Source organism: Bacillus sp. CH30_1T (genome assembly GCF_008364765.1).
GTDB lineage: Bacteria > Bacillota > Bacilli > Bacillales > Bacillaceae_B > Rossellomorea.
In genome coordinates, this window is the sequence record NZ_VTUY01000002.1 from 175,514 (window position 1) to 290,856 (window position 115,343).

The 115,343-nt window shown below is 41.8% G+C and carries 113 protein-coding genes, 1 pseudogene and 2 riboswitches (2 of these 116 running past the window's edge); of the genes and pseudogenes, 36 read left to right on the forward strand and 78 right to left on the reverse strand.

Annotation, left to right across the window (positions count from 1 at the left end):
- The 8 genes from treC to F0342_RS04015 all read left to right on the forward strand — a co-directional run.
- Nucleotides 1-748, forward strand: the 3' portion of a protein-coding gene (treC, locus tag F0342_RS03980; RefSeq protein ID WP_149154741.1) for an alpha,alpha-phosphotrehalase. Its footprint begins 938 nt before the window's first position; the window shows 748 of its 1,686 coding nt (coding positions 939-1,686); its start codon lies off the left edge, out of view; the stop codon is at nucleotides 746-748.
- A 234-nt stretch (nucleotides 749-982) separates the two neighbouring features.
- The gene (locus tag F0342_RS03985; RefSeq protein ID WP_188048400.1) at nucleotides 983-1,348 is read left to right on the forward strand and encodes a YwqH-like family protein; all 366 of its coding nucleotides are present in this window, start codon (nucleotides 983-985) and stop codon (nucleotides 1,346-1,348) included.
- Nucleotides 1,345-1,623, forward strand: coding sequence for a DUF5344 family protein (locus F0342_RS03990; protein WP_149154743.1), 279 nt, complete (start codon nucleotides 1,345-1,347; stop codon nucleotides 1,621-1,623). Before F0342_RS03985 ends, F0342_RS03990 begins: the two co-directional genes overlap by 4 nt.
- A gap of 16 nt (nucleotides 1,624-1,639) precedes the next feature.
- Nucleotides 1,640-3,103, forward strand: coding sequence for a ribonuclease YeeF family protein (locus F0342_RS03995; RefSeq protein WP_149154744.1), 1,464 nt, complete (start codon nucleotides 1,640-1,642; stop codon nucleotides 3,101-3,103).
- A 33-nt stretch (nucleotides 3,104-3,136) separates the two neighbouring features.
- Nucleotides 3,137-3,382, forward strand: a complete 246-nt coding sequence (locus F0342_RS04000) for a hypothetical protein (protein WP_148996430.1) — start codon at nucleotides 3,137-3,139, stop codon at nucleotides 3,380-3,382.
- Nucleotides 3,375-3,683, forward strand: coding sequence for a DUF4176 domain-containing protein (locus F0342_RS04005; protein ID WP_149154745.1), 309 nt, complete (start codon nucleotides 3,375-3,377; stop codon nucleotides 3,681-3,683). The genes F0342_RS04000 and F0342_RS04005 overlap by 8 nt, the downstream gene beginning before the upstream one ends.
- Nucleotides 3,658-4,062, forward strand: coding sequence for a DUF4176 domain-containing protein (locus F0342_RS04010; protein ID WP_149154746.1), 405 nt, complete (start codon nucleotides 3,658-3,660; stop codon nucleotides 4,060-4,062). Before F0342_RS04005 ends, F0342_RS04010 begins: the two co-directional genes overlap by 26 nt.
- Nucleotides 4,063-4,073: 11 nt before the next feature.
- The gene (locus F0342_RS04015; RefSeq protein ID WP_149154747.1) at nucleotides 4,074-4,322 is read left to right on the forward strand and encodes a hypothetical protein; all 249 of its coding nucleotides are present in this window, start codon (nucleotides 4,074-4,076) and stop codon (nucleotides 4,320-4,322) included.
- Between the two features lie 134 nt (nucleotides 4,323-4,456).
- Here the strand turns inward: F0342_RS04015 and F0342_RS04020 are convergent, their stop codons facing one another.
- Entirely contained in the window at nucleotides 4,457-5,062 is a 606-nt protein-coding gene (locus F0342_RS04020) for a Cif family virulence factor (RefSeq protein ID WP_149154748.1), read from the reverse strand.
- A 117-nt stretch (nucleotides 5,063-5,179) separates the two neighbouring features.
- Here F0342_RS04020 and treR point away from each other — a divergent pair, with 117 nt between their 5' ends.
- The gene (gene treR / locus F0342_RS04025) at nucleotides 5,180-5,902 is read left to right on the forward strand and encodes a trehalose operon repressor (protein ID WP_149154749.1); all 723 of its coding nucleotides are present in this window, start codon (nucleotides 5,180-5,182) and stop codon (nucleotides 5,900-5,902) included.
- A gap of 538 nt (nucleotides 5,903-6,440) precedes the next feature.
- On the opposite strand, the gene F0342_RS04030 is transcribed toward treR, so the two are convergent.
- From F0342_RS04030 to F0342_RS04040, 3 genes are read right to left on the reverse strand one after another with little or no spacing between them, the layout of a single operon-like run.
- Nucleotides 6,441-7,268 (reverse strand): hypothetical protein, encoded by an 828-nt coding sequence (locus F0342_RS04030; protein ID WP_149154750.1) that lies wholly within the window; start codon nucleotides 7,266-7,268, stop codon nucleotides 6,441-6,443.
- Nucleotides 7,269-7,328: 60 nt separating this feature from the next.
- A complete protein-coding gene (locus F0342_RS04035) occupies nucleotides 7,329-8,051 on the reverse strand; it encodes a hypothetical protein (protein WP_149154751.1) in 723 nt (240 codons plus the stop codon).
- A gap of 60 nt (nucleotides 8,052-8,111) precedes the next feature.
- Nucleotides 8,112-8,657, reverse strand: coding sequence for a signal peptidase I (locus F0342_RS04040; RefSeq protein WP_149154752.1), 546 nt, complete (start codon nucleotides 8,655-8,657; stop codon nucleotides 8,112-8,114).
- A 314-nt stretch (nucleotides 8,658-8,971) separates the two neighbouring features.
- Between F0342_RS04040 and F0342_RS04045 the strand changes: the two genes are divergently transcribed.
- Complete coding sequence (locus F0342_RS04045) at nucleotides 8,972-11,353, forward strand: immune inhibitor A domain-containing protein (RefSeq protein ID WP_149154753.1); 2,382 nt, start codon at nucleotides 8,972-8,974, stop codon at nucleotides 11,351-11,353.
- Nucleotides 11,354-11,746: 393 nt separating this feature from the next.
- Here the strand turns inward: F0342_RS04045 and F0342_RS04050 are convergent, their stop codons facing one another.
- Complete coding sequence (locus F0342_RS04050; protein WP_149154754.1) at nucleotides 11,747-12,424, reverse strand: response regulator; 678 nt, start codon at nucleotides 12,422-12,424, stop codon at nucleotides 11,747-11,749.
- A 30-nt stretch (nucleotides 12,425-12,454) separates the two neighbouring features.
- Nucleotides 12,455-13,597: a sensor histidine kinase gene (locus F0342_RS04055; RefSeq protein ID WP_149154755.1), complete on the reverse strand. Its 1,143-nt coding sequence runs from the start codon at nucleotides 13,595-13,597 to the stop codon at nucleotides 12,455-12,457.
- A gap of 538 nt (nucleotides 13,598-14,135) precedes the next feature.
- On the opposite strand from F0342_RS04055, the gene F0342_RS04060 reads away from it, so the two are divergent.
- Together F0342_RS04060 and F0342_RS04065 are read left to right on the forward strand one after the other, a co-directional pair.
- Nucleotides 14,136-14,768, forward strand: coding sequence for a YigZ family protein (locus F0342_RS04060; protein ID WP_149154756.1), 633 nt, complete (start codon nucleotides 14,136-14,138; stop codon nucleotides 14,766-14,768).
- Nucleotides 14,769-14,927: 159 nt separating this feature from the next.
- Nucleotides 14,928-15,977 (forward strand): LCP family protein, encoded by a 1,050-nt coding sequence (locus F0342_RS04065; RefSeq protein WP_149154757.1) that lies wholly within the window; start codon nucleotides 14,928-14,930, stop codon nucleotides 15,975-15,977.
- Between the two features lie 265 nt (nucleotides 15,978-16,242).
- On the opposite strand, the gene F0342_RS04070 is transcribed toward F0342_RS04065, so the two are convergent.
- The 3 genes from F0342_RS04070 to F0342_RS04080 all read right to left on the reverse strand — a co-directional run bounded on the left by F0342_RS04070 (nucleotide 16,243) and on the right by F0342_RS04080 (nucleotide 19,225).
- Nucleotides 16,243-17,289, reverse strand: a complete 1,047-nt coding sequence (locus tag F0342_RS04070; RefSeq protein ID WP_149154976.1) for a glycosyltransferase family 4 protein — start codon at nucleotides 17,287-17,289, stop codon at nucleotides 16,243-16,245.
- 73 nt (nucleotides 17,290-17,362) lie between these two features.
- Nucleotides 17,363-18,469: a glycosyltransferase family 4 protein gene (locus F0342_RS04075; protein WP_149154758.1), complete on the reverse strand. Its 1,107-nt coding sequence runs from the start codon at nucleotides 18,467-18,469 to the stop codon at nucleotides 17,363-17,365.
- A gap of 27 nt (nucleotides 18,470-18,496) precedes the next feature.
- Nucleotides 18,497-19,225, reverse strand: a complete 729-nt coding sequence (locus F0342_RS04080; RefSeq protein WP_149154759.1) for a WecB/TagA/CpsF family glycosyltransferase — start codon at nucleotides 19,223-19,225, stop codon at nucleotides 18,497-18,499.
- A 307-nt stretch (nucleotides 19,226-19,532) separates the two neighbouring features.
- On the opposite strand from F0342_RS04080, the gene F0342_RS04085 reads away from it, so the two are divergent.
- The 3 genes from F0342_RS04085 to F0342_RS04095 are packed head-to-tail and all read left to right on the forward strand — an operon-like array spanning nucleotide 19,533 to nucleotide 23,755.
- Complete coding sequence (locus F0342_RS04085) at nucleotides 19,533-21,017, forward strand: O-antigen ligase family protein (RefSeq protein ID WP_149154760.1); 1,485 nt, start codon at nucleotides 19,533-19,535, stop codon at nucleotides 21,015-21,017.
- 18 nt (nucleotides 21,018-21,035) lie between these two features.
- A complete protein-coding gene (murJ, locus tag F0342_RS04090) occupies nucleotides 21,036-22,565 on the forward strand; it encodes a murein biosynthesis integral membrane protein MurJ (protein ID WP_188048401.1) in 1,530 nt (509 codons plus the stop codon).
- Nucleotides 22,566-22,570: 5 nt separating this feature from the next.
- A complete protein-coding gene (locus tag F0342_RS04095; RefSeq protein WP_149154762.1) occupies nucleotides 22,571-23,755 on the forward strand; it encodes a glycosyltransferase family 4 protein in 1,185 nt (394 codons plus the stop codon).
- A 45-nt stretch (nucleotides 23,756-23,800) separates the two neighbouring features.
- Here the strand turns inward: F0342_RS04095 and F0342_RS04100 are convergent, their stop codons facing one another.
- The gene (locus F0342_RS04100; RefSeq protein ID WP_262481633.1) at nucleotides 23,801-24,850 is read right to left on the reverse strand and encodes an NAD(P)H-dependent glycerol-3-phosphate dehydrogenase; all 1,050 of its coding nucleotides are present in this window, start codon (nucleotides 24,848-24,850) and stop codon (nucleotides 23,801-23,803) included.
- A 192-nt stretch (nucleotides 24,851-25,042) separates the two neighbouring features.
- Here F0342_RS04100 and F0342_RS04105 point away from each other — a divergent pair, with 192 nt between their 5' ends.
- The 3 genes from F0342_RS04105 (at nucleotide 25,043) to F0342_RS04115 (ending at nucleotide 33,255) form a co-directional block, all read left to right on the forward strand.
- Nucleotides 25,043-26,836 carry an LTA synthase family protein gene (locus F0342_RS04105; RefSeq protein ID WP_149154764.1) on the forward strand — a complete coding sequence of 598 codons (1,794 nt, stop codon included), beginning with the start codon at nucleotides 25,043-25,045 and terminating at the stop codon, nucleotides 26,834-26,836.
- A 272-nt stretch (nucleotides 26,837-27,108) separates the two neighbouring features.
- Nucleotides 27,109-30,660: a PA14 domain-containing protein gene (locus F0342_RS04110; RefSeq protein ID WP_149154765.1), complete on the forward strand. Its 3,552-nt coding sequence runs from the start codon at nucleotides 27,109-27,111 to the stop codon at nucleotides 30,658-30,660.
- Between the two features lie 207 nt (nucleotides 30,661-30,867).
- Nucleotides 30,868-33,255, forward strand: coding sequence for a CDP-glycerol glycerophosphotransferase family protein (locus F0342_RS04115; protein WP_149154766.1), 2,388 nt, complete (start codon nucleotides 30,868-30,870; stop codon nucleotides 33,253-33,255).
- 53 nt (nucleotides 33,256-33,308) lie between these two features.
- Here F0342_RS04115 and F0342_RS04120 read toward each other — a convergent pair whose 3' ends face one another.
- Nucleotides 33,309-34,484 (reverse strand): CDP-glycerol glycerophosphotransferase family protein, encoded by a 1,176-nt coding sequence (locus F0342_RS04120; protein WP_149154767.1) that lies wholly within the window; start codon nucleotides 34,482-34,484, stop codon nucleotides 33,309-33,311.
- On the reverse strand, nucleotides 34,477-34,875 hold the full coding sequence (tagD, locus tag F0342_RS04125) for a glycerol-3-phosphate cytidylyltransferase (RefSeq protein WP_149154768.1): 399 nt from the start codon (nucleotides 34,873-34,875) through the stop codon (nucleotides 34,477-34,479). Before tagD ends, F0342_RS04120 begins: the two co-directional genes overlap by 8 nt.
- Before the next feature lie 734 nt (nucleotides 34,876-35,609).
- Here tagD and F0342_RS04130 point away from each other — a divergent pair.
- The 4 genes and pseudogenes from F0342_RS04130 to F0342_RS04145 all read left to right on the forward strand — a co-directional run.
- Nucleotides 35,610-36,791, forward strand: a pseudogene (locus F0342_RS04130) (CDP-glycerol glycerophosphotransferase family protein); the annotation flags it as partial.
- 180 nt (nucleotides 36,792-36,971) lie between these two features.
- On the forward strand, nucleotides 36,972-37,793 hold the full coding sequence (locus F0342_RS04135; RefSeq protein ID WP_149154770.1) for an ABC transporter permease: 822 nt from the start codon (nucleotides 36,972-36,974) through the stop codon (nucleotides 37,791-37,793).
- Nucleotides 37,794-37,811: 18 nt separating this feature from the next.
- Nucleotides 37,812-38,621: a teichoic acids export ABC transporter ATP-binding subunit TagH gene (tagH, locus tag F0342_RS04140; RefSeq protein ID WP_149154771.1), complete on the forward strand. Its 810-nt coding sequence runs from the start codon at nucleotides 37,812-37,814 to the stop codon at nucleotides 38,619-38,621.
- Between the two features lie 192 nt (nucleotides 38,622-38,813).
- Nucleotides 38,814-39,878 (forward strand): C40 family peptidase, encoded by a 1,065-nt coding sequence (locus F0342_RS04145; RefSeq protein ID WP_149154772.1) that lies wholly within the window; start codon nucleotides 38,814-38,816, stop codon nucleotides 39,876-39,878.
- A 552-nt stretch (nucleotides 39,879-40,430) separates the two neighbouring features.
- Here F0342_RS04145 and F0342_RS04150 read toward each other — a convergent pair.
- Nucleotides 40,431-41,312 carry a helix-turn-helix domain-containing protein gene (locus tag F0342_RS04150; RefSeq protein WP_149154773.1) on the reverse strand — a complete coding sequence of 294 codons (882 nt, stop codon included), beginning with the start codon at nucleotides 41,310-41,312 and terminating at the stop codon, nucleotides 40,431-40,433.
- A 197-nt stretch (nucleotides 41,313-41,509) separates the two neighbouring features.
- Here F0342_RS04150 and F0342_RS25285 point away from each other — a divergent pair, with 197 nt between their 5' ends.
- Together F0342_RS25285 and F0342_RS04155 are read left to right on the forward strand one after the other, a co-directional pair.
- Nucleotides 41,510-41,641, forward strand: coding sequence for a hypothetical protein (locus tag F0342_RS25285; protein WP_262481634.1), 132 nt, complete (start codon nucleotides 41,510-41,512; stop codon nucleotides 41,639-41,641).
- Between the two features lie 212 nt (nucleotides 41,642-41,853).
- A complete protein-coding gene (locus F0342_RS04155) occupies nucleotides 41,854-42,177 on the forward strand; it encodes a hypothetical protein (protein WP_149154774.1) in 324 nt (107 codons plus the stop codon).
- A gap of 126 nt (nucleotides 42,178-42,303) precedes the next feature.
- Here F0342_RS04155 and hutG read toward each other — a convergent pair whose 3' ends face one another.
- From hutG to F0342_RS24685, 9 genes are all read right to left on the reverse strand, one after another.
- Nucleotides 42,304-43,251 (reverse strand): formimidoylglutamase, encoded by a 948-nt coding sequence (gene hutG, locus F0342_RS04160; protein WP_149154775.1) that lies wholly within the window; start codon nucleotides 43,249-43,251, stop codon nucleotides 42,304-42,306.
- Complete coding sequence (gene hutI, locus F0342_RS04165; protein ID WP_149154776.1) at nucleotides 43,229-44,515, reverse strand: imidazolonepropionase; 1,287 nt, start codon at nucleotides 44,513-44,515, stop codon at nucleotides 43,229-43,231. The genes hutG and hutI overlap by 23 nt, the downstream gene beginning before the upstream one ends.
- Before the next feature lies 1 nt (nucleotide 44,516).
- Nucleotides 44,517-46,187 (reverse strand): urocanate hydratase, encoded by a 1,671-nt coding sequence (gene hutU / locus F0342_RS04170; RefSeq protein WP_149154777.1) that lies wholly within the window; start codon nucleotides 46,185-46,187, stop codon nucleotides 44,517-44,519.
- Nucleotides 46,180-47,712 carry a histidine ammonia-lyase gene (gene hutH, locus F0342_RS04175; protein WP_149154778.1) on the reverse strand — a complete coding sequence of 511 codons (1,533 nt, stop codon included), beginning with the start codon at nucleotides 47,710-47,712 and terminating at the stop codon, nucleotides 46,180-46,182. The genes hutU and hutH overlap by 8 nt, the downstream gene beginning before the upstream one ends.
- A 263-nt stretch (nucleotides 47,713-47,975) precedes the next feature.
- Entirely contained in the window at nucleotides 47,976-48,422 is a 447-nt protein-coding gene (hutP, locus tag F0342_RS04180) for a histidine utilization transcription antiterminator HutP (RefSeq protein WP_262481635.1), read from the reverse strand.
- Between the two features lie 281 nt (nucleotides 48,423-48,703).
- A complete protein-coding gene (locus F0342_RS04185) occupies nucleotides 48,704-49,186 on the reverse strand; it encodes a hypothetical protein (RefSeq protein WP_149154779.1) in 483 nt (160 codons plus the stop codon).
- A gap of 90 nt (nucleotides 49,187-49,276) precedes the next feature.
- The gene (locus F0342_RS04190) at nucleotides 49,277-49,867 is read right to left on the reverse strand and encodes a transposase (protein ID WP_262481636.1); all 591 of its coding nucleotides are present in this window, start codon (nucleotides 49,865-49,867) and stop codon (nucleotides 49,277-49,279) included.
- Nucleotides 49,868-50,064: 197 nt separating this feature from the next.
- Nucleotides 50,065-50,292, reverse strand: coding sequence for a hypothetical protein (locus F0342_RS04195; RefSeq protein WP_149154780.1), 228 nt, complete (start codon nucleotides 50,290-50,292; stop codon nucleotides 50,065-50,067).
- Between the two features lie 749 nt (nucleotides 50,293-51,041).
- Nucleotides 51,042-51,203 (reverse strand): YwzD family small protein, encoded by a 162-nt coding sequence (locus tag F0342_RS24685; protein WP_188048402.1) that lies wholly within the window; start codon nucleotides 51,201-51,203, stop codon nucleotides 51,042-51,044.
- 197 nt (nucleotides 51,204-51,400) lie between these two features.
- Nucleotides 51,401-51,475, forward strand: a riboswitch (cyclic di-GMP riboswitch).
- Between the two features lie 16 nt (nucleotides 51,476-51,491).
- Here F0342_RS24685 and F0342_RS25290 point away from each other — a divergent pair.
- The 6 genes from F0342_RS25290 (at nucleotide 51,492) to F0342_RS04220 (ending at nucleotide 60,407) form a co-directional block, all read left to right on the forward strand.
- Complete coding sequence (locus F0342_RS25290; RefSeq protein ID WP_262481637.1) at nucleotides 51,492-51,620, forward strand: hypothetical protein; 129 nt, start codon at nucleotides 51,492-51,494, stop codon at nucleotides 51,618-51,620.
- 118 nt (nucleotides 51,621-51,738) lie between these two features.
- Nucleotides 51,739-52,404 carry a hypothetical protein gene (locus F0342_RS04200; RefSeq protein ID WP_149154781.1) on the forward strand — a complete coding sequence of 222 codons (666 nt, stop codon included), beginning with the start codon at nucleotides 51,739-51,741 and terminating at the stop codon, nucleotides 52,402-52,404.
- A gap of 23 nt (nucleotides 52,405-52,427) precedes the next feature.
- Nucleotides 52,428-53,663 carry an efflux RND transporter periplasmic adaptor subunit gene (locus F0342_RS04205; protein ID WP_149154782.1) on the forward strand — a complete coding sequence of 412 codons (1,236 nt, stop codon included), beginning with the start codon at nucleotides 52,428-52,430 and terminating at the stop codon, nucleotides 53,661-53,663.
- 171 nt (nucleotides 53,664-53,834) lie between these two features.
- The gene (locus F0342_RS04210; protein WP_149154783.1) at nucleotides 53,835-55,454 is read left to right on the forward strand and encodes an alkaline phosphatase; all 1,620 of its coding nucleotides are present in this window, start codon (nucleotides 53,835-53,837) and stop codon (nucleotides 55,452-55,454) included.
- Between the two features lie 491 nt (nucleotides 55,455-55,945).
- On the forward strand, nucleotides 55,946-57,589 hold the full coding sequence (locus F0342_RS04215) for an SWIM zinc finger family protein (RefSeq protein WP_149154784.1): 1,644 nt from the start codon (nucleotides 55,946-55,948) through the stop codon (nucleotides 57,587-57,589).
- Complete coding sequence (locus F0342_RS04220; protein ID WP_149154785.1) at nucleotides 57,582-60,407, forward strand: DEAD/DEAH box helicase; 2,826 nt, start codon at nucleotides 57,582-57,584, stop codon at nucleotides 60,405-60,407. Before F0342_RS04215 ends, F0342_RS04220 begins: the two co-directional genes overlap by 8 nt.
- Nucleotides 60,408-60,551: 144 nt before the next feature.
- Here F0342_RS04220 and F0342_RS24690 read toward each other — a convergent pair whose 3' ends face one another.
- The 3 genes from F0342_RS24690 to F0342_RS04225 form a co-directional block, all read right to left on the reverse strand.
- Complete coding sequence (locus F0342_RS24690; RefSeq protein ID WP_188048403.1) at nucleotides 60,552-60,689, reverse strand: hypothetical protein; 138 nt, start codon at nucleotides 60,687-60,689, stop codon at nucleotides 60,552-60,554.
- 257 nt (nucleotides 60,690-60,946) lie between these two features.
- Nucleotides 60,947-61,120 carry a hypothetical protein gene (locus F0342_RS24695; RefSeq protein WP_188048404.1) on the reverse strand — a complete coding sequence of 58 codons (174 nt, stop codon included), beginning with the start codon at nucleotides 61,118-61,120 and terminating at the stop codon, nucleotides 60,947-60,949.
- Between the two features lie 24 nt (nucleotides 61,121-61,144).
- Nucleotides 61,145-61,522 (reverse strand): single-stranded DNA-binding protein, encoded by a 378-nt coding sequence (locus F0342_RS04225; RefSeq protein ID WP_149154786.1) that lies wholly within the window; start codon nucleotides 61,520-61,522, stop codon nucleotides 61,145-61,147.
- A 267-nt stretch (nucleotides 61,523-61,789) separates the two neighbouring features.
- Here F0342_RS04225 and F0342_RS04230 point away from each other — a divergent pair, with 267 nt between their 5' ends.
- Both F0342_RS04230 and F0342_RS04235 read left to right on the forward strand, forming a co-directional pair.
- The gene (locus tag F0342_RS04230; protein WP_149154787.1) at nucleotides 61,790-62,230 is read left to right on the forward strand and encodes a YwpF-like family protein; all 441 of its coding nucleotides are present in this window, start codon (nucleotides 61,790-61,792) and stop codon (nucleotides 62,228-62,230) included.
- A 94-nt stretch (nucleotides 62,231-62,324) separates the two neighbouring features.
- Nucleotides 62,325-62,645, forward strand: a complete 321-nt coding sequence (locus F0342_RS04235; protein WP_149154788.1) for a helix-turn-helix domain-containing protein — start codon at nucleotides 62,325-62,327, stop codon at nucleotides 62,643-62,645.
- Nucleotides 62,646-62,691: 46 nt separating this feature from the next.
- Here the strand turns inward: F0342_RS04235 and F0342_RS04240 are convergent, their stop codons facing one another.
- Nucleotides 62,692-62,817: an anti-repressor SinI family protein gene (locus tag F0342_RS04240; RefSeq protein ID WP_149154789.1), complete on the reverse strand. Its 126-nt coding sequence runs from the start codon at nucleotides 62,815-62,817 to the stop codon at nucleotides 62,692-62,694.
- Between the two features lie 32 nt (nucleotides 62,818-62,849).
- Nucleotides 62,850-63,009: riboswitch (cyclic di-GMP riboswitch) on the reverse strand.
- A 738-nt stretch (nucleotides 63,010-63,747) separates the two neighbouring features.
- On the opposite strand from F0342_RS04240, the gene F0342_RS04245 reads away from it, so the two are divergent.
- Nucleotides 63,748-64,077 (forward strand): helix-turn-helix domain-containing protein, encoded by a 330-nt coding sequence (locus F0342_RS04245; protein ID WP_149154978.1) that lies wholly within the window; start codon nucleotides 63,748-63,750, stop codon nucleotides 64,075-64,077.
- Complete coding sequence (locus tag F0342_RS04250; RefSeq protein WP_149154790.1) at nucleotides 64,070-64,654, forward strand: class D sortase; 585 nt, start codon at nucleotides 64,070-64,072, stop codon at nucleotides 64,652-64,654. The genes F0342_RS04245 and F0342_RS04250 overlap by 8 nt, the downstream gene beginning before the upstream one ends.
- 33 nt (nucleotides 64,655-64,687) lie before the next feature.
- Here the strand turns inward: F0342_RS04250 and F0342_RS04255 are convergent, their stop codons facing one another.
- From F0342_RS04255 to spoIIQ, 13 genes are all read right to left on the reverse strand, one after another.
- Entirely contained in the window at nucleotides 64,688-64,981 is a 294-nt protein-coding gene (locus F0342_RS04255) for a hypothetical protein (RefSeq protein WP_149154791.1), read from the reverse strand.
- Nucleotides 64,982-65,182: 201 nt separating this feature from the next.
- A complete protein-coding gene (gene fabZ, locus F0342_RS04260) occupies nucleotides 65,183-65,614 on the reverse strand; it encodes a 3-hydroxyacyl-ACP dehydratase FabZ (protein WP_149154792.1) in 432 nt (143 codons plus the stop codon).
- Between the two features lie 316 nt (nucleotides 65,615-65,930).
- Nucleotides 65,931-66,209: a DNA-directed RNA polymerase subunit beta gene (locus tag F0342_RS04265; protein WP_149154793.1), complete on the reverse strand. Its 279-nt coding sequence runs from the start codon at nucleotides 66,207-66,209 to the stop codon at nucleotides 65,931-65,933.
- Nucleotides 66,210-66,224: 15 nt separating this feature from the next.
- On the reverse strand, nucleotides 66,225-67,067 hold the full coding sequence (locus tag F0342_RS04270) for a flagellar hook-basal body protein (RefSeq protein ID WP_149154794.1): 843 nt from the start codon (nucleotides 67,065-67,067) through the stop codon (nucleotides 66,225-66,227).
- A gap of 61 nt (nucleotides 67,068-67,128) precedes the next feature.
- A complete protein-coding gene (locus F0342_RS04275; protein WP_149154795.1) occupies nucleotides 67,129-67,968 on the reverse strand; it encodes a flagellar hook-basal body protein in 840 nt (279 codons plus the stop codon).
- A gap of 70 nt (nucleotides 67,969-68,038) precedes the next feature.
- Nucleotides 68,039-69,049 (reverse strand): rod shape-determining protein, encoded by a 1,011-nt coding sequence (mreB, locus tag F0342_RS04280; protein ID WP_149154796.1) that lies wholly within the window; start codon nucleotides 69,047-69,049, stop codon nucleotides 68,039-68,041.
- Nucleotides 69,050-69,526: 477 nt separating this feature from the next.
- The gene (spoIIID, locus tag F0342_RS04285; RefSeq protein ID WP_032086905.1) at nucleotides 69,527-69,787 is read right to left on the reverse strand and encodes a sporulation transcriptional regulator SpoIIID; all 261 of its coding nucleotides are present in this window, start codon (nucleotides 69,785-69,787) and stop codon (nucleotides 69,527-69,529) included.
- A gap of 388 nt (nucleotides 69,788-70,175) precedes the next feature.
- On the reverse strand, nucleotides 70,176-70,835 hold the full coding sequence (locus F0342_RS04290) for a 3'-5' exonuclease (RefSeq protein WP_262481638.1): 660 nt from the start codon (nucleotides 70,833-70,835) through the stop codon (nucleotides 70,176-70,178).
- A 7-nt stretch (nucleotides 70,836-70,842) separates the two neighbouring features.
- A complete protein-coding gene (locus F0342_RS04295) occupies nucleotides 70,843-72,738 on the reverse strand; it encodes a DUF294 nucleotidyltransferase-like domain-containing protein (RefSeq protein WP_149154797.1) in 1,896 nt (631 codons plus the stop codon).
- On the reverse strand, nucleotides 72,719-74,386 hold the full coding sequence (locus F0342_RS04300; RefSeq protein WP_149154798.1) for a sodium:solute symporter family protein: 1,668 nt from the start codon (nucleotides 74,384-74,386) through the stop codon (nucleotides 72,719-72,721). Before F0342_RS04300 ends, F0342_RS04295 begins: the two co-directional genes overlap by 20 nt.
- A 43-nt stretch (nucleotides 74,387-74,429) precedes the next feature.
- Entirely contained in the window at nucleotides 74,430-74,732 is a 303-nt protein-coding gene (locus F0342_RS04305; protein WP_148971179.1) for a DUF4212 domain-containing protein, read from the reverse strand.
- Nucleotides 74,733-74,756: 24 nt separating this feature from the next.
- Nucleotides 74,757-74,978, reverse strand: coding sequence for a hypothetical protein (locus F0342_RS04310; RefSeq protein ID WP_316252581.1), 222 nt, complete (start codon nucleotides 74,976-74,978; stop codon nucleotides 74,757-74,759).
- Between the two features lie 318 nt (nucleotides 74,979-75,296).
- Entirely contained in the window at nucleotides 75,297-76,187 is an 891-nt protein-coding gene (gene spoIIQ / locus F0342_RS04315; RefSeq protein WP_262481639.1) for a stage II sporulation protein SpoIIQ, read from the reverse strand.
- Between the two features lie 511 nt (nucleotides 76,188-76,698).
- On the opposite strand from spoIIQ, the gene F0342_RS04320 reads away from it, so the two are divergent.
- A complete protein-coding gene (locus F0342_RS04320) occupies nucleotides 76,699-77,136 on the forward strand; it encodes a VanZ family protein (RefSeq protein WP_149154800.1) in 438 nt (145 codons plus the stop codon).
- 43 nt (nucleotides 77,137-77,179) lie between these two features.
- Here the strand turns inward: F0342_RS04320 and spoIID are convergent, their stop codons facing one another.
- The 36 genes from spoIID to F0342_RS04500 form a co-directional block, all read right to left on the reverse strand.
- Nucleotides 77,180-78,193, reverse strand: a complete 1,014-nt coding sequence (gene spoIID, locus F0342_RS04325; protein WP_149154801.1) for a stage II sporulation protein D — start codon at nucleotides 78,191-78,193, stop codon at nucleotides 77,180-77,182.
- A gap of 251 nt (nucleotides 78,194-78,444) precedes the next feature.
- Entirely contained in the window at nucleotides 78,445-79,749 is a 1,305-nt protein-coding gene (gene murA, locus F0342_RS04330) for a UDP-N-acetylglucosamine 1-carboxyvinyltransferase (protein ID WP_113969226.1), read from the reverse strand.
- A 32-nt stretch (nucleotides 79,750-79,781) separates the two neighbouring features.
- A complete protein-coding gene (locus F0342_RS04335) occupies nucleotides 79,782-80,531 on the reverse strand; it encodes a YwmB family TATA-box binding protein (protein ID WP_149154802.1) in 750 nt (249 codons plus the stop codon).
- A 222-nt stretch (nucleotides 80,532-80,753) separates the two neighbouring features.
- Nucleotides 80,754-80,990, reverse strand: coding sequence for a DUF1146 family protein (locus tag F0342_RS04340; protein WP_149154803.1), 237 nt, complete (start codon nucleotides 80,988-80,990; stop codon nucleotides 80,754-80,756).
- A 282-nt stretch (nucleotides 80,991-81,272) separates the two neighbouring features.
- Complete coding sequence (locus F0342_RS04345) at nucleotides 81,273-81,677, reverse strand: F0F1 ATP synthase subunit epsilon (RefSeq protein WP_044339984.1); 405 nt, start codon at nucleotides 81,675-81,677, stop codon at nucleotides 81,273-81,275.
- 22 nt (nucleotides 81,678-81,699) lie between these two features.
- Nucleotides 81,700-83,103, reverse strand: coding sequence for a F0F1 ATP synthase subunit beta (gene atpD, locus F0342_RS04350; RefSeq protein WP_113969230.1), 1,404 nt, complete (start codon nucleotides 83,101-83,103; stop codon nucleotides 81,700-81,702).
- Between the two features lie 71 nt (nucleotides 83,104-83,174).
- Nucleotides 83,175-84,035 (reverse strand): F0F1 ATP synthase subunit gamma, encoded by an 861-nt coding sequence (locus F0342_RS04355; protein WP_149154804.1) that lies wholly within the window; start codon nucleotides 84,033-84,035, stop codon nucleotides 83,175-83,177.
- 105 nt (nucleotides 84,036-84,140) lie between these two features.
- A complete protein-coding gene (atpA, locus tag F0342_RS04360) occupies nucleotides 84,141-85,649 on the reverse strand; it encodes a F0F1 ATP synthase subunit alpha (RefSeq protein ID WP_148971186.1) in 1,509 nt (502 codons plus the stop codon).
- Between the two features lie 27 nt (nucleotides 85,650-85,676).
- Nucleotides 85,677-86,213 (reverse strand): F0F1 ATP synthase subunit delta, encoded by a 537-nt coding sequence (locus F0342_RS04365; RefSeq protein WP_149154805.1) that lies wholly within the window; start codon nucleotides 86,211-86,213, stop codon nucleotides 85,677-85,679.
- Nucleotides 86,210-86,728 carry a F0F1 ATP synthase subunit B gene (locus F0342_RS04370; protein WP_149154806.1) on the reverse strand — a complete coding sequence of 173 codons (519 nt, stop codon included), beginning with the start codon at nucleotides 86,726-86,728 and terminating at the stop codon, nucleotides 86,210-86,212. The genes F0342_RS04365 and F0342_RS04370 overlap by 4 nt, the downstream gene beginning before the upstream one ends.
- Before the next feature lie 163 nt (nucleotides 86,729-86,891).
- Entirely contained in the window at nucleotides 86,892-87,104 is a 213-nt protein-coding gene (atpE, locus tag F0342_RS04375; protein ID WP_044339990.1) for a F0F1 ATP synthase subunit C, read from the reverse strand.
- Nucleotides 87,105-87,176: 72 nt separating this feature from the next.
- Nucleotides 87,177-87,887 (reverse strand): F0F1 ATP synthase subunit A, encoded by a 711-nt coding sequence (gene atpB / locus F0342_RS04380; protein WP_148971189.1) that lies wholly within the window; start codon nucleotides 87,885-87,887, stop codon nucleotides 87,177-87,179.
- 22 nt (nucleotides 87,888-87,909) lie between these two features.
- On the reverse strand, nucleotides 87,910-88,284 hold the full coding sequence (locus F0342_RS04385; RefSeq protein WP_113969236.1) for an ATP synthase subunit I: 375 nt from the start codon (nucleotides 88,282-88,284) through the stop codon (nucleotides 87,910-87,912).
- Between the two features lie 3 nt (nucleotides 88,285-88,287).
- Entirely contained in the window at nucleotides 88,288-88,509 is a 222-nt protein-coding gene (locus F0342_RS04390) for an AtpZ/AtpI family protein (RefSeq protein ID WP_113969237.1), read from the reverse strand.
- 558 nt (nucleotides 88,510-89,067) lie between these two features.
- Nucleotides 89,068-90,219: a non-hydrolyzing UDP-N-acetylglucosamine 2-epimerase gene (wecB, locus tag F0342_RS04395; protein ID WP_149154807.1), complete on the reverse strand. Its 1,152-nt coding sequence runs from the start codon at nucleotides 90,217-90,219 to the stop codon at nucleotides 89,068-89,070.
- Nucleotides 90,220-90,237: 18 nt separating this feature from the next.
- The gene (upp, locus tag F0342_RS04400) at nucleotides 90,238-90,867 is read right to left on the reverse strand and encodes a uracil phosphoribosyltransferase (RefSeq protein WP_034765147.1); all 630 of its coding nucleotides are present in this window, start codon (nucleotides 90,865-90,867) and stop codon (nucleotides 90,238-90,240) included.
- Nucleotides 90,868-91,281: 414 nt separating this feature from the next.
- Nucleotides 91,282-92,523 carry a serine hydroxymethyltransferase gene (locus tag F0342_RS04405; protein WP_149154808.1) on the reverse strand — a complete coding sequence of 414 codons (1,242 nt, stop codon included), beginning with the start codon at nucleotides 92,521-92,523 and terminating at the stop codon, nucleotides 91,282-91,284.
- A gap of 412 nt (nucleotides 92,524-92,935) precedes the next feature.
- On the reverse strand, nucleotides 92,936-93,478 hold the full coding sequence (locus F0342_RS04410; RefSeq protein ID WP_149154809.1) for a TIGR01440 family protein: 543 nt from the start codon (nucleotides 93,476-93,478) through the stop codon (nucleotides 92,936-92,938).
- Nucleotides 93,479-93,490: 12 nt separating this feature from the next.
- On the reverse strand, nucleotides 93,491-93,934 hold the full coding sequence (gene rpiB / locus F0342_RS04415; RefSeq protein ID WP_149154810.1) for a ribose 5-phosphate isomerase B: 444 nt from the start codon (nucleotides 93,932-93,934) through the stop codon (nucleotides 93,491-93,493).
- 153 nt (nucleotides 93,935-94,087) lie between these two features.
- Complete coding sequence (locus tag F0342_RS04420) at nucleotides 94,088-95,377, reverse strand: methyl-accepting chemotaxis protein (protein ID WP_149154811.1); 1,290 nt, start codon at nucleotides 95,375-95,377, stop codon at nucleotides 94,088-94,090.
- Nucleotides 95,378-95,395: 18 nt separating this feature from the next.
- Nucleotides 95,396-95,833 (reverse strand): low molecular weight protein arginine phosphatase, encoded by a 438-nt coding sequence (locus F0342_RS04425; protein ID WP_316252582.1) that lies wholly within the window; start codon nucleotides 95,831-95,833, stop codon nucleotides 95,396-95,398.
- A 382-nt stretch (nucleotides 95,834-96,215) separates the two neighbouring features.
- A complete protein-coding gene (locus tag F0342_RS04430) occupies nucleotides 96,216-96,770 on the reverse strand; it encodes a manganese efflux pump MntP (RefSeq protein ID WP_149154813.1) in 555 nt (184 codons plus the stop codon).
- A gap of 146 nt (nucleotides 96,771-96,916) precedes the next feature.
- Nucleotides 96,917-97,957 (reverse strand): L-threonylcarbamoyladenylate synthase, encoded by a 1,041-nt coding sequence (locus F0342_RS04435; protein WP_395940659.1) that lies wholly within the window; start codon nucleotides 97,955-97,957, stop codon nucleotides 96,917-96,919.
- 353 nt (nucleotides 97,958-98,310) lie between these two features.
- Entirely contained in the window at nucleotides 98,311-98,751 is a 441-nt protein-coding gene (locus F0342_RS04440; RefSeq protein ID WP_149154814.1) for a GNAT family N-acetyltransferase, read from the reverse strand.
- Nucleotides 98,752-98,901: 150 nt separating this feature from the next.
- A complete protein-coding gene (gene spoIIR, locus F0342_RS04445) occupies nucleotides 98,902-99,768 on the reverse strand; it encodes a stage II sporulation protein R (protein WP_149154815.1) in 867 nt (288 codons plus the stop codon).
- A 316-nt stretch (nucleotides 99,769-100,084) separates the two neighbouring features.
- Nucleotides 100,085-100,957: a peptide chain release factor N(5)-glutamine methyltransferase gene (prmC, locus tag F0342_RS04450; protein ID WP_149154816.1), complete on the reverse strand. Its 873-nt coding sequence runs from the start codon at nucleotides 100,955-100,957 to the stop codon at nucleotides 100,085-100,087.
- The gene (gene prfA, locus F0342_RS04455; RefSeq protein WP_148996332.1) at nucleotides 100,957-102,027 is read right to left on the reverse strand and encodes a peptide chain release factor 1; all 1,071 of its coding nucleotides are present in this window, start codon (nucleotides 102,025-102,027) and stop codon (nucleotides 100,957-100,959) included. The genes prmC and prfA overlap by 1 nt, the downstream gene beginning before the upstream one ends.
- A gap of 151 nt (nucleotides 102,028-102,178) precedes the next feature.
- Complete coding sequence (locus tag F0342_RS04460) at nucleotides 102,179-102,631, reverse strand: hypothetical protein (protein ID WP_149154817.1); 453 nt, start codon at nucleotides 102,629-102,631, stop codon at nucleotides 102,179-102,181.
- Nucleotides 102,632-102,780: 149 nt separating this feature from the next.
- Complete coding sequence (locus tag F0342_RS04465; protein ID WP_149154818.1) at nucleotides 102,781-103,392, reverse strand: thymidine kinase; 612 nt, start codon at nucleotides 103,390-103,392, stop codon at nucleotides 102,781-102,783.
- A 316-nt stretch (nucleotides 103,393-103,708) separates the two neighbouring features.
- Nucleotides 103,709-103,921, reverse strand: a complete 213-nt coding sequence (gene rpmE, locus F0342_RS04470) for a 50S ribosomal protein L31 (protein ID WP_034765123.1) — start codon at nucleotides 103,919-103,921, stop codon at nucleotides 103,709-103,711.
- A gap of 220 nt (nucleotides 103,922-104,141) precedes the next feature.
- On the reverse strand, nucleotides 104,142-105,404 hold the full coding sequence (rho, locus tag F0342_RS04475; protein ID WP_149154819.1) for a transcription termination factor Rho: 1,263 nt from the start codon (nucleotides 105,402-105,404) through the stop codon (nucleotides 104,142-104,144).
- Between the two features lie 480 nt (nucleotides 105,405-105,884).
- A complete protein-coding gene (gene glpX / locus F0342_RS04480; protein WP_034765120.1) occupies nucleotides 105,885-106,847 on the reverse strand; it encodes a class II fructose-bisphosphatase in 963 nt (320 codons plus the stop codon).
- Between the two features lie 410 nt (nucleotides 106,848-107,257).
- On the reverse strand, nucleotides 107,258-108,541 hold the full coding sequence (locus F0342_RS04485) for a UDP-N-acetylglucosamine 1-carboxyvinyltransferase (protein ID WP_149154820.1): 1,284 nt from the start codon (nucleotides 108,539-108,541) through the stop codon (nucleotides 107,258-107,260).
- Nucleotides 108,542-108,732: 191 nt separating this feature from the next.
- Nucleotides 108,733-109,374 carry a fructose-6-phosphate aldolase gene (gene fsa / locus F0342_RS04490; protein WP_149154981.1) on the reverse strand — a complete coding sequence of 214 codons (642 nt, stop codon included), beginning with the start codon at nucleotides 109,372-109,374 and terminating at the stop codon, nucleotides 108,733-108,735.
- A 176-nt stretch (nucleotides 109,375-109,550) separates the two neighbouring features.
- Nucleotides 109,551-110,411: a class IIb fructose-bisphosphate aldolase FdaB gene (fdaB, locus tag F0342_RS04495; protein ID WP_149154821.1), complete on the reverse strand. Its 861-nt coding sequence runs from the start codon at nucleotides 110,409-110,411 to the stop codon at nucleotides 109,551-109,553.
- 180 nt (nucleotides 110,412-110,591) lie between these two features.
- Complete coding sequence (locus F0342_RS04500; protein ID WP_148971206.1) at nucleotides 110,592-110,954, reverse strand: response regulator; 363 nt, start codon at nucleotides 110,952-110,954, stop codon at nucleotides 110,592-110,594.
- 203 nt (nucleotides 110,955-111,157) lie between these two features.
- Between F0342_RS04500 and F0342_RS04505 the strand changes: the two genes are divergently transcribed.
- A complete protein-coding gene (locus tag F0342_RS04505; RefSeq protein ID WP_149154822.1) occupies nucleotides 111,158-111,682 on the forward strand; it encodes a DUF2529 domain-containing protein in 525 nt (174 codons plus the stop codon).
- 281 nt (nucleotides 111,683-111,963) lie between these two features.
- Here F0342_RS04505 and F0342_RS04510 read toward each other — a convergent pair whose 3' ends face one another.
- The 3 genes in view from F0342_RS04510 to F0342_RS04520 are tightly spaced (at most 16 nt apart) and all read right to left on the reverse strand, a layout consistent with a single transcriptional unit that may run on beyond the window.
- Complete coding sequence (locus F0342_RS04510; RefSeq protein ID WP_149154823.1) at nucleotides 111,964-112,953, reverse strand: ABC transporter permease; 990 nt, start codon at nucleotides 112,951-112,953, stop codon at nucleotides 111,964-111,966.
- A 4-nt stretch (nucleotides 112,954-112,957) separates the two neighbouring features.
- Nucleotides 112,958-114,457 (reverse strand): sugar ABC transporter ATP-binding protein, encoded by a 1,500-nt coding sequence (locus F0342_RS04515; protein ID WP_149154824.1) that lies wholly within the window; start codon nucleotides 114,455-114,457, stop codon nucleotides 112,958-112,960.
- Nucleotides 114,458-114,473: 16 nt separating this feature from the next.
- A protein-coding gene (locus tag F0342_RS04520) for a sugar ABC transporter substrate-binding protein (protein ID WP_149154825.1) crosses the window boundary here: on the reverse strand, nucleotides 114,474-115,343 show its 3' portion. Its footprint extends 216 nt past the window's final position; the window shows 870 of its 1,086 coding nt (coding positions 217-1,086); its start codon lies beyond the right edge, outside the window — the gene reads right to left on this strand; it ends in the stop codon at nucleotides 114,474-114,476.

The window sequence follows — 115,343 nt, forward strand, 5'->3', positions numbered from 1 at the left end:
TGAAATGCATGAAGGCGGCGGCTGGAACGCCCTATTCTGGTGTAACCATGACCAGCCTCGAATCGTATCCCGCTACGGCAATGACGGTGAGTACCATAACGAATCGGCGAAGATGCTCGCAACGACGATTCATATGATGCAGGGTACCCCTTATATTTATCAAGGTGAAGAGTTCGGGATGACAAATCCTAAGTTTACAAGCATCGATGAATACCGTGATGTTGAGTCCATCAACATCTTCAATATATTAAAAGAGCAAGGTAAATCTGAAGAAGAGATTTTAGAGATCCTGCGTCACAAGTCACGTGATAACTCAAGAACGCCTGTGCAGTGGAATGGTGAAGAAAATGCCGGATTTACAAGTGGCACTCCTTGGATTCCTGTGGCGAAGAATTATACAGAAATCAATGCAGAACAAGCCTTACAAGACGAAAATTCAGTCTTCTATCACTATCAGAAACTGAATCGCCTTCGCAAAGAATACGACATTATCGTGGATGGTGACTATCAATTGATTTTAGAAGATCACCGAGAAATTTTCGCATATGTCCGTAACGGTGAAGGTGAAAAGTTGCTTGTGGTGAACAACTTCTATGGACATGAAACGGAATTCACTCTTCCTGATGAGGTCGATGTTGAAGGCTGGTCAAGCGAAGTGTTGTTGTCTATCTACGAGGACACGGCGAGTGTTTATAAGAACATAACGTTACGTCCTTATGAGTCTGTTGTGTTTCATTTTAAAAAGTAAAGATAAAAGGCATTGTTCCGACAATGCCTTTTTCTAATGCTACAAAATAATTTTTAAAAAAATAGGTGTAAACAACCATATTATGGGTATATAGTATGCAAAAAGGCTCACTCTTTTCACATGAATTCTTTCAGGATAAATTACCCATTTATCCCGACCTCTTCCATTTGATACCATATACTACGTATGCCTTACCGAATATACAAAAAATGAATATATAAGGGGATGAAAGACGTGTCCTATTTATCCTATTTAACTTCACAACTTCACGAAAAAAAAGAACAACTTATCCGACTAAAGAATGCTTATTCTTCCGTCAATCAGCTCCAGGGAGAATTTCTCCGGCATCAAACGAGCATTACTCATCCCGAACTCACTTCTTCCACTTGGCAGGGGACATTAGCCAGAAAGTTTATCGAAGTCCGCGAAGATGTCATATTATCTTATAAAGATATGTCTCAAACCCAGATGGACACCGCCATCATGAGCATAGAAGATAAAATTTCCTCGATTCGGTCACAGATTCAATCACTGGAAATAAGTATCGCAAACGAACAAGAGCGCATCGAGAGGGAACTTATAAGGGAGGAAGGAATGTGAGTCAGGATATTAAGCTGCGGTTCTCCGATATCAATGAAGCACTGGCTGACATACAAGCTGCCTCTGAATCATTTGAAACGTCACTCGCCAAAGATATCGCCTCCTCCAACCAACTGGACGTTGTCAGGAGATTGAATGAATTAAGTCATCTGTTCGAGGAAGTGGCAAATGTATATAAAAGCGTATTAATCGAAAACAATCAATCTGCAAGCAAGGCCATTGAAGACTTTATAGAAGTGGATCACACGATCTCGGCTTCCATCATGTCACGCTAGGGGGAGAAACCGGACCATGAAAATGCTTGATAACCAATCGCTACATAGCGGTATTGAAGATTTGTTAAATAAACTGGAAGCACAGAAGAAACAACTCGATCAACTCCGGCGGGCTGTCGGTACCTTTACTGGATTGCATGAGTCATTCAGCGGAAAAGGCGGGGAAGCCATCCGTTCGTTTTATCAGGATATGCACATCCCCTTCCTGACCTTTTACTCCCTTTCCCTTCAAAACTATGAGAGGACCCTTTCAAGCCTTAAAGGAGCTTCCATTGAACTGGAGTCTGATTCCAATGGGTTGATTCGTCAAAGTTTTTTGGATGGAGAGTTAACCGATGGGTTGAATAAATCCGAAACCGTCACTTGTGACCTCGTGGATGAAACAAATGAAACTTTGAACTCCATTAGTGATATTGTCCATGTCCCCCACATTCAGGACCAGCGATTCCTGGGTGATACGAAGAGGGCTCATCAGGAAATCACTCAAACCATTGAACACTTAACCTCTTTTGACGCTGACCAAACAAAAGCCCTGGATACAGTGGACCATGACATTCAGCTGATGAAACGTTATATTTATGATATACAGGGAATGTTTAAAGGCGGAAAACTCAGCGTGTCGGAATACTCGGGCACTGAGCTCGATCAATCATTTCACCGTCATCCATTTATGAATACACTGGAGGAAAGATTGAATTCTCGTAATCTATTATTATCAATGTTTACGATTCCTGGTGAGTATGGATCACTGGAACAGCTTTTGATGCTCCAAACCAATCAAACCTCTTATAATAACGACTTAGCCGTAGCTGGTAACGGAACTGCCCAGACCCAATACGGTTTCTGCCCTCGACCGCCGAGCACCACTGTCAGCTATGGGAAGCCACATGAAGATATGATGGGATCCGATGGGGTTGGAAATGCAGGGGCGTTATTTTCTGCTGATTTGAAAGAAGGAACCAGTGAAGCCAAACTATTTGCTTCCATGGTGGACACGAAATATATGGATGATGTTCCCGAATTTGTCAATCAAAAGGTCCTTTATACTGATATGGGTGCTGCAATGCCATATACTCCATTAGCTTTTGGTAAATCTGTCCTTATGGGACAACAAATAGGCTTCAAAACAGAGGCAGGTATCTCAAAGTCCAGTTTTTCACATGACAATTCACCACTTGGAGGGGATATAAGCTTTGGCCAGGGTGAGGCCAAGGTCAATTATGAGAATTATACTGCCAGTGCCGGGGCCGAAGTGAGTGCAGCAAAAGTCGAACTAAAGCTCGAGCCTCTAAATTTCTTCGGGTATGAACCCTTGGAGAAGTGGTTTGGGTTTGAGTATGATCCTTACGTAGGTGTCGACCTTTCCCTCGGCAGTGCAGGAGCCAGTGCTTCCGTAGGTTTAGAGACCAGCATATACGCTGCCTTGGGTATCGGTGTCGGAGTAAAGGGCGGATTCGAGGAAGATAAGGAAGACGAGTAAGGAAAATCAAGAAAAACGGGTGATATTTAGTTCATGAATACAAACAAAAAAAACGTTAAGAAAGCAGTACGCTTCGCATTATTATTTTATGCTATTTTTATAGGGTTAAGCGGAACCATTATGTTTTCCGTTTTGCTCCTATGGGTGATTCCGAAAGATCAACTCTCAAATGTAAGCCTACCTCTGTCCATGATGGCTTTATTCATATATGGGACTTGTGTGGCGGCTCTAGTGATTCGATCAAAATTCTTCAAGAAAGAGGTCATTGCTAATGAATAATTCAACTCCCACCCTTCTACCGATCGGAACCGTCGTCAAATTAAAAAAAGTAGAGAAGCCGGTCATGATCTATGGAAGACATCAGATACAAAAGAAAACAAACAATATTTACGATTATATAGCCGTTCCTTATCCGGAAGGAAACCTGACAGACGAATTCAATGTCTTCTTCAATCGTGAGTTGATTGAAGATATCATGCATCCAGGGTTAGTTTCACCTGCCGAAGAATTAATGAGAGAAAAAGTAGAAGCAGAAATACAAAAAAACCAAAGAAATGAGAACAATCATCGTGAGGACTAAATATCTTTTTATTTTATTTGTACTGGTATTTTCTTTAATTGGCTGCAGCCAGACTCAAAGTAATCAACCTGAGGAAACTAAAGAAGAGAAGGTTCAGGAAGATGAACTTGATCCTGCAAAGCTCCTTCCTATCGGAACCGTAGTAAAGCTGAAACAGGTTGAAAAAAGCGTCATGATCTATGGGTATAATCAAATTCAAAACAGCACAAATAAGCAGTTCGACTATATCGGCGTCCCTTATCCGGAAGGAAATATTTCGCCCGACTATAACGTATTTTTCAACCGTAATTTAATCGAAGACGTTCTACATAACGGCTATGTAACGGATGAAGATAAAAAAATTCGTGAAGAAGCCGATCGCGAGGATAACACTTACTAGGAGGTTTATCGATGTTCACAGACAATCCATCCCTTAGGAAAATCGTCCGAATCGGACTGCTTGTATTTGCCATTATGGGCTTCATCAGCGGGACACTACCACTGGCGATCATCAGTCCTGCCCTCCTTTCAGGCAATCCTATGCCTGATCAGTTTCCAGCATTTGCGATCATTGCCGTTGTCAATTATAGTTTTGCTATCGTTTTACTCTTGGTGCGGTCAAAATTTTTCAAGAAAGATTCAGATCAGCGTATACAATAGTAATCCTTATACATAAATTAGTTAACATTTATTCCAACTGTAGGATAAAAAAGCTAGTCAGAGCTTGATGAACTATTCAACCGTTATCAACGATTGAAATGAAAAAAGGCTGCGCTCTAAGGCAGCCTTTCATCTTATTCCGTTGCTTCCTCTTCCCCTTCACTAGCCAGGAAGAAAATCGCCGCAACCTTCCATCCATCTTCTTTCTTATGGAAGACGGTTACCTGCTTCCCTGAACGCGTCACTTCCTTATCGCTGTTCGGGTCCTTTGTTGTCGCTTCAATTTCTGCATAAACGTCTGCTTTTTTACCGGCAGCGTAATTGATGATCTTTACGTTTTCCACCGTACGCTTTGAATCCACTGAATCAAAGATCTGTTTGACATAGCGCTCTTCGTCCGCGTATTCGAAATTCACCGGTGTCTTGGAGATGACACTCATGTATGATTCGAAGTCTTCTTCGTTAAAGGCATTGATATATTGATCAAAGGCTTCGTTGATTGCCGTTTTCTCTTCTTCCGGGATACCCTCTGCTTCTTTCAGCTCGCTCGCATCCTCAACGATCTGAGTCATTTGATTCAGAGATGCCGCTTCGTCTGTTGCCGGGTCTTCACTAGGCTTTACCTCTTCCGTACTGTTTGTATTCTCTTCTTTCTTCTCTTCGTCTGCACCACAAGCACCCAATAGTAACGTACTCATGCCAATTCCCAACATGACTTTCTTCCAATGCTGTTTCAACAATGCTCTTCACCCTTTTCTAAAATTTGCGCTATCTCCATTCTATTGAAAATATTCACAACACTCAAGTTCAATCTCATTTCTTCCTATTATTATGGTAAAATAATAGCAGGTGATATTATGACGAAAAGCAATAAATACAAACAAATCTTCGAGGATCTCTCTGAAAAAATACAGGATGGTACCTATACAGCCAATTCAATTCTGCCATCGGAAAACGAGCTCACGGCGATCTACGCCACTTCACGTGAGACTATTCGTAAAGCGCTTACATTATTGGCACAAAAAGGATTTATTCAAAAACTGCGTGGGAAAGGGTCCCTCGTACTCGATGTGTCGCGGATGAGCTTTCCGATTTCGGGGCTTGTGAGCTTTAAAGAGCTGCAGACTTCAATGGGCCGGGATCAGATTGAGACGTCCGTGCACGAGTTTGGATTGATGCGTGCCGATGACCAGATTGCTTCACAGCTCGAGACTTCTGCAAGCTCTGAAGTCTGGAAAGTCGTTCGCTCCCGTCAGATCAGCGGGGAGAGAATTATTTTGGACAAATCCTATTTTTTAAAGGAACAAGTCCCTTTATTGACGAAAGAAATATGCGAGAACTCGATTTATGAATATCTGGAGGGTGAACTGGAACTACCAATCGATTTTGCCAAAAAAGAGATTGTTGTGGAAGAGTGTACGGATGAGGACCGGAAGTATCTTGATTTAGATAAATATGATCATGTGGTGGTCGTGAAGAACTTTGTCCATTTGAAGGATGCGACATTGTTTGAGTATACGGAATCGAGACATAGGTTGGATATGTTTCGGTTTGTTGATTTTGCACGGAGAAAGCATTAGAATGGGTCCACTTCCTGGTTGGGGAGTGGATTTTTTATTAAAAGTGCATGCCGGGGGTACAACATTTTTAGGGTGACATGAATGGGTAAAGAAATTTCGACACCTTGGCACGATTATTTGAAACCTCGCATGATTAATCAAAATCCCGCATGAAAAATTCATAACCCGCACGATCATCTCAAATCCCGCTTGATTCTCCCGCGAAGGAGCTCCAAGTAAGGGAGTCCCTCTTCAAATACGGCCCTCAATCCACATCCAAGACTACACTCCAGCTAAAACCGACAATCTAAAACAGAATTTCATTCGAAAAGGGATGGAAAAACTAAATGAGTAACGGACAATCTGCCTGATTACCGAGAAGGGAGCCTTCAATAATCAAACCCTCCATCAATTTTATAAGCCATTTAACGAAAACTAGCAGTTGAAAACCGGTCCGGACTCCTTCAGCGCACTGCGAAAAAAATACAATGACCGGAAAATAAATGGACATAAAATAAGATCAGTCCGTCAGTAAAATGCCCGGACTAATCTATACATGTTATTCACCAGCTATGCTGTTGGCTTGCTCCGACTTTTCTTCTTCCTCTTCTTCAACTTGCTTCTCTTGCGGGACTTCATCTATTACATTTTCATCGGGCGGCTCACTACTACTTACATCCTCTTCTTCTACTTGAGGTTTGTCTTCCGTCTTCTCCTCCGGTTCCGGATCCTCAACAACAGGCGGCTCCACTTCTTCATCTTCAACCTTTACAGGAGTTTCTTCCCGGCTTTCAGCCTCTTCCTCCTCAGGTTCAGCCTTTTCCTGATCATCTACATTTGCTTCATCTTCCACCTTTGGCTTTTCTTCCACTTTACTTTCAACCGATTCCGGCACAATCGTTTCTTTCAATTCGTTTGAATCCACCGCTACGCTATAGGTTTCATCGACATAGTTGATAAATCCCTGGATGTGATAGGTTAAGGAGGTTGCCTCACACCCCCCTGTCATGTCCGTGATGGCATCGGGGGCAGTGTTTAAGGATTCTCCCGGTTTCAGTTTTTGACTTGTGAGCAGTTCTTCTCCGCTGCCGAATTGGAGAGATATGGTTACCTTCGTACTCATATCAGAAATGTTTTTTACCGTTAAAGTATTCTCTATAGAGCAATTGCTTCCATACTGTATTTCTGAAGCTTGAATCTGCAGCAAGTCCTCTGTTGTGGCATTTTGAATGGTGCCCGATGCACTCGTTTCCGAGGTAAACCACGCATATGTTCCTGGTAAAGTAGTAAAGGCAGTTGAAATTAAATAGATGGAGGAAAGGATAAGGAAGGTGCACATCGTTATAAGGGACCCATTCCCTTTTAGTCCATTATGTAGCGGTTTCATTAGATTCTCCTTTCAATAGAGATAGGCAGCCTGTGAGCGACTGCCCCATCTTTCTGTACCTTATTTCTTGTTTTCGAACTTTGCCCCCTGGTCTGTCTGCTTAGCCTGTACCATTAGATTACCACTATATTTTGCTCCTTGATACTCATTCCCTGCGCTTTGGTCAAGTTTCACATCGAACGCCATTGTGATGTATTCATCCTCTTCCAGTGTAAAGAACTCGTCTTTCCCAAATTTAAAGGTTTTCTCTCCACCTGAAGAAGATTTTGCAAGAGCCGACATGGCTTGCGCTTCCTCCACTGTCGCTTCCCCGGTAATGACCTCTACTCCTTTAGGCAATGAAGCAACCGCAGATTTAGCCATGCTCATTTGTGGATTGTGGTTCCCATTAAAGAAGCCTTTTTCCCATTGCATTCTCCAATCGTTCATTTCGTCCATATCAGGCTTCGCTTTATATTTGAAGGCCATATAGTAGATTTTGTATGGATCTGCCGAAGCTTTATCCACTGAACCCGTATAGGTTAATTTTAAATTTTGTTTCAAATCACCAGTATTTTCCAAAGTAACAAAATCTCCATAAACCACTTGAGATGGTGCAAACTTTGCCCCTGTGAATAATGGTGTTGAAATGGCTTCCCCGTTATTTACAGATAGATTTCCTGTATCGATGGTCCCCACTGCTGATGTACTGGACGTGAACCAAGAATATGTACCATATCCTGCACTTACAACTAGCGCTCCTGCCAAAGATGTTGCCAATAATGCTTTTTTAACTGATTTCATAGTGAAAAATTCCTCCTCAAAGTTTGTTATATTTTTTTCTTTCATTAAAACCGGGTACGATTATACCTTTGTAGAGACAGTATCTTCTTTTCTATTAAAATATCTGTTCGTCCGTTCAAATACTTCAATCAGAATAAATAGAAGAAATGGCAAGAGAACAAACAGAGAAAACCCAAGCTTACTGGAAATGAATTTTGCCACGAATCCTGCATTCGGCAGAATGACGGCGACTTCCCCGATTAACTTATCCGGCTGCACCTTCCAGCTGTCTTCTACATTGTTATTGTCACCCTTTGTCAGAAAACCTTCCGGGGTTACCTGAACCACACGGTGGGTCACAACCTTTTGATCCGCCGTATGAAAGGTGATGATTTCGTTCTTATTGACTTCGACGGCATTTGTCTCTTTTACAAAAATCATGTCACCCGCACTGATTTTGGGTTCCATACTATTTGTCAGGACCGTTAATGGCTTGTACCCAAAAAACGATGGTATCTTAGTAGGCTCCTTCTGCGCTTGATAGGAGACGAATAAGAGAAATACAATGCAGCATAGAGCAGATATCGACAGGAGATAAGTGAATATTTTCAACATTTTTCTTTTCAATTCATCACATCCTCCTATTGTAGTTATCGCCTGTATTCACAAATTTACTAGACTTGGATAAAAGTGTCAACTTTATAACGAACAAAAACGTTCGTTAAAAAACGACAAAATTTTCTAAGGTTTCTCCCAAAATGTCCTTAGGTAAAAAGCAAGCCATGATAAGGTTTGGAGCTCCCAAATGTGTTCGAGAATGGATCTGCACCATGGAAAAGCATCCCCTCAATATGTCGTAATTTGATGAGCAACTCTTCTACCATTGTGAATTTTAATAGAATAATATGGTAATGTACCAAAAAACAATTAGGGGGTTTCGCATGAACAAGTTATTCAAAACAGGTATCACTTCAGTTGTGATGGCAGGAACTTTATTTGCCGGTATTCCGGTAAGTTCATCTGTTGCGGCAAGTGTAGTGACAGAAAGCCATGTAAAAGAATCGGATTCACATTCACATTTTATCGGAACGTTGGATGCTGCTTTGATCAATGATGAGAGATTATTAGCCTCATTGATCAAGCAAGGGAAGATATCATCGAAAGCTTCTGATGCTACCAAGCAAAAAGAGTTGGAAAAGTATATTGAATTAAAAGGGAAGAAAGTGGAAGATGCTAACGTAAAAGATCCTATCGCTCCTAAGGCAAAGGCAGCAGAATCTGAAAAGCACCAGAAGTTCAAAGACGCTACAAAGAAAAACAGCGGTAAATTACAAGGAAGCAAGAAGCACCCGGATCCCGTGAGTGAATCTCCTTCACCAGGTGTGGCCAAAAAAGGAAAGCTTCTCACTCTTATGGTCGAATACTCGGATTTCGAACATAACAATATCAAACCGAATGAAACGGATAACTACTATGAGGATTACAACAAGGAGCACTTCGAAGAGATGATCTTTGGAGACGACGGCGTTACCGGCCCTAATGGTGAGAATTTCGTTTCTCAAAAGCAGTACTATGAAGAACAATCAGGCGGAACTTATACCATCGAAGGGAATGCTTACGGATGGCTTAAGGTTCCTGGGACAGCGAAATATTATGGAGCAGACCAAGCTTCAGGAGGACATGACAATGTGACTCCTGGTGGCTCTAAGCAATTAGTTAAAGATACTTATGCTGCAGCGATTGCGGCAGGAATTCCCCTTGAGGATTATGACTTAGAAGATCCGCACGATTTAGATGGTGACGGGAACTATTGGGAGCCGGATGGATTAGTTGACCACTTACAGATCATTCATGCAGGTATGGGTCAGGAAGCTGGAGGCGGTTCTTTATTTGATGATGCCATCTGGTCTCACCGTTCCGCTGTCTTCGTTGACAATGATGGACTTGGAAACGGTCTTCCTGGATTCTATGATTATACGATGATGCCGGAAGATGGGGCTACTGGCGTATTCGCTCATGAATATGGTCATGACTTAGGATTACCGGATGAATACGATACGATTTATTCTGGAGCGGGGGATGCCGTTGGGTATTGGTCTATCATGTCTGCAGGTTCGTGGGCAGGTAAGATTCCCGGGACAGAACCAACAGGCTTTTCTCCTTGGGCAAAGTCCTACTTACAATCCACTTTGGGTGGAAATTGGACACAACCTTTAGTCATTGACTTTGAAGATATTAAGAAAAAAGGCACGAATTACTTGCTCGATCAGGCAAATTCTCCTAACGGCCAAAACCATCAGGCGATTCAAGTAAACCTGCCTGAGAAGAAGACAGCCGTGAATACTCCTGCTTCCGGAAGCCATGAGTATTGGGGCGGACAAGCAGATGAAATGGACACGAATATGGTGACGGATGTTGACTTAACAGGCAAGTCTTCTGCTGAGCTGACGTTTGACGCCTGGTATGATATTGAAGCACAATGGGATTTCGGATTTGTGCAAGTATCCACTGATGATGGGGAAAGCTGGAAATCATTAGGTAATGAAAACACACGTGATGATGTGGTAGCTGAGGGGTATCCTACTATATTGGATTCTATGCCTGGTTTCACAGGAACATCAGATGGCTGGGAGCCCCAATCATTCGATTTATCTGAATATGCAGGACAAGAAATTCAGCTGAGATTCCGTTATGCAACAGACTGGGGTACAACACTCACAGGTTTCTTTACTGATAATATTAAGGTCGTGGCAGATGGAGAAACAGTAGTAGAAGATGGAGCTGAAAGTACAACGACTCCTTTCACGTTAAATGGATTTGAACGTTTTGACGGTAATAAATATGTTGATCATTATTACTTATTGGAATGGCGCAACCATCAAGGTGTAGATGAAGGTCTCGCCAATATCGCACGTGGTAATTCTTTGATGAGCTATGATGGTGGTCTGGTCGTTTGGTATGTAGATGACACCTTTACAGATAACTGGACGGGTCTCCATCCTGGGGACGGTTTCTTAGGGGTAGTAGATGCACATGATGATACCAATCTATTATGGAGCACAGGTGTAGAAGCCTCGACTCGTTACCATGTAGCAGATGCAGCGTTCAACTTCATGCCAACTTCTGGATTGAACCTGGTCTATCCTGATCAAACCCTGACACTTGCAAGTCAACGTGGAATTCCTTTATTTAATGATAGGAAGGATTACAATAACTCCTATCTACCAGATGCAGGACGTAATATCAGTCATTACGGGTTAAAGGTACTGGTGAATGATCAAGCTAAGGACAAATCTGTCGGTTCGATCACTTTATCAAGATAGAATAGTAGATTACTCGTATATCCCTTGACCAAGGTTTGGATTTCGATCCCTTGGTCAAGGGATTTTTTACAGAAGTGTCACCTATACTACCCGTTGGATAACCTCCCTCCTCTTCTCGATATTTACTAGATTTCAAGCGCGGCATGATTTTTCCTATTCCTGCTTGAAAAACTCAATTCTCGCACGATTATCTGATTTCCCGCACGATTTTAGTCAAACCTGCTTGATTGTGCCTAGAAGCCTGTTAGAGTTACAAATTTCCATCCCCTGAACCGGCCCATAGACTCAATAAACCCCTCACAACTATCTAAAACCAAAAAAGAACGGTCCTTCTAAAAGAAGGACCGCTCTCTTAACAACAAATTAACAATACTCTTTTTAGCTAACCGGTACTTATCGTACTTCCACCCAACCGTTCTTGATCGCAGTTACCACTGCTTGAGTACGGTCGTTCACATTCATTTTCTGTAAAATATTACTTACATGGTTTTTAACGGTTTTTTCGCTGATGTATAGGCCTTCACCGATTCCGCGGTTGCTCTTACCGTCTGCAAGCATCTGCAGTACTTCACACTCGCGGCGCGTTAATAGGTGAAGCGGGCGGCGAACTTCGGATTGTTGGAATCCACCTGAGTTTTGGGCGTTTGCCAGGCGCTTGTATTCTGCTACCAGGTTATGAGTTACCTTCGGATGAACGTAAGAGCCGCCGTCTGCGACGATTTTCACGGCGTCAACAAGGGCGTCTGAATCCATCTCTTTTAATAGGTAACCCAGTGCTCCTGTTTTCAACGCATGGTTTACATAGTTTTCATCATCGTGGATGGATAGGATGATGACTTTTGTATCCGGGTATCTGTCCATCAGCTCACGCGTTGCTTCTACGCCGTTTGTTTCAGGCATATTGATATCCATCAGGACAACATCTGGTTCGTGTGTTTCAACTAGGTTCATGGCTTCTGAACCGTCATCGCCTTCTGCTAATACGTTGAAAGAAGGTTCGAACTCAAGGATTCGTTTTACTCCCTCTCTGAAAAGCTGATGATCATCAATGATAACAATATTTGTTGCCATGTCTTTCGCCTCCCTAAACCTTGGAAAAATTTACTTATTAAGTGGAACCTGGATCAGTATCACCGTTCCTGTTCCTACTTTTGAGTCAATCGTGATGTCTCCTTCAAGAAGGTCGACACGTTCTTTCATCCCCATGATGCCAAAGGATCCTGTTTTTTGTTTGTCTTTGTCGAATCCATTGCCGTTGTCTTTTACAACAACTGTTATTTGGTCTTTCTTTACTTCTACTTTAACTTGAATATGTGTCGCTTCAGCGTGCTTAAGTGCGTTCTGAACACTTTCTTGTACTAATCGGAACAGAGCGACTTCGAATTTTGAAGGAAGTCTGATATCGAGTCCCATATTCACAAACTGAATGGAGGTCTCCTGGTTATACTCTTCGATTGTACTCAAGTATTTTTTGAGGGTCGGAATTAACCCCAGGTCATCAAGTGCCATGGGTCTGAGGTCGTAAATGATGCGCCTGACCTCATATAGGGCTGAGCGGACCATCCGTTTGAGGTCGCGTATTTCATGGATGGCATCGTCTGTGCTTTTTTCACGAAAAACCCGCTCGATTAAATCGGAACGAATTAAGACGTTGGCCATCATTTGCGCAGGACCATCATGAATCTCACGGGATAAGCGTTTTCGCTCGTCCTCTTGTGCCTCGATGATTTGAAGACCGAAATCCTGACGCTGTTTCGCGTCCTCCAGTGCCTCATTCACTTGCCTTAAGTCACTATTTAAATAATTGAGAACGACGGATATTTGCGAGCAAAGATTTTCTGCCCGTTCAATCGTGTCCCCGAGTGCGTGTAACCGTCTTTCCAGTTCATCCCGACGGTCTCTCAATTGCTTTTCTTGCTGTCTATTCATGGATAGCTTCATTTGCAGGTCATGAGCCTTCTCATACGCTTCTCTTACCTGATCTTCTGAATAGGTTTGAAAATGCTTGCTTACTTCAGAAAGTCTGAGTCGGGCAAACTTCGATTTCTGTTGGAGGTGATCTCCTTCATCAATCACTTTCAAAACCATTTCTTTCACTTCCAGCAGTTCTTTCATCAAATCTTCATAATCAGTTCGACATTGCTCGCCAATCTGAAAGATTTCATCCTTACTCTCGTCAACCGTATCGACCATCTTTTTCAGGATGCTATCTAACATCTTGGTGTCTATTTTTTTAAGTGACACGGTACACCCCTCTTTTGTTCCACAATAGTAGTCAACCTAGAATAAAGCTTCATATAAAACTATACTTACATAGCAATAATCGGCATTTTTCAGCTGATGCCTCAGTCTTTCCAATGTAACCTAAGACCTAGGCTCCCACCTATAAAACCTTACCTATTATCAATTCCATGTAAAATTACAAAACTCCTTTATTCATCTAGGCATATTCCTATGTAATACCTCTACCAAGGGATCATTCGCTCCGGGAACATAAGAGAATGAATGGGAATTATCTAGACCATTCGGCTTCCCTTTCAGAGCTTTGGGAACAACTGAAGTATTACTATCAGCGTCCATTATACCATGTCACATATTGTCGGAGATTAAAGTTTTATTACATTGTATTACCATTATTTCATGTAGAACCAGTTTTTACCTGACACAATACCCTATGTGCCTCTCATTTTGTGCATTATGCATCATTTTTATATATAGTAGTATTAGGAGAAAAGAGCGTATTTTGTCGGGAGCTGCGACAAGAGGGAAAGGAGAAATGAGTTTGCTACATCACTATAATACTGTCAAGGGTTATGGAGAGCATGAAATCAATATTGAACGTTCCAGATTCATCACCTATGTCAATCGTGCCGAATCCGAAGAAGAGGCACAGGAATTCATCACCTCTATCAAGAAGAAGCATCATGATGCCAATCATAACTGCTCTGCCTATATGATTGGTGAAAATAACCTGATTCAAAAAGCGAATGACGACGGGGAGCCGAGTGGCACAGCCGGGGTCCCGATGCTTGAAGTATTAAAAAAGCGCGACCTCAAAGACACAGTCGTCGTTGTGACGCGTTATTTCGGGGGAATCAAACTTGGTGCCGGCGGACTTATCCGGGCGTATGGGCGAGCAACGTCTGAAGGCCTCAACGCTACCGGGATTGTTGAAAGACGTCTTATGAGGGTGATGAAAACGAAGATCGACTATACTTGGCTAGGTAAAGTTGAAAATGAAGTAAGATCGTCTACCTTTCAATTGAAAGAAATCCATTACCTAGATGCTGTCGAGATTGAAGTGTATGTGGAAGAAGCTTCTAAGGAGCAGTTTGTGGATTGGATGACGGAGCTTACGAATGGGCAGGGTGAAATTTCCGAGGGTAATGTAGAATACTTGGAGTCATCGATATAGTACTTCTGAAGGGACGGACCTCGAATTTCGAGGTCCGTCTCTCTTGTAATATAAATTTCATTTTACGATTTTATAGGTAAAGTAGTACAATAGAAATTGATATAATACGTCGAATATTGTTTATTGGTGTGACTACTCGAAAAAGGAGTTTTTCTATATATGTCGATTGAACGGAATTATCGTAATAGTATGAAAAAGAAGAAACGCAGGAGAAGGATTGTGTTCTTTCTCATCATCCCCCTGCTCATCGTCACGTTTTCTGTTGCTGGATACGGGGCACTGTTGTATAAAAAAGCTGAAACCGTCTTTAATGATTCGTACAATAATATAGACGGCCGCGAGAAATCCGAACTTCGGGAAGAAAAGGTAGATCCCAACATCGATAATGTATCCATCTTATTTATCGGGGTCGATGAAAGTGATACTCGTAACTTCGGCTCATCAACCCGTTCTGACGCCTTGATGCTCGCCACCCTTAATGAAAAGGAAAAGTCCGTTAAACTCGTAAGTATCCCCCGTGACTCCTATGTTTATTTACCAGAAGTAGGATACAAAACGAAGATTAACCACGCACACGCGTATGGTGGACCTAAAGCTTCCATTGAAGCGGTTGAAACCATGTTTGATATACCTGTCGATTATTATGTGAAAATGAACTTCCATGCATTTATTGATGTCGTGGACGCACTGAATGGTATAAATGTAGAGGTACCTTATGAGTTATATGAACAAAACTCAAAGGATACAGCAAACGCCATTCATTTACTTCCCGGAATGCAAACGCTGGACGGGGAAGAAGCTTTAGCACTGGCCAGAACCCGGAAAAAGGATAATGATATCGAACGTGGTAAACGTCAACAGGAAATCCTTAAAGGCGTAATGAAGAAAGCAGTATCTGCCAATGCCTTGACCAAATATGATGATATCATCCAAGCCATCGGGGACAATATGGAAACCAATATGACCTTTAACGAGATGAAAGCTCTTTCCAGTTACGGGTTAAAGAAACAGTTGGACTTGAACACTCTTTCCCTTGAAGGGGAAGATACTTATATTGAAAATGTGTATTATTGGTTATTGGACGATACCAGCCTGGCCAATACGAGTATTGAATTACAAGATCACCTTGAGGTCAATCGAGCAACAGCTGGAGATATTGATTACTCTGAACAGAGTGAAGAAGAGACTTCTTCTGCTACTTATGATTAATGGATAATGATTAAAACCTGCAGAAACCCATCTGCAGGTTTTATTTTTCATCTAAAAATAAGGCTCTTTTCACAAGGGTTGTTGTTTTTAACAATGGTGAGACCCCGGAGGCAAAGCCGAGAAGGCTCACCACCAGCCCCGCGGAAAGCGAGCATCCTGTAGCGGAAATCAACTATTACTTTCTCCTCAACAATAAGCAACAAACTTTACGAAAAGAGCCAAAAAAAAGAGTAGAGAACAAATGAGTCTCTACTCTTTTTCATGATTATTTTCTTGTCGCTCTCGCTTTAACGAACTTTATCAACGGTTGATAATTTGAATTGACAAGTCCGATACTCTCGATGAACCACTCAATTGCTATGAGTAGTACCGCTATCACAATCATTGCGCCCCACAGCGTCGACATTGAGAATATGATGGCCGCTAAGCTGAACATCGCTGCAATCGCATAAATGATGATGACGGTTTGTTTGTGTGTAAATCCAATCCGCAATAAACAATGATGCAAATGCGATTTATCAGGAGCAGATAATGGACTTTTGTTGACAATTCTTCTAATGATCGCAAAGAACGTATCTGAAATAGGTACACCTAAGATAATGAGCGGAACGATAAGGGAAATCATAGTAACATTTTTAAACCCAAGCATGGAGAGCACAGCAATCATGTATCCAAGGAACAGTGCTCCTGTATCACCCATAAAGATTTTCGCTGGGTGGAAGTTGAAATACAGAAATCCGAGTGTACTGACAATCAGGATCAATGCGAGGGACATAACAAAGACGTCACCTTTAAGCATCGCCATGAAACCGATTGTCGCAAGCCCAATTGTCGATACTCCTGCAGCCAGTCCGTCTAATCCATCAATGAGATTGATTGCATTAGTGATCCCCACAATCCAGAGGATGGTAATCGGAATGCTGAACATACCGAACTCCAGCACACCACCAAAAGGCAGGTTAATGAATTCGATTTGAACTCCACCAAGTACCACTGTAAACGCCGCTGTCAACTGCCCCAATAATTTAAGGCGGGGAGATAAATCAAAGATGTCATCCGCCATCCCGGTTAAGAGGATGACAGCACTTCCCAGGATGATCGCCCCTGCATAAGGGTCATCAGGACGTAAAATCAGAAATCCTGCGATAAACCCTATATAGATAGCGAGACCTCCAAGACGAGGCATTATTTTCTGGTGGACTTTACGGACATTGGGTTGGTCCGTGGCGCCCACTTTATAGGCAAATTTCTTCACAAACGGGGTTATCCCCAAAGTTAACAAAAAACATATGATTAAGGTTAGAATTAACATCATTGTCACACCTCTTGTAGTTAATCTACCCGGTACCTTTACTTGCGAAACAGGTAATTAATACATACTCAATTTACTTTCCTAGCTTCAAGTATACATTATAAACGTTATTGGCGAATTGCTCTACCGAAAAATGTCTTTTGCTGTATTTTTTTATTTTTTCTCCCATAAGGATGAGAGTTCCCTCTTTCTTTTTCCTCATGGCAGATTCAAGACTTTCCGTAAGTTGATCTGAATCTTCAACGGGAATGATCCAGCCGTAGCTATCATCCGGAATGAGCTGATCCACTCCGCCAACGTCCGTTGTCATTACCGGAACACCTGCCCTGGCCGCTTCAAGTAGAACCAAGGGGAAACTTTCACTGTATGAGGTCAGAATGGCTACATCCGCAATGGGGTAGATTCTCTCTACATCATTCCGGTGTCCCAAGAATTCGACATGACCGGAAATCCCATGTTCTTCTGAATACTTTATCAAAGCTTCCCTTTCAGAGCCATCACCAATCAGGAGGATTTTTATGTTAGTGTGATGATTTTCAATCAGATTCCGCACGGCTTTCAAAGCTACCTTATGACCTTTGACCGCTTCAAGCCTTGCCACCATAATGATTGTAAAATCACCATCTTTCACCCCTAATTCCTCTCTTGTAAGTGGAGCTTCCAATTCTTTATCGAAATCGATACCATTTAAAATAGTGGTGATTTTCTCATCGGGAATGCTCCTATCCAGTAATATTTGCTTAAATCGGTCTGAAATGGCCAGGAGATGGTCTGCCTGCTTTAGAGCTTTCAGATTTAGAAAAGTATAAAGCTTCCCTGATAAACCTCTTCCCATAAAGTCATCTCTCGGATCACTATGTACGGTCACCATCCACTTTACATCGACAAAAGATCGTATCATTGCCCCGTAGCAATTTGCCCTTGCTCCATGGGTATGAATGATGTCGATACTGTTTAACCGAATGAAATGTATGATCTCTTTTAATATTGAAAAATCAAACCTGGAGCTCTGATTGAATAATACAGTCTGAATATCCAGACTCCGGGCACGATCGTACATTTCACCTTTTTCAAAAACACCTAAATAGAACTCTTCCCGGTTTAACTCATTTAGTAAAGAAAGGATGTGATACATGCCTCCACCACTTTCGTTTCCGGCATTGAGATGTAATATCTTCATGAATCAAATCCTCCTCTCCACTATAAGTTATCCTCTTGACTTTAATACATGAAAGATGAATTGTGGCAGGACCACCATTCTTCTCCATCTTGATGGTTGCTGCAGCAGGCGGTAGAACCATTCCAGATGAACCTTTTGCCAGATTACAGGAGCTCTCTTCACATGTCCGGCGAGTACATCGATACTGCCCCCGACTCCGATGAAGACCCCTTTTTGGACGCGGCTCATATTTTCTTTAATCCATTTCTCTTGTCGGGGAAAGCCAAGTGCAACCAATACTAAATCGGGTTCAGATTCCTGGATCCCATGAATGATCTCTTCATTCTCATCCTCAAAGTAACCATGATGGTATCCAACCAAATGAAGGTTAGGATATTTTTTCTTCACATTGACCACTGCCTTTTCCAGTACTTCTGGTTTCGCCCCGACGATGTATACTCTAAATGGATGTTCATTGGATAAAGTCAGGAGCTCTTCCATTAGTTCAAACCCCGGCACTCTCTCGACCAGAGGCTGTTTCTTCAGTCTGGAGGCAATGACCACACCTATGCCATCGGGAATGATGTAATCCGCCTTACTTAATGTGTAGAGGTAATCTGTATCTGTACGTGCATGCATGACGATTTCCGGATTTGCCGTTACGATAAAGGCTTTTTTCTCCTCTTTCAGATATTGATTATAAAGGTCATTTACTATATCATCCTTCGTTTTATTCACGAAAGGAATATCTAATATTTGCACTGATTCATTCTTCATGGCCGACTACCTTTCCTATTTCTCTCATGTTCATTTTATCTTAGGTGCGTTCATTCTGAAATAGTTATTCTGTTAAGAATGATTACAGTAAAATGACAATTCGTAATCCAACATCATAAATAAAGGAATTTCCGTTCCGCATCTATAATAAAATAGAAACGGTCCCTTTTTAGAATTGTAATCAAATTATTATCGTTTCTTTATGAATCTTTACAAAAAATTAAATAAAACTATAAATTCGTTTATTAAGCTAATACTAGAAGTAACCTTTAGATAAGTGTTACGTAGATTGAAGGGTGGAATTTAATTGTTTACAGAGAATAAACATCTCGGGCTTCTCTTCGGCATCAGTATTCTGTTGCCATTGATATTCACACATATCGCCGTGTCACTCGTGTCGATCGTTTTGACACTATTTCTCGTGTGGAAGGAAAAGAAGAGTGGATTACTGCTATTATTTGTATACTTCCCTATTAGGCCATTTCTAATAGAAATAAATAATGGTTTTAAACTTTTAGGAGACGTCGTCATTGTATTTCTATTTGTGCTGACAATCATTGAATACATAAAGCATAAGAAGACCTTCACGGGACTCACAAAATATCTTGTGACGAGCGGAATCATATTATTCTGTTTAACTGGGACAATCGCTGCATTTACTACAGGGGTTGAACTTAAGGCGATTGTTTTTCAAAATAGAGCCTTTCTGATTACGTTTTTACTGGTTTTCGTCCTGGGAGAACTCACGTTTACCCGTAAGGATATTAAGCGTTTTGTCGGTATAACAGTCATCATGGGTACGATTCTCTCGATCCATGGATTGATCGAATTCATCTCATCAAGAACCCTTTTCGTCCCGGTGGCTTGGGAAAATTGGAATTTGTCTTCTGTCAATGAGATGAGAGTGTACGGCCTTACAGCGAATCCGAATGTGTTAGGCACCTATTTATCCATCTGTCTATTTGCCACCTTGTATGCTTACCAAACGTATCATAAATACAAATGGCCACTCATCAGTGCTGCTATACTCATGCTCGGAGTTCTCTGTCTTACTTACTCAAGAGGTTCCATATTGGCTTTCGGGATTGCGTTCATCCTTTACATTCTATTAAGGAAAGACTGGAAAATGCTTAAATCCTTTGTGGTAATAGTGGTTATTGGTTTATGTGTCATTTATTATCCCGCCAATGCCGCCAAGACATATGTAGCGCAAGAAAGTCCTGACCGAACGAATCCCTCCTCTCAAGTCGATGAACATGACATAGAAGATGAGAAGGATCATAATGATACTAAACAAAGCCCATCATCCACTTTTTCAAATCGGTTCAAGGAAATCTTTTCGGATGACATTATTCAAAAAAGTACAGAATGGGGCAGATTATATGTCGTATTCAAGGGAATAGACATCTATATGGAGCATCCTGTCATCGGTACCGGATTCGGGACCTTTGGTGATTCCGCCACATTAAGCTATGGTTCTCCCATATCAGATCAATACGGATTACCCGATCGCATGTATTCCGACAATCAATACATACAATTCCTTGTTCAAACTGGAACGATCGGTACGTTATTTGTTCTATTCTTTATAGTCGGGATCATGATTCAGCTTTGGAAGAGAAGGAGTGAAACCATCACCCCCGTCCTCTTTTCCCTTACGATTGCCGCCTTACTCATGGCCCTATTCTATAACGTATTGGAAGAGAAGATCCTTACTCTCTACTTTTACACTTTATTAGGTTATTTTCTGTATAAGGAGAGAGACCTCTTGGAGGATGAGTCATCAAGATGATAGCAAATGAGGAATTCAATGAAAATACCCACTTTAGTTAAATCAATAGGATTAGTCACCATCATTTCAGGTTTAGGAAAGATTCTGGGCTTCGCACGGGAGAGTATCATCGCTGCTTATTTCGGTACTTCTGAGGTAGCGGATGTCTTCTTTGTCTCGAGCCTCGTGCCTACCCTGTTATTTACTGCCATAGGGACAGCGATCCAGGCCGGGACGATTCCCCTTTTCATGGAGGAGCGTAGCAAGGACGAACGGGATGCCCGTAAGCTCATGAGCTTATTGGGAACATTCTTCCTGGTTCTTTCCCTTCTTTTTATCGCTGTGACCATGCTTTTCACTCAACCACTGATAAAAGTCATGGCCCCTGGGTTTACTCCCGATCAGGTGGACCTGGCCGTAAAGATTACAAGAATCATGATTCCAAGCATGGTCTTCCTTACGTTAACGTCGATTTCCACAGGGGTTCTCAATGCGAATAAAAAATTTGTGTTACCGGCGTTTTCAGCCACCATTCAAAACGTGGTCATCATCCTGGCTACGATTTTACTGGCGAATACATATGGGGTATATGGATTGTCCATCGGGGTATTGATCGGGGCTGCCGGTCAGTTCTTTATTCAATATCCTTCTTTCAAAAAGTCAGAGATCGGGTTTAACTTCCACTTCCGGGAACACAAACAGAAAATCTTCAACATCATGATCCTTTTCTACCCGATCATCATCGCTGCCATCAGTGTTCAATTAAACAGCCTGGTCGATCGAATGGTGTCAACCGGTCTCGAGACCGGGAGTGTTTCTGCCCTGAACTATGGAAATCGACTTTTATGGCTACCACTCAGTGTGATCCTGACGCCATTGATTACAGTGCTGTATCCTTCCTTGGTGGAAGGAGTATTGGAAAGCTATAAGAAATTCTTCGGCATCATCCAAAAGGGAACGTCTCTTATACTATTCGCGAGTATTCCCTTTACGCTTCTTATGGTTTTGATAGGCGACAATTTAATCGAAATTGCCTTTCAGCGGGGAAGTTTTGACAAAGAAGCCACCAGCATCACCAATCAGGCACTGTTCTACTATGCTCTTGGCTTAGTGTTCTTTGCCTTACGTGACTTTCTCATGAACGGGTATTACGCCCTGAAAAGAACCAAGGTTGCCATGTATTCCTGTCTGGGAGCCGTTCTGGTCAATATTGTGCTTAGTATTACATTATCCAAGTTTATGGCGGTTGGCGGTATTGCCCTTGCATCCAGTATCTCAATGCTGATGCAGTGCCTCGTCCTCTTCCTGTATCTTTTAAAGAATTATGAAGATAAAAACAACTATACGAAGGAATTCAGTAAAGAAGCAGGCAAGCTGACCCTTGTTACGATTGGCGTCCTGATCCTTGTGATCCCACTGATGAACCTGATCCCGGGTGATATGAACGTCATTCTTGAAACGATCGCTGTTTCATTCCTGATTTTCGCAGGCTACCTTGCCCTTTCCATTGTGTTCAAGGTCAATGCCATTCAACCATTAGCAAGAAAGATTATTGTGAAAAGGAGCTAATAACGATGAAAATCTTACTTTCAACCATCTTTGATTATCCGCATGAGGGCGGACTTTCCACACATGTTTCTACTTTGAAAAGTGGATTAGAAGCAAGAGGTCATCATGTAGATGTCCTTTCCTTTACCGAGCTGAATCCAATTATCCGTAAAGCCTATGCCCAGGCTCCAGGTTTCATCGCCAGTAAATTCAAGCCCGGTGCCGGCCAGGTCATGAACGATCAAAACCGGATGACCCTGATCCAAAAACATCTCAACCGACTAAAGCAGGAGTATGATGTTGTAAACACTCAAGATGTCTATGCAACCCTCGCTGCGGAGACTTCCGGTATCCCTGTTGTGGAAACCGTTCACGGGTACTATTCCTTCGAAGCGATCAGCAGGGGTGCCATCAAGGAAGGAAGCAAAGAGGATGAACTGATCAGAGAGAGGGAGAAGAAAGCCTATTCCCTGGCAGCTGAAGTCGTGACCGTGGATCAGCGCATCAAAGATTACGTCTATAAAATGGCGGGGATAGAGGCGACTTCGATTAAAAACTTCATTGATGTAGAAGATTTCGATCCGAAGAAGCTTGATTTGTCCACCATTAAGGATGAATTCAATATACCCAAAGACAAGAAAATGCTGTTTGTTCCAAGAAGGATGACGGAGAAAAACGGAGTGATCTATCCTACACTTGCCTTGAATAAAGTATTGGCGAAACATCCCGATACGGTATTGGTTTACGCAGGAACCGGTGAACAAATGCCCGCCATAAAAATTGAAGTGGAGAAGCAGGGCCTTGATGAGAACGTCCTTCTCCTCGGCACCGTTCCCCATGAAAAAATGAAATATTTATACGGAGTGTCTGATATTGTACTCGTGCCCAGCATACACTCGTACGGCGTAGAGGAAGCAACATCCATCTCTGCATTAGAAGCAATGGGCTCCTCCTCTCCTGTCATTGCCGGTGCCGTCGGTGGACTGAAAGAAATCATACACGATCATCAGGACGGACTTTTGGTGGAGGAAAGAGACACAGAAGCATTATCCGATGCCATCATTGAAATACTGGATGACCCCGAATTTGGTGAAAAACTGGCCCAAAATGCCAGAAGAAAAATCGTACAGGAATACTCTCATCTTTTTGCCGCAGAGAGATATGAGCAAATTTACGAGAAAGCGATCAATGGAAAGACGGCAGGGAGATAAAGAGTAGGAAAACCGTGAGCCCATATAAGGATTCACGGTTTTCTTTCACTCTTGGATCAATTTATTTTCAAGCAATACGACGAGGTCTTCCATTTCATGGGTTTTGTTACGTTGCATCAACCGATCCACAGCTTCCTTCGCCTGGACTCCATTAAAGAGAATATCATATAAAGCATCGGCGATCGGCATGCTCACCTCTAATTTCTCTGCCAGCTGCTTAGCCGCTTTCGTCGTTCTTACACCTTCTACAACCATCCCCATATTATCGAGGACCTCTTCCAATGCCATACCCTTTCCAAGCATATTCCCGGCTCTCCAATTACGGGAATGGACACTTGTACATGTCACAATCAGATCACCGATTCCCGATAACCCTGAAAACGTAAGGGGATTCGCCCCCATCTTCGAACCAAGTCTCGAAATCTCACTGAGCCCCCTCGTCACTAAAGCCGCTTTCGCGTTATCTCCATACCCCAATCCATCTGCCACTCCCGCCGCTAAAGCGATGATATTCTTAAGGGCTCCGCCTATTTCGACTCCGACGATATCCGTATTCGTATACACCCTGAAATAATGGTTCGTGAACATGTTTTGCACCATAATGGACGAATCCGGATTCTTTGAAGCCGCTACTACCGTTGTCGGTTGGCACAAACTCACTTCTTCTGCATGACTCGGTCCTGACAATACGACAATATCCTTCAGATTATCAGGTTTCATTGAATCCTCGATGATCTCGGATATCCTTAACAATGATTCAGGCTCAATCCCCTTACTTACATGTACAATAGTCAGGGCCCCTTCTTGTACCGCCTGGATCTGTGCGAGCACTTCCCGCATAGCCTTGGTAGGAACCGCGAGTATAATGGTTTCAGCTCCTTCCAATGCTTCTTTCAGATCAAGATGTCCCACAATATTCTCTGGGAGCTCTACATTCTTTATGTATCTTTCGTTTCTGTGATATTGATTGATTTCATCAATAGTTTCTTTGCTTCTTCCCCATATCTTCACGTCTAAGCCGTTGTCAGCCAGTACCATTGCAAGGGCTGTCCCCCAGCTTCCTGTACCTATGACTGCGATTGGTTGTTGGTTCATGATTGTACACCGCCTATCCATTTGTATGTGGACGCTTTCATTTTAAAATTTCCACATAGTATACCATAATAATTTTCTTCTATTATATAGACTTTGCTAATAGTGAATACGACTCATTAGGAATAATTCATATGTAATATCATACACTAAAATTTAAATACTATATTCAAGTAAGTAGGTGGCAATGAAGGAATGCAAACTTCTGATAACAACTCTTTTACCCTTTTCCAAGGAATTAATGAAATCATTTATCTATTGATCCTGTTTAAAATCGTCCTTTTTCATACTTTTTCAACCACAACACTTTCAAGTGGAGTCTTCTCTACTTCTTTAGGTTTCTTATTAATCTTTTATGCTTTTTCATATTTTTTCCGCAACAAGCTGAGGCTACTTTACTCAATTGTCATCAATCTTATAATTACGGTGATTCTACTTTCAAATAATCTCTACTTAGATTACTTTAGCTCACCCATCACAATTTCCACCTTTTATCAAACCAATAATCTTTCGGGTCTGGGTGATAGTATCCTGTTTTTGGTGCAGTTAAAATATGTTTTATTCTTTATTGATCTTATACTCTTCCCTGTCCTTATCTTTAGAAAACGTTTTATTTACCGTAAACCAAGACGGTTAATTGCGGGATTCATTCCATTTTTTATATTAGGTTTGATGGGCCTTCTCCTTAAACCTGTAAAACTGTTGTACATTGATAAAGTAGATAACCCTCTGCAAGCATACGATACTATAGATGTTGTGGTTCAGTACGGATTACTGGGACATCATGTGATTGATGCTTTTTATCATATCCAGGATATAAATTTCTCTTTATCTGCTTCTGCTAAATCTACTATTAAAGATCAGCTCAACCAGAAACAAGTACCATCAAGGGAAAATGAGTTTAAACACTTAGGAAAACAAAAAAACCTGATAATGATTCAAATAGAATCACTTCAGAATTTCGTTTTAAATCAAAAAGTCAGTGGGCAAGAAATCACCCCGACACTAAATAAACTGATCAAGAACAGTATCTATTTCCCAAACTTCTATGCTCAAACGATCGGTGGAAACAGTTCTGATGCAGAGTTCCTAACCCAAACTTCCTTATTCCCTTTAAAATCGGGTTCCGTCTTCTTTCGCTACCCTACTAATAAATACCACTCCATAGCTACTACCCTACAGGAAAAAGGATATTCGACTCTTGCTGTTCATGCAGACGAGAGTACATTCTGGAATCGAAACAATATGTATCCCTCTTTAGGGTTTGATGAATATGTATCAATTGAACAGTTTCCACAAAAAGAATTAATTGGTATGGGTGTCGGAGATAAAGAAATGTTTTCTGAGACTGCAAATCTGTTAAAACAACAGCCCACCCCCTTTTATTCATTTATTATTACCTTAACGAATCATATTCCCTATGAGCTTCCAGAAGATAAACATACCCTTTCTTTACCTGATGAATTGAAGGATACTCTGCTGGGGAATTACTTTCAAACAGTACGTTATACGGACGAATCCCTTTCTGTGTTTCTAGACAAATTAACAGAGGAAGAACTTCTTAAGGATTCCATCATCGTTCTTTATGGAGACCATAATGGGATTTTCGAGAGTGATAAGGGAATGCTGGAAGATTTCTTAATCAAGAAAAAAATTTCGTCGGAAGAATGGTACAGAAAATATGCAACTGTTCCATTACTTATTTATAATCCTTCAATAAAAGGAGAGATTATTCAAACCATAGGAGGTCAAATAGATGTATACCCTACCATTTCATCCATTATGGGCGTATCACCTTCAAATGGATTAGGCTTGAATTTATTTACCCAGTCTTCAGGAGATGTCATCATTCCAAGTGGCGGATATGTCGACACCCCTCTTTATATTACAAAGGATAAAATAAATAAAGGATTATCACCCTCCCAAGAACATTTGATTCATGTCTCCAATTTGATCATTAAAGGGGATTATTACCGAATAAAGGAATAACCTATTTCATTTTCACCAACAATGCACGCTGCCAATCCGGCAGCGTATTTTTTTGAAATGTAAAAAGTATATTTTTACATACATGATATTTTTTTGTTTTTTCTACAAATTTCAACAACTTTATTAAAAAGATGTTTCATGTTTAACATATTTGTAATAAAATTGGTTATGAAAAATTATTATTAAAGGGAGTGTTAGTGATAATACGGTTTTCTAAGTATTATTTGTTGTCATTGTTATGGGTAATCGGCCTTTTTAGTGTTTTTTATCCTATGTCAAATGTAGAAGCAGCCACCACAAATGGTGAGTGGAAGGCTCAGTATTATGGGGATGATAAGTTCGGAGGCGAACCAATAGTTAAATCACACGCAGCTTTAGATTTTAATTGGGGAAGTAATTCTCCAGACAACAGTATTCCGAAAGACTTCTTTTCTGCTCGATTTACGAATGTAATGGAATTCGAAAACGGAGTCTATCGATTAATTGGTGAAGTCGATGATAAAGTAAGAGTGTACATTGACAATCAATTAATCTATGAAATTGATAAAGCAGGACATCATATGATTGATGAATGGGTGGAAGTCCCAGTTGGTAATCATGAGGTTCATGTCGAATACGTTGAACTTTCGGGTAATGCCAAATTGTCATTGGAATTCGAGAAACCAGAAGGCTGGACAGCAAAATATTATGATAACGTGAACTTTAAAGGTTCGCCCCTCATAAAAAACCACCAGTCCGAAGAGCTGAGTCACAATTGGGGATCAGAATCTCCTGGACCAGGCATTCCTACTAACTACTTTTCTGCTGAGTTTGAGAAGGACATCACGTTCAAAGGCGGTGTCTATCATTTAACAGGCAAAGTAGATGACTTGGCAAAAGTGTATATTGATAATAAATTAGTTTACGAAATTAATAAAGCAGGTAGTCACACAGTTAGTAAGCTAATCGAAGTGCCTCAAGGCAATCACCAAATTCGTGTTCAATACACAGAATATACCGGGGGAGCCAAAATAGCCCTGGACTTTACTGAACCAGAAGGATGGGTTGCCAAGTATTATGATAATAAAGATTTACAAGGTATGCCTATTATTAAAGAGCATGATGAGCTTGACTTTAATTGGGGATACAACTCTCCTGCATCAACTATTCCTACAAACTACTTTTCTGCTACATTCGAAAAGGAAATAAGCTTTAAAGGTGGGGAATACTATATTGCAGGAAATGTTGATGACGCAGTAAATGTCTACATAGACGGGCAATTAGTGTACGGTATCAACAATGCGGGTAATCATAAGTTGAATAAACTCATTGACATTTCCCCCGGAACACACAAGATATATGTTGAATACAAAGAATTCACTGGTGCTGCCGGTTTATCATTAGACTTCATTCAGTCCAATGGTTGGCTGGCAAAATACTATCCGAATGAAAAGTTCAAAGGTACTCCGATCTATGATTCAATAAGCAAATTAAATCAAAATTGGAGTGGCGGATCACCTCATTCGAGTATTCCATCAGATTACTTCTCTGCTGAATTCGTAAAGAATATGAATTTCGAAGGCGGGGTATACAACCTTACCGGTAAAGCAGATGACCTGATTAAAGTCTATGTCGATGACAAATTGGTGTACGATATAAATTCTGCAGGTAATCATACATTCAACAAATTAGTCGAAATTTCAAAAGGAACCCACGAGGTTCGGGTGCAATATGTAGAGTATACTGGAGGAGCCAAGGTATCCCTTGACTTTACAAGACCTGACGGCTGGGTAGCCAAATATTATAATAATACGAAATTACAGGGATCCCCTGTCATTAAAGAACATACGGATGTAAATTTAAATTGGAAGTCAGGTTCTCCGGCTCCTTCCATTCCAGCGGATAATTTCTCTGCAATCCTTGAAAAAAACATAAACTTTGAAGGAGGAATGTATAAATTAGTCGGACAGGTTGACGATAAGCTAAAGGTTTATGTGGATAACAAACTAGTATATGAAATCAATCAACCTGGTCATCACATGATAGACACATTAATCGAGATTCCTAATGGAAATCACCAGATTAGGTTTCAGTATGTGGAATTATCCGGAAATGCTAAATTATCACTAGATTTTGATTCTCCTCAGGGTTGGGTAGCTAAGTATTATGATAATAAAGATTTACAAGGTACTCCCGTTCTGAAAGAACATGATGCACTAAGTTTTGATTGGAGCTATGGTTCACCCGCTTCGACTATCCCGTCAGACTACTTCTCTGCCACTTATGAAAGAACTCTTACCTTTGAAGGTGGAATTTATCAGTTAGCCGGCAGAAGTGATGATTTAGTTAAAGTCTATATTGATAATCAATTAGTATATGATATCACTCAACCAGGAAGTCATAAGCTGGAAGAATTCATTGAAATTCCTAAAGGAAAACATGATGTTCGTGTCGAATATGTTGAGCTGACAGGCGGGGCAAAATTATCCCTGGATTTCGTAAAATCTGATGGGTGGGTCGCGAAATACTATGATAATACCAGTATGCAGGGAACACCGATCCTAAAGGTACATGAACAATTGAATTTTAGTTGGGAGTCAGGTTCACCTCATCACACGATACCTGCAAATCACTTCTCAGCAACTTTCGAAAATGAATTAACATTTGAAGGTGGTTTATATCGTCTTATCGGAAATGTTGATGATTCACTAAAGGTTTACGTCGATGATAAGCTCGTTTATGAAATGACTGATATCGGTAGCCATAAAATCAGTGACTACGTAAACATTTCAGAAGGCACTCACAAGATTCGCGTCGAATATTCAGAATATACAGGTGCCGCAAATCTATCATTGGATTTTGTTAAACAAAAAGGAATTGTTAAAGAGTATCAATCGACCTCGTATTCTACCAATCTTCAAAGCATGGTAAATACTCAGGTGAATGCTAAAGCTCAAATCGACCCTTTCACATATGATACTTACATCCGCAGTGATGGATTCATCAGTATTTCAGATGGTGTGGGGACTATAGATTATAATTATAATTGGGCTCTACGCGATGGACCAGGAACAAACTTCTGGGAAGTCACACGTATTTCTTCATCAAAATCTAATCCTTATTCTTTAAGGATCTTGGATGAAGTTAAGGGTAGTGACGGTTATACATGGTATGAAGTCAATTATTATGGGTGGCAGAACGCTAAGCCAAGTGCAATTGAGCAACTGGTTAACCCTCTTAACTATAGTAATAAAGATTCAAGAGAATACCTTCAGTTCCTTAAACTATCAGGATCAACCGGATTGGATATCAGCGAAGTGAACAGTACGGTGCTTGCTAATAAAGGAATCCTAACAAACCAGGCAGCAACATTTATCCAGGCTGGTATAGAGTACAATGTTAATGAAGCTTACCTAATTGCTCATGCTTTACTGGAAACAGGGAATGGAACATCACGACTGGCTACTGGAGTGGGAATAGTAGTGGAAAACGGTACTCCCCGCTTAGCTAACAGCGGTGAAAAACCAGATAAATATGTTTATAATATGTATGGAATTAATGCCAAAGATAGTTGTCCATTAGAATGCGGGGCTCTATATGCATATGAAAGAGGATGGTTTACACCTGAGAAAGCGATCGTGGGCGGTGCCTTCTTTATAGCTGAGGATTATATATCTGTAGGACAAGATACTTTATATAAGATGCGGTGGAACCCAGAGAATCCGGGTAGTCACCAATATGCTACAGACATCGGTTGGGCTATAAAACAAACATTTATGATCCATCAAGTGTACAGTCAATTATACAATTACACATTGATTTATGATGTGCCTGTATTCAATTAATTCATCTACACAAAGCTGCTGAATTACATTCAGCAGCTTTTTTGTGAGAAACAAAAATAACGTGATGAAGTCCACTACTAATTATAATAAATCGACAACTTTTAACAAAAACTAACATGAAGTTGTATAAAGCGATAAAAAATTCTATAATGGGTTTTATGAGGTTTTTTACAATAAACTGAATTATTAATGAAATAGAGGTGTGTTATGAGCAACGTATACAATAATATGATTGAAGTAATCCAGTTAAACAACTCTCTTATTCATTTGTATATTAAAGATATTAATGATTTTATTAAAGTGGATACTTCAGCTCTTGAAACTAATCGATCAATGTTTTTAATGGATTATGAAATAAAAAATCAACTACTTGTAAAGCATACAATCACTAATGATGAGAACGAATTTCTATTATACCTATATGTATTAGACAACAAGATCTATTTACTTAAAGAAACGACTAAACCATCAACAGTCTCTTCAGAAAATCGTTATTCATTCCATGTTGATAATTATACAAAACAGGCAACTTTACAACAACTGGGTCTGGCCCGACTTCAGCTTTTAAATGAAAGAATGGAGCCCATCTATGTTATTGAAGACTTCTTCACCACTGAAGAGTTAGATGATTCATTTGAATATCCTTTGGACTTGGATTTTGAATTAGGTACTTCTAGATTTATATTGATGTCGAAAGCCAACTATGAAATGTATCATTTAGTTGTGACATACGATACTCTCAATAGATGCATACACATTTCTAAAGTGCTTATGAATACTTTACAAGAACATCCTAAGTTAGATGTTGCATTATTTGACCGGAATAAACTTATTGTGCACAATCATTATTCCGAGACCCCAAAGACGATAAACTTTAGAAGAATTAAAAAGAAAAAGCCCAAAAAACTATTTGATCTTTCTATTGCCAGTAATTTTAAAGGCGAACATATACTCTCTATATTAGTAATCAATAAAGCCCGCTATTATATTTATCTAAAACGTAAAGGTATCTATATTGGTAAAAGCAACATTTATAATGTAACGGGTCATAAGCCAAGATTGAAAGTGTTTTCAGGAATGAATAACTTCTACATCTTTGGTCGCTTCACTCATTATGCTCACAATTCCGATCAAAAATACGATTACTTATATTTAAGAAATTCAGAACAACCAATCGGAAAATTCATAAGACCGTTCAAAAACGTTAAAATTCTTAAACGTTATGGCTTTTTTAAAGTTCCAATTTCTTCTCTTTATATTAATGAAAAAATTCATAATAATTTTTTTGTAGGAAGTAAGGATCGCTTACTTCACAACTTAAAATTGAAATACCATGATCGAAAAGTAAAAACATTAACCTTCCGTAAATATAAGGATCAGTTAAATGTTATCAGAACCAATTTAAATGGAAATCTCACTTCCACGATTATTCCTTATTCTAAGGAATACACTCTAGGAAGTCGAATAAAAATCAGCATCGCTAAAATAGTCTCAGCATTCAATAGTGAACAAGATAAGAATACTAATCTTTACTTTGAAAAAAAGAGTGACAAAGCCGATGAGTCCGGGTTCAGAGTCTTTGAAAAGGTAATGGAGGCAGCTACTCCAAAATCAAAGAATTTCTTTATATTAAACAAAGATTCAAGTCACTACCCTTACATGAAAAAGAAATACGGAAAAAATGTTATTGAAAAATATAGCTTTAGACATTATCTGTCTATATTTAATGCTGATTATTTTATTTCAAGTGAACTTTCTAATCACTTATTAAATGATCGCCTTTATATTGATAGCTTGAGAAACAAGATCATGGAAGTTCCCCTTGTGTTCTTACAGCACGGAATCATGTTTGCAAAACCAGTGGATAATCCTATGGCATTTGGGTTCCATAAGGACAAGAATTTATATAATATGTACAAATCAGTTATCAGCTCAGAACTCGAAGCCGGAGAATTCTATAAAATGAAGTATGATCGAGAAGATTTAATCTTAACAGGATTAGCTACCTTTGATTATGCCAAGTTAGAACCGGATGCTGATAAGATTGCATTCATGCCAACTTATAGATACTGGGAAGAGGGACTGATTTACAACAACAAAATCGAGGAAACTTCTTATTATAAGACCATAATGAAAGTTATTAAGTCTTTTGAAAAAGAAGGATTGCTAAACCGTTTATTGATTGTCCCACATAATAAATTTTCTCAGTTTATTTATAATAATATGCCTGAATATAAGCATATTATATCTGACAATCCATCTGAAGCTTTGAAAGTTTCAAATGTATTTATAACAGATTATTCATCAGCGATTTACGATGCACAATTCAGAGGGGCATATCCTATCTTCTACTGGGAAGAAAAAAATTATCTGATTCGACAATATAAAGCGATCCCTCCTGTAAATGATGAAAATGCACCTGGACCTATCGCTTATTCAATTGAGGATCTTATGGAAACAGTTAAGCAAGCGATTGAAGACAACTATGTACTAGAGGATCAATATGTTAATAATTATAAAAAGATTAATCATTATGATGATAGACAAAACACATTAAGAATTGTGCAGTTCTTAAAAAAGGACCAAATCATTTAGAGGTTTCCTATAACTTCTTTATTATAAAAGACCCGCCAAAAATGGCGGGTCTTTTATTGGTTCCTTAAATGATCGCTTAGCATGTCTACAATATTTTTACTGGCTAATCCTTTAGAGTACTCATTCCATTTCTCAGAAAATCTTAAAATTCTTTCGTAATCAACGTTTTCTGCTCGAATGATATCTCCTATGTCTTTAGTCGTATACGCAATAGGACCTGGAAGAAATTCAAGATAATCTTCCCACATTCCCCTTTCCTTCAAGTATTCCTCTAAATCATACAAATAGAAAATGATCGGTCTATTTAATAATGAGTATTCAAATGGGATTGAAGAATAATCTGTAATGAGAAGATCTGATACAAATAACAATTCATTCATACTATGATAATCAGAAAAGTCATACACCAAATGATCAAACTCGCTTGGAATATCTATTTCACTTTTAATAGCCGGGTGTAATTTTATAATAAGTACATACTCCTGCTTTAACTGGCTCAGTAATTCCTCAAGATTCAATTGCAATTGAAAATCCTGCAGATCCTTCTCTCGATAGGTCGGCGCATATAATATGACCTTTTTGTTTTTTAAAGAAGGGTATTGCTTATACATATTCTGCACGATTTTCGTTTGCTTCGAATGATTGAAGAAAATATCTGTTCTTGGAATTCCTGTTCTTACAACCCTTTGATCTTCCACACCAAATGCTTGTTTAAAAATATCAGCCATAGCTTCAGAACCTACAACTACTTTGTCGAAGCTATTGTAGACTCTTTTAAATCGTTGAATGGCTCTATTCGATCTTGTCTCATTTGAAGGATCTTTTAACCCGAACTTTTTTATCGCACCATTTGCATGCCATAACTGGATACATTGAACAGAATCCCTAAACCGAATTTGAGCAAGGAAGCCGTAGTAATTATCAACCATTACTACTTTAGAAGTAGCTAAGTGGTAAATCCCCTTCAGAAACTGTACCGGGTTCTTCCATTCAAAAAATAAGGTTGATGCCCCATCCAATTTTGAAAAAGTCGGATACATTTGTTCTGTAGCTAAAAAAATGATACGACATGTTGAATCTTGTCGTATCATTTCTTTGTATATACTTTGATTATTTTCACTAAAAGACACGACAAAGACCACTTTATTCTGTAGAGAAAATCGTTTAAAGAAAGCAAAGATCAAACTAAAAATAAATAAATAAATGGTAATGGCGACTTCTCTAACCATTATTAACTTTTAGAAGATCTTTCTTAATTTTTGTAGTCGAGATTCCGATTGTTCTTGGCAGGTAAACAACTTCACAATAATCCTTTAAAAAGTCAAATTCACCTTTCCAATCATCACCCATTACAAATATATCAATATCATTATCTACTACATCTGAGATCTTTTGTTCCCAGTCATTTTCAGAAATAACTTCATCAACATAACGTATAGATTCCAAAATCATTTTTCTATTTTCAAAGCTATGGTAAGATTTTTTATTTTTTAATGCATTAAATTCATCGGATGATATAGCAACAGTTAGGTGATCCCCTAATTGTTTAGCTCTCTTCAGTAAATTAATGTGGCCCCAGTGAAGTAAGTCAAATGTTCCGTACGTGATTACTTTCTTCATTTATGTTTCTCCTCCTAGTAGAAAGATTATAAGAATATTGAAAGTTAGTCCTAAAATGTAAGCTATGAATATATAAATGCAAATCAGCAAGTTTGTTATTATCAAAATACCAACTGTGCATAACTTTAACATATTGTCTTTACAATACTGTAATAGTAAAATTACAAATCAATAATAAATGAAACTATTTTCTGACATTAACATATACTACTAATTCTACTTTACCATTCACTAGTTAGCAATGGGTTCTTATGGGAACAATTTGTGAATCTTTATCCTTATACCCAACATCTTAAAATAATTAACATAAACTTTACAATGTTAATATTTTGCATATCTTCTTCTCTTATTTATACTGTTTTGAGATGACTTCTATTTTATTATTCCCCGTTTAATTTTGGCACTAAAATCTCTGATAACATTGGTCAGTTCATTGAGTGAATTATTTAATTGAAGAAGTTATACTTAACTTAAATGTATTATTTCTTCCTACGGTCGGGTAATCTAACTAGTGTAAAAATGTCAATTTCATTGACATTTGAAATTATATAGCCTTCACATTATAATACGCTTTAGACTTCTCAGTTTTTTTCTAATCACTTTAAAACCATCAAAGAATACCAGAACGCCAAACACCATCTCTACTAGAATAGTAAAGTCGTGTATTGTAATGATGCAGTTCATAAAGGAGCTTATTAAAAATGACCAGGAATAGTAATACTTCTACTTTAGCTAAAGTCAGGAACTTTCTCATAAAAGTGAAACGAGGGGAGAAAATTAAAAAACTATATAAAATAGCCTTTACAGTGATTGGCAAGTTGCCTGCCAAAAAGAACATGGTGGTCTTTGAAAGCTTTTTAGGTAAACAGTATAGCTGTAATCCTCGTGCCATCTACGAATACATGAAGGAAAACTATCCAAACTATGATATGTATTGGAGTATTGACCCTAGATATGCTTCAACATTTGAAGGAAAAGGACTTAAAACCGTAAGAAGGTTTTCCATTGAATGGTTATTTAAAATGGCACGGGCGAAATACTGGGTGTCTAATAGCCGCCTTCCCATGTGGATACCTAAGCCTAATCACACTATATATTTACAAACATGGCATGGAACACCTTTAAAACGGTTAGCTGCAGATATGGATGAAGTTCATATGCCTGGGACTGACACAGAGAAATATAAGAAGAACTTTCTCACCGAAGCAAGCAGATGGGATTATTTGATTTCTCCCAATCGGTATTCATCAGATATTTTCAAACGAGCATTTGGTTTTGAAAAGGATATGATTGAGTCTGGATACCCACGAAATGATTACTTATATAACCATAACAATACCACTACTATTACAGAAATTAAGAAGCGATTAAAGCTTCCATTAGATAAGAAGGTCGTTTTATATGCTCCCACATGGAGAGATAATGAGTATTATGATAAGGGAAAATATAAATTCAATTTAAAATTAGACTTAGAACAGATGCAGCAAAAATTAGGTAGCGACTATATTGTTCTTCTTCGCATGCATTATTTAATCGCGGAAAATCTTGATATTTCTTCTTTCTCTGATTTTGCCTTTGATGTTTCACATCATACGGACATTACTGAGTTGTATATTATCTCTGATTTATTAATTACAGATTATTCTTCTGTTTTCTTTGATTACGCGAATTTAAAAAGACCGATGATTTTCTTTGTCTATGATATTGAGAGCTATAGGGATACGTTAAGAGGATTCTATTTTGATTTTGAGAATCTAGCACCCGGTCCACTTGTTAAAACGACAGAAGAGGTCATTACACATATTCAGCAGCAAGAACAATTGGACACTGCTAATTTCGAAGATTTCCAGCAGAAGTTTTGTTACTTAGAGAGTGGTCAATCTAGTAAGAGAGTAGTGGATAAAGTTTTTGAATAGGATAACAATTAGAAAGTTACTACTTTTTTTCTTCAACAAACTTATTATTCCATTGCCGAATTTCAAGATCTAGAACATACCAATATCGCCTCAAATAAATAGGTTTTACTTACGAACAAATAGTGTATAATCTAAACATGTTAAGTTATACTACTATTTTCAATATAGAAAGGAAACTATATGAAATCAGCATTAACTGTATTTAAAGAACAAATTAACAGCTTCTATCTAATTAGAAGGCTTTCTCTATATGAACTCAAAAGCAGCAATAAAAACAACTATCTAGGTATGCTTTGGGAAGTATTGAATCCCGGTATCCAACTTGCCATTTACTGGTTCGTTTTCGGGTATGGCTTAAGAACTGCCGGTCAGGGAAGGTCGGATGTGGAGAATGTACCTTTCTTTGCATGGCTGCTGGCTGGGATGGTCGTATGGTTCTTCATTAACCCGGCTATCACACAGGCTTCTAAGTCTGTTTACACCAGGATCAAAATGCTCTCAAAAATGAGTTTTCCTATGAGTGCCATTCCATCATACGTGATTATGTCCAAGTTCTATCCCCATCTTTATTTAACCGCGATATCTATCGTAATACTTAATTTCATGGGGCAGACTATTAATATTTACTACTTACAATTGCCATACTTCATGTTCTCAGTCATAGCGGTGGTCATCGCTATTTCATTGATTACGTCTACTTTATCTACGATCGTTCGTGACGTTCAGATGGTCGTTCAGTCCATTATGAGGATGTTATTATATATGACTCCCATACTCTGGAACATGGAAGACTTATTGAACGATCGTCTCATTACTATATTGAAAACAAACCCCTTCTACTACATCGTAGAAGGTTACAGAAGTGCCCTTTTAGGACAAGGCTGGTACTTTATTGAACATTTCCAATACACTCTTTATTTCTGGGCTCTTGTTCTCGCCATGTTTGCGTTTGGTTCCTTCATTCATGTCAAGTTCAGAAGACACTTTGTTGATTTTCTATAATGGAAAGTAGAGGATAAAATGTCCAAATCAGTTATTGTTAAAAATGTGTCAAAGAAATATAAGTTATATAATAAACCTTCCGAAAGAATTCTTGATATGATTTCACCTAAAAGCTATGGGGAAGATTTCTATGGCTTACGAAATGTCAGCTTTGAGGCTGATGCAGGGGATATCATAGGGTTTGTAGGTGTAAATGGTTCCGGTAAATCGACACTGGCCAATATTTTGGCTGGTATCATCCCTGAGACATCAGGTGAGGTAGAAGTGCGTGGGAAAACGGCGTTGATTGCCGTTTCAGCCGGGTTGAACAATCAATTGACAGGCCGGGAAAACATAGAGCTTAAATGCCTGATGCTTGGCTTCAGCAAGAAAGCGATCAAAGAAGTTGAACCCGACATCATTGAATTTTCAGAGCTGGGGAAATTTATTGACCAGCCTGTTAAATCTTATTCAAGCGGGATGAAATCGCGACTAGGGTTCTCTATTTCCGTCCATATAGATCCAGACATATTAATCATCGATGAGGCTCTCTCCGTCGGGGATAAAGCTTTCGCTGAAAAAAGTCTGGAAAAAATGAATGAATTTAAAGCCCGGGGAAAGACCATGTTCTTTGTCAGTCACTCAATTGGGCAAATGAAGAAATTCTGCGAGAAAATTCTCTGGCTTGAATACGGTGAAGTAAAAGAGTTTGGATCCGTTAAGGAAGTCATTCCAAAGTACGAGCAATTCTTTAAAGAATATAAGGTCATGTCCAAGGCTGAAAAGAAACAATTCAGAGAAAACGCCATGCGTAAACAAAGTGGTCTGGAACCGATGTCTACATCCTAATCCTTATAAAATAAACCTGTCCCTTTTAGGGGCAGGTTTATTTTTACCTTCTTGTTCAATCTAATGAACTTCATTATATTAATATATTTTACCAAAATTCTCTTTTTTTCGCTTTTTCTTGCTTATTATGTGATAAAATGTCAATATCTTATACCGTTCTAACTATCATATGACAAAAAAGGAGAAAAACAAGTGAAAAAAACACTATTTACTGTCGCAACTACCGCTGTCCTCTCAACAACATTTGTCGCATCCGCCGCTGCCAATTCCCATAAAGTCGAGTCCGGTGACTCCCTTTGGTCCATTGCACGTAAATATGATACATCCGTTGCAATCCTTAAAGATATGAATAAGTTGAAATCCGACATGATTTTCCCAAATCAATTACTCAAGGTAGATACTGACCAAAATGATCAGCCTGCCATTCCACCTTCCAATCCTGCACCACCTGTTCAAACGGGATCTACAAAAAAGTACATAGTCAAGTCTGGTGATACGCTTAGCGCTATTGCTTACAGGCATTCTATTACTCTGGCAGAATTACAAAAGTGGAATAACATTAAAAGTCATTTGATTTATCCTGGGCAGACCCTCGTCGTTACTAAAGGGACCTCTTCTGGTGAACAAGGAAGCGGGAATGTGAGCAATCCTTCTCCTTCTACACCACCTAAACAGGGAAGCTCAAGTACATATACGGTCAGATCCGGAGATACTCTCTCCCATATTAGCGTTAAACACAATGTTTCTGTTCAAGATATTAAGCGACTAAATAATCTCTCCAATGACCTGATTCATGTTGGCCAGGTTTTGAAAATCGGAAAATCTCAAGGATCACACCCTGCACCACCAACAGAAACAACGCCACCCAACGAAGAAAGCAATTCATCTTTTAATACAAATAAACTCATTTCTCAAGCAAAAGCACAGCTTGGTGTTCCTTACGTTTGGGGAGGTTCAACCACCTCTGGATTCGACTGCAGCGGTTTTATCTATTATGCCTTTAACAAGAGTGGCGTGAATGTTTCTCGAACTTCAAGTGAAGGGTACTACAATCGCTCTTATTATGTAAATAAACCAGCCGTTGGAGATCTCGTCTTTTTTGAAAATACTTACAAAAAAGGGATTTCTCATTTAGGGATTTATGTAGGCGACAACAAGTTTATTCATGCTGGTGATAACGGAGTCGAAATTACTAGTTTAGATAATTCATATTGGAAATCAAAATTGGATGGATTTAAGCGTTTTTATGAATTGTAAAATTGAATTGGCCACTACCTGGTACTATGTTCCCAACAGTGAAATGGAAATGTACTACTTGGCAGTGTAAACCGTGGCGCCTCTGTGCACCCGGTTTTTTTATGTCAAATCGTCTCTTCACTTAAACTTTTGTTAGTGGTCCGTCCCCCGGTTATTTCTTCTATATGACTTAGGGTTAATTATACTTTTACAGACCATCTTCTCATTTTCCCGGCAGAATTGCACTTTTGAGAATAGCTATAGAGGTGGACCTAAGCAACATCTTTGGGGTGATAAGAGCTACGACCGCCGCCTGAATAGTAAGAAATTAATTTCTCAAAGGAATGGCTTCCACCGATTCATCGACGACACGGCCAACATGAATCGATTATGTTGGGTTTGAAGATAGAGGTAACATTCGTTCTGGAGGTATTAGCGGACTATAATGTTCATTAGTAGCCTTCGGATTAATTTATAAAAGTCGTCCTTTCTTAATTATGCAGTAATATAAATGAGATGAAAAAAAGTGGCGTCAAAAAGTCAGTAACTACTGACTTTTTGGACAGCCCCTTTTTAAATCAGCGCACTTAATTCCTCAATTCTGCTTTCAATAAATTGTATGTGCTTGGTATCCTGTTGGAGATCAAAAACGACGATAGCTTTCTTCATATAACTGACGGCGTCCTTAGGTTTATTCATCAACTCCATGTTATAACCAATTTGATAATGTAATTCGCCTAAAATGAATACACTATCTTTATAAAGGCACCATTTTATAGCATCTTCACAGTATTTATTTGATTCTTCCAGTCTGTTAAGACGTGTTAACACCCGCGCTATATGATAATATAGTCGGGTTTTTATTGTATAGTCATTCAAGTGGGGAAGTAACTCAAGATGATCCTTGACTTCCTCAAAGACCTCAAGCGCCTTGTCAAGGTCTTCCTTAAAATAAATAGCCCCCAGCGCCAAGAAGATTTCTAATTCTCTCTCCAACAAAATTTTCCCCTTGTTATGGGTCAGGTTGATCGCTTCTTTGAGAGTATCAACTGATTTACTAAGGTCTTTCTTAACCTCATATAAATAGATTCCTTTATGCCATAGTAGCAACTGTAAGTTCTTATTATTCTGCAAAAATAATGGATTATCCAATTCAGCTCTTACGATATCCATCATTTCTTCATATTTTACACTTCTTCGGAGTATCTGGAGCTGTTGGAATACTTCCTGAACATAATCCAGCCGTGGTGTTGTCCCGATATCAAAAAAGTAGTTAACATCTACACCAAGCTTCTGAGAAATTTGGTACAATGTAGAAGCATAGGGAAAGACATCTCCTTTTTCAATTTTACTGATTTGCGCTTGTGTACATATTCCTTGTGCAAGTTCTTCCTGAGAAAGACCACTGGTTTTTCTCAACTCTTTTATTTTTTTTCCAACTGCGTTAAAATCCATAAAACCCACTCCTAAATATGCCTAGAGTTATATTTTTTGAGGAAATTGAATGAAATCACTATTAATAGTATTGTAAATTAGGTAATTTGGCACCATAAGCCGAATGTACAAATTTTCATTTTGTGTTTTAATTATTATAACAAGTATATTTATATTTTATCGAACATTCACTTGAACAAGAAAGGGAGGAAAGTCCTATGAAAAGACGTTTTCTTACAATTTTAACCGCTTCAGTTCTTCTTTTTGGTGTTGCAGGACTTGCTAATAACCATACGGAAACTGCAAGTGTACAAATCCAAAACACTGAACTTCCAACAACCGTATATTAATCATCAAGTTAAAAGCTTCCTGCAGTCGGGAAGCTTTTTTTCATAAAGTGGATTTTTCTTATAGAAATATGCTTAAAATTATGAAACATAAGAAAAGAAAACGTATTTCCCAATAAATTTACATCTTTTAGCTTTAAAGCAACCATAAGCCAAAATACACTGTATTTTAAAACGTGATAGGATAAAAGTACAATAAGAAAGGGGGCTTCATGATGAATAACATAAGCATGAAAGTAAATCCTCTATACTCAGATATGGATATGTCGATCCAGTTTCATTTCGAATTCTCAAAAGGTGATTGTAAGGTCGGGGAAGCCATGGTATCAACTTATGCCATGAATAACCAGGTATTGTATCGTAAGTCCCAGGGTGGTATTTCCACCTCGATTGAAAAGTGTGCGGTCATCGATCGGTTTGATGTGGTGACTGAGCTTGGTGAGGGAAGTATGAAAAAGCTGAGACATTTTCTTAAAGTGATCGGGATGAAGGAAGTTCATTGTGGGTATGAGATGAATAGAGAGAGTGTTGGTAATTAAATATAAATAGGAAGACCATCCCGAATGTGTTGGGATGGTCTTCCTATTTATATTTTCAGGTTATTTATTCAGACTAACTAGAAGGAGCAGCCTTAGCGAAGTAGATTCCTTGCTAAAGCTTCTTTATTATTTCACGAGAGTTTCCATAATTAGATAAGCTGCTATTCGACTTGTCATGTCTCTGAAATCCAGAGTCGGGTCAATTTCTACAATGTCCATGGTACTGACCTTCGGATGCTTCAGGGCGGTTTCAATGGCTTGTGTCAGTGCATCAGGATGCATACCTCCAGGACCGATTGCCGGGCAGCCAGGTGCGTATGCCTGGTCGAGGACGTCCATGTCTACAGAGAGGTAGATGGTGTCGACTTGGGATTCTAGTTGGGTTAGGGAATCTTGGATGAGTTCCACGATTGGTTGTTGTCTGACGTCCTTCATCGTGTAAACCGTGACACCTTGCTCGATAGCGTATTCATGATAGGCTTTCGCATTGGCATAGTTTCGGATACCTATCTGAATCAGATGCTCTCCTTTGATGTGGCCCTCTTCTAGTAACCTTCTAAACGGAGTGCCGTTGGTAGGGCCTCCATCCTCCGTGTTCCGCAGGTCATGATGGGCATCAAACTGGATGATGCCGACCGTTCCCTTCGCTTCCTTGATAGCCTTGACCGTGGACGTGGTAATGGAATGGTCGCCTCCAAGGATTATGGTGAAGGGTGCTGCATTGGTGTTGGTTGCTGCTTTGACAGATTCATAGATTCGTTGATGCGATTCTTCGATTGATGTCGGGTGCATGGTAATGTCGCCGAAGTCTATGATGGTTTTCTTGTCTTCGACGAGGTCCGTCCCTCTTTCGATGTTGTATGTTGAAAATGAGTTAAGGCATCGTCTGATCGCATCTGGTGCGAAGCTTGCCCCTGAATGGGAGATGGAAGGTTTGGAGAGGGGAGCGCCGATGATGGCGATGTCCCCTTTCTTCCCCTCTTCCCAAGGCGTCAGGAGTTCCGCTGCTTTAGTTGTGTAGCGGTCTTTGAACTGCGCTTTTCCCGCCTGCTTAATGTGTTGAAATGTGCTCATGAAGCTTCTCCTTGCGGTAGATGATCCGGCCGTTTTTCATGACGGTGTGGGTATGGTTCACCCCGTAGTGATACGGTACATAATGATAGTTCGGTACATCCCATAGGACGATGTCGGCTTTACGTCCTGGTGCCAGCTTTCCTGCTGAGTCCCCTCTATTGATGGCAAAGGCTGCGTTGATTGTTACTGCATTCCAAATTTCTTCCGGTGTCATTTTCAGTTGCAGGGATGCCAGATTCATGATGAATTGCAGGTTCTCTGTTGGTGAGCTACCCGGGTTGAAGTCTGTTGACAACGCGACTGCGGCTCCCGCTTCCATCATGCCTCTTGCGTTGGCGAACTTGCCTTTGTTCAGATAGAAGGATGTGCCTGGCAGGAGGACAGCGATTGTGTTTGTTTCTCCCAGTGCCTGGATGCCTTTATCTGATGCTCCTACTAAATGGTCTCCGCTTGTTGCGCCGATTTCTGTCGCCATTTCCGTTCCGCCAAGTGGATCGATTTCGTCAGCATGAATTTTTACGGAGAAGCCTTTTTCTTTTGCTTTTTTTAGGAACTCATGGGACTGTTCTACTGTAAATACCCCTGTTTCACAGAAGATATCGACGAATTCAGCCAGCTTTCCTTTTTCAATATCGGTCAATAGGTCTATCATTTCTTCTAAAAATTCGTCGGAGCGGCCTTTGAATTCCGGTGGGATCGCGTGTGCTCCAAGGAATGTGGAAACGATGTCTGCCGGGTGCGATTCGTTCAGTTGTTTGGCTACTCTCAGCTGTTTTAGTTCGGTCGGGCGGTCAAGGCCGTATCCGCTTTTCGCTTCGACAGTTGTGACTCCGTATGAAATCATTCTGTTTAAGTGGAAGCGCGCTTTAGTGAGTAGCTCTTCTTCTGATGCCGCGCGAGTAGCGCCTACTGTAGATAGGATGCCTCCCCCGCGTTTCAGGATCTCTAAGTATGGTACTCCCTGCTGTTTGAGGGCCATTTCATGTTCACGTGAGCCTCCGAAGACCAGGTGAGTGTGCGGGTCTACAAGACCTGGCGTCACCAGTTTCCCTTCTGCGTCGATTCGTTCCGTTGCTTTGAGAGATTGTGCTTCATCATGTGTGCCGATCCAAGCGACAAGTCCGTCCCTGATGGCTAGCGCAGCGTGCTCTGTAACCTCGAGTTTACTCATTTCCTCCCCTTTAAGAGGTCCGTCCCCATGATCCATTGTCAGGAGCTGTCCGATGTTGTCGATGATGGTGTCGAAATGTTTTTCTGCAGTCATATTATTCTCCTCCTTTGTTCATCGGGATGTGGATGTTGTGTTTTTCGGCTGTTTTTTCTGCGATGTCGTAGCCTGCGTCGACGTGGCGGATGACCCCCATTCCAGGGTCTGTTGTGAGAACGCGTTCTAATCTTTCTTCTGCAAGATCCGTCCCGTCTGCCACGACAACCATACCAGCATGTAGTGAGTACCCCATGCCTACTCCGCCGCCGTGGTGGAAGGAAATCCAGGAGCCGCCTGCTGCTGTGTTGATGAGGGCATTCAGGATCGCCCAGTCTCCTACTGCGTCACTTCCGTCTTTCATACTTTCGGTTTCACGGTTCGGAGAAGCAACGGATCCGCAATCCAGGTGGTCACGTCCGATGACGATTGGTGCTTTCAGTTCTCCGTTTCGGACAAGCTCATTGATGGCAAGACCCATCTTCACTCGCTCACCGTATCCCAGCCAACAGATGCGTGAAGGCAATCCCTGGAAGGCCACTTGCTCTTGTGCCATATCGATCCAGCGATTGAGGGCTTCATTTTCTGGGAAAAGCTCTTTGATCAGGCGATCTGTTCTGTAGATGTCCTCTGGGTCTCCTGACAGTGCAGCCCATCGGAATGGTCCTTTCCCTTCACAGAATAATGGACGGATATACGCTGGAACAAAGCCAGGAAAGTCAAAGGCATTGTCGACCCCTTCATCCTTCGCTACCTGACGGATGTTGTTACCGTAGTCGAATACGATGGAACCTCTATTCTGGAACTCAAGCATTGCTTCCACGTGTTTGGCCATGCTTTTTTGTGAAAGGGTTGTGTAAGCTTTCGGATCCTGTTGACGAAGTTCTGCCGCTTCTGTGAGTGAGTACCCCTCTGGTACATAGCCGTTTAACGGGTCGTGGGCTGATGTTTGGTCGGTCACGATATCGATTTGGACGTTCCTCTTTAAAAGTTCATGATGAACCTCTGCCGCGTTTCCAAGTAAGGCGATGGAAAGAGGCTTGCCTTGGTCTCGTGCTTCATAGGCCATCATTAATGCTTCTTCGATGGAATCTGTCTTCACGTCACAGTATTTTGTGTCGAGACGCTTTTGGATGCGTTCTGCGTCAACGTCGACTGCAATTACGACTCCACCGTTCATGGTGACGGCGAGAGGCTGTGCTCCACCCATTCCGCCTAGTCCCGCAGTTAGAGTTATTGTACCTTTGAGTGAGTTATTGAAATGTTTCTTCGCCAGTGCCGCAAACGTTTCATACGTCCCTTGCAGGATTCCTTGTGTCCCGATGTAAATCCAGCTTCCCGCTGTCATTTGGCCGTACATCATGAGGCCCTTTTGATCAAGCTCGTGGAAATGCTCCCAGTTAGCCCATTTTGGTACAAGGACCGAATTTGAAAGAAGGACTCTTGGAGCCGCTTTATGGGTTTTGAATACACCAACCGGCTTACCTGACTGAACTAGCATGGTTTCGTCGTTTTCCAGGTTTCTGAGAGTGTGAACAATTGCGTCGAAGGACTCCCAGTTACGGGCTGCTTTCCCGATACCACCATATACAACAAGTTCTTCCGGAATTTCAGCTACCTCAGGATCTAGGTTATTGTAGAGCATGCGAAGGACCGCTTCCTGCTCCCATCCTTTACATTCAAGGTCCGTCCCTGTTTTGATTTGTACGATGCGTTTGTTTGCTTTAACCATTTGTTGTTTCCTCCTTTGTTTTGGTTGGTTTAATGAGTGTGCTTAACGAGATCTGTTGCAGCCACTGGTTGGCTTTTTCTATATCTTTCGAGAAGATTCGGTCCTTTGTGATGGAAGGGATGACCTTTCTCGCTGCTTCGTAAAATTGTCGTGTCCGGCTTGCCATGAGGTCCGTCCCTCGATGTTCCGCTGCCTGCAGATTGCAGATAAGTTCGACGGCGAGTACTCTTCTTGAGTTCTGCAGGATTTGGTAGGCATGTCGTGACCCTATGGTTCCCATGCTGACATGATCTTCCTGGTTGGCGGATGACGGGATGGAATCAACGCTCGCTGGATGGGCGAGGGTTTTGTTTTCAGATACGAGTGATGCCGCACAGTATTGCATGATCATGGCACCGGATTGGAGTCCTGGTTGCGGACTTAGGAACGGCGGCAGGTCATTGAGCTGCGGGTTCACCAGTCGCTCGATTCGTCTTTCTGAAATATTGGCTAACTCTGCTATGGCAATCTTCATGAAATCCATGGCAAAGGCGATTGGCTGTCCGTGGAAGTTTCCTCCTGAAATGACCTTTTCTCCGTCATCAAAAATGAGTGGATTATCAGTTGCGGCGTTCATTTCGATTTCCAGCTTTTCTTTTACATAGTCTAGTGCCTGCCAGGATGCTCCGTGAACCTGCGGGATGCATCTTAAGGAGTACGCGTCCTGTACTCTTAACTCCCCTTGCTTTGTTGTGAGCTTACTGTCCTGTAAGTAGTTCCTTATGCGTTCTGCCGTTGCGACCTGTTGAGGATAGCCTCTTACTAAATGAATATCTTCGTCGAAAGCATCCATGATTCCTCTAAGCCCTTCCATGGTCAGACTGGCAATCATCTCGCTTTGGAAGGCAAGTTCCTCCGCTTCCAGGTATCCGATGACTCCCATTGCCGTCATTGCCTGTGTTCCGTTGATGAGTGCCAAACCTTCTTTCGCCTGAAGCTGGATAGGGAAGATATTTTCTTTTGAAAGGACAGGAAGGGTTTGATGGACCTCTCCTTGATAGTGGACTTCTCCTTCACCCATCAATGCCAGGGCCAGATGGGAAAGTGGCGCTAAGTCTCCGCTTGCTCCCAGTGATCCTTGTTGAGGAATGACCGGATGGATCCCTTTATTGAGGAATTCAGTGAGACGTTCCACAATGACCGGTCTAACACCTGAATACCCTTTTAATAGAGCATTGGCTCTCAATAGAAGCATTGCTCGAGAAACCGTCTCAGGGAATGGATCTCCCACCCCACATGCATGAGAATGGATCAGATTGAGCTGAAGCTCCTCCACATCTTCCGCATCAATCAACACATCACTAAACTTCCCAAAGCCCGTGTTGATCCCATACACCACACGCTTCTCCTTCACAATCCGCTCAACCGCCTCACGACTCTTCCGTACCCGCTCCATACTAACCGGTGAAAGTTCCACTTGCTCCTTCCCATAAATAACCCTCTTTGCTTGCTCCAAACTCAAACTACAACCCGTCAACTCCACCATTACAATCACCTCTTCATATTTTTAGGGACGGACCTCCAAAAGTTGCATCTCCACAACCTCGGTCTGGCCAAACCCCTCTAAATCGCTATTATCGTTGTTCGTTCTTTAATGCTTTAAACCACTCTGGGACGGACCTCCTAATCTGCAATGTCTACTCCCTAAAATCTTGACCCAAAAATTCCACACAAAAAGAGACCCGACCAAAGACAGACTTCTGCCATTGGTCGAGCCTCCTTTCAACTAATATCTCTAGGCTCTAAAATTTAAATATGATTAATCCCAAGTCCAATTGTCTCGTGCTCCAGCCCCTTAATGGGCGCACCAATCGTTCCGTATAGAGCAACTGCGATCCATTCGCCTTCTTCTTCACTTGCATATGGCGTGCCTCTTACAACCGAAAAGCGCAATCCCACAGTACGCAAGATCTCACCTAATTGCGTATGGCCCCTGGTCACACCCGTTAAAGCCTCCATGATGGCGTGATACAAGGCGTGCATTTCCCGGTACAAATCTTCACGAACAAGATCACTTCGTTTTGCTGCTGTTTCAATCGCAGCCACGATTTTTTGACTGTCCATGGATCCGATTTTCCCGGTGCAGTAACTCCAATTCAATTCATTAAAATGACGATTCCATTCTTCTTCCTCTTTGTCTACGAGGAGAAGAAGCATGGCATTCTTTCCGATACGAGTATGATCTGTCTTATCCAAGTGGCATTCGCACCTTACATGAAAATTCTAAAAATACTAATAACTACTTATATTGTATGGTCTGATTCATAAGAGGTCAACGAAAAAAGTGGTGATTTTAGAAACTTAGAGAGGTAGTTTGGTAGCGTGGTAAAGGGTTTTGGGGTACATCTTACGCAAGGGCAAAGGAGGGGTTCCCTAGTTAAACGGTTGGAGGTCCGTCCCTCAAATCAAACAAAACTACACGAAAAAGAGCTTAAAAAAGACGTACCTATTCAATTTAGGTTCGCCTCATTCCTCCTTTACTCTTCTTGTTTTTTGCCTTTTCCTTTGAACACTTGAGGGTTGTTCATGAGATAGGTGACTGTTCCGCCACCAGACTTTAGGCTTAGGTAGGATAGAATATCCTGTTTGTCTTCATTAGAAAGACGGTCAACAATAGGGTATAAAGATCTTATATTCAATTGCTCCACTCCATCCCGCTTTTCCAGTACAACCTTACAATCCTTTGGTTCCTTATCACCTATACGGACAAACTTAAATGGGATGGAATGATTACGATCGATTGGAACGGCAAACAAAGAGGTAAACCCAACTGTTTCAAGTATTTTATCGGAGTACATGATGCTTTCTAGTGCATGGGAAAATCCCGGTGGCTGATTCACAACGACTAACTTATTGTAATAATGCTGACCTTGAAATACGACTAAATGTTTTTTCGATTTCTTGATACTCCTTTTTGAAACGTGAAAATCCTCAAACACCAATATAAAGTCTTTATTCATTCTTTCTCCTCCTCGGTATAGGAATTTGGTCCTACAAACATGAATTTCGACATAAACATCTAATTTCCTTTAAATTTCCACAAAAATATATTATTTTTTTACAATTTTAATTGTATTTATATCGAATTCCTTGTTTGGTCCCTTCTCTTCTTCTTTGTCTACATATTCTTTATAAAGCTTCACTTCTGAATCTGGGAAATAGGTCAGGGTCCTCTCCTTTGAAAGAAGCGGATTGTCGATGGTATGAACATATGAGGGGTAACTGCTCCAAGGATAATACTCGGGGACGACAGTGAGTTTGGCTTTGACAGGATTTTGATGAATATATCTACTGACCTTAATAAAATAGTCAGGGGTATCAATCTTAGTAGATCCATATCTTCCTTGAAAAACATGTCCGACATAATCATATTTCTTATTGAAATAAACAGCATAACGGGTATGAAGAATTCTGAAGATCTTCTCAAGTGGCACGTCGTGGGTTTCGATCAGAAGATGTATGTGGTTGGACATTAAACAGTAAGCGTGAATAGTAAAAATATACTTGTCTTTCGTATCCTGCAGGTAGGATAAATACTTTTTTCGGTCTTCAATGTCATGAAACAAGTCTTGCTTTCTGTTGCCTCTCGCCATCACATGATAAGTGGCTCCCGGACACCAATCCCGGGGCGTTCGTACCATAACATCACTCCTCCTCTTGATTTGAACTAAATTTCATACAATTACCTTTTCGACATAACTCCTCAAAATCCTCTTTTTTTGAGGGACGGACCTCTGGAAATTTACAAAAGACGTTAAATCAGGCTGCTTGTCTTTAATTTCACCGTTAGAGGTCCGTCCCCCTCATCTTGTCCCCCTCATCTTTAGTCCCCTCACCCTTATTCTTCTATTCTATCTATTAGTAGGTAATCTTTTCTGTTCGTTCCCTCGCTGGTAAAGCTGTTTTGAGAATAGTAGATCACACGCTGTTTACCGTTATGTTTAGTACTGAATACCAGATTTGACTCTGACCTTAAAGGTATCCATTTGACCTTTCCCATTAAACTGGGATTCGTTTCTCCTTTATATATAACGTTAATTTTTCTCCCTTTGTTCTGATCTCCCATTCTATCTTCCACCTTTACCCCCAATTCGACAAATTACAATTTATAATTACATTTTAATACGTTTTAATGTAATTTTGTATACTTTTTCCAAATTATTTTTATTTTTAACAAATAAGGTATTTCAAATTGTGTAATATTTCATTGCTAACTTTTAATACCATTATATTGAAGAAAAAGGATAGTCGGTGAAGAGGATGGATCATATTGAGTTAAAAGATTAGCGCAATGACGTACTGGGGCTTACTCAGAGTGAAGCCGCCCCGATTAAATTTCAATCAGAGACCTTATCAAACTATGAAAACGGCACTAAAGTCATCCCTAACAAAATGCCTCTCACTTTAAAAAAATGTATAAAATCCCCATCCATGAGATGAACCGGATTATGTACGGCGAGGAAAGTGGCGGTTATGGTAAAAGTCACAATCCCACCCATTATCCTAAGAGAAAACTTCGAAAACGAGGTAAATAGGGAAATCCTAAAGATCCTTCGAAATTACCTAGAATTCAAGCGGATCTTATCATTCCTAACCTTCTTCATAGAAAAACGCAAAGAAAAATTCATCTCCCAGGTCAATCACCTTTACCAGACGATGAAGGATTGGTAAAAGGGTTTCAAGAGGGACGGACCTCGAGAACACTCAATAGAATAATAAATGTGAAGAACTAGGCATTATATCTTTATTATTCTATCAATAGAGGTCCGTCCCTCAATAAAAAACCAAAAAGCGCTGAGCTTCCCATTTAGGATTCTACAGCGCTTTTCGATTTTGATTTAAAGCATATCCAGTTTGTAATTCTTGTTTTAGCCAATCGATCATTTTATCTGTATCCATATCGCCCTGTTGACCCTTGTCATAAGCCTTCTGGATAACAGAAAGAACGTATTGTTCCTTACTAACGTTTCCTTTCAAAAAAGACAACCTCCTACATTATAAAACAGTTTCTTTCACTTTATTACACAATTATACAAAATTTCAAACATCAATTACTACATATAATACCAAAAAAATACACTTTCCAATAGATTTTTGTAAAACACTTTCCAAAAAACAAGGATTATTTACCTATTACACTTTGGCGTAATATGTCGATACAATGAAAGTATGGTTCTGAACAATGGCAAAATCATCGAAAGGTGATGACGCAAAGCTATAGGGGCTAACCATGCCAGCCAGCTACCAAACCGGGAGGGATTGTATTTGTCGTTTTTGACCCCAGAAGAAATGTATATTAGAAAGAAAACAAAGAAAAAGTGGATGTATGCAGGGATATTTTTATTTACGGTCATCCTAATAGCAGGTACGACACTTCTCACGTACCAAATTTAAAAGCGTCCATTAGACGCTTTTTTTTTAGTTCAAATGTCATTCTACAATTTATGGAAAAGTTCGATAAATTCCGATAGAATAGGAGATGGAATCTATTCTAGTTGGGGGACTATACTTTATGCATAAAGAAGTCAGACTTTTCAGAGGTTTAATCAAACCATCATTCTTCTTTTATCAACTCAAAGACATGGAGGCTGTAAACGGATATAGAAAAAAGGTTTTTCAACTCCTATGGCTGTCTATTATTGTCTTTGGTCTCATTTCATCTTTCGGGATCGGTATGGATCCTCTTTCAAAAGAAATTACTACGCTCTCACCAATCACTTATGAATTAGAAAAGTTCTTATTTTTCTTAGGTAGGCTTCTAAGTGGACTGCTTTATGCAGCAATCGTCCTCTTTTTCTGTTCACTCATATTTTGGACCATTTCTGATGAAGGTGAATATCGAAAACTTGTTATGACACAAGGCGTAGTCTTGATAATTCTACTACTTGAACAGCTTACCTATATACCATTATCGCTCTTTTTCTCACTTGAATGGTACTCTTCCCCACTATCGTTGGGGGTTATAACCCAATATGTTACATCCAAAGCATATGTTATTTATTTAATGGGAAGCTTCTCTCTTTTCAAAGCGTGGGTGTTTTTCATTCAATATAAGGGAATCAAGCGATTAACCGGTCAGAAAAATTGGATCATCTGGTTGGTGATCCTCCTTACAAACCTTTTCATCTGGTCTCTAAATGCCTTATTGGCCTATATAAGTATTTCAACTCTACTCTAACTATCAAAAGGCTGTGAACATTCATGAAGAAACGTACAATTTTCTATAGCACCCTCACTGTGTCGCTCCTTTTTATAGGTGCCAACACATATCTCATTGAAAAAGCGAACAGTAAAGTCGACCGGGAAGTCCGTGTAGCAGAATGGGAACCTGTTAATAAAGGGGATCTTACAAAAAAACTCTCTAAAGACGGGGTTGTCGCTTCCGAAGAGGAAAACTACCTCTATTTCAACGACGAATTCGGTTCGTTTAAAAAGTTCCTCGTAAAAGAAGGGGACCAGGTTAAATCCGGGACACCACTCTACGAATACGAAGTAACTGATCAAACTCAGCAAAAAAGCGTATTAGAATCAGAGGTTGGTAAATTAGAAGACGAGATTGAGAATATTGAAGAAAACATTTCAGATTTGAAGAGTATAGAATCGTCTCTTCCTTCCAGCTCAACCGACGAAAAAGAAATTCCGATCAATGCTAGCGCCCTTCAATCGGAATATGATCTGAAAAAAGAAATCGCCGCTAAAGAGCTGGAAATCGACCGCTTAGAAAGTCAAATCGATAATCTCGAACGTCAAATTACGGATATCGAATCGTATGAAACAACATTAACTGTTCAAAGCAGTGTGGAAGGTACAATCAAAGACCTTTCCCACGCGATCGATAATCCATTAATCACGATCGCCTCACAGTCTACCATTGTAACGACTGATCTTACGGAAAAAGAAATCGTGACTGTAGAAGAAAATATGAACGCAACGGTCCAATCCGATGTTGAAAAAAAGAATCAAAAAGCGATCGTAACCAAGGTGGCCACCCTGCCTAAAAATGACCCACACATCCAGACCGACAGCCTCTACCCTGTAGAGGTGAAACTCCAGGACACGAAAAATGAGCTTCTACCAGGACACCATGTTTTCTTATCAATTATTACAGAAGAGGTTAAAGGTGCATGGGTTGTGCCAGTAACAGCCATTGAAAAAGATGGCGATTCAAAATACATCTGGATTTTAACTGAGAAAGGCACAGTCGAGAAGCGTAAAGTCGAAACTGGCCTGCAGGTAAACGGTCAGCAGCAGATCAAATCTGGTGTAAAGGCCGGCGAATACTATATCGTATACCCTGGTGAAATCCCTGCTCTACAAAAAGGAGCTACTTTCATCACTGCCCTTGATTGGGATAAAGTGAAACTGAGAGACCTGAAGAAATTCGATCGTCCGACGATTTTGGAGAATTTGTTGCTTGGGATTTTGGAGCGTAAGTAACTGAGGACCGGCTCTTTTTAGGAGCTGGCCTTTTTTTATGTTTAAACAGATTTGAACAATTCTTTCAACCAAAAACCCTACCTCCTTCAGTGCTTTTTCTAATGAAACATACATACTCCTTCTCAACCAACAAATACTATAGTTAATCATTCACGTAAAGGAGCGCTCACCATGAATACACTAAAACGCCTCATCATCCTAACCATCCTCCTCTCCCTCCTGGCCTTCTCCTTCCCATCCACCTGCCTATTCGCAGCACCAAACCCACCCAAGAAAAACGTCATCCTCATGATCATGGACGGTACCAACTCCGACATCGTCACTTTGTCACGTTGGTATCGAGGGACGGACCTACAACTGGATAAAATTCTGGTCGGAGGTGCACGGACATATTCAGCTCAGTCAGCGATTACCGATTCCGCTGCTGCCGGATCGGCCATGGCCACCGGTATGAAGACGAAAGCTGATTACATAGGAATGAACCCGGATGGACGTCCCGTTTTGACCGTCCTTGAAGGTGCCAAGTTGGCCGGCTACAAGACCGGTATCGTAGCAACATCACCTGTCCAGCATGCCACTCCGGCTGCATTCACTTCCCATGTCTTGAACCGTGATGAATTTGGAGATATCGGCGAACAACAGGTGTATCAGGGTCTCGACGTCATCTTAGGTGGAGGGGCCGCCTGGTTGAAACCGAAATCCAAAGACCACGTGAAAAACGATGATGGCATGCTTAAAACAAAGGAAGTCAGTCGTGAGGATGGAGAAAATCTCGTGAAGGTCATCGGTTCTGAGAGCTATGATTTGGTTTTGAAGAGGGACGGACTTCTAAAAAGAAAAGGCTCTTCTAAATTATGGGGTGCGTTTGCTGAAGAGGACATTGCCTATGAAATGGACAGAAAGACGTTAAAGCCTGATGAACCTTCACTTGCGGAGATGACTGGAGCGGCAATCGACAGACTTTCACAAAGCGAGAAGGGATTCTTCTTGATGGTCGAGGGCAGTAAAGTGGATTGGGCTGCTCATAAAAACGATCCTGTTGGGATGATCAGTGAAGTGCTTAGCTTTGACGATGCTGTCGGGGAAGCGTTGAAATTCGCTCGCGAGGACGGAAATACGATGGTGGTAGCCGTGACCGATCACGGAAACAGTGGGCTGACAGTTGGGAATCAGGGTACAAACGGGGATTATAAAAATCAGCCTGTTGAGAAATTTGTTGAGCCTTTAAAAAAAGCTAAACTAACTGTAAAAGGTGCCGTTTCTCAACTTGAGGAGGATCGTTCAAATTTAAAAGAGGTTCTTTCAAACTATGGGTTAGGGAATTTGAGTAAAAAAGAATTCTGTGCGATGGAGGATGCTTCTAAAAAAGTAGAGGATTTAGAGGATGAAATGGTAAAGCTAATGGCAAAGCGGGCCAATCTTGGTTTTACGACACATGGACACACCGGTGAGGACGTCTTTTTATATGCGTATGGACCTGGAAAACCTGTGGGTCTTATTGAAAATACCGATATACCCAGAGTGATTTCTAAGTATCTCGGATTATCATTAACTTCCGGCGAATTTGCCTCCTGGTATGTGGATGGAGCGGAATTTTATCGTGAAAAAGGTTATAAGGTGAAGATCGAGGGACGGACCTCGAAAAATCCTGTGATGGTGGTGGAGCGTGGGGACGAAGAGCTGCGTTTTCCTGAAAATAAGAATTTTTATTGGAAAAATGGTGAAAAAGTGAGGCTGAAGAGTGTGAATGTGTATGATGGGGAGACTTTTTATTTGCATGTGGAGGAATAATGCCGGGATTGGATAGGTTTTGAACGGGATCTGGTCTGTTTATTTTCAAGTTATGAGGTTTTATTTTCAAATCCAGGGGTTCTATTTTCAACTTTCGGATTTTATTTTCAACTTTCGGGATTTATTTTCAAATCCACCTCCATTGACCGGCGCCAGACAACTTTTTGTAGTTTTTTTCTCATCTTCAAAATTTATTATCGACTTTGAGGGTTTTATTATCGAGTTGGGACCATATATTATCGACTTTTGAATTATATTATCGACATTGGCTCATTTATTATCGACTTTCTAAATATATTATCGACTCGCCTTCCAATCCCACACTGCCTTCAAACAATCCATACCACTCCCCCGTCTCACTACACAATTCGACAAACTCCTCCACCCACACCTCACCCGCTTCCACCACTTCCCCCGCCCCATGTTCCTTTTCCCCCTCCTTTTGCGTTATAATAAAAGAATGCGATTTTATAGATTGGAGAGGTTGGTTGATGTCGATTCGTATTCAGGAGTTGAAGGATAAGTTACTTCCCATGAGTCAGTCGATACAGGGTCAGCTGGACCCGAATCAGGATGAGAGCAAGAATGTCGTTTCGAAGGGCCTTCTTTTGTTCCGTCAGAATCTGGTTTCGAACGTTAAGGTCCGTGATGAAGAAGTGACGGCCGAGGTGCAGGATGTGACGCCTGTGACCCTTGAGCTGAATTTTTCGTTTCCCCTTTTAAGTAAGTGCTCGTGTCCTCAGGATAAATGGTGCCGGCATCAAATGGCGACCTTTTTTATGCTATATAACAAGGTTGGACGGGTCAGTGAGTGGATCCAGAATTGGCGGAGTCAGTCGGTTCCCCCTAGTCAGGAATCCCAGACACTGGATGATTTATTGAAGAAGCACAGCAGTACCGGTGCCCTAAAGAAAGCAAGCGATCTATTAAATGAACGGAAAACGCGGGGGAACACGCCTGAGGAATGGTGGCAATTCTTTAACTCACTTCTGAAGCAGGAAGACTTGGAGTTACTTGAAAGACAACCCTATTTGATGGATGTCCTCGTTCAAAATATAACAAAACGCTTTATGAAGGAAGCTCCATTCGAACGGGAATGGAAGCCTCTTTATCAGCTCTATGCTACCTATTATTTGTCGATTTACATTGATCTTTATTTACAAAAGAGGAATGTAGAGCTGAGTCGCGAGCAGTACAGCATGTATGATTTTCTGTTAGGGGAAATGGAAGACGCCGTAGAGAAACTGTCGATTCATGCCATGCCATTCAGCTTCGATCCATACATTGCTTTTTTGAAGAAGCAGACGATTGAAATGAGTGATTCCACAGAAAATAGTACGATGGTGAAAGCCGAAGTGTACCGCTTCCTATGGTATTACTTGTTTAAACAGAAGTCGTGGCGCCGTGAAGAGGTTGCGCGGTTAGAAGAAAGCAAAGCGCAGGATTCTACTTTTTACAACGTTGCCATCCTCCATCAATATTTACTCCTTGAAGATTTAAATAAGGCGAGTGAAGTGGTGGATGAACTGGGAACCGAGCTGGTCGCGTTCAGTGAATTCTGGCTGCGTAAATTTTTCGTAGGGAAACGTTACGAAGTGGGATTCTTTCTTGTCCGCAATATTTTATCCAGAATGCCGGATCACCTGGAAACACTCGATTATTATGAAGCGACCCGATTCGTTCGCTGGTTTGTACGGATCCTGCCGATGGATTGGCTGATGGAAAAAGACAGTTCCCTTGTCAATGAACTCCTCCTGTCCATGCTTCCATACAGTTTCTTCTCGTACAATGAGTATCTCATTAGCGCGAAGGCTTATCGGGAGTGGGTGGAGCTGCAGAAATATATGAGCTATAGCATTCAGGAGATGGAAGGCATGGGCCTCCGGGATGTGACGAAGGAAGCCCCTGAGCTTGCCCTTCCGATCTATTACGCCGGGGTAATGGATGCGATCGATCAGAAAAACCGGGACAGCTACAAACTGGCGGTTCGCTATATGAAAAAGATTCGGACGATATATAAAAAGACGAAGAAAACCGATAAATGGGATGTGTATCTCCCCTACATTTTAGATAAATACAAGCGATTACGCGCGTTCCAAGAAGAGTGCAGAAAGGGTAAATTAATCGATGCTTAAACTGTCTTCCGTAAAAATCAACGTCAACACAACTGAATATGAAGACCGTTTCTTCATCACTGCGGAAAACGACGAAGGAAAGCTTTTGCCTCCAAAAGAATGGAAGGGGCAGCTGTTTCTTTGGCATGAAGAAAGTTACTACGGAACTCTCCTTGAGGATTCCGCAATTGGAATTGCGGTGACTCAGTGGCAGCTTCTCACCTTGCTTGCCGGTGAGCATTTCAGCAGCATGATCCAATGGGACTGGGACGAAACCGGGCAGGCGTGTATAGCAATTGCCCCTGTGATCTACGAATCTGTGGAAGCCGGTCGCTGGCTGCCCCGCTTCGAGGAATGGCAGGAAAAAGGGTTGCAGTTTCATATCCCCGATGAAGTCTGGTCGAATTTTAATGAGGAGTTCTGGGAGGAAAAGCTTCCTGATGGAGGTCCGTCCCTCAAATCATTAACGGAGAATTGGTTTCAGGGTGCGTTGAATGAGGCGATGGCTTTGGGTGGATCTAGTGCGATGAAGAGGATTCAGAAACTGAAGGAAAGTACTCTGACATCTGAAGAGCTAGATGCGTATTTTGATGAGAAGCGTTGGAGTGAATGGATTGCCGGCGAGGATGAGGAACTTCCGTTTTCGATTGGCCTGAGGATCTCTGAGCCTCTTGATGAGGATGAGTCCTGGGAGCTTGAGACAATCCTCAGAGACCGCAAGAAAACGAATCGCGTCATTTCACTGGCTGAAGACACAGTCCCTCCTTCCTGGAAAAAGCATCTGCCTGATGTATCCGAAGAACAGGAACGCTGGATGAAGATGATGCCGATCCTCCGTGATGTGGATGGTTCCCTTCGCACGGCTCTTGGTGAGCACGATGCCTGGGATTTCCTATCCGTATTAAGTGAAAAGCTTATCGACTTGGACATTGAAATCCTCCTGCCATCCTGGTGGGAAGCGATGAAGGATGCTCAGGTGTTGGTCAAAGCCAAACTGAAAAACACGGACACAAGCTACCGTCCTTCATTCGTAGGATTGAATGCTATGCTTGATTTCGACTGGCGATTATCCATGAACGGAGTCAATCTGTCAGAGGATGACTTTAATCAACTCGTCGATAATCAGCGACGCTTAGTGAAGATTCGCGGTCAGTGGATGAAGCTTGATCCTGCCATGATTCGCAGGATACAGCAAATGATGACGAAAGCGAAGCAGGAAGGGATTTCGATCCAGGATATGCTGGAGCAGGAGCTAGTTCCCCGCGATTCGGATGAATCGGATCTGGAGCCCGATGAAGACGAGCATGATCCCTATAAATATGCCAAGATCCAGCTGGAACTCAATCGATCTATGAAAAAGATGATTCACCAGCTGACAAATGTGTCATCAATTCCTTTAACGGAAACACCTGACGCGTTTATAGGCGAGCTTCGTCCATATCAGAAGCTGGGTATGAGCTGGATGCTCTTTTTGCGTAAATTCGGCTTTGGCGCTTGTCTAGCTGATGATATGGGACTCGGAAAAACGGTACAGCTGATTACGTACCTGCAGCATGTAAAAGAAACCGAGAAACCGGAAACACCTTCCTTAATCGTTGCCCCTACCTCCGTTCTTGGAAACTGGCAGCGTGAGTTGGAGAAGTTTGCTCCTGATTTGAAGGTCCACCTTCATTATGGACCGACCCGGTCGAAAGGTGATCAATTTGCCGCGGAGATCAAAGGCGTAGATGTGGTTCTTACCTCTTATGGCTTATCCCACATCGATTTTGAAGAGTTATCGGAAGTCGTCTGGACATCGATTTCCCTTGATGAAGCACAAAACATCAAGAATGCCAATACGAAACAATCCCGGGCAATCCGTAAACTCAGTGGAAAGCATCATATTGCGTTAACCGGGACCCCGATGGAGAATCGGTTGTCCGAACTGTGGTCGATCTTTGATTTCCTTAACCACGGGTACCTCGGTGGTTTCACTCAGTATCAGAAAAACTATATCGCTCCGATTGAAAAGGATGAATCCGAAGAAAAAGTCAAAGAGCTTCAGGCAAAAATCAAGCCGTTCCTATTGCGTCGTACAAAGAAAGATCCCGAAGTGGAATTGAATTTGCCTGAAAAACTGGAGCAGAAAGAATATTGTCACCTGACCGCTGAGCAGGCGGCACTCTATGAGCAGCTGGTGAAAGACACTCTCGCTAAAATTGAAACACTTAGCGGATTTGAGCGCAAAGGATTAATTCTGCAAATGCTCAACCAGCTGAAGCAGCTATGTAACCACCCTGCTCTCTATTTAAAAGAACCGGATCCAAAGTCGATCCTCTCCCGCTCTGAAAAAATGCAGAAGCTGAAAGACATCGTGGAAACCGCTCTGGAGTCTGGAGAAGCTTGCCTGATCTTCACTCAATATATTTCAATGGGCGAAATGATCCAGGAAGTGATGAAAGAAGAATTCAACGTCGATGTCCCATTCCTGAACGGCAGCATGGCAAAAGGAAAACGTGATGAGCTCGTGGAGAAATTCCAGAACGGCGATTTCCCCGTATTTCTATTGTCACTGAAAGCAGGCGGAACCGGATTGAACCTGACCGCAGCCAACCACGTCGTCCACTACGATCGCTGGTGGAACCCGGCAGTAGAAAACCAGGCAACCGACCGTGCTTATCGGATCGGACAACAGCGATTCGTTCACGTTCATAAACTGGTCTCTTCAGGTACACTGGAGGAAAAAATTGATGCCATGCTGACGAAAAAGCAGGCATTGAACGATGAGATTATCAGAAGTGATCAATGGGTTACGGAATTGTCTGATCATGATTTGGAGTCGTTGTTGGTGCTGGAGTAGCTGTATGTGACCTCTTTCCTTTTGCGGGAAAGAGGTTTTTTGTAGGTGTGGGGTGAAATGGGCTGAGCTGGCGGGTTATTTCAAATGGGGTTTGACAAATTAGGGTTAGGATCGAATCTATTAAAAATATAATTGTAATAATAATTACGTTCTATCTACCGATTCCTTTTGTTGCGCCACTTTCGAGCAAACTTGTGCCACTTCCCGACTTTGTTGTTCCACTTTCAACGTTTGTTGAGCCACTTTCCACAAAACTCGTGCCAAAATGTGAACAACAGGCATTATAGTTCACCACGTGCGAAAGACTAATTCAATCGATCTCTTACCAATCAAAAAAACGTCGGCCTCCCCAAAAGGAAACCGACTCTATAAGAAGACATTAAGGGGATTTACTGCTTACTTGACTCACTGCTACACTTATTTATTTCTAATGAGGTATGTTTGAGGCATGTTGCGATGACCATTGGAATTTGAGACAACTGCTTATAAGGTTGGTTGGATTGTTCGTATGGAAAGAATTCTGGGTGAGGTTGTTTTACTTATGACGAGGTTTTCAAGACAGGATTGGGGTATTCGTACCCTTGTTCAAGGGCTGTCACCCGTTGAGATAAATAGAAATTCTCGACGTTCGCTCTTGCTACCTTTTTAATGAGGTCTTCTGTTAACTTTTCCATTCGGTCAATCCTTTGTTCAAGATCTTGCAGTGTGGCCACAACTCCATCTCCCTTTAAAAAATATTAAAACGGTAATTCGATTGGCTCTTTCTTGCTTGGCTCGGGGGCATCCGCGGTTTCCCGTCTGTTGTCCATAAATCGGACATTTTCAGCGACGACTTCGGTTACATACGTACGTTTTCCTTGATCGTTATCAAAATAGCGGGTTTGGATTCGACCGGTGACACCAATGACAGATCCTTTCCGGCAGTATTTCTCCGTGTTGTCTGCAGCCCGGTTCCATATGGTGCAGAGCACGAAGTCTGTATCAATTTGACCTTTTTGATTCTTGTAGTTACGATTCACAGCTATCGTAGCATTAAGTATCGATTTTCCTTCCAATGTTTTTCTAGTTTCAGGATCTTTGGTCAGTCTTCCAACGAGGGTCACTTGGTTGATCAATTGAAATTTTTCCTCCTTTCTCTTAAGCTGTTTTCATCTTACAATCTTCTGTCTCATCTTGTAAAATCGTGAATTTCAGAAATTCGAGGCGAAAAAGGCTTGAATTTCCGAAATTCGCCTAGGGAGATTTCCCCGATTCCGATCAAAATCAGGGTCAAAATCACAAAATTGCATCTTTCGTCCTTTTTTTCCTCGGGGAATTTGTTAGGGAAACAATTCCTACTATGATATAATTTTATAAAACCTTTAAATGGGAGATGTTCGTTCATGAAAACCTTTAAAGTTATTTCACTGCAAGTAGTGGAGAACGATGAACTGCATGACTTTGAGATAGTGGACGGTCTGATTATTAATAAAGAGGATGGACAGAGTACATGGCTTGTCGAAACGTACTTGTCGAATGAATATATTGAGTTCTTTCAAGAGGCTCAACAACGTAAGGAAGATTTGGAAATCCAGGTCGTGATTTCCCATAAGGCCAATGACCCGGCTGCTTTCATGACTACAATCCGTTGTATTAAAGAGCTGGATGAACATATCAGTATTATGTTTGAGGGGAAATTGAAAAAACAGAGGAATGAATATGCAGAATTACTCCTTGATGACCTAGTACGAAAAGGATATTCGGGGGAAGAATTAATCCGTGAGTTCCGTGAGAAGATGGTATCAAAGCCAAGGATTCCGGCAACTGCAAAGCCGAGTACTTAGTTGTATGAAATTAAGTTATTCATACTATCTGTTTATGATATAATTGTATTAATATTGTGACTTCTTATATGAAGTTCTTAGGTAGGTGTTCCCTATGATTGGAGAAAGAGTCAAGAAATACAGACAAGAAAAACGCATGTCCATGACAGAGCTTGCTGATAAAGCCGGCGTTGCAAAGTCATACTTGAGTTCAATAGAGCGTAACCTTCAACAAAACCCTTCTATCCAATTCCTTGAGAAAGTTTCAGGTGCCCTAGGAATTCCGATGGACGCACTTTTACATGACCAACCAGAAGATCAAAATATCGATCATGAGTGGATTAAGATTGCAGAAGAAGCCATGGATTCTGGAATTACCAAGGAGCAGTTCAGGGAATTCATTGAATTTAATAAGTGGAAATTAGGCAATAAATAAAGTCTTGCGAAGGATTCACAAGACTTTATTTATATTAAATCACTTTTTACTCGGTTTTCACTTCCTGGGGCTGGTTTTGAAGAAATTCTCTGATTTCTGATTTAGAAATTCCGGCGTCTAAAGCTTGTTTAATTAGTTCCATCCATTCAAGATCAAGTTCACGATTTGTCAATATAATACCCTCCCAAAATACATGTATGTATTTCAGGCAATCCAGCCATCGTAGTCCTCAAATAATCACACCTTCTTATTGATTAAATTTCAATCTATTATATTACCTATAGTCACGAAGATATGCCTATTTTCTAACCTTAGATCTGTGACTTTGCGTCCTTATTTTTCAATAAGTTTGCCTTTGTCTGACTATTCCCTTAGAACTAATTAGATTATACTAATAAACATCCTGTTCGTATGTTGTTTTTTGTCAATTACGTCTATTTAATTTACACTTTTTTCCTACATAATAACCTAAATTATGACATACTAAAACTAATAATGGTAATTTTATTAGACATCACATGTGATTTGAATGGAATATGTCGAATGACTAAGAATACATGCTACGTTTATAGCTTTCTATCTTTCTTCTAAGTGGCAGGACTTTTTCATTAATATTTTGGTAATCACTAGGATAATAGAATGCATGATTGGATATATCAAACCCGCAGCTCGGGCAAATCCAGGAACCAGTTTCCGTACTACTAAAGGATGGTCGAGTACAGCGTGTGCATGTTTTTTTATACATTACATCACCTCATTTCATCAAAATGTTTCTCTCTCTTTTCTAATGAAAATATTTAGATAAATAGGTAGTAATCCTATAGCTATTGTTAAAATTGAGACCATAGTGGTTTAGAAGGGTTCAGTATTACAAATGATTGAAGTATGATAAAAAAACAGCGTTCTCTTTAAAGAACTATATAATTCATTATAAGAATATTCCCTTTAATTGAAAATCATTAAAAACATCCAATTTGCTTGTCTAAGAAACATTTATCGTTCATTTCCTTCTAATTACTTTAATTTATTAACTTTTTTGTATTTTATAAATAACAAAATGTTCTATATAATGAATAAAATGATTATAAAGGGAGTAATACTCATGGTAGGTCAGCGAATAAAGTATCTGCGTGAGCAGAAGGGGTTAACAATAAACGAACTATCATTTCTATCTAATGTTTCTAAGTCTTATATCAGCTCCATAGAAAGGGGACTTCAGAAAAATCCCTCTATTAAAGTTTTAATGAAAATTTCACTTACTTTGGATACCCCTTTAGAAAATATTATTTCTTCGCCTCAAAAAGGGGGTATGCTTGGCGAAGAGTGGATTGAACTTCTTGAAGAAGCTATTAAGCAGGGTTTAACCAAGGAGGAATTTCACGAATTCCTTTCTTTTGTACATTATAAAAAGAAAATGTATATCAATGAATAAATTACTATTGATGCTTGGATCTATACTTCTTCTCTCAGGATTAGGCTGTTCCATTTTTGCTGTTTCGGAAATAATAAAGCACGAAGAGGCTCAGTCAGAATCCATAAAAGAGGCAAAAAGTATGATTCTGAATGATCCTGGAGAAAACTCAGATAATCTTGAAATGAAAAATGATTTTGAAGTAGGAGATGTTATAGGTATTTTAGCTATTCCTGAATTAAAGCGTGAAGTTCCCATTTTATCTGGGACCAATGAAGATGAATTAGAAAAAGGAGTTGGTCACTATTCTACAACCGCTCTACCAGGTCAGAAAAATCGAATCTTTCTAGCTGGCCACCGTGATACCGTATTTAAAAAAATGGGGGAACTTCAAAAAGGAGATCGGTTAACTGTACAAATGGAAACCGGGGTCCACGAATATGAGATTTATGAAACTTTGGTTGTGGATGAGACTGATCTTTCAGTACTTGAGCCAACTTCACCGGAAGAAATCCTTACCCTTTCCACTTGTTATCCCTTTGAATATCTTTCAAGCACAAAGGAACGTTATATCATTAATGCTAAAAAAATAAATTAAAGCGCAGAAGCTAAATTGCCTCTGCGCCATTTATTACTCGTCCTTCTTATCCTGATCCTGCATATCCAAATCATCCTCTACAGCGTCTTCTTCAGGCGTGTTTTCATCCTTCGCTGCATCTTTGTCCCCTGGTACGTTCTTATCCTGGGACTCATCCATTTCGTTATTGCCCATATCGTCATTCTCGTTCATGCCATCATCTTCCGGTACTTCTTCCTCTGTTGGTGTCTCATCTTCCGGAGGAGGCTCCTGATCTACGTTACATCCTACAAGAAGCATGGCAGCAAGTGCTGATCCACCAAGAATTGATAATAATTTTTTGCTCATGATGTATTTCTCCTTTCTAACGTGTACGTTAGTTAATATAAGACCGTTACGTTGGTCTTTCGTTAGCATTCCCTGAAAATGAATTTACTTGCATTTCGAGTGAAATTTTTTGAGGAAAATTAATTTTGAGCATATAAAGAATTAAGCCAAAAAAACTGGGCCTGAGTGAACGAATCACAACAAGCCCAGTTTGCACATTTTTTATTGTTTATCTCCTAAAGCGAACATCATTTCTAATTCACAAGCGACTTCGCCATCAACCGTCGCCACGCCTTTTCCTTTACCGATCGGACCTTTAAAACGGATCATTTCGACTTCAAGTCTCAGCTGGTCTCCCGGCTTTACTTGACGCTTGAAACGACATTTATCAATGCCAGTGAAGAAAGCTAAACGCCCACGGTTATCTTCCACTTTCAGCATGGCAACAGCACCGACCTGAGCGAGAGCCTCCACGATCAACACGCCAGGCATAACAGGATAATCAGGGAAATGCCCATTGAAAAATTCCTCATTCGCCGTCACATTCTTAATCCCGATCGCTTTCTTACCTTCTTCCACTTCTAAAATCCGATCCACCAGCAAAAACGGATAACGATGGGGAATGATTTCCTTAATTTGATTAATATCAAGCATATAAAATTCCTCCTACCAATATGTATGTACACCCTATTGTACAGAAATTGTGCTTAGAATAGCAACAGGAGAGGGACGCTAGAGAGGGACGGACCTCGAAAACAGACTTTCTTTAAAATCTCAATCCTGATATATCAAGGTTCTTTGTTCAATATGAGCGTAAAATCGAGGTCCGTCCCTCTACTTTGTCTGCGATCGAAAAGAGGGACGGACCTCGAATACAAAGCTCCATCCGCAACGAAACCCCAATATATCAGGATTCATTGCCCCAAAAGCTAAATATCCGAGGTCCGTCCCTCAAAAAGTTCTCAATAAGTTATTTCTTCATAACGATATCAATAATGTGCTGCCAGGTTTCTGCTTTGAAGACGTCGACTGCTTTGCCGCCTCCGATGCCTGCGAAGCCAATGATGGCACCTAGTACGAGACTTCCTGCAAGAAGAAGGATGAACAGAAGGATTCTCAGCCAGATTGGCAGCATGCGGACGCGTACCCAGCGCGCAGGCTTGGATTCGTCCTTTTGCTTGGCTTTCTTTTCTGCTTTTACAAATTCTCTTGTTGTTTTTTCTTCTCGTAGTAGCTCTTTTTCACTCATAGCATTTAACTCCTTTTAGCGTATCCCATTTACAAGGCCCATCATTTGATCTGCAAGGGAGATCGAGCGGGCCTGAAATTGATATGATCGTTGGACATTCAGCATGTCCGTCATTTCTTTGCTGATATCAACGTTCGAGGCCTCCAATGAATTCTGAACCATTGAAATATCTGAGCGTGCTCCTCCAACGATATTCGTTACGACTTCATCTTCCGTAACTCCGAGTTCGTCCAGGTTCTCTGGAAAACCTAACAGATTACCGCCAAACTGCTGTAGAAATTGAGACTTTTCAACCGTGACAATCCCCAGGTTGAATTGCTCTTCTATGCCGCCTGCACCCGTAACCGTCAGGATTCCATTATCCCCCATTTGGAAAGAAGACGCATCTTCTGAAAATGTAATATAGTTATCGTTCTCATCCAAAACCGGTAATCCACTTCCGTTCACGAGCATCGCTTCCCCATTCCCGATTGGACTGACAAAGAATGCTCCGTCTCTCGTATAGCGTACGGCACCTGAATTGTCATCTTGAGCAAGGACTTTAAAGAACTGCCTCCCACTGGTTAAAGCAAAATCCAGCGAGCGGCCCGTTAATTTCAAAGAACCCTGGTTCAGGATCAGTTGAGATTGTGAAAGTTTTGCGCCACTGCCTTCCCTTACTCCAAGAGGGGTAAGTCTGCCTGTTTCAAACTCTTCCACACGCTGATTGTTCACCTGTTGTACAAGTAACTCAGAGAATGTCGCTTCCCGGCGCTTGTATCCATTTGTATCTGCGTTTGACAGATTATGACCAATCATGTCCATATGTTTATGCAATTGACCTAATGTGTTGGTTGCTGTAATCATCGTTCGATTCATGACGTGTTCCCCTCCTATTATAAGGTATTCAGTAACGAAATTCATTTACAATCTTTAACTATCAGTTGACACGACCGATTTCGTTGGCTGCTTTTTCCATACTTCGATCATATGCTTGCAGGACTTTCTGATTCGCTTCAAAGGCTCTGTACGCAGATAACATATCCGTCATTGTACGAGATGCATCGACATTGGACCTTTCGAGGAATCCCTGCTTGGTGGTGAAAGAAACATTGGCTTCTTCATAAGCATCGGGAAGAGGTACATTTCCTTCTGTTGCGAATAGTCCATCTCCCTGCTTTACAAGTCGGTTGGGATTTTCTGAATAGCCTACACCCAGAGTAGCCACAACATTTTCATCGACAAGAATCTGACCCTTCTCCCCAACAGAGAACTGATCACTGTCTAAATAAATACGCTCGCCATTTTCATCCAAAATATAAAAACCACTGTTCGTAGTGAGAAATCCGTTTCCATTCACAGTCAGATTTCCGTTTCTTGTATAGCGTGGAATTCCATCCGCACCTTCAACCGCCAGAAACACCGATCCCATTGATCCCGTTTCTTCATTGGTAGGCATCGATACGTCTAGTAACGCAATGTCCAAGCTTCTTCCTGTCTCCTGAAGATCACCCTGTAGAAATGAAGGGATCGTTTCCTGCATATAAACGCCAGTATTGAGTGCCCCCACTTTCTGATTAAAAGGAAGGGAGAGTGGTTTCTCTGTCGGAATCGACGTGGAATCCATCCGCTCCATGAGCATCTCAGGAAATGCACGCATCGATGCCCGATCAGCTTTATAACCCGGTGTATTCGCATTTGACATATTATTCGTTAACATTTCTGTCTTGCGTTGCTGCGAAAGCATTCCTGATGCTACTGTATAAAATCCGCGAAACATATTTTCACCTCATAACTGTGTTAGCTGTTTTTATATCGGATGACTGTTGCAATATTTTTATAAAAGAAAATTATATAATGCTTCTTCTGGAAATTTTATCGATATTCTCAAGCATTAACCCTGTCCCAATTGCTACGCAATCCATCGGGTTTTCAGCAATGAGAACCGGTACTTTCAGTTCTTCTGCAAGGAGGGTATCCATTCCGTGAAGAAGTGCTCCCCCTCCAGTTAAGATAACTCCGCGGTCAATGATATCCGCTGATAATTCCGGTGGAGTCTTTTCAAGGACATTCTTAGCAGCCTGTACGATCACTGCCACTGATTCACGAAGAGCCCCTTCGATTTCCGTTGATGTCACGGTAATCGTGCGTGGCAGACCGGACACCATGTCGCGGCCGCGGATGCTCATTTCTTTTCGATCTTCATCGAGGGTTTCTGAAAATACCGACCCGATGTTCACCTTGATATCTTCCGCTGTCCGCTCCCCGATCAGAAGCTTGTACTCTTTTTTAATATAATTCAGGATTTCATGGTCGAACTTATCCCCGGCCATCTTGATGGACTGACTCGTCACGATGTCACCCATGGAAAGAACCGCAACATCCGTCGTTCCTCCACCGATGTCCACGACCATGTTTCCGGTTGGATTGAAAATATCCATTCCCGCACCAATTGCAGCGACTTTAGGCTCTTCTTCTAAATAAATCTTCTTCCCACCGCTCTTTTCAGCCGCTTCTCTGATTGCCTTTTGCTCGACACTCGTGATGTTCGTTGGGCAGCAAATCAAGATTCTTGGTTTAGAAAGAAATCCTTTTACATTCAATTTATTAATAAAATGCTTCAGCATTGCTTCTGTTACATCAAAGTCAGCGATGACCCCATCTTTTAACGGACGGGTCGCCACAATGTTTCCAGGAGTACGCCCAACCATGCGACGCGCTTCCTCTCCAACCGCTAATACCTTACCTGTATTCTTGTCCAAAGCCACAACCGATGGCTCATTCAAGACAATCCCTTTTCCTTTAACATGAATTAAAACATTAGCCGTACCAAGGTCAATCCCAATATCTTTCGCGAACATCTTGTGTTTCTCCCTTCTTCTTTTACAAATTCATCATCATATTTCATCTATGGTTTCATCTTAATGTCATTACGTAAAAACGTTAAGTCAAAACTTTCACCTAATTAATTATTTTACCATAAATATGTCGAAGGTAGATATTTTTTGTCAAAAAAATGTATTGAGTTTGTTATTTATTTGGAAAAGTATAGGAATATTGGAGGGGGTTGTTACAGGAGTGTTAAGGTTTGGTGAAGTTGGGTGAGATGGGGTGGTTTTTGCACCTGGTAAAAGCGAGTGTTTTTGTTCACCTGTTAAAATACCGAACTTATTAGACTGTTGAACTTTGGAAGATTTTTAACAGGTAAACTCCAATGAATATTTAACTGTTAAAAAAAGACGAAAATTCTCAACAGGCAAAATCGCTTCGCTTCATTCTCCCAAAAAACAAAAACACACCAAGCATGACCCATCTTTATGGGGCTTGGCGTATTTTGGTTAGCTGTGGAGCTCTTCTTTTTTGTATTTTTGCTTCGTCGCTTCTCCACCTCGTAGATGCCGGATAGATTTATGATAATCAAGTATTGTTTTGACTTCATTTGCGAGTTCTGGATTAATTTCTGGCAGTCGTTCTGTTAGATCTTTATGGACAGTACTTTTGGACACGCCAAACTCCTTCGCAATTACACGAACAGTTTTTTTCGTCTCCACGATATACTTACCAATCTTGATTGTTCTCTCTTTGATGTAATCGTGCACACCACTCGACCTCCCTAAATTGGATGTGAGAAGTGTGAAATGAGACTCGCTTTCGCATCAATGAAATAGTATAGACCCCTTGCGCATATTAACCCATGTGCAAGCGGCAGAAAGCCTTATTTAAACCACGGCAGCTTTCTGATGTTACAACATATAAACAAATATTCAGCTAATGATCAATGATATAACGACGATCCCTCACCTCAAACACTCTCTATTTTGATAGGTTTGTATCATTTTATTAGCTTGTGCCCACATATATGCACAAAAAACACAATAAGGACAAGGTTTGAGGTGAATTTTCTGAAAAATCACTCTTGGGGACGGACCTTCACATGGTTTTCGAAGGGAAATCGTCCACGTGAATGTACCCGATATGTGACAATCTTCACCCATTACCCCGGCTAACCCGAACCAGTTCCCCCCAGGTTTCCACTTTTCGATCTCTTAACAGCTCCAATAATTCCACATACAAATAAGCCGTCATAAGGGCATCATTTACCGCCCGATGTCTCGGGTACACTCGAGTCCCGAACAACTGGGCATACCGCTCAAGATCTCTCATATCGTAAGAGGGCGAAAGATATCCAATTAGATTAAGCGTGTCCAGACTCGGTGCCATCTGTAGATGAAGTCCGGCTCTCTTCAGTTCACTCTTCAGCACGAGTTCATCAAAGCTAACATAATGTCCAACCAGACTATTTACGGTATTTCCCTCTAAAAAAGCGAAGAAATCATGGATGGCATCCCTTGCTTCCGGCGCTTGTTCGACATCTTTTGACTGAATTCCCGTCAGCTGGATTATTTCCTGAGAAATGAGTCGATGAGGATTGGAAAATGTCTGAAATGTGATATTTTCCTTTACTTCATACCCTTCTACTTTAACTGCTCCGATTTCCAGAAGCCGGTCCTCCGCTCCGACGCGGAATCCTGTCGTTTCCGTATCAAAGACAACAAACTTCAGGTCTTCGATTTTACAGTTTAAGGGGACTGAATCATAGTGCATCGGACATTCGATCTTTTTCTTTGAAAAAATGAAGATCTTCACATCCCTTCTATGTTAAAGAGTAATGAGACAGCATCATTTGTTGAAATTCACGAATCGTTTTCACACTCTTGTATAGATTTTCTTTTTTGCGGGTGGAGAGTGAGGAGAAGTGTACCGTATCTCCCTTACCTTTCCGCTTTAACTCTATATAGAGCTTCATGAATTCCTCGAATGCTTCGGATAATTCTTCTGCATAATCCGACGAAATTGAACGTTTTTCTTTCAAAAAGTCCAGCTTCTCTCTTGTCGATCCTGAGGTATTCCCATGAGCAGCGTTCAAGATCTGCAAAGCATGATGAAAAGGAAACAGAATGTCTTTCTTAATGGACACTGTTTTTCGATCCATACCTAATATCGAACGGATGGAGGAGTGAAGAACAGGAACCTGCTTGGATTTTTCGACTTGAGCAAGCCGTACCAATAATATTCTCGCACTGCGGAGCTGCTCTTTAATCGCGTCTTCAAATGTTGAATGAAGTGCTACATCCCCAAATAAAAAACGGTAAGATAAGAAGTTTTGTACCTTCAATAAGGTTTCCTCTGACGAATGGACAGACCATTCTCTCAGTCTTTCCTGCCAGGAAACCATACTCCCTGTCCATGCTCTCTGATTCGCCATCATTCCTCCGTCACAAAGACTTAGTCCTGCCTTTTCCAATGCAACTACAACTCTTTCAGCTAAAAGATGGAAATATTCCACCGAATCACTACTATGTGTTTCATAAACCAGGAAATGATCTTGATCGGTCAGCATAAACTGTTCTTTCCTTCCTGCTGAACCCATGACATAAAAGGCATACGAACAAGGGCATTCCCGTCCTTCCTGATACAATTCTTCCTGAACCTGCCTTAAGATTCGCTGATAAATACGATCGAATAGTCCCGACATGAAATCGAGTATTTGAAACACAGGAGCTTGTGCCTTCCAAAGGCTCGTAAGCACCGACTCTGCCATAGGTTTAACCTTTTCCAGGGGAAAATCCTTGTTCTCCAGCTTTCTTGCACTCGTCAGCGTTCCTATATGGTTTGCTTTCATTACATCGTGGAGGGAGATAATGCCGACGATAGGTCCGTCCCTCTCCTTGCCTCCGACAACGGGCAGGTGTTTGATGGAGTGGTCGATCATGGTGGCGAGGGCTTCGTACAGATAGGCGTCACGGTTGATGACGGTTGGGTTGGGGGTCATGGCCATGTTTACCGGTTTGGAGAGAGGGACGGACCTTGCAAGGCATCTGGAGACGAGGTCTCTTTCTGTCAGGATTCCTGCGATGCGATTGTTTTCCAAAATGATGACAGAGCTGACCCGGTTTTCTCCCATGGCTCTAGCTGCATCCTCCAGGGAATCATCACTCCTGACAGTTACAACTGAATTCGTCATTACATCACTCACACGCTTCAGAATCGTCGTGCGCTCTTCAAGCCCGTGTGTCACTCCCACTTGCTGCGACAAGGAATAATAAACATCCTGAAGTCGTTTCGATGTTTCCTCCAATAAAAAATTCTTCAAATAAGGTTCATTCCAATAGTTTTGCAAACTAGTATATGGAACAAGGCATAGCAGGCAGTCCTCCTTCGCCTTGACCTCAACGGAGGAATACACACTATCCATAACTGATGTATGCAGAACAGAGTATAGACTCGACAAGCCGATGATCCCGTCCTTAGAAATCATTTCAAGAATCTCATCTTTTTCTTTTGAGACAACCACTTCTACCTCTCCATTAATCACAAGATAGAGTCCTGATCGGTGTTCAAAGCTTTTCAGAATAGTAGAATGCTTCCCCACCTCAAGCCGCATACACTCACTAAAAAGGGAAAGAGCCGTACTCCGCTCCATCCCTTTAAAGAAGGGATGAAGGAGTACAGCTTCTTGAAATGATCCGTCAGGCTTTGAAGTCGACATCGTCGTTCACCCAAACTTCTCCGTCTTTGAAGGTCATTTGTTCCGGGTAACGGAGATCCATTACCTCTTCTTGAATCTTTTGAGAAGGTGCTTTCGTCAAAAGTGACACGACGATATTGGCAATAGTGGCTGCCGCTGCCCCAAATACACCAGCTCCCGTATCAATGATACCAAAAAGGGTAATACCCGATCTTGCCAAGAAGATATACGTAAGGGTCACTCCCAACCCTACAAGCATCCCTGCAATAACCCCTTGGGCATTGGAGCGTTTCCACCATACTCCGAGTAAGAGTGCCGGGAAGAACGTTCCGGACGCCAGTGCGAAGGCCCAGGCAACGATTTGAGTGATAACGCCTGGAGGATTTAGTGCCACGATCCCGGCGAGCACCGTCGCGATGACTATCGACCAACGGGCAACTGCCAGACGATTTTTCTCTGTTGCGTTCGGTTTGAATACACGGTAGTAAATATCATGAGCAAAGGAAGACGATATTGCGATCATAAGTCCGCCTGCTGTCGATAACGCAGCTGCCATGGCACCGGCCGCAACGAGACCGATAACGAACACGCCTAAATTCGCAATTTCCGGTGTTGCCATAACCACGATATCATTGGAGATGATAATTTCCTTCCACTGGAGGATTCCATCTCCATTTGTGTCTGCAACTTGCAATTTCCCTGTATCCACCCAGGATTTCGTCCAGGAAGGCAAGTCACTGATTGGGCTTCCTGCTACTTTTGTCATTAATATAAAACGGGAAAATGCTGCATATGCAGGTGCAGATAAATAAAGAAGTCCGATGAAAAGAAGTGCCCAAGCTCCTGACCAGCGAGCCGCTTTCATCGTAGAAACCGTATAGAATCGAACGATTACGTGTGGAAGTCCCGCGGTCCCTGCCATCAACGTAAACATAAGAGCCATGAACTGCCACTTCGTACCGTTTGTAAAAGGAGCAAAGTACTCCGAGACGCCAAGCTCACGATCGAGCTCCCCGATTTTCCCTACCAGTTCTCCATAGGAAAGCCAAGGTGCGGGGTTTCCTGTGATTTGCAGGGACATAAAAATAACAGGAATTAAATAAGCAATAATAAGAACAACATACTGAGCAACCTGCGTCCACGTGATCCCCTTCATCCCCCCAAAGGCTGCGTAGAATGCGATGAGGACAACCCCGATCATCGTACCGACTTTGGCATCGATTTCGAATAAACGCCCGATTACGACTCCTGAACCCGATAGCTGACCGATAGAATACGTGAAACTGATAATGATCGTACAGATGGCGGCAATAACGCGGGCCGTGTGGCTGTTATACCGGTCCCCGATGAATTCCGGTACCGTATAGCGTCCATATTTCCTGAGCTGGGGAGCAAGTAAGAAGGTTAACAGCAAATATCCTCCCGTCCACCCCATTATGTAGGCAAGTCCATCATACCCGAGGATCATGACGGTACCAGCCAGTCCAATAAATGAAGCCGCGCTCATCCAGTCGGCCCCGATAGCCATCCCATTAAAGATCGGCGGCACGCCCCGTCCTGCTACATAGAAGTCCGATGTCGCTTTCGCTTTGTTATAAACAGCAATTCCGATATATAACGCAAACGTCAACAGAATAATCGACGTTGATACTAAAAACTGAGTATCCATTTATCGTTCCCCCCTGCTCTCTCCTATATTCGGTTGAAGCCGTTTAATGATCGAGTGTTTTCCCGTAACTGATCTGTTCATTTTTACTTTCATCGATTCCATACTTTTTATCGATTCCATCGCTCACCTTCGCATTTACGTAAAGTAAGATGATGAAAATGACAATCGACCCCTGGGCACCCATAAAGTAGTGAAACGGAAAGCCATTGAGGGTAATCGTTGACAGGCTTTCAGCAAACAGTACGACCCCAAAGGAAGAGACGAGCCAAATCACTAAATACATTGCCATGTAACGGTTTTTCTCTTTAAAATACTGATCCGCTTTTGCTCTATCAATCTTCTTCATTTATGTAACCCCTTTTCAAGCTCATTATTTTAAACTGAAAATAAATTTCACGGTCTCAAAAAACGGAATCGGGACCATGGCGATTTGAAAAATAAAGTAAATGAATAAAGACAAGAATGGAATGGTTAAGAAGAAAGCCCGTTTCTTTCTCAGTGCAAGAAAAATGCTTCCCCCTGTTATGAGTAAAATCGCGATGAAGTAAAGCAACGTTTCACCTCCTGATTTTGTAAGCGTCTCCTTAATCACACGACCTCCTGTTAATAAAGATTAAATTTTCTGAAATTTTATCCATGCCCTCATTATCTTTTTTGAAAAAAGCCTGGTCAATAAAGAAAAAACGACAAATCTGCATTTGATCTTTCTCTTTATAAATAAATCATTTTATTAAAATAAGGAAATTGAAATATGTGATTGTACTAATAGAATGAAACGGTATGGAAATGCTTTTCCAGTAAAATAATTCCTTTGTCGAATTTCCGAGGAAATTTTTTGTAAAGATGGAATAGATCTGAAAACAAAAAAACTGACCGGAAATCACCAGTCAGTCTTTCTTCATCTATATGATTATTCTTCGTCTTTTACGTCAGAGCCACTATCGGCTGCGTCGTCTTTTTGATCAGTACTTTCTTGTTTCGGCTTTTGCTCAGCTTCCGGTTTTTCTTCAGCTGCATCGTCAGCACCGTTTTCTTCAGTTGCTTTATCTTCTGTTGCTTTGTCTTCAGTGGCTTTATCTTCGCTAGCTTGATCTTCAGCTGCGTTTTCCTGAGCAGCTTCAGCATCCGGCTGTTCACCTGAAACCTTCTTGTCTTCTAATTGCGCTTCTTGAAGTGTTGCAAGGGACTTATTGAAGTACTCCAGTGGATTCACTGCTACATTTGCTTTACGAATTTCAAAATGTACGTGAACGCCAGCTTCTTCATTGAATAAGCTCTTACCTGCTTTAGCGATAGCTTGTCCTTGATCTACTACATCTCCAACCGCGACTTCAAAGTCTTTCACTGATTGATAACGAGTAACGATTCCTTTGCTGTGCTCGATTTCAATCGTGTTTCCGAGTAGGGAATCTTCTTGAACCTTTGTGACTGTACCGCTCATGGCAGCCAGTACATCGAATTCTTGTCCATCTTTAGAAATGTCGACTCCTTGGTTCGGATAATACATGTTACCATAAACGACTAGGGCAGCTTCCTGTTCTTCTGCTGAAGCTTCAGTATCGTAGAACTGTTTTTCAATAACTGTGTCCTCAGGGCTCGCAACAGGCATTACAAAGTTTTCCAATGAACGATTGACTTCTTCTGCAGGCTGGTTGAACTCATTATCAGTAGGAACTCCATCATAGCTGTAATCCTTGGCTTTCTCGTTTACATCATTTCCTGCCTGGTACCACAGAATCCCCGTGATAATGATTGCTGCACTTGCTAAATAGATTGCTGGGTATGCCCAACGTCTTTTCAAAAAGTTTTGAGAAGGTTGTTTCTTTTCTTCCTCTCTCATTTTCATCACCTCAGCAATCATTCTGAACAGAATTCAGAAAATATATACACATTTGCAAAAAAATTTTTAATTCTTATCTTTCGACAAAGGGATGGAAAATATGTATGATTTTAAAAATAAGATGAAATTTTTCTTTTTATAAAGCGCTTTTCGTATTTTCACAGAGAAAGTAGTAGTTGATTTCCGCTACAGGCGCTCGCTTTCCGCGGGGCGGGCGGTGAGACTCCTCGGATTTGCCTGCGAGGTCTCACCTGTCCCGCTATTCCCGCAGGAGTCGAGCGCCTGCAGCGAGAATCAACTTTCTGAGATTAATGTTTTTGACAAAGCCTACTTTTTAAAAAGAACCATCTACTAGAAAAGAAACTTTTTATAAAGATTTGAGCATCGCGCAGGCCCTGCAATTCTTGATTTATGTTAACGAAATCACTGTCCTGCATGATACAATATAAAAAACAGAAAGGACGAGCTGCATATGAAGAAGTTGCTTAGGTATGTGCTGACAGCTGCGCCTTTTCTCTATATGATACTTATCTGGATGATGTCGAGTAATCCGGATGATGCCGTCATTCGTTTTCCTGATAATCAGTTGGATCGTTTTATTAAAGAATCTCTTCATTTAATCGAATTCGGTATTTTATATGGATTATTTGTTCTCGCTCTGTTGGCACATGGAAAGCTTCGATTCACTTTGAATTTTACTGTTGCGTTAATTGCGATCTTTTATGGATTCGTGGATGAAATTCATCAATCCTTTGTTCCGTATCGTTCTGCAACACTGATTGACGCCGCGAAGGATTTAATAGGAGTCACTGTCCTTTTTTGGATTGTGAACCGGACTTATTTTAAGAACGCTGATCATCCATTGACGAAAAAGATGAAAAAGTTCGAAGCTTATTTAAAAAAGGATTGAGCCTCTACTGGTCTACTTGACCCGAGGACTCAATCCTTTTTTACTATCTTTGCGCTGTTACTTTCTGCAGGAGTTTATCTGATTCTGTTATTTTGACATCTTTATAGTAATGCGTGACGATGTCTTGATAATCCTTGCCTTCCTTCGCCATTCCGTTTGCTCCGTATTGGCTCATACCGACTCCGTGGCCGAATCCTTTGGTGGCGATGACGATATGATCATCCTTCAGATACCAGGTAAAGTCTGAGGATCTCAGTTCTAACTTTTCTCTTATATCACGGCCGGAAAATCCTTTGCCGTTTATTTCAACACTAGCTACCCTTTTACCTTCTGTTCTTGATGTGATCGTTCCTACCGAGCCATCCTTTGGCAGAGTTACGCCCAGTTTCTGCTCAAACTCTTTGATCGGAATAACCTTTTGATCTTCGAAACTAGGTGACGCCGAGTCCCAAGGGCTTTCGACACTTCTTAAATATGGATATTCATTCGGCCAATAAGCCTCCGAGTTTTCTGTGTAACCATTGCTCGTTGAGAAAAAAGCTGCCGTAATGGGCTTACCATCATAGGTCAGCACCTGCCCCATCGTTTCAAGCACAGCATCGGATATTTTCTTGATCTTCCAGTCATAGTCGGCACCCCAGAGACCAGCAAGCTCCTTCTGGTTCTTATATACCTGGTGAGAGACCGTATCTGTCACATCGGCACCCTTAGGAACAGTGGAGTCTTCAAGTAAAAGCTGATTCACTATATACGTCCTCGCTGCAAGGGCTTGAGCTTTTAACGCTTCCTTTTCAAAATCTGCAGGCATTTCACCAGCTACTACCCCTACTACATACTGCTCCAAAGGCAGTTTCTCGATTAGTTCTTGATTGGATCGGTAGACAGCTACCTCAACCGAGTTCGCCAGTTCTTCCACGGATGGCGGATTCTTCAGTTTTTCGTCTAAGTTTGCCGTTTCCTTTTCTGATGAAAATGGGAGCACGAGAAGAGTAGGTACAATAAATATGATGCTGATAAAGATTGAGAAGATGATCAGTACTGGTTTCAAATGCTTCATGTTCGCGGCCTCCAATGAAAGATTAAATAGGAGAATGTTCTAGCACACTTCTCCACTCACTTTCATATGTATGGTATAGGACAAGCAATTATGAATTTCATTTGCTATAGCTATTGATGAGTTTGTGGTTTTGTATTGGTATTGTGCAGGTTCGCAGACGTGTATGTCGAATTTTATTTGTTTATAAATCCGAAAAATATACAAAAAAGGCAAGCTTTTCTATAAAAGAAAAGCTCACCTTTCTCTAATGCTTACGCATCTTTAATCATGTCTTGCTCGGAAACAGGTGTTTCTTCCACTTCTTTCACACGCTCGATATCGGCACCCAGGCCTGCAAGCTTCTGATGGAAGTTCACATATCCACGATCTAAATGCTTTAGTTCTGTCACTCGAGTGTAACCATCTGCTACCAGACCTGCGATCGAAAGAGCTGCTGCTGCACGTAAGTCCGTTGCAGCCACTTCTGCTCCTTGAAGAGGCGTTGGTCCGTTCATGATTACAGAGCGGCCTTCAATCTTAATGTCCGCTCCCATACGACGGAATTCTTCAGCATGCATGAAACGATTTTCGAATACCGTTTCAGTGATGACGCTAGTACCGTCAGCTGCTAAAAGTAATGCCATCATTTGAGATTGCATATCTGTTGGGAAACCAGGATGAGGCATTGTTTTGATATCGACAGATTTTAATTTCTCCGGTCCGATGACACGAAGACCTTCTTCTTCATCGATGATCGTAACGCCCATTTCTTCCATCTTGGCAACTAATGAAGATAAATGTTCTGGAATCGCACCTTTTACAAGGACATCACCTTGAGTGATGGCAGCAGCCACCATGAAAGTTCCGGCTTCGATACGGTCTGGAATGATGCTGTGCTCGACACCGTATAGACGATCCACACCTTCGATACGGATCGTTCCAGTACCTGCACCTACTACGCTTCCTCCCATTTTGTTCAGGAAGTTGGCTAAGTCGACGATTTCAGGCTCTTTTGCGACGTTTTCAAGGATTGTTGTTCCTTCTGCAAGAACTGCAGCCATCATAATGTTTTCTGTCGCCCCAACGCTTGGGAAGTCCAGATAAACCTTGGCACCTTTCAGTCTTCCGTCTACTTCAGCTTCGATGAAACCATTTCCTACCTTCACTTTTGCTCCCATTGCTTCGAAGCCTTTTAAGTGTTGGTCAATCGGTCTTGAACCAATGGCACATCCACCAGGAAGTGCAACACGTGCTTTACCTGTACGTCCAAGTAATGATCCCATAACAAGGACGGATGCACGCATTTTTCGAACATATTCGAACGGTGCTTCTACAAACAACTCTCTTGATGCATTCACGATGACTTCACCATGGTTAAACTCTACATCTGTATTTAAATGACGTAATACTTCATTAATCGTATATACATCGGAGAGTGGTGGTACATTTTTAATGACACTTTTTCCTTCACTTGCTAATAATGTAGCAGCGATGACTGGTAAAACGGCATTCTTTGCTCCTTCAACTTGCACTGTACCGCTTAAACGCTGACCGCCGCGGACGATAATTTTTTCCAAGAGTATTCCCCTCCGCGTCCAATTTCTCTATATTAATATTCAATAATTAGGATGGGTGTGCCAATCACAAAGGTTGTCTTAGCGCCCATTCCGCTTTTCCGTAGACCTAGTTGTATATTCATATCATCATTTTTTGTTGGTATAGTCCGTGACATTTGTTCCGAGTAAGCTGAAATGGAATAAAAGTCTTCTTCTTTAAGTGATTCCAGTTCTTTAGCGTCTAATTCCGACATTAGTTCGACAGCCTGATTCGACAAAACTTTCTCAAGCTTATCATTGAATTCGCCTTTTATACAAGAGAAAATCATAGGTTTATTAGTAAAAATGATTTCCATATTTGGGATGATTTCAGTTTTGATATAGTGCTTCGTCTTTTCTCCCAACGCTTTCTGACTCCCTCGCATTTCATACATAATATACGAAACGGACTGCTTGTTTGTGAGGGTGTGCTGGAACTTAATGGTTTCTTCCCCGTGAGACGTCTGACGTTGTCCCACAACCATTACCTCTTCAGCTGACTTCTTCGTCACCCACTCAAAATCAGAAAAAGTTTCTTGCATAGTAGTACTATATTTGGCAAACCCTTTATTCGTGAAGCTTTTTTTGTTTTCTCTTGCATATAGAGACCATTCAGTTATCTGACCTTGAGAATGAACAATGGCTTGGTCAAGCTTTTCAATGTCTAATAAATGATTGGCTTCGATAGTGTTGTTCCCATTAATAACAGGAAGAAAACCTAATCCAACAAAAAAGATTAAAATAATGTAAAGATACCGACTCATTTTCCATTCCTCCCCTTACCTAAAAGTCTGTCCGAATAGGAGAAGAACATACTTGAAAATTGTCGTCATCTTTTTACAATTATTGAGTTGTCGGCAGGCTGTTACATGAAAGCGTTTCACATTGAAACTTTTTCACAAAGGAACAAGCACAAAATTAATCTTACTTAAAACAGACCTTGTTGAAAACATGCAGGAAGACCTATTTTTTGTCAGAAGATCTACTTATTCAAAGAAAACAGGCAATGCCTGAGACCACAGGTAGTAATCCAGTAAAAACCGGCTGACGGCTGATCCGATCGCGATCGTTAGTAGGATATACAATAGTCTCCCTTGAGCGACACGATTTTTCTTGAGGAGCTTGTCTAATTGGATGGATTGCAAAGACCAAAATGTGATCCCGAATACGAATAGATGCACGATCATGCTGATAAGGGCCTGCTGGCCAAAGCTTTCTACCACTCTTCTCACTCCTAATAATCATTTCGACGCACAAAGTCCATTTTACCACATAATTCAGTAACTATATATGGAATTTACATAATTTTTAGTTGAGTTGGGCCGTGGAAATTCAACCAGGTCTTTATGGGGCTACAAAAGGGAAAAGCAGCTTAATTTTCGTGTGTAATATGCTCCTTTTTCGTTCATGGTACAGACCCGGGATTTATATCTTCCAACAGAGGTCCGTCCCTCTATTCAAAAAAACCACCCTTCCACAAGGAAAGGGTGGTTTTGGTGTTTATATTAGAAGTTACGTTCGGAAACGTTAATTCTGTTCATGGCACGCTTCAGAGCAAGTTCGGCACGACGGAAGTCTACGTCGTCGCGTTGTGCCTGCATGCGGTCTTCTGCGCGGCCTTTTGCTTCTTTAGCGCGTTGTACATCGATAGCTTCTGCTGTTTCAGCAGACTGTGCTAGAATTGTCACTTGTTCAGGACGTACTTCTAAGAATCCGCCACTGACAGCTACAAGCTCAGTGTTGCCACCTTTTTTCAGGCGAACCGCACCGATTTGTAGTGGAGCAACCATCGGAATGTGTCCAGGTAAGATTCCAAGCTCACCACTTTGAGCTTTCGTGCTCACCATTTCCACTTCTGAATCGTACACTGGGCCATCGGGAGTGACAATATTGACTTTTAATGTCTTCATTTTCTTCCCTCCTGGTCCCTAATTATACCTCTACGCCCATTTCTTTAGCTGCTGCTAATACATCCTCAATCGGACCTACTAGACGGAACGCATCTTCAGGAATGTGATCGTATTTACCGTCAAGGATATCTTTGAATCCTTTAACAGTGTCTTTCACTTCAACGTAAGAACCTTTTTGTCCAGTGAACTGTTCTGCAACGTGGAAGTTTTGAGATAAGAAGAATTGTACACGACGAGCGCGGTGTACCGTCAGCTTATCATCATCAGAAAGCTCATCCATACCAAGGATCGCAATGATATCTTGAAGTTCTTTATAACGCTGTAGTGTTTGTTGAACATTACGAGCGATGCTGTAGTGTTCTTCTCCTACGATTTCCGGAGAAAGAGCACGTGAAGTCGATGCTAATGGATCTACCGCAGGATAGATACCCATCTCAGAAAGCTTACGCTCAAGGTTCGTTGTTGCATCCAAGTGAGCGAAAGTTGTAGCAGGAGCCGGATCCGTGTAGTCATCGGCAGGTACATAGATCGCTTGGATCGATGTTACAGAACCAACGTTAGTTGACGTGATACGCTCTTGCAATTGACCCATTTCAGTAGCAAGTGTCGGCTGGTAACCAACGGCAGATGGCATACGGCCTAGTAGGGCAGAAACCTCTGAACCTGCTTGCGTGAAACGGAAGATGTTATCGATGAACAGAAGTACGTCTTGACCTTGCTCATCACGGAAGTATTCAGCCATTGTAAGACCCGTCAAGGCAACACGCATACGCGCACCTGGCGGCTCGTTCATTTGTCCGAATACCATCGCTGTTTTCTTGATAACTCCAGAGTCGCTCATCTCGTGGTAAAGGTCATTTCCTTCACGAGTACGCTCTCCAACACCGGCGAATACAGAGATACCGCCGTGCTCTTGAGCGATGTTGTTGATAAGCTCCTGGATTAATACGGTTTTACCAACACCGGCACCACCGAATAGACCGATCTTACCACCCTTGATGTAAGGAGCAAGTAAGTCTACTACTTTAATACCTGTTTCCAGAATCTCAACTTCTGTAGAAAGCTGATCAAATGTAGGTGCTTGTCTATGAATTGGATCACGACGGATACCTGCTGCAAGAGGCTCGTCTAAATCGATTGATTCACCCAGAACGTTGAATACACGACCTAATGTGATATCCCCTACTGGTACAGAGATTGGTGCTCCTGTATCAAGCACGTCAGCTCCACGTTGTAAACCATCTGTGGAAGCCATCGCGATTGTACGTACAGAATCATCACCTAGGTGAAGGGCAACCTCTAATGTAAGTTCAGCTCTATCTGCAATTTGGACCTTTAATGAGTTGTAGATATCAGGAAGTTGGCCATTAGCGAACTTGACATCGACAACTGGACCCATTACTTGAAGAACGTGTCCTTTGTTCATCTCTTTCCCTCCTAACTAGCTTTTGACGACAAAACTATGTTGTAATCCGGCACTGAACCGGAATGTCATTTCTATTCGAGTGCTGCTGCCCCGCCGACGATTTCCGTGATTTCTTGGGTAATCGCTGCTTGACGCGCACGGTTATAAGAAAGTGTAAGGCTGTTAATGATTTCTTTCGCATTGTCTGTTGCGCTTCTCATTGCTGTCATACGAGCCGCGTGCTCACTGGCTTTACCATCAAGTAACGCACCGTAAATCAAGCTTTCAGCATATTGAGGAAGCAACACTTCCAAAATTTCTTCAGCATTAGGCTCAAACTCATAAGAAGTTAAGTTCGATGAAGAAGAGTCAAGCTCCGTTAAAGGAAGAACCTTCTTCTCGGTAACATCTTGTTGAATGGCACTGACATAGTGGTTGTAGTACATGTAAAGCTCATCATAAGCACCATCAGAGAACATGTTGACTGCCTTGTTGGCAATGTCTTTAATGTCTGCAAAGTTTGGTTGATCTGGTAGCCCTACAATACCTTCCACTACATTATCGCCTCGTTTTTGGAAGAAATCTCTTCCAATACGACCTAACGCAATAATGGCGTATTCATCTTGTGAGCTGTGACGCTCTTTAATCGCATTACTTACAGCACGAATGACGCTCGAGTTATAAGCCCCCGCCAAACCGCGGTCAGATGTAATGACCAAGTAGCCGGTTTTTTTTACGGGGCGGGAGACTAGCATCGGATGCGTTACATCTGTGCTACCAAGGGAAATGGAAGCAACGACTTCCTGAATTTTCTCCATGTATGGAACGAAGGCTTTCGCATTCGTTTCAGCACGGTTCAATTTAGAGGCAGAGACCATTTCCATTGCTTTCGTAATTTGACTGGTTTTCTTCGTAGATGTAATACGAGTTTTTATGTCGCGTAACGATGCCACTGGTTCTCACCACCCTTTTAAAATGTTAGTCATATTCACTAGAACCAACTAAATAATAGAATAATCAGCCGGTGCCATCAAAATGAACACCGACATCATATGAAATTACTCAGACTTTACAAATGTCTTCTTGAATTCGTTGATCGCTGCAACCATTGCATCGTCTTCAGGAAGACCTTTTGTGGTGCGGATATGGTCTAACAGTTCTGTATGGTTGTGATCTAACCAGCTTAGGAATTCACCTTCGAAACGACGAATATCTGTTACTGGAATATCATCTAAATGACCTTTTGTTAATGAATAGAAGATCATAACTTGTTTTTCAACATTAAGTGGTTTGTTAAGATCCTGCTTCAGTACTTCAACAGTACGGGCTCCACGGTTTAGTTTCGCTTGTGTCGCTTTATCAAGATCTGATCCGAACTGAGCAAATGCTTCAAGTTCACGGTATGCCGCTAAATCAAGACGCAGTGTACCGGATACCTTCTTCATCGCTTTGATTTGTGCGGATCCACCAACACGTGATACGGAAAGACCTGCATTGATCGCCGGACGAACACCGGAGAAGAATAGGTCAGATTGTAAGAAAATCTGTCCGTCAGTGATGGAGATAACGTTTGTTGGAATGTAAGCGGAGATATCTCCTGCTTGTGTTTCAACGAATGGTAATGCCGTGATGGAACCTCCACCTTTTGCATCACTTAATTTCGCTGCACGCTCTAACAAACGAGAGTGTAAGTAGAATACGTCACCAGGGAATGCTTCACGGCCTGGAGGACGACGTAATAATAATGAAAGCTCACGGTAAGCAGATGCTTGCTTAGAAAGATCATCATATACAACAAGAACGTGCTTGCCGCTATGCATGAATTCTTCACCCATTGTGATACCAGCGTATGGTGCTAAGAATAGCATTGGAGCTGGTGAAGCAGCTGAGGCCGTTACAACGATTGTGTAATCAAGGGCACCATGCTTACGAAGCGTTTCAACTGCATTACGTACAGTTGATTCTTTTTGTCCGATCGCAACATAGATACAGATCATGTCTTGATCTTTTTGATTTAGGATCGAGTCGATTGCAACAGATGTTTTACCTGTTTGACGGTCTCCGATGATTAACTCACGTTGACCACGACCGATTGGAACAAGCGCGTCAATCGCTTTGATACCTGTTTGAAGTGGCTCGTGTACGGATTTACGATCCATAACACCAGGTGCTCCACCTTCAATTGGACGTGTTTTCGTTGTCGCAATTGGACCTAATCCATCAACTGGTTGTCCAAGTGAGTTTACAACACGACCTACTAATTCTTGTCCTACTGGAACTTCCATGATACGTCCAGTACGACGAACCTCATCGCCTTCACGAATGTCTTTAAATGGTCCGAGAATGATGATACCTACGTTGTTCTCCTCTAAGTTCTGCGCCATACCCATGACACCGTTAGAAAATTCAACAAGCTCTCCAGCCATGACATTGTCGAGGCCATGAGCACGAGCGATACCGTCACCGATTTGGATAACTGTACCTACATCGCTTACTTTCATCTCAGACTGATAGTTTTCAATTTGCTTTTTTATCAGCGCGCTGATTTCTTCCGCCTTGATGCTCATGAATTTCACCCCTCATTTATACGAAAGTTAACGAACAAGTTCACGCTCAAGACGATCCAACTTGCCAGCAAGTGTTCCGTCATAAATACGGTTGCCGATACGGACCTTAAGGCCGCCAAGTATGTTCTCGTCTATCACATTCTCAATTCTTAATGATTGTTTACCAATTTTCTTAGCAAAAGAAGCTGACATTGCTGTCTTCTCATCTTCTGTTAAAGCACGTACGGAATACACCTTTGCTTCTGCAATTCCTCTAGCTTCATTAGAAAGCTCGATGAATGCATCGACAACGCCCACTACCTGATCTTCACGATGACGATCAGTCATGAGAAGCAATGTATTCAATACTGATACTGATACAGTAGAGAATGCTTCTTTCAACATATCTTTCTTCCTATCCGTCGAAAACTTCGGATTTTCCAAAAGAATGCTTAATTCTTTATTTTGGATAAAAACGGATTTCACTGCACGAAGCTCTTGTTCAATCGCTTCTAATTGATTGTGTTCTTTGGCAATTTCGAAAAGAGCTAACGCATAGCGTTTTGCGACTGTAGAGTAGCTCATCTCTCTTCTCCTGCCTCTTTAATATAATCGTTGATCAGCTTCTGTTGATCTTGAACAGAAAGTTCTTTTTCAATCACTTTCGATGCAATCAGAACAGATAGTGAAGCAACCTGCTCGCGTAATGCTGCCATCGCTTGTTCTTTCTGCGTCTCGATTTCACGTTTCGCAGATTCTTTCAAGCGCTCAGATTCCTGACGAGCGGCAATGATGATTTGTTCACGTTGCTCATCGCCCTGCTTCTTAGAGTTCTCGATCATCGCTTGCGCTTCTTGACGAGCCTCTTTTAAAAGTTGACGCTGTTCTTCTAAGTTCTTATTTGCTTCTAGACGGCTTTGTTCAGCCGCTTCTATTTCGCTTGCAATGTGATTCTCACGCTCTTGCATGATGCCCATCAAAGGACCCCAGGCAAACTTCTTTAATAACGCAAGAAGGATAAGGAACATAACAAGCTGGAATACGATATCTCCACCGTTGAAGCCGCCACCAGCTCCAAGGACTAATGCGTTTGTAAGCACGAGGTTTCACTCCCTTCAAGAGTCAATGCCTTCCATAAAGAAAGCTTTACAATAACGGCAAATGCCGTATCATTCATAGTCAAATGTTCATAAGTACTAAACATAAAGGAATGGCGAAGGTTCTTATCGAATGATCTTCGCCATCTTGAACTTTAAACTGCTATTATTGACCCATTACGATGAATGCGATAACTACTGCGATGATAGGAATCGCCTCTACTAACGCAACCCCGATGAACATTGTAGTTTGAAGCATTCCACGAGCTTCCGGTTGACGAGCCATACCTTCTACCGTACGTGAAACAATAAGACCGTTACCAATACCTGCACCTAGTGCTGCTAAACCGATTGCAATTGCTGCTGCTAAAAGACCCATTCTGAATTTCCTCCTTTAAATGTATAAAAAAATGTTTTGAGTAGTTTTGTTCAATTTTGAACAGGGTATATATTAATGGTCGTGGCTAACTTTGTGAGCCATATAAACCATCGTTAACATAACGAAAATAAATGATTGGATTGCGCCGACAAAGATTGAGAAACCTTGCCAAACGATCATCGGCAGTGCTGCTGCCAAATGTCCACCAACCCCAACTGCCAAGCTGCCTGCTAAAAGTGTAAGCAGGATTTCCCCAGCATAAATGTTTCCGTAAAGACGAAGACCGAGTGTCAATGTGTTGGCAAATTCTTCGATAATCTTCAGCGGGAATAAGAACCACATCGGCTTGAAAAAGTCTTTACCGTATTCGCCGAAACCTTTCATCTTGATGGCATAGTAGTGCGTTAACACTACAACCATAACGGATAAAGTCATCGTGATGACCGGATCTGCTGTTGGAGATTTCCACCATAATGTGTGATCATATGTTATGGAAAACGGAAGCCCTAACATGTTTGAAACAAAGATATACATGATCAAAGTAAGTCCAAGGATATGGAAACGACCTCCCGTTTTCCAGTCCATATTACTCTTCACAATGTTTTTGACAAAGTCCATGACCCATTCCATGAAGTTCTGTACTCCAGTTGGTTTCATGGCCAGTCTACGAGTAGACAAAACCGCAATCAAGAAAACAATAACACTTGCTACTGTAATCATCAGTACGTTTGCCAGGTTGAATGTTAACCCCAAAAACTCGTGTGTAGGATTTTCATGATGCAATGAAATTCACCTCTCTTCCCCGCTATTTATGAGCTAAAAGCTGCTGAATAAAATAATCTATCATAATGACAAGGTAAATTGTCATTAATCCCATAATGACGCTCAGGAGATGAAAGTGCTCAGGGTATTCCGTTGCAATAATGACTGCAAAGGCCGCACCTGCCATCCTTGAGAAGGTTCCTAATGATCGAACCTTTTGACCAGATTCTACTGCATCACCGAATCGCACGGTTCTCCTCATGATCAGCCAGTGACTAAACAGACTGATGCCTGTCCCCAAAATAAGCCCAAGGAAAATAGACTGATAGGAAGTAAAACCCCAACCGAGGACGTAAAGGGAAAGGAGGAAAAATATGTACTTACGATGCCTGTTAAACAATTGCTGAAGTTCTGGCATACATTAATCTCCCGAATTGAAATGTTGGACTGTACGGAGCATGGTGTAGATTCCTGTTGCGAGCCCAAGGAGTAGTCCAATAATTAAGAAAAGTGGTGTGGTGCTCCATATTCCATCTAACCATCTCCCGCCGAAGATCCCTATTAAGATAGAACCAACAAGCTGGGAAAGAATAGCAGAATACAAGACCATTGATTGATACGGGCGCCGATCATTTTGACGCATTTTTTTCATCTCCACACATGTGATTTAGTGGGAAATCGTTGACACTGTACAAATGATGAAAAACCGTTTCCATACGGGTTCAACCCTTGTGAAAACCTTATCATTTTATACCCTTTGTAAGCATACAATAGGGTATTATCTATGTCAATGAGTTCAAGTTAAAAAGTTCACAACCTATCCACGCGTTTCCAAATTGTTCACATTTTTAACACATTTACAGAAAAGCGGAGGCGGGTTGGTCAGAGGCGACAAGCATAAGATGAATTGACCGGAAAGGCGCCTTTTGCCTTTTTGGTCAATTTATCTTATGACCTCGAGCCTCTACCCGACAGAGCTGGACATGTCGAAAAGCGGAGGGAGAATGTGGTCTCGCTCATACATAGATTCTATCTTCACATACCCCTCCATTATATAGAAAATTCTTTTTATGAGTAACCCTTGAATTTAATGTAAATACTTCCAGTCAACTGAGAAACATCCATATTTTTTACATAAAAGACAAAGGTCCGTCCCTCATCAGTTTGAATCTGGTGAGGGACGGACCTTTAGGTTATTTGTTTATTCGTTCGGATCGAAGGATTTAGGGCGTTCATCCAGGTGACCGAAATGGTATCGAATAGCTTGGGTGATTCGGTAAGACGCTTGTCCATCTCCATATGGATTTGTTGCTTTTGACATCTTGTTGTGTGCTTCTGAATCAGTCAGTAGCTCTTTAGCAAGCTTGTAAATGTTTTCTTCTTCGTTTCCTGCAAGTTTCAACGTTCCTGCTTCAATTCCTTCAGGACGCTCAGTGGTATCACGAAGGACAAGGACAGGGACCCCTAATGAAGGAGCCTCTTCTTGAACACCACCTGAATCCGTTAAGATCAAGTGTGCTCTGGATGCGAAGTTATGGAAATCGATCACATCCAGCGGCTCAATCAGGTGAATTCGCTTGTCATCTCCCAATACTTCATCCGCTACTTCACGAACAGCCGGATTTAAGTGTACCGGGTATACAACTTGAATATCATCATGCTCTTCTACTAATCGCTTAATTGCACGGAACATGTTTCTCATTGGTTGTCCAAGATTTTCACGACGGTGAGCAGTCAATAAGACTAATCGGTCGTCCCCAACCTTCTCCAATACATCATGATGGTACTCATCTTTTACAGTTGTTTTCAACGCATCAATTGCTGTATTACCTGTAATGAAAATCCCTTCTTCTTTTTTACTTTCATTGAGAAGATTTTGGGATGATTTTTCCGTAGGTGCAAAATGAAGATCTGCCATTACACCAGTTAACTGACGATTCATTTCCTCAGGGAACGGTGAATATTTATTCCATGTTCTTAACCCAGCTTCCACATGCCCTACTGAAATCTGGTTATAGAACGCTGCCAGGCTGGCAACAAATGTTGTCGTTGTATCACCATGAACAAGGACGATATCAGGCTTCGCTTCCTTCATCACTTTGTCCAGTCCTTCTAACCCACGAGTTGTTACATCAATTAATGTCTGGCGATCTTTCATAATGTTCAAGTCGTAATCAGGAGTAATATCAAATATATTTAAAACCTGATCCAACATTTCACGGTGCTGAGCTGTAACGGTTACAATCGTGTCAAAACTTTCCGGGTATTTCTTTAATTCCAGAACGAGAGGTGCCATCTTAATGGCTTCCGGTCTTGTTCCAAAAATAGTCATTACTTTGATTGGTTTCGTCATTTTATGCCCCTGCCTTTCTTATTTCGTACCGTATAAACGATCTCCAGCATCCCCTAAACCAGGAACGATGTATCCTTTTTCATTCAACTTCTCATCAAGAGCCGCGATGAAGATATCAACGTCAGGGTGCGCTTCCTTGATTGCGTCTACCCCTTCAGGACAAGCAACGAGGCACATGAACTTGATGCTTACAGCACCACGCTTCTTTAATGAGTTTATGGCTTCCACAGCAGATCCTCCTGTTGCAAGCATTGGATCAACCAGGATGAAGTCACGCTCTTCCACATCACTTGGAAGCTTTACGTAATATTCAATCGGTTTAAGAGTCTCCGGGTCACGATATAAACCAACATGTCCTACTTTTGCAGCCGGAATCAGTTTAAGAATTCCGTCGACCATTCCCAATCCCGCTCGCAGAATAGGAACGATCCCTAATTTTTTTCCTGCAAGAGTCTTAGCCTTGGCGTTGCTTACTGGTGTTTCCACATCAATATCCTCTAACGGTAAATCACGGGTGATTTCAAACGCCATCAATGTCGCTACTTCATCAACAAGCTCACGAAATTCCTTCGTACCTGTTTCTTTATCACGAATAAACGTTAATTTGTGTTGGATTAACGGATGATCAAATACATATACTTTGCCCATTCGACTCTCTCCTTTAAATTCGATTTTATGTAAAAATAGTTTGTCTACTTCCTTTACACCTCAGACTATTGTACATAAAAGACAATTTAAGAGCAACATGAGATGGGAAGTGTAATGGAATCGTTAGAATTGAGATGAGTAGTGTGGGAAAAGGACGTGTAAGCTGCCGTGAATCCGTTGGGTTTTGGTTAATTATTTTAATCGGCCGGATGAATGCCTGAATCGGCTGGAATTTGTTTGAAATCCGCTTGAGACTCTGAAAAAACGGCTGGATTACCGGCAATAACGGCTGGAATCTACTCAAAATCGCTTTATAATCGACAACTAAATGTTTAAAAATCTACTTCTCTACTAATTCCACATCAAAAAAACCTCTCCACCAGTGAGGTCCGTCCCTGGTGAAGAGGTCATCTATTATCTTTCAGGATATAATTCAAATTTGCTTGTCAGGTCAATGACACGCTTGCGTGCTTCTTCCAATTTAGCTTCGTCTTCATGATTCTTAAGAGTCAACGCCATGATGGAAGCAATTTCATCCATATCTTCGAGCCCGAATCCTCTGGATGTAACGGCTGCCGTTCCGATACGGACACCACTCGTTACGAATGGACTTTCAGGATCGAATGGAATCGTGTTTTTATTAACGGTAATCCCGATTTCATCAAGCACTTTCTCTGCGATTTTACCAGTCAGTCCTAGTGAACGCAGGTCAATTAGCAATAGATGGTTATCAGATCCGCCTGATACAAGATTGATTCCTTCTTTTACAAGACCTTCACCTAAACGGTTCGCATTGTCGATGATGTTCTGTGCATAGTCTTTGAAAGAATCCTGCAGCGCTTCACCGAAAGCAACAGCTTTAGCTGAGATCACGTGCATAAGCGGGCCACCTTGAATTCCAGGGAAAATAGACTTGTCTATTTTCTTTGCAAATTCTTCTCTGCATAGGATCATACCGCCACGAGGTCCGCGCAATGTTTTGTGAGTCGTTGTGGTCACAAAGTCTGCATAAGGAACCGGGTTCTGGTGAAGACCGGCTGCTACAAGACCAGCGATGTGAGCCATATCCACCATTAGGTAGGCTCCCACTTCGTCTGCGATTTCGCGGAATTTAGCGAAGTCGATCGCTCTTGGGTAGGCACTTGCTCCAGCTACGATCAGCTTCGGCTTGTGCTCTAACGCTTTTTGTCTAACATCTTCGTAATTGATCAGGTGCTTCTCTTCGTCCACACCATACTCTACGAAGTTATATTGAATTCCACTGAAGTTGACGGCACTTCCATGAGTCAGATGTCCACCATGAGATAAGTTCATTCCAAGAACCGTATCACCTTGTTCGAGGATCGTGAAGTAGACTGCCATATTGGCTTGTGCTCCTGAGTGAGGCTGAACGTTTACATGTTCTGCTCCAAATAGTTCCTTCGCACGATCACGAGCCAAATTCTCAGCTACATCCACATGCTCACAGCCACCATAATAGCGACGACCTGGGTACCCTTCTGCATACTTGTTTGTCAGAACGGAGCCTTGTGCTTCCATAACCGCTTCACTGACAAAGTTCTCAGATGCAATTAACTCGATTTTTGTTCGTTGACGCTCTAATTCATCTTGAATCGCTGCATAAATTTCCGGATCTTGCTTGGCAATCTTACTCATACATATCCCCCTTTAATTCATAGGCCCAACTGCTCTAGGTGCCTCATTGATTCATTCACTCTCATTCTAACACGATTCAGCAAAACGCGAAATAAAAACCTCTAGTCAAAACGTAATGTTCGTGTTTAGAGTGTATTTAGAGGGACGGACCTCGTGTGATATTTTTCACAAACATCTTCACCGCTCTCTTCCACGCTCCCCAAAGTAGCATTATGTCTATCCTTGTCGAATGAAGGTAAACATGTGCTGATAATTTATTGTCCTCTCTCCTTGTCCCTCACTCACCTTTAACATAATCATATTCTCCATCTCTCCCTTTAAAGTTCGGGATTTACACCTCGATTTAAGACCATACCGAAATAAAGGTCCGTCCCTCAAACAAGAGAAACGGACCTTTTTCATATTGACGATTCTATTCGTATACGGCTCTGATTCCGCCGATGAGTTTTGGTCTGGTTTTGGCCAGTGTGACGTGTGCCTGGCCGAGGCTTTTCTGTGAAACCCTGATCGGGACGGCTACGTGTTTCAGGTGCATGCCGATGAAGGTATCCCCGATGTCGATGCCGGCGTCGCCTTTTATATGTTCGACCATGACGGGTTCTTCAAAGGAATGGTACGCTTGGGTCGCCATCGCTCCTCCTGCTTTTCGCACAGGAATGACTGTGACTTCATCCAGGCCATTTCTTTCAGCAACATCTCTTTCCAAAACGATGGCACGATTTAAGTGCTCGCAACATTGAAAAGCAAGTGAAACACCAATGGAATCTGCCCAACCTTTTAACTCATCAAAAATCATTTCCGCTACTTCAATGGTTCCTGATGTTCCGATCCTCTCCCCCATCACTTCCGATGTTGAACAGCCTACAACAAACACTTGTCCTTTTTTCATAGGAACCTGTTTGCTGAAATCTTGCAGGATCGTTTGCAGTTCTTCCTTCATTTGAGTGATTTCCATGAAATCCACTTCCTATTGTTTGTCTTCGTATGCCGTGATTTTCCCTATACGGTTGGCATGGCGGCCACCTTCAAATTCTGTCACCAGCCACGTTTGGGCGATTTCACGGGCAAGCCCGGGTCCAATCACACGTTCACCCATGGCTAACATATTGCTGTCATTATGCTCACGTGTTGCTTTCGCACTGAACACATCATGTACAAGGGCGCAGCGGATTCCCTTGACCTTATTAGCTGAAATGCTCATACCGATTCCCGTACCACAAATCAGGATGCCACGATCGAATTCACCGCTGGCTACCTTTTCCGCAACAGGCACTGCATAGTCCGGATAGTCAACGGACGTTCCACACTCACAACCGAAATCCTCATATTCTAGGCCTAGATCTTCCAGTAGTGATTTGATTTCTTCCCGGATATTTACCCCGCCGTGATCGGATGCAATTGCAATTTTCATAATTAATCCCACTCCCTATTGCCTTTGATACGTATTATTTTGCCACACACTCTTGATTATATAAAGTTTTTCGGATTCTTTTTTGTGGGGAGGTGCCGAAAGCAGGTCAACAAATAAAACGGACATGAGGTCCGTCCCTCATGTCCGTCTATTTTATAGATGAAAACGCGTAATCGTACCTTTCAATGATTCTGCCTGCTCTTTCAGATTCAATGCCAACATTTCTACATCACCCATCACAGCCGCTTGTTCTTTAGTGGAGGCTGACACTTCCACTGCACCTGCCGATGTCTCTTCTGCAATGGCGGCGACTTCTTGTGATTGCTGGGAAGTCAATTGAATGCTGTCCATTTGCTGATCTACAAGAACGGATATATTTTGAACCGCATCCGCTACTTCATGAATCGTTTTCGTCATCGTTTCGATCATCTCATTTGTCTGTGTTCCTTTTTTCACTTCAGAATTTGCAGAGTCAACTTGAGTTGTGATCTGTCCAACCACATTTCCAACCTCAGTCTGAATGTTCTTGATGAGGTCCGAAATTCCTTGAACTGCTTTGCCGCTTTCATCTGCCAGTTTGCGGACTTCCTCGGCAACAACTGCAAATCCCTTACCGTGCTCACCTGCCCGTGCCGCTTCAATGGAGGCATTTAAGGCGAGAAGATTGGTCTGATTCGCGATATCCCCGACCAATTGAATGATCTGTTCCACTTTTTTCGCATTGTCTTCCAATCGGCGAACGGCTTCTAAAGAATCTTTATTTCCTCTTGCAAGTCGGCTTATGCCTTCTACCAGGGAATGAATGACTTCCTTGCTTCCTTGAAGCTCCGTCACCATATGCTTGGACATTTGTTCTGATGATTTGGAGTGATTCTGTACTTCCTGTGCTATCCGGATCACGTCCTCAACAGATTCAGCCGTCGTTTGAATCGCCATCGCCGAACTTTCGGCACCTGCTGAAATTTCGCTGATCGTTTTGGAAATGGAATCAGCTTGTATGGAAGCTGATTCCGATGCTTTCGAAAGCTCGATCACATTCGAATTTGTTTTGGTGAAATTTTCGTCGATACAGGACACCATGTCTCGCAAGTTATGCAGCATGCGATTGAAGGCCAATGCGAGTGACCGGATTTCATCATCTGACTTCGGCACATCCACTTCCACAGCAATGTCCCCTTCAGCCGCTTTTAACGCAGCCTGTTCCAAACGCTGAAGAGGTTTGACGATGAATCCCGCTGCAAAAAAGGCAAGCACACCCGACCAGAACACTCCCATCCCCAGAGTCATGCTCGTAAACAAAAGTTCGTTCATTTCAGGTGCAAAAGTAGGTTTGATAAAATAAATAAAAAGTGCACTTGTGGAATACGTCACCACGGCAAGAAGCGTGATAAAGAAGACCAATTTCTTTCTAAGACCCGATTTGTAGCTTCTCTCTTTCCCCATTCTTTCTCTCTCCCTGTCTCAACCCAGCTTTTTAATTAACTCCTCAATCAATGAATCCAACTCTCTGTATGTATGTCTATAGATGTCCACACTGCCTCCGTAAGGATCAGAAACATCCAAATCTGCAGGATCTTCATGGACAAACTCTTTCAATGTGAAAATTTTGTCCGCCACATGTGGATACTGATCCACAATTGCCCGCTTATGATTCGAAGTCATCGTGAAAATATAGGAAGCCCAATCCAAGTTCTCCTTTGAGAGCGAACTTGATTGGTGTCTATGTATTATATCGTTCTCTTTCAGCACTTCTTTAGTCTGAAATGAAGCATCACTTCCGTCCATGGCAAAAACGCCTGCAGATTTCACTTCAAACCTCTCTGCACCCTTATGCTTCAAAACCGCCTCTGCCATAGGACTTCGGCACGTATTTCCCGTACAAACAAATAAAATATTCATCACGTCAACCTCCTTATAACCTATTATAAAATATTTTCCAATCCCGCAATAGTCCATTCAAAAAGAAACAAAAAGGGCTTTTCCCAGAGGCGACAATTATAAGACGAACCAACCGGAAAGGCGCTCTTTGCCTTATTGGTCGGCTTGACTTATAACCTCGAGCCTCTAAGCCGCCGGAGCTGGGCAATAAGAAAAGCGGAGGCGGCTCGCTCAGGCCCGACAAGCATAAGCTAAATAAGCCGGAAAGGCGCACTTTGCCTTTTTGGCTTATTTAGCTTATGACCTCGAGGGGCTAGCCGCCGGAGCTGGACAATTAAAAAAGCCCACCCAAGAGGGACGGACCTTCCTCAACTAAATCGCAACCTCCAGGCCACCCTCTTTTTCACAACGGCAGCAGCAGCTTAATCCCAAATGCAAACAAAATACTTCCCCCAAGTGCCTCACTATATGTCCCGAGCACCCCCTGAAATTTTCGGCCAATGAATAAACCCGCCCATGTCAACACCGTCGCCGCTATTCCAAAACAGAAAAGGGCAACCGCTGTCCTGGCACCGAATATCCCTAAGGTCAATCCAACGGAAAAGCTATCCAGGCTTACACTCAAAGCAAAGAGCACTAAACCAAATCCTACCGGGGAAATGAGCGTCGTCTCCTCTTCTTTAAAGCTGGACATGAACATTTGTATTCCTAATACAATCAAAAGGAGCCCACCGGCATACCCTGCAAAGGCACCGAACGTTTCGGATAAAAATTTCCCCGTCATCATCCCGAGCATGGGCATCCAGACATGAAAGATCCCGACGACCAAGCCTATATAAAAAATTTGCTTTAATCTCAGCTGAAACATACCCATCCCGATCCCGATTGAAAAGGCATCCATCCCAAGAGCAAATGCCATTAACATCAAGGTAATCAGTTCTCCAATAATCGTTGTCATTTTTGTTTTTTCCCCCTCCGGACATGCCTACAGAACAAATTTATGCACGTCCAAAGGGAAATAGAATGATAATTGGGTTTGAAGATTGGGCATTATTGACTCAAACAAAAAACCCCTACAGTTCTTTCAAACCATAGGGGTAACCATTATCCTTTTATCACCCGGTACCCGGCAGCTTTCTGAAGCCGGTTCATAATCGCCAGTCCGACCCCTTCCTCAGGAAACCTTTCGGCAAAAATAATATCAACATCACTTTTATTAAAAGCACGCAGCGTATCGTAAAGATTTCGAGCGACTGTTGAAAGGTCCTCTCTCCTACCAACCGAGAGAATGACGTCTGCCTGGAAGTCATCCATGAATTCTTCCGTTGTTAACACACCCACTTTGAGACCCTCTGCTTTTTTATTATCTACTAATTTCTGAAGATCTGCCCTTGTACCATCAACTAAATACACAGGAGCATCAGGTGCGTAGTGCGTATATTTCATGCCAGGGGATTTCGGAGCCCCCTTTCCTTCTTTTAAAGAAGGATCCACATCCACTCTACCGACTACTTCTTCCAGCTGTTCTATCGTGACTCCTCCGGGACGTAAAACAAACGGGCTTGGTCCGGTGCAATCCACTACCGTCGACTCCACACCTATACCCGTTTCGCCTCCATCGACCACCCCTGCAATCAGGCCTTCCAAATCGTCGATGACATGCTGAGCCGTTGTTGGACTTGGTTTTCCTGAACGGTTCGCACTAGGGGCCGCAATCGGGAGTCCAGACGCTTCAATGATTGCCAGGGCAACTGGGTGATCTGGCATCCGGATTCCCACACTCGGTAATCCCGCTGTTACCCTTTCAGATAATACGTTTTCCTTATTTTTAAATATAATCGTTAAAGGACCCGGCCAAAAAGCATCTACAAGTTTCGCTGCATCCTCAGGAATATCCTCCACCAATTCTTCCAGCTGATCTAAATTTGATATGTGGACAATCAGTGGATTATCCGATGGTCTACCCTTCGCTTCGAAGATTTTCTCCACAGCCGTATCCGATTTCGCATTGGCACCCAGACCATAAACCGTCTCTGTCGGGAATGCCACCACTTCATTCTGTTGAAGAATCTTCGCGACATCCACAATTTGTGGATAACTTTCATAATTATCCACATCACTTTCCACAATCCAATGTTTCATCATTTCCGTCATCCACCTTCTATTATCAACACTCATTTCTGTGTATAGATACAGAATTAACAAGCGTTCAACTACTTTACTCTTTTGAAAGTATAAAAGAAACCCCACAAATTCTCAAGTATTGTCCACAAAACGTGAATAGTAATCTACAAACTGTGGATAAACCTGTGGATTGTGTGAATAATTCTGAAAAAAGAGATATTTACGTTAGTGACTGGCACCTAACGTATTTGTCCGAATTTTACACATAAAAAAAACTGAATCATTTCTCAATAAAAATGATTCAGCCTACTAACAGACTACTATCGGAAAATAATTTCTTCTAGTTGGAATTTGTCGAAACCCCTCATATCAACCTAAAGGTCAAGCCTCATCGTAATACAGTTATCCACAGTGGATAACTTTTGAGCGTGAACAAACTTCTGCAACTCATCCACAAAAGGCTCATTTTCCTGTTGAAAACCTAGCAGGTCAAAGAAGTTCAGCGACGCTTTTCGATTGGAGATCAAGTAAAGACGCGTAAGTTCTTTTTCTTTCGCCAATTTTAATATTTCTTGGAAAAGAGCAAACAATTCTTCACTTTCAAAAGATGAAGTCACAACGAGGGAGCGAAGAAGCCCGATCTTCTCTTGGATCTCAATACCGAGAGTCCCAATTAACTGGTTGTCTGAGTCTTCCACTACTAAAAAACAATCAATACTATTTTTAATGCCTTCTGTGCTTAATCCTGCTTTCATTAAGAAGGCTACAACTTCATGGATATCTTCCTGTGTTGCTTGGCGAATCACTTTTAACATCACAATTCATCCTCCCTTTTCTATCATCCCTTAATGTTAATGTATGAGGGGAAAAAGAGAATAGAACAAGTTGTTGTGAAAAATACTAGAGCGATAGATTTCCTTCGAACATAAAAAAAACTCCATCTCAGGGGGATGAAGCTCTACGTTTTACTTATTGAATAGTCCTTTGAAAAAATCGACTACGAAGAATCGAACTTCTACTTCTTCCTCCTCTCCTTCTTCAACAAAGACTGGCTGTTCTTGTACTGCCGCCGTTTCAACCTCAGGAAGTGCTTCTTTCTTAGGCTCTTCAACAACTACTGTTTCTTCCGTCGCTGCCGCTTCCACTGTTTCCATCTCGACGTCTTTATAGGCAATAACATCTTCCTTGACGACTTCAGGAGATTGCGTTTCTACTGCTTCAGTACTTAATTCCATTTCTGAAGTTTCATCAACTTCATCTTCTGGATCCACTTCAGTAACCTCATTCCCACTCGCTTCCACTTTCGTTTCAAATCCAGGGCTTCTTACTGCATTTCCAGTCGAGAAATCAAGGAAGCATAGAGGAGGATAAAGAACACACCACCAGTTTGCTCCTTCTCCTGCACCCAGTGTGATCAATACCGCTTCATACTCTCCTGCAGGGTACAAATACTGACCATATAATTTAGTAGGGAACTCAACTTTTCCGAAATCAATTTTTACTGATTGTTCCAAGCCTTGCTGAGCGACAACCTGTTCTGCAATCTCCTGTAGCTGTGGCAAGCCCTCTTGAATCACTTTTTTCGCTTCATCCTGCGATGTAAGAGTCGCCACCCAATTCGTAATCTCTTTATTCACTTCATCACGAACGAGTCTTTTCACATTTTGGTCCTGCTCCAAATCACTATTTGCCAGAATCCGCAGTCGAATCGCTTCTTCCGGAATCACCATCGTCTCCTGAGCCGCCAGTTCCTGCTTCGGTATATATAAACTTAGAATCGTTCCTAATGATAGAATCAATATATACAATAAAACCGTATGTTTTGTTTTCATTTCCTCTCCCCCTCAGTAAAACAGTCTAGTCAAAAAGGGGAAATCTTAAACTAGTAAAATAACATTTTTGTTAGGAATTTCTGCTGAACCCTGTTTTGAAAATAAAATCCCATTTTTGAAAACAAATCGCTTGGAATTGAAAATAAAAGGGCGAAAGTTGAAAATTAATGTGACGGCGAGGAAAATCGAGCAATAATGATCCTCCAAATTTACTCCATTCGCACTCCAGCCAACCTAATAACTCACGAATTCATTCCAAACATTTCATTTTCCACAAAAAAACACCCCCGATCACACGAATCGAGGGCCAACATCTTTATTTTCTCTCGCAAAACACCATTCGATCTTTCCCGTTGATATCATGGACAACTTCCACTTCTGCATCAGGAAATGTATCCCGAAGTAAGTCAACCACCGTCTCGCCCTGTCCGATTCCCACTTCGAATCCGATCAGACATTTTTCCTTCATCACCAACGGCAGTTCATCCATAAATCTCTTGTACAAATCATAGCCATCTTCCCCGCCAAACAAAGCGAGTTCAGGCTCATGATCAACGACTACATCTGATAGCGTTTCACGATCTGCCAGGGGAATATATGGTGGATTCGATAAAAGGATATCGAGCTTCACGCCTTCTTCAATTAAAGACTGCAGTAAGTCCCCTTCAAAAAAGCGAACCTCCGCACCGAGTCTCTCACTATTTTCACGGGCAACAGCCAGCGCTTCACGAGAAATATCCACAGCCATCATATCTAGAGGCAAACGATCCGCCTCGAGCTTCAACGTAATCGCAATCGCTCCACTACCCGTTCCAACATCAGCAGCTTGCAAAGGAGTGTCCACAACCCTAAACAGATCCTTCATTTTCTGTAATCCATAATAGATCAGTTCTTCCGTTTCAGGTCTCGGAATCAGAACATGCTCATTCACCACAAACTCCCGACCATAAAACTCCTCCATTCCAATAATATGCTGAATCGGCACTCCACCAACATGCCGGCTAATCCCATCCTGGAATTCTTCCCACTTTTCTTGAGGGACGGACCTCCGCTGTTCAGCCAACAGTTGGGAACGGGACATCCCTACTAAATGCCGCAAATAGATTTCTCCCACATTTTCATCACGGCCATTTTCGACTAAAAAAGAAGAAGCCCATTTTAGGGCTTCAAATATGGTAACAGTCGTCACTATTCTTCCAGTCTCTCAAGAAGTTTGGATTGATCCTCGATGATTAACGCATCGATGACTTCATCCATCTTCCCTTCAAGAATTTGGTCAAGCTTTTGAATCGTCAATCCGATACGATGATCCGTGACGCGGTTTTGTGGGAAATTGTACGTACGGATACGTTCGGAACGGTCACCTGTACCAACGGCTGATTTACGGTTTGCATCGTATTCAGCTTGAACTTCACGTTGGAATTTATCGTAAACGCGGGCACGCAATACTTTCATTGCTTTCTCTTTGTTCTTGATCTGCGACTTTTCATCCTGACATGAAACGACTACACCTGTCGGCATGTGAGTCAGACGCACAGCAGACATGGTTGTATTAACACTTTGTCCTCCCGGGCCACTGGATGCGAAGGTATCGACACGGATATCTTTGTCGTGAATATCCACTTCGACTTCTTCTGCTTCCGGCAGACAGGCAACCGTTGCGGTCGACGTATGAATACGTCCGCCGGATTCTGTTTCAGGTACACGTTGCACACGGTGTGCCCCGTTTTCGTATTTCATTTTGGAGAATGCGCCATTTCCGTTGATCATAAAGATGATTTCTTTATATCCACCAACGCCAGTCGAGTTCGCTTCCATCACTTCGGTCTTCCAGCCTTGTGATTCTGCATAGCGGCTGTACATACGGTATAAATCACCTGCAAACAGTGCTGCTTCATCTCCACCTGCAGCACCACGGACCTCCATGATGACGTTCTTATCATCGTTCGGGTCTTTCGGGATCAGTAATATTTTCAGACGAGCTTCGAGAGCTTCAATCTGCTCTTCAAGCTCTGAAACTTCTTCTTTCACCATTTCACGCATATCAGCATCAAGCTTATCATCCAGCATCGCCTTAGCGTCTTTATACTGCCCAGTAAGTTCTTTATATTCTCGATATGCTTCTACCGTTGCTTGGATGTCTGATTGCTCTTTCGAATAATCTCTTAGCTTCTTTGGGTCATTCACAATTTCTGGATCACTCAATAGCTCATTTAACTTATCATAGCGATCTTCCACTGCTTGTAAACGATCGAACACAGCTATTCACCTCAATTTTAGTCCATAACAGTCTAATTATATTATATGGTGTATGTAAACACAAGGAGGATCGGGAATAAGCAGAAGGCAGAAACGAGTGGATTTTATGTAGAAGGCAAGCAGATCAGCATCCAGACCTGCTTGCACTTTTTTATCTTTCGGTGATTTTCACATTTACATTGTACCTTGGAATGGCTTTTTCTAATCTCTCTTTTAACATCGCTTCTTCTTTATCCGTCTCAGCCATACTCATTTCATTTTGAGTATGGGCCGTCACCCACATTTGTTCGCCATTGATCCACACTTCATCTGGTTCGAAGTTGGAATACTCCCTCACAACCTCACGCGCTTTATCTTCATACACACCAATTGTCGTCGATGTTGTGCCTGGTGAGTTCGTCAGGTTAGGGAAGTTCGGGTTTTCATTTGTCGTGTTTCTGACGCTTCTATCTTGACGATCATTCCTATCATCATTTCGATTATCAATGAATCGGGTCCCATTTTGATCCTCGTGCATACCGAATTCGGATTCCTGATTCACTCCACACGCGGTGATTAAAATGAAGAATACTGTAAAGGATAAAACTAATACTAATTTTTTCATACTTTCACACCTCCTGCTTTTAGGATTTCCCACAGGAAAGCGCTTATTCATACAAAAGTCAGGGAGGTTGTTCATTACTTATAAGGCTCGGCAAATGGCCATAACCAGAAATAAAAAAAGCCCCAAACTGGGACTTTTCATTTATATATTTATACTTCCTTCACCATATCAGGTGTAACGCTCATTCCAGTGGGAACTTCATGGTGATGACGGCATCTTGGCTCATAGGCTTCAGATGCACCCACCAGGATGACGGGATCATCGTAGCAAGCTGGTTCGCCATTGATTAATCGTTGTGTTCGACTTGCGGGAGAGCCGCATACTGCACAAACGGCTTGAAGTTTTGTCACTTGTTCGGCAATGGACATTAAGTCCGGCATTGGACCGAATGGTTCTCCGCGGAAATCCTGATCAAGTCCTGCTATGATGACACGATATCCACTGTTTGCTAATTTTTGGACGACCTCTACAATGCCTTCGTCAAAAAATTGAACCTCATCAATAGCAACGACATCCACCTCTGGATTCAGGTCATCAAGGATCACATGTGAACCCTCGACTGCTTTGGCGATGACAGAGGTACCATTATGAGATACAACCGACTCATCACTATAGCGATTATCTAGTTTTGGCTTATACACAGCAATTTCCTGTTTAGCAAATTGAGTGCGTCTTACCCGGCGGATCAGTTCCTCGGATTTTCCTGAGAACATGCTGCCGCAAATGACTTCTACCCAACCCGTTTGTTTCATGACATACACGAAAGCGCCTCTCCTTCCTTATGCAATATTCTATAATAAAACAGTCTGGTGACTGTTAGTAAAAACGGACTACTCTTTAGTATAAAGCATTCCTTTATGTACGGGAAAAATGCTCAGAATTCAGTAATTTGGCAGAAAAAAAGAGGCACAGCTCAATTGGAACTGCCTCTATTTCTTCAACCATTTGCTTTAAAGAGAATAAAAAACAGGCAAGCATGAAGATCCTTGCCTGTTTTTCTAATAGAAGAGAAGTGCCAATTCTATTTCGTTTATGCCTTACGCACAAAGAAATTCGAAATAGCCTTCCAGCTCTTCATTATTGTTGTTGATTTTTAAGACCGTATTTTTTGTTGAAACGGTCAACACGTCCACCAGCGTCAGCGAATTTCTGACGTCCTGTGTAGAATGGATGGCATTCAGAACATACCTCAACGCGCATTTCTTCCGCTACAGAACCAGTTTCAAATTCGTTACCGCAAGCACAGCTAACTTTGATCGTGTTGTACTTAGGATGAATTCCTGATTTCATTTCTTTCATCTCCTTCCGCCCTGAATCATCTGAAACAGAGTAATTTATTACGAAGATATATGTGATATGAGCATAAGCATGAGAGTTATAGCCAGCCCCTTACCACATCCATTTTTTAAAACACATTGACACTATTATAACAAGGACATGTGATATTTGCAACCTGCAAAATTGGAAGTTACAGACATAACTCTCCTCAAAAAATCATTCGATTATTAGATTAACGCTTCTTCGACTCTTCTGTCAATACGTTGAAAAACTCTTCATTCGTCTTCGATTGCTTCAGCTTGCGCATAAGCTTTTCAGCGAAATCAGGCTGATCGGACATCGCTTTACGGATCGCCCATAGCTTTTCAAGATGATCCGGTTTGATGAGAAGTTCTTCTCGACGTGTTCCGGAACGACGGATGTCGATGGCCGGGAAGATACGTCTTTCAGCAAGAGAACGATCAAGATGAAGTTCTAAGTTCCCTGTTCCTTTGAACTCTTCATATATCACATCGTCCATACGGGATCCTGTATCTACTAACGCTGTTGCGAGAACAGTTAAGCTTCCGCCTTCTTCAATGTTACGTGCAGCACCAAAGAATCGCTTTGGACGGTGGAATGCAGCAGGGTCAATACCTCCGGAAAGAGTTCGTCCACTTGGTGGTATGACCAGGTTATAAGCACGTGCCAAACGAGTGATACTATCCATCAGGATAATGACATCACGCTTGTGCTCCACTAAACGCATAGCGCGCTCAAGAACGAGTTCTGCCACTTTGATGTGGTTTTCCGGCACTTCATCGAAGGTAGAGCTTACGACTTCTGCTTCTACCGAACGTTCGATATCCGTTACTTCCTCTGGACGCTCATCGATCAGAAGAATGATTAATTCCGCTTCAGGATGATTCGTTGTGATCGAGTTCGCGATTTCTTTGATCAGCATCGTCTTACCTGCTTTAGGTGGCGCTACGACTAATCCACGTTGTCCAAAACCGACAGGCGCAATAAGATCCATGATACGCGTTGAGATTTTGTTAGTTGTTGTCTCAAGTTTCATTTGACGGTCAGGATATAAAGGCGTAAGCCCTGGGAAATGGACACGTTCTTTCGCAGATTCCGGCTCTTCTCCATTGACCATTTCAACATGAAGCAGTCCGAAATAACGCTCGTTTTCCTTCGGAGGGCGCACTTTTCCCGATACCTTATCCCCGTTACGAAGATCGAAACGACGGATCTGTGAAGCAGAAATATAAATATCCTCAGAGCTTGGAGAATAGTTGATCGGTCGTAAGAAACCGAAGCCCTCTGATTGGATGATTTCAAGAACACCTTCCATAAAGAAGAAGCCTTCTTGTTCTGCACGAACTTTAAGGATAGCGAAAATCAATTCTTTTTTTGTTAATTTACTATAATAAGAAACTTTGTATTGTTTGGCTAGCTCGTAAAGCTCTTTAAGCTTCATATTTTCTAAGCTAGAGATTGTTAACTCTTCCATCATGACACCACGCTTTATTAATTTGTCCTACCTTAAAATAAAACTTGTTATTATTTTTCACGAGAGAGTAGAGGTTGATTTCCGCTACAGGATGCTCGCTTTCCGCGGGGCGGGAGTCGAGCACCTTCCGCTACAATCAACTTACTTTTAATCTCTTTCACAAATAAATATCTATCTTTTAGAAAAGAGCCAAATATGGGTAGATTTTTCTAAAAATGAAGAAATATGTTGAAGCATAAACTAATAGAAAAAATGCTGAAGATAAAACCTTATCTATTGTAACCATACTTTTAATCAAGAATCAATGACTGGGTAAAAAAAGGAAGGTAATTTTGTAGATAGGCAGCATTTTTTCACCTATGAAGAAAAAAAGTGAGTGATAAGAGTGGTCATGGGCAGAAATGGTAAGACACTCTGCCCATCCCTCATCTCTTATTAAGAAGAGTTGGTTTCTCTCTCTATGTTACTTATATCTATTTATTATCTCATGACCAGATTTGGCTTTTTCTGAAGACTGTGGCGGCCGTCTATGAAGCGAACGGTCCCAGACTTCGCACGCATAACGACAGAATGAGTCAATCCGTATGTCCCTTTAAGCTGAACACCTCTTAACAGTTCACCATCCGTTACACCTGTTGCCGCAAAGATCGCATCGTCACCGCATACGAGGTCTTCCATTCGAAGGATCTTGTCCACATCCAGCCCCATGCTGATACAGCGTTGCAGTTCGGCATCGTTCTGTGGTAAAAGCTTTCCTTGAATTTCTCCACCTAAGCATTTCAGCGCAACGGCAGCAAGTACTCCTTCTGGAGCCCCACCGGATCCGAATAATATATCGACACCTGTATGATCGAATGCTGTGTTCATAGCTCCCGCTACGTCACCATCATTGATCAGTTTGATACGGGCTCCAGCTTCTCTCAGCTGCTGGATGATATGCTCATGACGAGGACGATTTAAGACGGTTGCAACTACGTCTTCAATGTCCTTGTTCTTTGCTTTTGCAACGGCTTTCAGATTATCGATAACAGAAGCATTGATATCAATTTCCCCAACCGCTTCTGGTCCTACTGCGATTTTATCCATATACATATCCGGTGCGTTCAGTAGGTTTCCGTGGTCTGCCACCGCTAACACCGCCAGTGCATTCCAGCCTCCGGAAGCAACGATATTCGTTCCTTCCAACGGATCGACGGCCACATCTACACGTGGGCCATAGCCTGTCCCTAGTTTCTCACCGATATAAAGCATTGGAGCTTCATCCATTTCACCTTCACCGATAACAACTGTTCCCTTCATCGGTACTGTATCGAATACATCGCGCATGGCAGAGGTTGCAGCATCATCTGCTTCATCCTTCTTACCGCGACCCATCCAGCGTGCTGATGCAAGGGCAGCCCCTTCTGTTACTCGAACAAGCTCCATTGATAAACTTCTTTCCATGTATATAGCCTCCCGTATTCCCTTTTGTTTTACAATATTCTTTAATTGTATAACATATTTACAGATTTATTGTAACACATTGAAGCGTTTAGAGAGACTTTTTTTATAAAAAAGTAGGACACAATGGTTCATTTCAGCCGAAAATTTCTGGTAATACAGTTAATATTTCCAGAAAAGTAAGTGGCTGTTCACCAATAGCGAGTAGTGGTTGATTTCCGCTCCAGATGCTCGCTTTCCGCGGGGCGTGAGTTGAGCCTCCTCAGGCTTTGCCCTGCGGGGTCTCAACTTTCCCGCTATTCCCGCAGGAGTCGAGCATCTTCCGCTCCAATCAACTTAGATATTTAATGCTTTACCTCAAAACATAAGAGTAAAAGCAACAATTTCTCGAAAGCTATGAAGTTTTACTGAAACTACGACTTCATTTGCTCCAATTCTTCCGCTGACATCTTTTCACGCCAGATTGTCGCTCCCAGGCCTTCGAGTTTGGCAACCAGGTCGCTGTATCCTCGATCGATATGCTCTAGGCCGGTTACTTCTGTCACACCTTCTGCCATTAAGCCGGCGATGACAAGAGCCGCTCCTGCGCGCAGGTCACTTGCTTTCACTTTGGCACCTTGTAATTGTACAGGTCCATTGACGATGGCCGAGCGACCTTCCACCTTGATCGTCGCATTCATTCTTCTCAGTTCATCGATATGCTTGAAGCGGGCTGAATAGATGGTATCCGTTACGACAGCAGAACCTTCTGCCCGGTTCAATAACGTGGTGAACGGCTGCTGCAGATCTGTTGGAAATCCTGGATACACCAATGTTTTCACATCAACGGATTTGAGCTTGTCCGCTCTTCCGATGTAGATCTGGTCGTCGTTTGTTTCAACGGGTACGCCCATTTCACGTAGCTTGGCGATGACCGATTCCATATGTAATGGGATAACGTTGTCAACGAGTACGCCTTTACCGACTGCTGCTGCAAGGATCATGAACGTTCCCGCTTCAATACGATCAGGAATGATTGTGTGACGGCAGCCGTGAAGCTCGTCCACACCATCAATGCGGATCACATCGGTTCCTGCCCCTTTGATCTTCGCACCCATATTACTTAGTAATGTAGCTACGTCAATGATCTCAGGTTCTTTTGCCGCATTTTCAATGATCGTTCTGCCTTTTGCACGTACAGCGGCAAGCATGATGTTGATCGTTGCTCCTACACTGACGACGTCCAGGTAAATACGGGCACCCCTTAATTCATCGGCACGCAAATAAATCGCACCCTGTTCATTCGTCACTTCTGCTCCGAGAGCTTCGAAGCCTTTAATATGCTGGTCAATCGGACGTGGACCAAGGTGACATCCACCCGGTAATCCGATGACAGCTTTTTTGAATCGTCCAAGCATCGCTCCCATTAAATAATAAGAGGCACGAAGCTTTTTCACCTTCCCGCTCGGTAAAGGCATGGACACCATTTGACTTGGATCTACACTCATATCCCCATCTTCCAAGTTGACGGAACCACCGATCTCTTCTAATAGATCTTTCAGTGTCCGCACATCAGAGATGTCTGGTAACCCTTCGATTGTGACTGGTGAATCAGCAAGAATGGTTGCCGGGATCAAGGCTACCGCACTATTTTTGGCCCCACTGACTTTAATGGTTCCTTCAAGGGGATAACCTCCTGCAATTTTTAGCTTTTCCATATTAAACTCCCTTCCACTGTTCATTGATGAGGAAGCCCCAATGGCTGTCAGACTCCGCACACCAAAAACAAAAAGGATTATTTTTCCAAAAGAAGACGTTCTAAGAAGTATTGTCTACTAGTTTATACATATTTCGTCAAAACATGTATAGGAATTACGAATTTTTTCTCGTTGGACCAATTGACTTAAGTTTAGCGGTTGTTCCAATCATTCAGGAATGCATCGATTCCTTTATCCGTAAGGGGATGCTGGAACAATTGCTTCAATACTTTCAAAGGCACTGTCGCAATATGTGCCCCTCTTAAGGCAGCTTCTGTAATATGTTGTGGATGACGGGTCGATGCCGCAATGATTTCTGTTTCCAGGCCGTGAATCGCAAAGATTTCGGCGATTTTGGAAACAAGCTCAAGACCATCATGGCCGATATCATCTAATCTTCCTAAAAAAGGCGAAACATACGTCGCACCAGCACGAGCCGCTAAAAGCGCCTGGTTCGCACTGAAAATCAGCGTCACATTTGTCTTAATTCCTTCTTTAGCAAAAGTAGATGTCGCTCTCAAGCCATCCGGCGTCATCGGAAGCTTAACCGTAATGTTAGGCGCGATCTTTGCAAGCTCCCTGCCCTCTTTGATCATTCCTTCAGCGTCTGTCGCGATAACTTCAGCGCTTACAGAACCTGGAACTAAATCTGTGATTTCTTTTAAACGATCTTCAAATGTTACGTTTTTTTCTTTCGCTACAAGCGACGGATTCGTTGTCACTCCTGAAAGAATACCCCATTCAAATGCTTCTTGAATTTCACTCATGTTTGCTGTATCTATGAAAAACTTCATTTTCTCTACCCCATTTTCGACAAAATTTTCAATCATCTTCTAATGAACGGAAGGGACTGACCCAAAAAGGTATCAACCCTTTCCTGGTGCCAGTCCCATCCTACAGCTTCATTCTATTTCTACCACATTCGGAAAGCCTGTAATCTAACACAAAGAACTTTCCAAACATTACCTATCTATTTAGCTTGGTTAGAAGAACCAAATTCGCGCATTTTGCCAGCAACTGTCGCTTTGATCGCTTCACGGGCAGGACCCATGTATTTACGTGGATCATATACTTCTGTGTCAGCTGCAAGTACTTCACGTACCGCTTTAGCAGAAGCAATTTGGTTTTCAGTGTTTACGTTGATTTTAGCTGTTCCGTAAGAGATCGCTTTTTGGATGTCTTTTGTCGGAATTCCAGTACCACCGTGAAGTACTAGAGGTACTCCAGTCGCTGCACCGATTTCTTCCATTTCTTTGAATCCAAGATTCGGTTCACCTTTGTAAGGACCGTGAACAGAACCAAGTGCAGGAGCTAGTGTATCGATACCAGTACGATCTACCAATTCTTGACACTCTTTAGGATCTGCATAAATAACGCCATCTGCTACTACGTCATCCTCTTGTCCACCAACAGTTCCAAGCTCAGCTTCAACAGAAACACCTTTAGAATGAGCATATTCAACCACTTTAGAAGTGATTTCAATGTTTTCCTCGAAAGGACCGTGAGAAGCGTCGATCATGACAGAAGTGAAACCTGCATCGATTGCTTCTTTACATTTGTCATAGCTTGAACCGTGGTCTAAGTGAATCGCCACAGGTACTGTGATGTTTAAGTCTTCCATAAGACCTTCAACCATTTTCACAACTGTTTTGAAGCCGCTCATGTAACGTGCTGCCCCTTCAGAAACACCAAGGATGACAGGTGATTTTTCTTCTTCAGCAGCTTGTAGGATCGCTTGAGTGAACTCAAGGTTATTCAGGTTGAATTGACCTACCGCATAGCTGTTTTCTTTTGCTTGAATTAGCATGTCTTTCATTGAAACTAAAGGCATAGTAATTTCCTCCTTTTATTCAGTCAGTGAACCATTCTAGTAGAAATGGCGGTGTTATTTATAGCACCATGTGACATTGTTTACAATTTCACTTGTATCATACCAAAACAGAATTGATTTTACCAACTGCAGAGGCGAATTGATAAAAATACTACTATTTTCACTATTCAAATAATACTATCAAGCTGGAATATATTGTTTTACAGCCTGCCTGATGTCGTCGATATCAAACGGTTTGGCAAAGTGAGTAAGCGCTCCCAGATCCTTTGCTTCCTGAATCATGTCCAGTTCCCCGTACGCAGTCATAATAATGACGCGGATATCTGCATCCTTCTGCTTCATTCTCTTCAAAATTTCGATCCCATCCATACCTGGAATCTTCATATCCAGCAAAACCAAATCAGGGGAATGCTGATCTACAATTTCAAGCGCCTGGATTCCGTTCGCTGCCTGAAATGTTTGGTAGCCTTCCTTTTGTAACACTTCATTTAATAGAATCCTAATACCAAATTGATCGTCTACAATAAGAATTTTCTCGTTCATCCATCCCAATCCCCTTCGTATTAAAGTAAATTATGTATTACTGAGCTAAATAACCGACTATTAATTGTATATTTATTACTAATTCTCTTTTTACTGTAAAAAATCCTGCTTCTTATCAAGATTTTACTTAAGACCTTTTTCCCCTTTATAATAAGCGTTACGATGACAAATGTCGAAGCAAATATATAAGGAGAGTTTATTCCATGATAAAAATGTTCACAACACAGTTAACTGGATTGTTCAAACGCATTTATGATAAGCAGGAATTCGAAATTGAAGACGGTGCCCGCCTGCTGGCCCAAGCCGCCATCGGACAAGGAAATATCTATATTAAGGGCTACGGGGAAATGGAAGCTGTCACAGCCGATGCCTTGTTTGGTGCTGAACCTCTTCCTTCCGCTAAAAGATACGATGGTTCCATCCCGCTGACGGAAGCTGATAGAGTATTAGTCGTCAGCCGTTTTTCAACTGATGAGGATGCCGTGGAGTTAGGGAAAAAACTGGCTGATGAAGGTATACCATTCGTGGCAGTTTCTGGATTGGTAGAGGGTGAAGAGAATCTGGTGGACTTAGCCGATGTTTATTTAGATACGAAAGTGATCAAGGGCATGCTTCCAGGCGATGAGATCGGTGAGCGGGTGAGCTTTCCTTCCAGCATGGCGGCCCTTTATCTTTATTTTGCCCTTGGGTTTGTGATCCGTGAGATGTTGGAGGAGTTTGAGGAGTAGAAGATAGGCCCGTTCCTGGTTGGGGACGGGTTTTTTAATGATATGTTCTGATAGACGCAATCCGCGAAATTTGTCGTTCATTGTAGAACGGTCGATATCTTGAAAATAAGGTTGATATAATGAAAGAACGGTTGATAAAACGATATGAAGGTTGATAAATTCCGATAACGGTCGATAACCTTTCTCATACATATTTCTACTGGATTCCATGTGGCAACAAAGGTTGATTTTCACACAAAAAAAGAGAGGCACCATTAAATGGCCCCCTCACCTCAACTAATTCAAGCCCCACGCACCTTCCTGGCATGCACATACGTCACTGCCAATGCCAATACCAGTACGCTTCCTTTAATTATTTCAAATGCATAGTATGGTAGATTCATCATCGTCAATCCATTCAGGAGGACTCCTATCAAGGCTGCCCCAAAGAAGGTTCCGAGGATATTCGGTTTTCCTGCACCCAAGACGGAAAAGCCGACAAACACAGCGGCGACTGCTTCCATCAGGAGTGGGGCACCGGCATCCATCTGCCCTGATCCGACCCGGGCCGTGAACAGGATTCCTCCAATCGATGCGAATATACCTGAGAGAACGTAGGCAATCAATTTCACCCGCGTCACTCTGACACCTGATAAGCGAGACGCTTCCGCGTTACCTCCTGTCATGTACAAAATGCGTCCCCATCTCGTGAAATGCATGATTACATAGACGATACCGACCAACACGAGCATGATCCATACCGGTACCGGCAATCCAAGCCACTTTCCCTGGCCGATCCAGAGGAAGGCTTCGGAAAATTCCCCAGGTGCTGTCCCACCAGTTGTCATCGGCATATTATTGTAGATCGAGTATCCTTCTGTATACGTCCGATGGACACCTGAAATGATATACATGGCCCCTAGTGTAGCAAGCAAATCCGGAATTCCAAACTTCACGATCAATAGCGAATTGAATAACCCTACTCCTGCTCCCACCAACAATGGAACAAGGAGCACGATCCACAACGGAGCTTCATACCAGACCATCAAAGAAGCCGTCACAACGGTAGACAGGGAAACCGTTGAACCCACTGATAAGTCAAAGCCATCCACGACAAGGGTAAAGGTGACCCCAATGGCGACCAATGTGACGATGGAAATCGAGCGGAGAATGTCTGATAGATTTCCATATGTGAAGAAAAACGGGTTATATAAGCTGAAAAATATAAGAATTGCGGCCATCAACACGATGGCACCGTATTTAAATAGTAAGTCGAGTATCTTGCCTTTCATGAGCTTAGATCCCTCCTGAAGCATAAAACAATATGAGTTCTTGAGTTGCTTCTTCTTTTGTCAGTTCTTTGGCGATCCGGCCATCATACATGACGAGAATCCGGTCCGAAATTGCCAGGATTTCTTGTATTTCACAGGAAAAGTAGAGAATGCCCTTCTCTTTTTCTGCAAGGGATTGAATCAGAGAGAAGATCTCCTTCTTCGCTCCCACGTCCACACCCTTCGTCGGTTCATCAAATAAAAACACCGAAGCTTCATCTGAAAGCCACTTTCCAATTGAAACCTTCTGTTGATTTCCCCCACTTAAAAAGTTGGCCTGGATTCCTTCATGAGCGGTTCTAATTCCCAGGGATCGGATTTTTTCACGGGCCAGCTCACGTTCTTCGCGTCCGTTGATCCATAACCAGTTGGAAACTTTTCTTAAAGAAGGGAAGCTAAGGTTGTGCTGCACGGATTCATGAATGAACAACCCCTCTTTTCGTCTTTCTTCAGGTACAAGTGCCAGACCATTTTGAACGGCATCCCGGGGAGAGTGAATTCTGAGCTTCTTCCCTTTCAGAAAATGGTCACCCGATTCTACCTGAGAGGCTCCAAATAAGGCTTTGGCGAGCTCGGTTTTTCCCGCTCCCACAAGTCCTACCACTCCGACTACTTCACTTGCTTTTACGGATAAATGGATATCCTTTACCTTTTGTCCATCCGAAAGCCCTTTCACTTCGTAAAGTGTTTCACCAATTGGCAGCCTTCTTTTCTGAAACTCTTCTCTATATGTTCCTCCAAGCATGGCTTCAATGATTTTCTGGGAGGTGGTATGGTGGGTTTCGTACGTTCCAATGGTCTCTCCGTCTCTCATGACAGTGATGCGATCGGAAAGCTCAAATACTTCAGGGAGTCTGTGAGAGATGAAAATGATCCCTACTCTCTCTTTCTTTAAATCTTCTATGACACGGAATAATTTTTCCGTCTCAGATGAACTCAATGGTGCCGTTGGTTCATCTAAAATCAATATTTTTGCTTTTTGAAGCAGGCTCCTGGCAATGAGCACCAGCTGCTTTTCAGCGAGACTTAAACGTGACGCAGGCTGCCCGAGGGGGATTGCTTCTGCCCCGATGCGTCTGAGTGCCTCCAACGCTTCTTTCTTTAATGACTTCTTTGTAATAAAGAAGGAGCCTTTTTGTGAGAACCGATCAAGGACGATATTTTCCGCTACAGATAGTTCAGGGACAACGGCCGTGTCCACTTCCTGGTATACGCAATGAATGCCATGCTCCTTCGCTTCTTTCGGAGATTGATAGTCTCTTTTCCCGGAGTGAAGGATGATGTCTCCGCTGTCCTGAACATAGGCTCCTGATAAAATCTTCATCAGCGTGCTTTTACCTGCACCATTCGCCCCCAAAAGTGCATGAACTTCTCCCTCTTTCACGTCGAAGCTTGCAGTCTTTAGAGCTTTCACTCCTGAGAAGGTTTTATTGATATTAATCATTTCTAACAGTGGAGACGTCATCTCTTCTAACCCCTTTCTATTCTGTGAACGATCCTTCAAGGTTTTTCAATTCATCTGTATAGCCTTGCTCACTTGCTCCCCAGCCATCTACATGCTCGTGTAATTGATCTGTCGTGATCGTTTCTTCAGGCAATTCTTCTTTCTCAATAAAGACCGGTTCAAGCTTTACTTTCTCAGGTGTATCTTGGCCACCCAGCTTTTGATATAAGAAACGCACCTGCACGCGGCCGATATCTTTCGGGTCAACGGCTGCCGATGCCACCCACGGACTTCCCTCTTTTTGAATGATTTGCAGGTCTTCATCACTCATGTCGATTCCATATACTTTGATTTCTTCTCTCCCTGCCGCTTCGATTGCCCGGACGGCGCCTTTCGCAAATTCATCCCAGGCAGCCCAGACAGCATCGATATCTCCTTTATTCGGGTACTGTTTCAGAATCGCCTCCATTTGTGCCTGTGTATCCAGTGCTGTATTTTGAGTAGCCGCTCCAAATGCTGCCACCTCTTTAATGTCGGGATTTTTTTCTAAAAATTCCTGATAGGCCACTTGGCGTCTTTCCATCGGTGCAAAGCCCGCAACCCAAATCTTCACGATCTCACCCTTACCGCCAAGCTCATCTGAAAGCTTCGTCAAGGTTTGTTCAGCCATTTGCTGATCCCCCTGTTCGAGGACCGTCACCTCTTCTGATGCAACATCCGCATCAAACACAACAACCGGTATGCTTTGTTCCTTCGCCTTTTCCACCCCTGATTGCAGTGCTTCTTTCGTCCCATGATCGATAAGGATCCCATCAAACTTTTGATTGATGGCCGCATCCAGGTTAGAAGACATTTTTGCCAAATCTCCTTCAGACGTAAATACTTGAACCTTTCCGCCAAACTTCTC

Coding starts and splice junctions, on each gene's coding strand:
- F0342_RS04010 (WP_149154746.1), top strand. CDS start 3,658: ATGAGAACAATCATCGTGAGGACTAAATATCTTTTTATTTTATTTGTA.
- F0342_RS04075 (WP_149154758.1), bottom strand. CDS start 18,469: ATGAAGATATTACATCTCAATGCCGGAAACGAAAGTGGTGGAGGCATG.
- F0342_RS04425 (WP_316252582.1), bottom strand. CDS start 95,833: ATGAATATTTTATTTGTTTGTACGGGAAATACGTGCCGAAGTCCTATG.
- F0342_RS04385 (WP_113969236.1), bottom strand. CDS start 88,284: ATGCCAGAACTTCAGCAATTGTTTAACAGGCATCGTAAGTACATATTT.
- F0342_RS04135 (WP_149154770.1), top strand. CDS start 36,972: ATGAAATCAGCATTAACTGTATTTAAAGAACAAATTAACAGCTTCTAT.
- F0342_RS04485 (WP_149154820.1), bottom strand. CDS start 108,541: ATGGAAAAGCTAAAAATTGCAGGAGGTTATCCCCTTGAAGGAACCATT.
- murJ (WP_188048401.1), top strand. CDS start 21,036: ATGAAAATACCCACTTTAGTTAAATCAATAGGATTAGTCACCATCATT.
- F0342_RS04005 (WP_149154745.1), top strand. CDS start 3,375: ATGAATAATTCAACTCCCACCCTTCTACCGATCGGAACCGTCGTCAAA.
- F0342_RS04115 (WP_149154766.1), top strand. CDS start 30,868: ATGAGCAACGTATACAATAATATGATTGAAGTAATCCAGTTAAACAAC.
- fdaB (WP_149154821.1), bottom strand. CDS start 110,411: ATGCCTTTAGTTTCAATGAAAGACATGCTAATTCAAGCAAAAGAAAAC.
- rho (WP_149154819.1), bottom strand. CDS start 105,404: ATGGAAGAGTTAACAATCTCTAGCTTAGAAAATATGAAGCTTAAAGAG.
- upp (WP_034765147.1), bottom strand. CDS start 90,867: ATGGGCAAAGTATATGTATTTGATCATCCGTTAATCCAACACAAATTA.
- F0342_RS04215 (WP_149154784.1), top strand. CDS start 55,946: ATGTCGATTCGTATTCAGGAGTTGAAGGATAAGTTACTTCCCATGAGT.
- F0342_RS04065 (WP_149154757.1), top strand. CDS start 14,928: ATGTCGATTGAACGGAATTATCGTAATAGTATGAAAAAGAAGAAACGC.
- F0342_RS04345 (WP_044339984.1), bottom strand. CDS start 81,677: ATGAAGACATTAAAAGTCAATATTGTCACTCCCGATGGCCCAGTGTAC.
- tagH (WP_149154771.1), top strand. CDS start 37,812: ATGTCCAAATCAGTTATTGTTAAAAATGTGTCAAAGAAATATAAGTTA.
- F0342_RS04235 (WP_149154788.1), top strand. CDS start 62,325: ATGATTGGAGAAAGAGTCAAGAAATACAGACAAGAAAAACGCATGTCC.
- F0342_RS04515 (WP_149154824.1), bottom strand. CDS start 114,457: ATGACGTCTCCACTGTTAGAAATGATTAATATCAATAAAACCTTCTCA.
- F0342_RS24690 (WP_188048403.1), bottom strand. CDS start 60,689: ATGCCTGTTGTTCACATTTTGGCACGAGTTTTGTGGAAAGTGGCTCAA.
- F0342_RS04295 (WP_149154797.1), bottom strand. CDS start 72,738: ATGTCGACTTCAAAGCCTGACGGATCATTTCAAGAAGCTGTACTCCTT.
- hutU (WP_149154777.1), bottom strand. CDS start 46,187: ATGGTTAAAGCAAACAAACGCATCGTACAAATCAAAACAGGGACGGAC.
- F0342_RS04300 (WP_149154798.1), bottom strand. CDS start 74,386: ATGGATACTCAGTTTTTAGTATCAACGTCGATTATTCTGTTGACGTTT.
- F0342_RS04035 (WP_149154751.1), bottom strand. CDS start 8,051: ATGAAATCAGTTAAAAAAGCATTATTGGCAACATCTTTGGCAGGAGCG.
- atpA (WP_148971186.1), bottom strand. CDS start 85,649: ATGAGCATCAAGGCGGAAGAAATCAGCGCGCTGATAAAAAAGCAAATT.
- spoIID (WP_149154801.1), bottom strand. CDS start 78,193: ATGAAGCATTTGAAACCAGTACTGATCATCTTCTCAATCTTTATCAGC.
- F0342_RS04045 (WP_149154753.1), top strand. CDS start 8,972: ATGAACAAGTTATTCAAAACAGGTATCACTTCAGTTGTGATGGCAGGA.
- hutG (WP_149154775.1), bottom strand. CDS start 43,251: ATGAGCACATTTCAACACATTAAGCAGGCGGGAAAAGCGCAGTTCAAA.
- F0342_RS04070 (WP_149154976.1), bottom strand. CDS start 17,289: ATGTTAATTCTAACCTTAATCATATGTTTTTTGTTAACTTTGGGGATA.
- F0342_RS04255 (WP_149154791.1), bottom strand. CDS start 64,981: ATGAGCAAAAAATTATTATCAATTCTTGGTGGATCAGCACTTGCTGCC.
- F0342_RS04435 (WP_395940659.1), bottom strand. CDS start 97,957: ATGATGAAACATTGGATTGTGGAAAGTGATGTGGATAATTATGAAAGT.
- F0342_RS04505 (WP_149154822.1), top strand. CDS start 111,158: ATGATAAAAATGTTCACAACACAGTTAACTGGATTGTTCAAACGCATT.
- F0342_RS04270 (WP_149154794.1), bottom strand. CDS start 67,067: ATGAATCGAACGATGATTACAGCAACCAACACATTAGGTCAATTGCAT.
- F0342_RS04015 (WP_149154747.1), top strand. CDS start 4,074: ATGTTCACAGACAATCCATCCCTTAGGAAAATCGTCCGAATCGGACTG.
- F0342_RS04050 (WP_149154754.1), bottom strand. CDS start 12,424: ATGGCAACAAATATTGTTATCATTGATGATCATCAGCTTTTCAGAGAG.
- F0342_RS04210 (WP_149154783.1), top strand. CDS start 53,835: ATGAATACACTAAAACGCCTCATCATCCTAACCATCCTCCTCTCCCTC.
- F0342_RS04500 (WP_148971206.1), bottom strand. CDS start 110,954: ATGAACGAGAAAATTCTTATTGTAGACGATCAATTTGGTATTAGGATT.
- F0342_RS04000 (WP_148996430.1), top strand. CDS start 3,137: ATGAATACAAACAAAAAAAACGTTAAGAAAGCAGTACGCTTCGCATTA.
- tagD (WP_149154768.1), bottom strand. CDS start 34,875: ATGAAGAAAGTAATCACGTACGGAACATTTGACTTACTTCACTGGGGC.
- F0342_RS04365 (WP_149154805.1), bottom strand. CDS start 86,213: ATGAGCTACTCTACAGTCGCAAAACGCTATGCGTTAGCTCTTTTCGAA.
- F0342_RS04430 (WP_149154813.1), bottom strand. CDS start 96,770: ATGACAACGATTATTGGAGAACTGATTACCTTGATGTTAATGGCATTT.
- F0342_RS04195 (WP_149154780.1), bottom strand. CDS start 50,292: ATGGGAGATCAGAACAAAGGGAGAAAAATTAACGTTATATATAAAGGA.
- hutH (WP_149154778.1), bottom strand. CDS start 47,712: ATGGTGGAGTTGACGGGTTGTAGTTTGAGTTTGGAGCAAGCAAAGAGG.
- fabZ (WP_149154792.1), bottom strand. CDS start 65,614: ATGCTTGATATTAATCAAATTAAGGAAATCATTCCCCATCGTTATCCG.
- F0342_RS25285 (WP_262481634.1), top strand. CDS start 41,510: ATGAAAAGACGTTTTCTTACAATTTTAACCGCTTCAGTTCTTCTTTTT.
- F0342_RS04335 (WP_149154802.1), bottom strand. CDS start 80,531: ATGAGTCGGTATCTTTACATTATTTTAATCTTTTTTGTTGGATTAGGT.
- F0342_RS04250 (WP_149154790.1), top strand. CDS start 64,070: ATGAATAAATTACTATTGATGCTTGGATCTATACTTCTTCTCTCAGGA.
- F0342_RS04190 (WP_262481636.1), bottom strand. CDS start 49,867: ATGGTACGAACGCCCCGGGATTGGTGTCCGGGAGCCACTTATCATGTG.
- F0342_RS04245 (WP_149154978.1), top strand. CDS start 63,748: ATGGTAGGTCAGCGAATAAAGTATCTGCGTGAGCAGAAGGGGTTAACA.
- F0342_RS04185 (WP_149154779.1), bottom strand. CDS start 49,186: ATGAATAAAGACTTTATATTGGTGTTTGAGGATTTTCACGTTTCAAAA.
- F0342_RS04095 (WP_149154762.1), top strand. CDS start 22,571: ATGAAAATCTTACTTTCAACCATCTTTGATTATCCGCATGAGGGCGGA.
- rpmE (WP_034765123.1), bottom strand. CDS start 103,921: ATGAAATCAGGAATTCATCCTAAGTACAACACGATCAAAGTTAGCTGT.
- atpE (WP_044339990.1), bottom strand. CDS start 87,104: ATGGGTCTTTTAGCAGCAGCAATTGCAATCGGTTTAGCAGCACTAGGT.
- F0342_RS04305 (WP_148971179.1), bottom strand. CDS start 74,732: ATGAAGAAGATTGATAGAGCAAAAGCGGATCAGTATTTTAAAGAGAAA.
- F0342_RS04230 (WP_149154787.1), top strand. CDS start 61,790: ATGAAAACCTTTAAAGTTATTTCACTGCAAGTAGTGGAGAACGATGAA.
- F0342_RS04420 (WP_149154811.1), bottom strand. CDS start 95,377: ATGGGGAAAGAGAGAAGCTACAAATCGGGTCTTAGAAAGAAATTGGTC.
- F0342_RS04110 (WP_149154765.1), top strand. CDS start 27,109: ATGTCAAATGTAGAAGCAGCCACCACAAATGGTGAGTGGAAGGCTCAG.
- F0342_RS04440 (WP_149154814.1), bottom strand. CDS start 98,751: ATGTTAAAAGTGATTCGCCAAGCAACACAGGAAGATATCCATGAAGTT.
- treR (WP_149154749.1), top strand. CDS start 5,180: ATGACGAAAAGCAATAAATACAAACAAATCTTCGAGGATCTCTCTGAA.
- F0342_RS04155 (WP_149154774.1), top strand. CDS start 41,854: ATGAATAACATAAGCATGAAAGTAAATCCTCTATACTCAGATATGGAT.
- wecB (WP_149154807.1), bottom strand. CDS start 90,219: ATGACGAAACCAATCAAAGTAATGACTATTTTTGGAACAAGACCGGAA.
- F0342_RS04320 (WP_149154800.1), top strand. CDS start 76,699: ATGAAGAAGTTGCTTAGGTATGTGCTGACAGCTGCGCCTTTTCTCTAT.
- hutI (WP_149154776.1), bottom strand. CDS start 44,515: ATGACTGCAGAAAAACATTTCGACACCATCATCGACAACATCGGACAG.
- F0342_RS04105 (WP_149154764.1), top strand. CDS start 25,043: ATGCAAACTTCTGATAACAACTCTTTTACCCTTTTCCAAGGAATTAAT.
- F0342_RS04410 (WP_149154809.1), bottom strand. CDS start 93,478: ATGGAAATCACTCAAATGAAGGAAGAACTGCAAACGATCCTGCAAGAT.
- F0342_RS04200 (WP_149154781.1), top strand. CDS start 51,739: ATGCATAAAGAAGTCAGACTTTTCAGAGGTTTAATCAAACCATCATTC.
- glpX (WP_034765120.1), bottom strand. CDS start 106,847: ATGGAAAGAAGTTTATCAATGGAGCTTGTTCGAGTAACAGAAGGGGCT.
- F0342_RS04220 (WP_149154785.1), top strand. CDS start 57,582: ATGCTTAAACTGTCTTCCGTAAAAATCAACGTCAACACAACTGAATAT.
- F0342_RS04275 (WP_149154795.1), bottom strand. CDS start 67,968: ATGTTTCGCGGATTTTATACAGTAGCATCAGGAATGCTTTCGCAGCAA.
- F0342_RS04100 (WP_262481633.1), bottom strand. CDS start 24,850: ATGAACCAACAACCAATCGCAGTCATAGGTACAGGAAGCTGGGGGACA.
- rpiB (WP_149154810.1), bottom strand. CDS start 93,934: ATGAAAATTGCAATTGCATCCGATCACGGCGGGGTAAATATCCGGGAA.
- mreB (WP_149154796.1), bottom strand. CDS start 69,049: ATGTTCGCGAAAGATATTGGGATTGACCTTGGTACGGCTAATGTTTTA.
- fsa (WP_149154981.1), bottom strand. CDS start 109,374: ATGAAGTTTTTCATAGATACAGCAAACATGAGTGAAATTCAAGAAGCA.
- F0342_RS04405 (WP_149154808.1), bottom strand. CDS start 92,523: ATGAGTAAGATTGCCAAGCAAGATCCGGAAATTTATGCAGCGATTCAA.
- F0342_RS04510 (WP_149154823.1), bottom strand. CDS start 112,953: ATGAAAGGCAAGATACTCGACTTACTATTTAAATACGGTGCCATCGTG.
- F0342_RS03995 (WP_149154744.1), top strand. CDS start 1,640: ATGAAAATGCTTGATAACCAATCGCTACATAGCGGTATTGAAGATTTG.
- F0342_RS04265 (WP_149154793.1), bottom strand. CDS start 66,209: ATGAGTGAAAAAGAGCTACTACGAGAAGAAAAAACAACAAGAGAATTT.
- F0342_RS04205 (WP_149154782.1), top strand. CDS start 52,428: ATGAAGAAACGTACAATTTTCTATAGCACCCTCACTGTGTCGCTCCTT.
- atpD (WP_113969230.1), bottom strand. CDS start 83,103: ATGAACAAAGGACACGTTCTTCAAGTAATGGGTCCAGTTGTCGATGTC.
- F0342_RS04120 (WP_149154767.1), bottom strand. CDS start 34,484: ATGGTTAGAGAAGTCGCCATTACCATTTATTTATTTATTTTTAGTTTG.
- F0342_RS04460 (WP_149154817.1), bottom strand. CDS start 102,631: ATGAAAAAATTAGTATTAGTTTTATCCTTTACAGTATTCTTCATTTTA.
- F0342_RS04080 (WP_149154759.1), bottom strand. CDS start 19,225: ATGAAGAATGAATCAGTGCAAATATTAGATATTCCTTTCGTGAATAAA.
- spoIIR (WP_149154815.1), bottom strand. CDS start 99,768: ATGAAAACAAAACATACGGTTTTATTGTATATATTGATTCTATCATTA.
- F0342_RS04150 (WP_149154773.1), bottom strand. CDS start 41,312: ATGGATTTTAACGCAGTTGGAAAAAAAATAAAAGAGTTGAGAAAAACC.
- F0342_RS04390 (WP_113969237.1), bottom strand. CDS start 88,509: ATGCGTCAAAATGATCGGCGCCCGTATCAATCAATGGTCTTGTATTCT.
- F0342_RS04030 (WP_149154750.1), bottom strand. CDS start 7,268: ATGAAACCGCTACATAATGGACTAAAAGGGAATGGGTCCCTTATAACG.